108 protein-coding genes and 3 tRNA genes (2 of these 111 only partly in view) are annotated in these 112,040 nt (G+C 73.3%); 44 read left to right on the plus strand and 67 right to left on the minus strand.

Annotated features, from left to right (window positions below):
- Positions 1-241, minus strand: the 5' portion of a protein-coding gene (locus tag E4622_RS10520; RefSeq protein ID WP_134740139.1) for an NADH-quinone oxidoreductase subunit A. 119 nt of this gene lie to the left of the window's left edge; only the first 241 of its 360 coding nucleotides appear in the window; it begins with the start codon at positions 239-241; the stop codon falls past the left edge of the window.
- A gap of 257 nt (positions 242-498) precedes the next feature.
- Complete coding sequence (locus E4622_RS10525) at positions 499-1,194, minus strand: demethylmenaquinone methyltransferase (protein ID WP_245156016.1); 696 nt, start codon at positions 1,192-1,194, stop codon at positions 499-501.
- Between the two features lie 139 nt (positions 1,195-1,333).
- Between E4622_RS10525 and E4622_RS10530 the strand changes: the two genes are divergently transcribed.
- Positions 1,334-2,296, plus strand: a complete 963-nt coding sequence (locus E4622_RS10530) for a L,D-transpeptidase family protein (protein ID WP_134740141.1) — start codon at positions 1,334-1,336, stop codon at positions 2,294-2,296.
- A 16-nt stretch (positions 2,297-2,312) separates the two neighbouring features.
- Here E4622_RS10530 and E4622_RS10535 read toward each other — a convergent pair whose 3' ends face one another.
- Positions 2,313-2,930 carry a hypothetical protein gene (locus tag E4622_RS10535; RefSeq protein ID WP_134740142.1) on the minus strand — a complete coding sequence of 206 codons (618 nt, stop codon included), beginning with the start codon at positions 2,928-2,930 and terminating at the stop codon, positions 2,313-2,315.
- Positions 2,931-2,987: 57 nt separating this feature from the next.
- On the opposite strand from E4622_RS10535, the gene E4622_RS10540 reads away from it, so the two are divergent.
- Entirely contained in the window at positions 2,988-4,259 is a 1,272-nt protein-coding gene (locus E4622_RS10540; protein WP_134740143.1) for an isochorismate synthase, read from the plus strand.
- 4 nt (positions 4,260-4,263) lie between these two features.
- Here the strand turns inward: E4622_RS10540 and E4622_RS10545 are convergent, their stop codons facing one another.
- Positions 4,264-4,896: an MBL fold metallo-hydrolase gene (locus E4622_RS10545; protein WP_134740144.1), complete on the minus strand. Its 633-nt coding sequence runs from the start codon at positions 4,894-4,896 to the stop codon at positions 4,264-4,266.
- A gap of 26 nt (positions 4,897-4,922) precedes the next feature.
- Between E4622_RS10545 and E4622_RS10550 the strand changes: the two genes are divergently transcribed.
- Positions 4,923-5,423: a GNAT family N-acetyltransferase gene (locus E4622_RS10550; protein ID WP_134740145.1), complete on the plus strand. Its 501-nt coding sequence runs from the start codon at positions 4,923-4,925 to the stop codon at positions 5,421-5,423.
- A 4-nt stretch (positions 5,424-5,427) separates the two neighbouring features.
- Here E4622_RS10550 and E4622_RS10555 read toward each other — a convergent pair whose 3' ends face one another.
- The 5 genes from E4622_RS10555 to E4622_RS10575 form a co-directional block, all read right to left on the minus strand.
- A complete protein-coding gene (locus E4622_RS10555) occupies positions 5,428-7,293 on the minus strand; it encodes a Na+/H+ antiporter (protein WP_134740146.1) in 1,866 nt (621 codons plus the stop codon).
- A 188-nt stretch (positions 7,294-7,481) separates the two neighbouring features.
- The gene (locus E4622_RS22765) at positions 7,482-7,997 is read right to left on the minus strand and encodes a hypothetical protein (protein ID WP_167736046.1); all 516 of its coding nucleotides are present in this window, start codon (positions 7,995-7,997) and stop codon (positions 7,482-7,484) included.
- A 390-nt stretch (positions 7,998-8,387) separates the two neighbouring features.
- On the minus strand, positions 8,388-9,965 hold the full coding sequence (gene menD, locus E4622_RS10565) for a 2-succinyl-5-enolpyruvyl-6-hydroxy-3-cyclohexene-1-carboxylic-acid synthase (protein WP_134740148.1): 1,578 nt from the start codon (positions 9,963-9,965) through the stop codon (positions 8,388-8,390).
- Entirely contained in the window at positions 9,962-10,921 is a 960-nt protein-coding gene (locus tag E4622_RS10570) for an o-succinylbenzoate synthase (RefSeq protein ID WP_134740149.1), read from the minus strand. The genes menD and E4622_RS10570 overlap by 4 nt, the downstream gene beginning before the upstream one ends.
- A complete protein-coding gene (locus E4622_RS10575; RefSeq protein ID WP_134740150.1) occupies positions 10,918-11,895 on the minus strand; it encodes an AMP-binding protein in 978 nt (325 codons plus the stop codon). Before E4622_RS10575 ends, E4622_RS10570 begins: the two co-directional genes overlap by 4 nt.
- A gap of 98 nt (positions 11,896-11,993) precedes the next feature.
- Between E4622_RS10575 and E4622_RS10580 the strand changes: the two genes are divergently transcribed.
- Both E4622_RS10580 and E4622_RS23335 read left to right on the plus strand, forming a co-directional pair.
- Entirely contained in the window at positions 11,994-12,869 is an 876-nt protein-coding gene (locus E4622_RS10580; protein WP_134740151.1) for a 1,4-dihydroxy-2-naphthoate polyprenyltransferase, read from the plus strand.
- A 147-nt stretch (positions 12,870-13,016) separates the two neighbouring features.
- A complete protein-coding gene (locus tag E4622_RS23335; protein WP_280633754.1) occupies positions 13,017-13,151 on the plus strand; it encodes a hypothetical protein in 135 nt (44 codons plus the stop codon).
- Here the strand turns inward: E4622_RS23335 and E4622_RS10585 are convergent.
- On the minus strand, positions 13,148-13,429 hold the full coding sequence (locus E4622_RS10585) for a DUF4229 domain-containing protein (RefSeq protein WP_134740152.1): 282 nt from the start codon (positions 13,427-13,429) through the stop codon (positions 13,148-13,150). The two genes, E4622_RS23335 and E4622_RS10585, sit on opposite strands and share 4 nt — an antisense overlap.
- A gap of 44 nt (positions 13,430-13,473) precedes the next feature.
- Here E4622_RS10585 and E4622_RS10590 point away from each other — a divergent pair, with 44 nt between their 5' ends.
- Positions 13,474-13,692 carry a hypothetical protein gene (locus tag E4622_RS10590; protein ID WP_134740153.1) on the plus strand — a complete coding sequence of 73 codons (219 nt, stop codon included), beginning with the start codon at positions 13,474-13,476 and terminating at the stop codon, positions 13,690-13,692.
- Positions 13,693-13,805: 113 nt separating this feature from the next.
- Here E4622_RS10590 and ccsB read toward each other — a convergent pair whose 3' ends face one another.
- The 6 genes from ccsB to hemL are packed head-to-tail and all read right to left on the minus strand — an operon-like array spanning position 13,806 to position 19,772.
- On the minus strand, positions 13,806-14,807 hold the full coding sequence (ccsB, locus tag E4622_RS10595) for a c-type cytochrome biogenesis protein CcsB (RefSeq protein WP_134740154.1): 1,002 nt from the start codon (positions 14,805-14,807) through the stop codon (positions 13,806-13,808).
- The gene (locus E4622_RS10600; RefSeq protein WP_245155977.1) at positions 14,804-16,432 is read right to left on the minus strand and encodes a cytochrome c biogenesis protein ResB; all 1,629 of its coding nucleotides are present in this window, start codon (positions 16,430-16,432) and stop codon (positions 14,804-14,806) included. Before E4622_RS10600 ends, ccsB begins: the two co-directional genes overlap by 4 nt.
- Positions 16,429-17,190, minus strand: a complete 762-nt coding sequence (locus tag E4622_RS10605) for a cytochrome c biogenesis protein CcdA (protein ID WP_134740155.1) — start codon at positions 17,188-17,190, stop codon at positions 16,429-16,431. The genes E4622_RS10600 and E4622_RS10605 overlap by 4 nt, the downstream gene beginning before the upstream one ends.
- Entirely contained in the window at positions 17,183-17,761 is a 579-nt protein-coding gene (locus E4622_RS10610; RefSeq protein ID WP_134740156.1) for a TlpA disulfide reductase family protein, read from the minus strand. The genes E4622_RS10605 and E4622_RS10610 overlap by 8 nt, the downstream gene beginning before the upstream one ends.
- Before the next feature lie 2 nt (positions 17,762-17,763).
- Positions 17,764-18,444, minus strand: coding sequence for a histidine phosphatase family protein (locus E4622_RS10615; RefSeq protein ID WP_134740157.1), 681 nt, complete (start codon positions 18,442-18,444; stop codon positions 17,764-17,766).
- Positions 18,441-19,772, minus strand: a complete 1,332-nt coding sequence (gene hemL, locus E4622_RS10620; RefSeq protein WP_245155978.1) for a glutamate-1-semialdehyde 2,1-aminomutase — start codon at positions 19,770-19,772, stop codon at positions 18,441-18,443. The genes E4622_RS10615 and hemL overlap by 4 nt, the downstream gene beginning before the upstream one ends.
- A gap of 251 nt (positions 19,773-20,023) precedes the next feature.
- Between hemL and E4622_RS10625 the strand changes: the two genes are divergently transcribed.
- Positions 20,024-21,196 carry a lytic transglycosylase domain-containing protein gene (locus tag E4622_RS10625; protein WP_134740159.1) on the plus strand — a complete coding sequence of 391 codons (1,173 nt, stop codon included), beginning with the start codon at positions 20,024-20,026 and terminating at the stop codon, positions 21,194-21,196.
- On the opposite strand, the gene E4622_RS10630 is transcribed toward E4622_RS10625, so the two are convergent.
- Positions 21,184-21,732: a GNAT family N-acetyltransferase gene (locus E4622_RS10630; RefSeq protein WP_209021867.1), complete on the minus strand. Its 549-nt coding sequence runs from the start codon at positions 21,730-21,732 to the stop codon at positions 21,184-21,186. The genes E4622_RS10625 and E4622_RS10630 overlap by 13 nt on opposite strands.
- Positions 21,733-21,771: 39 nt before the next feature.
- On the opposite strand from E4622_RS10630, the gene E4622_RS10635 reads away from it, so the two are divergent.
- A complete protein-coding gene (locus tag E4622_RS10635) occupies positions 21,772-22,455 on the plus strand; it encodes a PaaI family thioesterase (RefSeq protein ID WP_134740160.1) in 684 nt (227 codons plus the stop codon).
- Between the two features lie 21 nt (positions 22,456-22,476).
- Here E4622_RS10635 and E4622_RS10640 read toward each other — a convergent pair whose 3' ends face one another.
- Positions 22,477-23,967, minus strand: coding sequence for an NAD(P)/FAD-dependent oxidoreductase (locus tag E4622_RS10640; protein ID WP_209021868.1), 1,491 nt, complete (start codon positions 23,965-23,967; stop codon positions 22,477-22,479).
- Positions 23,968-24,298: 331 nt separating this feature from the next.
- Between E4622_RS10640 and E4622_RS10645 the strand changes: the two genes are divergently transcribed.
- Genes E4622_RS10645 through E4622_RS10655 form a run of 3 tightly spaced genes read left to right on the plus strand, consistent with a single transcriptional unit; the run spans position 24,299 to position 25,880 of the window.
- The gene (locus tag E4622_RS10645) at positions 24,299-25,171 is read left to right on the plus strand and encodes an ATP-binding protein (RefSeq protein ID WP_245155979.1); all 873 of its coding nucleotides are present in this window, start codon (positions 24,299-24,301) and stop codon (positions 25,169-25,171) included.
- The gene (locus E4622_RS10650; protein WP_134740163.1) at positions 25,168-25,557 is read left to right on the plus strand and encodes a CrcB family protein; all 390 of its coding nucleotides are present in this window, start codon (positions 25,168-25,170) and stop codon (positions 25,555-25,557) included. Before E4622_RS10645 ends, E4622_RS10650 begins: the two co-directional genes overlap by 4 nt.
- On the plus strand, positions 25,554-25,880 hold the full coding sequence (locus E4622_RS10655) for a CrcB family protein (protein ID WP_134740164.1): 327 nt from the start codon (positions 25,554-25,556) through the stop codon (positions 25,878-25,880). Before E4622_RS10650 ends, E4622_RS10655 begins: the two co-directional genes overlap by 4 nt.
- On the opposite strand, the gene E4622_RS10660 is transcribed toward E4622_RS10655, so the two are convergent.
- The 3 genes from E4622_RS10660 to E4622_RS10670 form a co-directional block, all read right to left on the minus strand.
- Complete coding sequence (locus E4622_RS10660) at positions 25,871-26,227, minus strand: metallopeptidase family protein (protein ID WP_134740165.1); 357 nt, start codon at positions 26,225-26,227, stop codon at positions 25,871-25,873. The two genes, E4622_RS10655 and E4622_RS10660, sit on opposite strands and share 10 nt — an antisense overlap.
- A gap of 84 nt (positions 26,228-26,311) precedes the next feature.
- Positions 26,312-26,388 (minus strand) — tRNA-Asp (locus tag E4622_RS10665).
- Positions 26,389-26,502: 114 nt separating this feature from the next.
- Positions 26,503-26,578: transfer RNA gene (locus tag E4622_RS10670), tRNA-Glu, on the minus strand.
- Positions 26,579-26,748: 170 nt separating this feature from the next.
- On the opposite strand from E4622_RS10670, the gene E4622_RS10675 reads away from it, so the two are divergent.
- Complete coding sequence (locus E4622_RS10675) at positions 26,749-27,135, plus strand: ClpX C4-type zinc finger protein (protein ID WP_134740166.1); 387 nt, start codon at positions 26,749-26,751, stop codon at positions 27,133-27,135.
- On the opposite strand, the gene E4622_RS10680 is transcribed toward E4622_RS10675, so the two are convergent.
- The gene (locus tag E4622_RS10680; RefSeq protein WP_134740167.1) at positions 27,067-28,269 is read right to left on the minus strand and encodes a cytochrome P450; all 1,203 of its coding nucleotides are present in this window, start codon (positions 28,267-28,269) and stop codon (positions 27,067-27,069) included. The genes E4622_RS10675 and E4622_RS10680 overlap by 69 nt on opposite strands.
- A 437-nt stretch (positions 28,270-28,706) precedes the next feature.
- On the opposite strand from E4622_RS10680, the gene E4622_RS10685 reads away from it, so the two are divergent.
- The 3 genes from E4622_RS10685 to E4622_RS10695 all read left to right on the plus strand — a co-directional run bounded on the left by E4622_RS10685 (position 28,707) and on the right by E4622_RS10695 (position 30,661).
- A tRNA-Phe gene (locus tag E4622_RS10685) sits at positions 28,707-28,780 on the plus strand.
- 235 nt (positions 28,781-29,015) lie between these two features.
- Positions 29,016-29,948 (plus strand): permease, encoded by a 933-nt coding sequence (locus E4622_RS10690; RefSeq protein ID WP_134740168.1) that lies wholly within the window; start codon positions 29,016-29,018, stop codon positions 29,946-29,948.
- A complete protein-coding gene (locus tag E4622_RS10695) occupies positions 29,936-30,661 on the plus strand; it encodes a TIGR03943 family protein (RefSeq protein WP_134740169.1) in 726 nt (241 codons plus the stop codon). Before E4622_RS10690 ends, E4622_RS10695 begins: the two co-directional genes overlap by 13 nt.
- Positions 30,662-30,665: 4 nt before the next feature.
- Here E4622_RS10695 and E4622_RS10700 read toward each other — a convergent pair whose 3' ends face one another.
- A complete protein-coding gene (locus tag E4622_RS10700; protein ID WP_134740170.1) occupies positions 30,666-31,109 on the minus strand; it encodes a Fur family transcriptional regulator in 444 nt (147 codons plus the stop codon).
- Positions 31,110-31,351: 242 nt separating this feature from the next.
- Between E4622_RS10700 and E4622_RS10705 the strand changes: the two genes are divergently transcribed.
- Entirely contained in the window at positions 31,352-31,630 is a 279-nt protein-coding gene (locus E4622_RS10705) for an HU family DNA-binding protein (protein WP_134740171.1), read from the plus strand.
- Positions 31,631-31,682: 52 nt separating this feature from the next.
- On the opposite strand, the gene E4622_RS10710 is transcribed toward E4622_RS10705, so the two are convergent.
- The 3 genes from E4622_RS10710 to E4622_RS10720 are packed head-to-tail and all read right to left on the minus strand — an operon-like array spanning position 31,683 to position 34,843.
- Complete coding sequence (locus tag E4622_RS10710) at positions 31,683-32,834, minus strand: acetyl-CoA C-acetyltransferase (RefSeq protein ID WP_134740172.1); 1,152 nt, start codon at positions 32,832-32,834, stop codon at positions 31,683-31,685.
- Positions 32,835-32,864: 30 nt separating this feature from the next.
- Entirely contained in the window at positions 32,865-33,665 is an 801-nt protein-coding gene (locus tag E4622_RS10715) for an SDR family oxidoreductase (RefSeq protein ID WP_134740173.1), read from the minus strand.
- A complete protein-coding gene (locus E4622_RS10720; RefSeq protein ID WP_134740174.1) occupies positions 33,662-34,843 on the minus strand; it encodes an acyl-CoA dehydrogenase family protein in 1,182 nt (393 codons plus the stop codon). Before E4622_RS10720 ends, E4622_RS10715 begins: the two co-directional genes overlap by 4 nt.
- 84 nt (positions 34,844-34,927) lie before the next feature.
- Between E4622_RS10720 and E4622_RS10725 the strand changes: the two genes are divergently transcribed.
- Genes E4622_RS10725 through E4622_RS10735 form a run of 3 tightly spaced genes read left to right on the plus strand, consistent with a single transcriptional unit; the run spans position 34,928 to position 38,180 of the window.
- Complete coding sequence (locus tag E4622_RS10725) at positions 34,928-36,103, plus strand: acyl-CoA dehydrogenase family protein (protein ID WP_134740175.1); 1,176 nt, start codon at positions 34,928-34,930, stop codon at positions 36,101-36,103.
- Entirely contained in the window at positions 36,100-37,077 is a 978-nt protein-coding gene (locus tag E4622_RS10730; protein WP_134740176.1) for an acyl-CoA dehydrogenase family protein, read from the plus strand. Before E4622_RS10725 ends, E4622_RS10730 begins: the two co-directional genes overlap by 4 nt.
- A 2-nt stretch (positions 37,078-37,079) precedes the next feature.
- Positions 37,080-38,180 carry an acyl-CoA dehydrogenase family protein gene (locus tag E4622_RS10735; RefSeq protein WP_134740177.1) on the plus strand — a complete coding sequence of 367 codons (1,101 nt, stop codon included), beginning with the start codon at positions 37,080-37,082 and terminating at the stop codon, positions 38,178-38,180.
- A 3-nt stretch (positions 38,181-38,183) separates the two neighbouring features.
- On the opposite strand, the gene E4622_RS10740 is transcribed toward E4622_RS10735, so the two are convergent.
- Positions 38,184-39,128 carry an NADP-dependent oxidoreductase gene (locus E4622_RS10740; protein WP_134740178.1) on the minus strand — a complete coding sequence of 315 codons (945 nt, stop codon included), beginning with the start codon at positions 39,126-39,128 and terminating at the stop codon, positions 38,184-38,186.
- Between the two features lie 119 nt (positions 39,129-39,247).
- Between E4622_RS10740 and E4622_RS10745 the strand changes: the two genes are divergently transcribed.
- On the plus strand, positions 39,248-39,823 hold the full coding sequence (locus E4622_RS10745) for a TetR/AcrR family transcriptional regulator (protein ID WP_134740179.1): 576 nt from the start codon (positions 39,248-39,250) through the stop codon (positions 39,821-39,823).
- A gap of 16 nt (positions 39,824-39,839) precedes the next feature.
- Here the strand turns inward: E4622_RS10745 and E4622_RS10750 are convergent, their stop codons facing one another.
- Positions 39,840-40,583, minus strand: a complete 744-nt coding sequence (locus E4622_RS10750) for an SDR family oxidoreductase (RefSeq protein WP_134740180.1) — start codon at positions 40,581-40,583, stop codon at positions 39,840-39,842.
- Positions 40,584-40,651: 68 nt separating this feature from the next.
- Here E4622_RS10750 and E4622_RS10755 point away from each other — a divergent pair, with 68 nt between their 5' ends.
- Positions 40,652-41,518 (plus strand): LysR family transcriptional regulator, encoded by an 867-nt coding sequence (locus tag E4622_RS10755; RefSeq protein WP_280633755.1) that lies wholly within the window; start codon positions 40,652-40,654, stop codon positions 41,516-41,518.
- A 6-nt stretch (positions 41,519-41,524) separates the two neighbouring features.
- On the opposite strand, the gene E4622_RS10760 is transcribed toward E4622_RS10755, so the two are convergent.
- Positions 41,525-42,148, minus strand: coding sequence for a TetR/AcrR family transcriptional regulator (locus E4622_RS10760; protein WP_134740181.1), 624 nt, complete (start codon positions 42,146-42,148; stop codon positions 41,525-41,527).
- 63 nt (positions 42,149-42,211) lie between these two features.
- On the opposite strand from E4622_RS10760, the gene E4622_RS10765 reads away from it, so the two are divergent.
- The gene (locus tag E4622_RS10765; RefSeq protein ID WP_209021869.1) at positions 42,212-43,837 is read left to right on the plus strand and encodes an AMP-binding protein; all 1,626 of its coding nucleotides are present in this window, start codon (positions 42,212-42,214) and stop codon (positions 43,835-43,837) included.
- Between the two features lie 9 nt (positions 43,838-43,846).
- Here the strand turns inward: E4622_RS10765 and E4622_RS10770 are convergent, their stop codons facing one another.
- Both E4622_RS10770 and E4622_RS10775 read right to left on the minus strand, forming a co-directional pair.
- Positions 43,847-44,347: a hypothetical protein gene (locus tag E4622_RS10770; protein ID WP_134740182.1), complete on the minus strand. Its 501-nt coding sequence runs from the start codon at positions 44,345-44,347 to the stop codon at positions 43,847-43,849.
- Positions 44,347-44,733 (minus strand): hypothetical protein, encoded by a 387-nt coding sequence (locus E4622_RS10775; RefSeq protein ID WP_134740183.1) that lies wholly within the window; start codon positions 44,731-44,733, stop codon positions 44,347-44,349. Before E4622_RS10775 ends, E4622_RS10770 begins: the two co-directional genes overlap by 1 nt.
- Before the next feature lie 290 nt (positions 44,734-45,023).
- Between E4622_RS10775 and E4622_RS10780 the strand changes: the two genes are divergently transcribed.
- The 4 genes from E4622_RS10780 (at position 45,024) to E4622_RS10795 (ending at position 53,154) form a co-directional block, all read left to right on the plus strand.
- A complete protein-coding gene (locus tag E4622_RS10780; protein WP_167736047.1) occupies positions 45,024-47,339 on the plus strand; it encodes an aminotransferase class III-fold pyridoxal phosphate-dependent enzyme in 2,316 nt (771 codons plus the stop codon).
- The gene (locus E4622_RS10785; RefSeq protein WP_134740185.1) at positions 47,336-48,682 is read left to right on the plus strand and encodes a hypothetical protein; all 1,347 of its coding nucleotides are present in this window, start codon (positions 47,336-47,338) and stop codon (positions 48,680-48,682) included. The genes E4622_RS10780 and E4622_RS10785 overlap by 4 nt, the downstream gene beginning before the upstream one ends.
- Before the next feature lie 15 nt (positions 48,683-48,697).
- Positions 48,698-51,886, plus strand: coding sequence for a response regulator (locus tag E4622_RS10790; RefSeq protein WP_134740186.1), 3,189 nt, complete (start codon positions 48,698-48,700; stop codon positions 51,884-51,886).
- A 179-nt stretch (positions 51,887-52,065) separates the two neighbouring features.
- Complete coding sequence (locus E4622_RS10795; RefSeq protein ID WP_134740187.1) at positions 52,066-53,154, plus strand: Glu/Leu/Phe/Val dehydrogenase; 1,089 nt, start codon at positions 52,066-52,068, stop codon at positions 53,152-53,154.
- Positions 53,155-53,321: 167 nt separating this feature from the next.
- On the opposite strand, the gene E4622_RS10800 is transcribed toward E4622_RS10795, so the two are convergent.
- From E4622_RS10800 to purF, 3 genes are all read right to left on the minus strand, one after another.
- The gene (locus tag E4622_RS10800) at positions 53,322-53,507 is read right to left on the minus strand and encodes a DUF3073 domain-containing protein (RefSeq protein WP_134740188.1); all 186 of its coding nucleotides are present in this window, start codon (positions 53,505-53,507) and stop codon (positions 53,322-53,324) included.
- Positions 53,508-53,671: 164 nt separating this feature from the next.
- On the minus strand, positions 53,672-54,760 hold the full coding sequence (purM, locus tag E4622_RS10805; protein ID WP_134740189.1) for a phosphoribosylformylglycinamidine cyclo-ligase: 1,089 nt from the start codon (positions 54,758-54,760) through the stop codon (positions 53,672-53,674).
- Positions 54,761-54,788: 28 nt separating this feature from the next.
- Entirely contained in the window at positions 54,789-56,339 is a 1,551-nt protein-coding gene (gene purF / locus E4622_RS10810) for an amidophosphoribosyltransferase (RefSeq protein ID WP_134740190.1), read from the minus strand.
- A gap of 94 nt (positions 56,340-56,433) precedes the next feature.
- On the opposite strand from purF, the gene E4622_RS10815 reads away from it, so the two are divergent.
- Positions 56,434-58,215, plus strand: a complete 1,782-nt coding sequence (locus tag E4622_RS10815; protein WP_134740191.1) for a HAMP domain-containing sensor histidine kinase — start codon at positions 56,434-56,436, stop codon at positions 58,213-58,215.
- Here E4622_RS10815 and E4622_RS10820 read toward each other — a convergent pair.
- From E4622_RS10820 to E4622_RS10830, 3 genes are all read right to left on the minus strand, one after another.
- Positions 58,205-59,605 (minus strand): FAD/NAD(P)-binding protein, encoded by a 1,401-nt coding sequence (locus E4622_RS10820; protein WP_245155980.1) that lies wholly within the window; start codon positions 59,603-59,605, stop codon positions 58,205-58,207. The genes E4622_RS10815 and E4622_RS10820 overlap by 11 nt on opposite strands.
- 71 nt (positions 59,606-59,676) lie before the next feature.
- Positions 59,677-61,020, minus strand: coding sequence for a dipeptidase (locus tag E4622_RS10825; protein WP_134740192.1), 1,344 nt, complete (start codon positions 61,018-61,020; stop codon positions 59,677-59,679).
- A 21-nt stretch (positions 61,021-61,041) separates the two neighbouring features.
- On the minus strand, positions 61,042-61,416 hold the full coding sequence (locus E4622_RS10830; protein ID WP_134740193.1) for a hypothetical protein: 375 nt from the start codon (positions 61,414-61,416) through the stop codon (positions 61,042-61,044).
- 44 nt (positions 61,417-61,460) lie between these two features.
- Here E4622_RS10830 and E4622_RS10835 point away from each other — a divergent pair, with 44 nt between their 5' ends.
- On the plus strand, positions 61,461-61,781 hold the full coding sequence (locus E4622_RS10835; protein WP_134740194.1) for a hypothetical protein: 321 nt from the start codon (positions 61,461-61,463) through the stop codon (positions 61,779-61,781).
- 17 nt (positions 61,782-61,798) lie between these two features.
- Here E4622_RS10835 and E4622_RS10840 read toward each other — a convergent pair whose 3' ends face one another.
- The 7 genes from E4622_RS10840 to E4622_RS10870 form a co-directional block, all read right to left on the minus strand.
- Positions 61,799-62,290, minus strand: a complete 492-nt coding sequence (locus E4622_RS10840; protein WP_209021871.1) for a GNAT family N-acetyltransferase — start codon at positions 62,288-62,290, stop codon at positions 61,799-61,801.
- 4 nt (positions 62,291-62,294) lie between these two features.
- The gene (locus tag E4622_RS10845; RefSeq protein ID WP_134740195.1) at positions 62,295-62,822 is read right to left on the minus strand and encodes a tail fiber protein; all 528 of its coding nucleotides are present in this window, start codon (positions 62,820-62,822) and stop codon (positions 62,295-62,297) included.
- A 9-nt stretch (positions 62,823-62,831) separates the two neighbouring features.
- Positions 62,832-63,332 carry a tail fiber protein gene (locus E4622_RS10850; RefSeq protein ID WP_134740196.1) on the minus strand — a complete coding sequence of 167 codons (501 nt, stop codon included), beginning with the start codon at positions 63,330-63,332 and terminating at the stop codon, positions 62,832-62,834.
- A 9-nt stretch (positions 63,333-63,341) separates the two neighbouring features.
- Positions 63,342-63,839: a tail fiber protein gene (locus E4622_RS10855; protein WP_134740197.1), complete on the minus strand. Its 498-nt coding sequence runs from the start codon at positions 63,837-63,839 to the stop codon at positions 63,342-63,344.
- 18 nt (positions 63,840-63,857) lie between these two features.
- Positions 63,858-70,310: an Ig-like domain-containing protein gene (locus tag E4622_RS10860; protein ID WP_167736048.1), complete on the minus strand. Its 6,453-nt coding sequence runs from the start codon at positions 70,308-70,310 to the stop codon at positions 63,858-63,860.
- A 149-nt stretch (positions 70,311-70,459) separates the two neighbouring features.
- Positions 70,460-70,795, minus strand: a complete 336-nt coding sequence (locus E4622_RS10865) for a sterol carrier family protein (protein ID WP_134740199.1) — start codon at positions 70,793-70,795, stop codon at positions 70,460-70,462.
- The gene (locus tag E4622_RS10870) at positions 70,795-71,379 is read right to left on the minus strand and encodes a helix-turn-helix domain-containing protein (RefSeq protein WP_134740200.1); all 585 of its coding nucleotides are present in this window, start codon (positions 71,377-71,379) and stop codon (positions 70,795-70,797) included. The genes E4622_RS10865 and E4622_RS10870 overlap by 1 nt, the downstream gene beginning before the upstream one ends.
- A 67-nt stretch (positions 71,380-71,446) precedes the next feature.
- Between E4622_RS10870 and E4622_RS10875 the strand changes: the two genes are divergently transcribed.
- Positions 71,447-72,718, plus strand: coding sequence for an MFS transporter (locus E4622_RS10875; protein WP_134740201.1), 1,272 nt, complete (start codon positions 71,447-71,449; stop codon positions 72,716-72,718).
- Between the two features lie 29 nt (positions 72,719-72,747).
- On the opposite strand, the gene E4622_RS10880 is transcribed toward E4622_RS10875, so the two are convergent.
- Positions 72,748-73,491 carry an SDR family oxidoreductase gene (locus E4622_RS10880; protein WP_134740202.1) on the minus strand — a complete coding sequence of 248 codons (744 nt, stop codon included), beginning with the start codon at positions 73,489-73,491 and terminating at the stop codon, positions 72,748-72,750.
- Between the two features lie 310 nt (positions 73,492-73,801).
- On the opposite strand from E4622_RS10880, the gene E4622_RS10885 reads away from it, so the two are divergent.
- Entirely contained in the window at positions 73,802-77,314 is a 3,513-nt protein-coding gene (locus E4622_RS10885) for a leucine-rich repeat domain-containing protein (protein WP_209021872.1), read from the plus strand.
- A 75-nt stretch (positions 77,315-77,389) separates the two neighbouring features.
- Complete coding sequence (locus tag E4622_RS10890; RefSeq protein ID WP_134740204.1) at positions 77,390-80,197, plus strand: hypothetical protein; 2,808 nt, start codon at positions 77,390-77,392, stop codon at positions 80,195-80,197.
- Between the two features lie 17 nt (positions 80,198-80,214).
- Here the strand turns inward: E4622_RS10890 and E4622_RS10895 are convergent, their stop codons facing one another.
- Positions 80,215-81,162, minus strand: coding sequence for a YafY family protein (locus E4622_RS10895; RefSeq protein ID WP_134740205.1), 948 nt, complete (start codon positions 81,160-81,162; stop codon positions 80,215-80,217).
- 62 nt (positions 81,163-81,224) lie between these two features.
- Here E4622_RS10895 and E4622_RS10900 point away from each other — a divergent pair, with 62 nt between their 5' ends.
- The 3 genes from E4622_RS10900 to E4622_RS10910 are packed head-to-tail and all read left to right on the plus strand — an operon-like array spanning position 81,225 to position 83,777.
- Positions 81,225-82,223: an ATP-binding cassette domain-containing protein gene (locus E4622_RS10900; protein ID WP_134740206.1), complete on the plus strand. Its 999-nt coding sequence runs from the start codon at positions 81,225-81,227 to the stop codon at positions 82,221-82,223.
- Positions 82,220-83,020, plus strand: coding sequence for an ABC transporter permease (locus tag E4622_RS10905; RefSeq protein ID WP_134740207.1), 801 nt, complete (start codon positions 82,220-82,222; stop codon positions 83,018-83,020). Before E4622_RS10900 ends, E4622_RS10905 begins: the two co-directional genes overlap by 4 nt.
- 40 nt (positions 83,021-83,060) lie before the next feature.
- A complete protein-coding gene (locus E4622_RS10910) occupies positions 83,061-83,777 on the plus strand; it encodes a hypothetical protein (protein WP_134740208.1) in 717 nt (238 codons plus the stop codon).
- A gap of 15 nt (positions 83,778-83,792) precedes the next feature.
- Here E4622_RS10910 and E4622_RS10915 read toward each other — a convergent pair whose 3' ends face one another.
- Genes E4622_RS10915 through E4622_RS10930 form a run of 4 tightly spaced genes read right to left on the minus strand, consistent with a single transcriptional unit; the run spans position 83,793 to position 88,292 of the window.
- Positions 83,793-84,617 (minus strand): alpha/beta hydrolase, encoded by an 825-nt coding sequence (locus E4622_RS10915; protein WP_134740209.1) that lies wholly within the window; start codon positions 84,615-84,617, stop codon positions 83,793-83,795.
- On the minus strand, positions 84,617-85,042 hold the full coding sequence (gene arfB, locus E4622_RS10920) for an alternative ribosome rescue aminoacyl-tRNA hydrolase ArfB (protein ID WP_134740210.1): 426 nt from the start codon (positions 85,040-85,042) through the stop codon (positions 84,617-84,619). The genes E4622_RS10915 and arfB overlap by 1 nt, the downstream gene beginning before the upstream one ends.
- Entirely contained in the window at positions 85,035-87,305 is a 2,271-nt protein-coding gene (purL, locus tag E4622_RS10925; protein WP_134740211.1) for a phosphoribosylformylglycinamidine synthase subunit PurL, read from the minus strand. The genes arfB and purL overlap by 8 nt, the downstream gene beginning before the upstream one ends.
- Before the next feature lie 9 nt (positions 87,306-87,314).
- Positions 87,315-88,292, minus strand: a complete 978-nt coding sequence (locus tag E4622_RS10930; protein ID WP_134740212.1) for a helix-turn-helix domain-containing protein — start codon at positions 88,290-88,292, stop codon at positions 87,315-87,317.
- A 91-nt stretch (positions 88,293-88,383) separates the two neighbouring features.
- On the opposite strand from E4622_RS10930, the gene E4622_RS10935 reads away from it, so the two are divergent.
- Positions 88,384-89,331, plus strand: a complete 948-nt coding sequence (locus tag E4622_RS10935) for an EamA family transporter (protein ID WP_167736049.1) — start codon at positions 88,384-88,386, stop codon at positions 89,329-89,331.
- Here E4622_RS10935 and E4622_RS10940 read toward each other — a convergent pair.
- Together E4622_RS10940 and E4622_RS10945 are read right to left on the minus strand one after the other, a co-directional pair.
- Positions 89,324-90,133 carry an alpha/beta hydrolase gene (locus E4622_RS10940; RefSeq protein ID WP_134740214.1) on the minus strand — a complete coding sequence of 270 codons (810 nt, stop codon included), beginning with the start codon at positions 90,131-90,133 and terminating at the stop codon, positions 89,324-89,326. The genes E4622_RS10935 and E4622_RS10940 overlap by 8 nt on opposite strands.
- A 49-nt stretch (positions 90,134-90,182) precedes the next feature.
- Complete coding sequence (locus E4622_RS10945; protein ID WP_134740215.1) at positions 90,183-90,731, minus strand: TetR/AcrR family transcriptional regulator; 549 nt, start codon at positions 90,729-90,731, stop codon at positions 90,183-90,185.
- Positions 90,732-90,851: 120 nt separating this feature from the next.
- Between E4622_RS10945 and E4622_RS10950 the strand changes: the two genes are divergently transcribed.
- Both E4622_RS10950 and E4622_RS10955 read left to right on the plus strand, forming a co-directional pair.
- Complete coding sequence (locus tag E4622_RS10950) at positions 90,852-92,321, plus strand: MFS transporter (protein ID WP_134740216.1); 1,470 nt, start codon at positions 90,852-90,854, stop codon at positions 92,319-92,321.
- 135 nt (positions 92,322-92,456) lie between these two features.
- A complete protein-coding gene (locus E4622_RS10955) occupies positions 92,457-93,854 on the plus strand; it encodes a glycoside hydrolase domain-containing protein (protein ID WP_134740217.1) in 1,398 nt (465 codons plus the stop codon).
- A 13-nt stretch (positions 93,855-93,867) separates the two neighbouring features.
- Here E4622_RS10955 and E4622_RS10960 read toward each other — a convergent pair whose 3' ends face one another.
- The 4 genes from E4622_RS10960 to E4622_RS10975 form a co-directional block, all read right to left on the minus strand.
- A complete protein-coding gene (locus tag E4622_RS10960) occupies positions 93,868-94,314 on the minus strand; it encodes a DUF3817 domain-containing protein (RefSeq protein ID WP_134740218.1) in 447 nt (148 codons plus the stop codon).
- Positions 94,311-94,979, minus strand: a complete 669-nt coding sequence (purQ, locus tag E4622_RS10965; RefSeq protein ID WP_134740219.1) for a phosphoribosylformylglycinamidine synthase subunit PurQ — start codon at positions 94,977-94,979, stop codon at positions 94,311-94,313. Before purQ ends, E4622_RS10960 begins: the two co-directional genes overlap by 4 nt.
- Entirely contained in the window at positions 94,976-95,236 is a 261-nt protein-coding gene (purS, locus tag E4622_RS10970; protein ID WP_134740220.1) for a phosphoribosylformylglycinamidine synthase subunit PurS, read from the minus strand. Before purS ends, purQ begins: the two co-directional genes overlap by 4 nt.
- Before the next feature lie 79 nt (positions 95,237-95,315).
- Positions 95,316-96,008 (minus strand): TetR/AcrR family transcriptional regulator, encoded by a 693-nt coding sequence (locus E4622_RS10975; RefSeq protein WP_134740221.1) that lies wholly within the window; start codon positions 96,006-96,008, stop codon positions 95,316-95,318.
- A 137-nt stretch (positions 96,009-96,145) separates the two neighbouring features.
- Here E4622_RS10975 and E4622_RS10980 point away from each other — a divergent pair, with 137 nt between their 5' ends.
- Positions 96,146-96,649, plus strand: a complete 504-nt coding sequence (locus E4622_RS10980; protein WP_134740222.1) for a general stress protein — start codon at positions 96,146-96,148, stop codon at positions 96,647-96,649.
- Between the two features lie 7 nt (positions 96,650-96,656).
- Here E4622_RS10980 and E4622_RS10985 read toward each other — a convergent pair whose 3' ends face one another.
- Genes E4622_RS10985 through E4622_RS11000 form a run of 4 tightly spaced genes read right to left on the minus strand, consistent with a single transcriptional unit; the run spans position 96,657 to position 103,108 of the window.
- Entirely contained in the window at positions 96,657-99,221 is a 2,565-nt protein-coding gene (locus E4622_RS10985; RefSeq protein ID WP_134740223.1) for a right-handed parallel beta-helix repeat-containing protein, read from the minus strand.
- Positions 99,222-99,280: 59 nt separating this feature from the next.
- Positions 99,281-99,469, minus strand: coding sequence for a hypothetical protein (locus tag E4622_RS10990; RefSeq protein ID WP_134740224.1), 189 nt, complete (start codon positions 99,467-99,469; stop codon positions 99,281-99,283).
- 13 nt (positions 99,470-99,482) lie between these two features.
- On the minus strand, positions 99,483-101,060 hold the full coding sequence (locus E4622_RS10995; RefSeq protein WP_134740225.1) for a long-chain fatty acid--CoA ligase: 1,578 nt from the start codon (positions 101,058-101,060) through the stop codon (positions 99,483-99,485).
- A gap of 38 nt (positions 101,061-101,098) precedes the next feature.
- The gene (locus E4622_RS11000) at positions 101,099-103,108 is read right to left on the minus strand and encodes an MMPL family transporter (RefSeq protein WP_245155981.1); all 2,010 of its coding nucleotides are present in this window, start codon (positions 103,106-103,108) and stop codon (positions 101,099-101,101) included.
- A 117-nt stretch (positions 103,109-103,225) separates the two neighbouring features.
- Between E4622_RS11000 and E4622_RS23140 the strand changes: the two genes are divergently transcribed.
- A complete protein-coding gene (locus E4622_RS23140) occupies positions 103,226-103,696 on the plus strand; it encodes a MarR family transcriptional regulator (RefSeq protein WP_134740227.1) in 471 nt (156 codons plus the stop codon).
- On the opposite strand, the gene E4622_RS11010 is transcribed toward E4622_RS23140, so the two are convergent.
- Positions 103,697-104,101 carry an SRPBCC family protein gene (locus E4622_RS11010; protein WP_134740228.1) on the minus strand — a complete coding sequence of 135 codons (405 nt, stop codon included), beginning with the start codon at positions 104,099-104,101 and terminating at the stop codon, positions 103,697-103,699. It abuts the gene before it with no gap.
- On the minus strand, positions 104,101-104,991 hold the full coding sequence (locus E4622_RS11015) for a phosphoribosylaminoimidazolesuccinocarboxamide synthase (protein ID WP_134740229.1): 891 nt from the start codon (positions 104,989-104,991) through the stop codon (positions 104,101-104,103). Before E4622_RS11015 ends, E4622_RS11010 begins: the two co-directional genes overlap by 1 nt.
- Positions 104,992-105,067: 76 nt before the next feature.
- On the opposite strand from E4622_RS11015, the gene E4622_RS11020 reads away from it, so the two are divergent.
- Positions 105,068-106,039 (plus strand): sulfotransferase, encoded by a 972-nt coding sequence (locus E4622_RS11020; RefSeq protein WP_134740230.1) that lies wholly within the window; start codon positions 105,068-105,070, stop codon positions 106,037-106,039.
- On the opposite strand, the gene E4622_RS11025 is transcribed toward E4622_RS11020, so the two are convergent.
- Positions 106,012-106,899, minus strand: coding sequence for a hypothetical protein (locus E4622_RS11025; RefSeq protein WP_134740231.1), 888 nt, complete (start codon positions 106,897-106,899; stop codon positions 106,012-106,014). The two genes, E4622_RS11020 and E4622_RS11025, sit on opposite strands and share 28 nt — an antisense overlap.
- 115 nt (positions 106,900-107,014) lie before the next feature.
- Here E4622_RS11025 and E4622_RS11030 point away from each other — a divergent pair, with 115 nt between their 5' ends.
- Together E4622_RS11030 and E4622_RS11035 are read left to right on the plus strand one after the other, a co-directional pair.
- Positions 107,015-107,629: a hypothetical protein gene (locus E4622_RS11030; protein ID WP_134740232.1), complete on the plus strand. Its 615-nt coding sequence runs from the start codon at positions 107,015-107,017 to the stop codon at positions 107,627-107,629.
- A complete protein-coding gene (locus tag E4622_RS11035) occupies positions 107,610-109,097 on the plus strand; it encodes an MFS transporter (RefSeq protein ID WP_245155982.1) in 1,488 nt (495 codons plus the stop codon). The genes E4622_RS11030 and E4622_RS11035 overlap by 20 nt, the downstream gene beginning before the upstream one ends.
- Here E4622_RS11035 and E4622_RS11040 read toward each other — a convergent pair.
- Positions 109,003-109,623 (minus strand): antibiotic biosynthesis monooxygenase, encoded by a 621-nt coding sequence (locus E4622_RS11040; RefSeq protein WP_134740233.1) that lies wholly within the window; start codon positions 109,621-109,623, stop codon positions 109,003-109,005. The two genes, E4622_RS11035 and E4622_RS11040, sit on opposite strands and share 95 nt — an antisense overlap.
- A gap of 66 nt (positions 109,624-109,689) precedes the next feature.
- Here E4622_RS11040 and E4622_RS11045 point away from each other — a divergent pair, with 66 nt between their 5' ends.
- Positions 109,690-110,292 (plus strand): hypothetical protein, encoded by a 603-nt coding sequence (locus E4622_RS11045; RefSeq protein ID WP_209021873.1) that lies wholly within the window; start codon positions 109,690-109,692, stop codon positions 110,290-110,292.
- Positions 110,293-110,302: 10 nt separating this feature from the next.
- Here the strand turns inward: E4622_RS11045 and E4622_RS11050 are convergent, their stop codons facing one another.
- Positions 110,303-111,022, minus strand: a complete 720-nt coding sequence (locus E4622_RS11050) for an SDR family oxidoreductase (RefSeq protein ID WP_134740235.1) — start codon at positions 111,020-111,022, stop codon at positions 110,303-110,305.
- A gap of 99 nt (positions 111,023-111,121) precedes the next feature.
- Positions 111,122-111,496 carry a hypothetical protein gene (locus tag E4622_RS11055; protein ID WP_134740236.1) on the minus strand — a complete coding sequence of 125 codons (375 nt, stop codon included), beginning with the start codon at positions 111,494-111,496 and terminating at the stop codon, positions 111,122-111,124.
- A gap of 174 nt (positions 111,497-111,670) precedes the next feature.
- Between E4622_RS11055 and E4622_RS11060 the strand changes: the two genes are divergently transcribed.
- Positions 111,671-111,913 carry a hypothetical protein gene (locus E4622_RS11060; protein ID WP_245156018.1) on the plus strand — a complete coding sequence of 81 codons (243 nt, stop codon included), beginning with the start codon at positions 111,671-111,673 and terminating at the stop codon, positions 111,911-111,913.
- Positions 111,914-111,932: 19 nt separating this feature from the next.
- Here the strand turns inward: E4622_RS11060 and E4622_RS11065 are convergent, their stop codons facing one another.
- A protein-coding gene (locus E4622_RS11065) for an HNH endonuclease signature motif containing protein (protein ID WP_134740238.1) crosses the window boundary here: on the minus strand, positions 111,933-112,040 show its 3' portion. Its footprint extends 1,119 nt past the window's final position; 108 of the gene's 1,227 nt are visible here — the last part of the coding sequence; its start codon lies beyond the right edge, outside the window; the stop codon is at positions 111,933-111,935.

Raw genomic sequence — 112,040 nt, forward strand, 5'->3', positions numbered from 1 at the left:
AGGGGTAGAGGAAGATGATCTCGATGTCGAAGACGATGAACAGCATCGCGGTGATGTAGTACTTCACCGGGAACCGGCCGCCGCCGACGGGCTGGGGCGTGGGCTCGATGCCGCACTCGTAGGAGTCCAGGCGGGCCCGGTTGTAGCGCTTGGGTCCGACCACCGCGCTCATCGCCACGGAGCCGATCGCGAACAGTGCCGCGAGGATGGCCAACGCCAAGACCGGCGTGTAGAGCTCCATCCGCAGTCCCTTCCCTGGTGCTGTCGCGCCCATGATTGTGACTTTGTGAACCGAATCACTAGGTGGCGCAGCCCACATCCTGCCACTCCACGGGCCGGTCGTCACACCCAGGGGCCGAGCCCCGACACCCCTTCTCACCTGCACATTTAGCGCACGAGAACCTTGCTTAATTGTCTGCGCTACGAACCCGCTGGTGAGCGGCCTGTGTGGGCACGATCACGTCGTGCTCGAGGACCTCGCGGGGCTGCCCGGTGCCGCTACTTCGTGGCGCGGTGCAGGGCGACGATGCCGCCCGAGAGGTTGCGCCACTGCGGCGCGCGCCAGCCGGCGGCGGCGACCTGGTCGGCGAGACGCTGCTGGTCGGGCCAGGCGCGGATCGACTCGGCGAGGTAGACGTAGGCGTCGGGCGAGGAGGAGACCGCGCGTGCGATCGGCGGCAGCGCCTTCATGAGGTACTCGATGTAGACGGTGCGGAACGGCGCCCAGGTCGGGTGGCTGAACTCGCAGACGACGAGGCGGCCGCCGGGGCGGGTCACCCGCAGCATCTCGGCGAGGCCGGCGGCGGGGTCGACGATGTTGCGCAGCCCGAACGAGATCGTCACCGCGTCGAAGGTGGCGTCGGCGAACGGCAGGCGGGTGCCGTCGCCGGCGGTGAACGGCAGGTCGGGACGCGCCTGCTTGCCGACCTGGAGCATGCCCAGGGAGAAGTCGCACGGGACCACGACCGCCCCGCGGTCGGCGAAGGGCTGGCTGGAGGTGCCGGTGCCGGCGGCGAGGTCCAGGACACGCTCGCCGGGCTGGGGGTCGACGGCCTCGATGACGTCGCGGCGCCACCGCCGGTCCTGGCCGAGGGACAGCACGTCGTTGGTCACGTCGTAGCGGCGCGCGACCGCGTCGAACATCCGACGGACGTCGGTGGGTTGCTTGTCGAGCTCGGCGCGGGCCACCCGCAGAGCCTACGGGGACGCCGGCCGCCCACTGCAGCCGGTAACGGGTTGGTCACGACCACAAGGTTCCCGACCCCGCCTCGCAACCTCCTCGGCCCTGCGGGCGTCATCTGAGTACCACCCACCGCTCCCGAAGGAACCCGCCATGCAGCTCCTCCGCCGCCTCGCGACGAGCGTCCTCGTCGCCGCCCTGCTCTCCGGAGCCGCCCTCGGCGTCGGCTGGGCCACCCGGTCGGCCGACGCCCCGGGCTCGGCGTCCGCGCCCGGCGAGCGCTCGCAGGCGGCCCCGGAGAGCAGGCCCTCCCGGCCGTCCGCGACGCCGACCCCCACGCCCACGGCAGAGACCTCGCCGACGCCGGACGCCCCCTCGTCGGCCCCCGCCCCGGAGTCCGGCGACGAGCCCGGCGACCAGCCCAGCGAGGAGCCGAGCGAGGAGCCCAGCGCGGCGCAGAACCCCGTGCTGCGCCCCGGGCCGCGGCTGCTGGGCGACGGCGACCAGGGCGCCGACGTCCGCGACCTGCAGGCCCGGCTGCGCCAGATCGACTGGTTCGAGGCCGACGTGACCGGCTTCTACGGCGACGTCACCACCACCGCGGTCCGCGGTTTCCAGGCCAAGCGCGAGATCCCCGTCACCGGCGAGGTCGACCGCCGCACGCTGGACCGGCTGCACGCAATGACGAGCGCCCCGACGGCGGCCGAGCTGGCCAACCAGACCGGCGGCAACACCCCGGGGGCGCTCGACCCGCGCTGCCGCAGCGGGCGCGCCCTGTGCATCGACAAGACGAGCAGGACGTTGCGCTGGGTCGTCGACGGCCGGGTGCTCAAGACCGTCGACGTCCGCTTCGGGGGCGAGGCGACGCCGACGCGCGAGGGCGCCTTCTCGGTGGAGTCCAAGAGCCGCGACCACGTCTCGAGCCTCTTCGAGACCTCGATGCCGTTCGCGATGTTCTTCTCGCGCGGCCAGGCCGTGCACTACTCACCGGACTTCGCGGCCACGGGCTACAACGGCGCCTCCCACGGCTGCGTCAACGTGCGCGACCACGACGCCGTCGCCTGGCTCTTCGACCAGGTCCGGGTCGGCGACCCGGTGATCGTCTACCGGTCCTGACGCGGCGGCGCGGCGCTCAGCCGGCGAGGTCGTCGAGGATGTCGACGGCCGCGTCGGCGTCCAGGCCCTGCCCGAAGAGCTGGTACGTCGCCCCTCCGGCGCCGACCTGGCACTGCAGGGCCTGCGGCTGCTCGTCGTCGGGCACGGCCTGGCCCTTCGGGACCGGCTGCTGGTAGTAGAGCGCGCACACGCCGTCACCGACGCTGACCAGCTCGCTGACGTTGCGCTCGAGGTCGAGGTAGGACGGGTCCAGCGGCGGGCCGTTGGGCAGGAAGGGGCCGGCGGCCGTCTCGACCACGGTGATCGTCACCTGCCGCTCGAACTGCTCGTCCTGGTAGGTGCGCACGACCGCCGGCGCGTCGAAGAGGTCCTCGAGCTGCTCGGCGCCGGACTCGTTGATGTCGCCCTGGCGCTCGGCGAAGTCCTCCGCACGCGCCTGCTGCTCCGCGTCGTCCTGGTCGCGCACCAGGTCGGAGGCGCGCAGGCCACCGGGCAGCGAGTCCGGCAGCGCGTCCGGGTCGGCGCCGCCGCTCTTCGGCAGCAGCACGGTGAAGGCCACGAGCAGGCCCAGGACGACGATGCCGCCGACGAGCCCGAGGACGAAGGGACGGGAGCCACGCGCGGAGTCGGTCACGCGGTGACGTTACCCACGTACGCCCCGGGCGGACCAACCGCTGGGTAGGCTCGACGCGTGACGAGTCCTGCGACCCCGACGGGTCCCGCACCCTCGCTGGTCGCGCGCACCGTCGCCCTGGACCTGCCCGAGGCCACCTCCCTGGTCTCCCTGCTGCCCACCGACCACCCGGTCGCCTGGCTGCGCCGTGGCGACGGCGTCGTGGGCTGGGGCGAGGCGGCGGTGCTCCGCTCGAGCGGACCGACCCGCTTCTCCGACGCCGACAAGTGGTGGCGCGAGACGATCGCGCGCGCCGACGTCGTCGACGCGGTCGGCGAGCCCGGCACCGGCCCGGTCTGCTTCGGCTCGTTCGCGTTCGGCGACCTGCCCGGCGAGTCGGTGCTGGTGCTACCCGAGGTCGTCGTCGGCCGTCGCGGGGACCGGGCGTGGCTGACCACGATCTCGACGACCGGGTCCCCCGCACCCACGCCCGCGGTCGCCCCCGCGGAGCCGCCGCTCCCGCCGAGCGGGGTGAGCTTCGCCGACGGCGCGCTCAACGGCGAGCAGTGGATGTCGGTCGTCGCCGACGCCGTGGCCCGCATCAGCGCCGGCGACCTGGAGAAGGTCGTGCTCGCCCGCGACCTCGTGGCCCGCGCCGACGAGCGGATCGACGTGCGCTGGCCGGTGCACCGGCTCACCGAGTCCTACCCGATGTGCTGGACCTTCCACGTCGAAGGGATGTTCGGCGCGACCCCGGAGATGCTGGTCCGTCGTGAGCGCGGCCTGGTCACCTCACGGGTGCTGGCCGGCACCATCCGCCGTACGGGCGACGACGAGCGGGACCTCGCGCTCGCCGCGACCCTGGCGCGCTCGTCGAAGGACCTCGAGGAGCACGAGTACGCCGTCCGGTCGGTCGCGGACGCGCTGGAGCCGCACTGCTCCTCGATGAACGTCCCTGAGGCGCCGTTCGTCCTCCACCTGCCCAACGTCATGCACCTCGCGACCGACGTCAACGGCGTGGTCCACGACGCGGCGACCGTCTCCTCGCTCCAGCTGGCCGAGGCGCTGCACCCCTCCGCCGCCGTCGGCGGCACCCCGACCGCGGTGGCCACCGACCTGATCGACGAGATCGAGGGCATGGGCCGCGGCCGCTACGCAGGCCCGGTGGGGTGGATGGACGCCAACGGCGACGGCGAGTGGGGCATCGCCCTGCGCTCGGCCGAGGTCGTCGGCGACACCGTGCGGCTCTTCGCCGGCTGCGGCATCGTGGCCGACTCCGACCCGGAGGCGGAGCTCGCCGAGGCCCAGGCCAAGTTCGTGCCCGTGCGCGACGCGCTCGCCGGCGGCTGATCCCCTACAGGTCGGCGCCGTCGGCCAGGCGGACGAACTCCTGGCTGTCGCCGAGCAGGTTGCCCATGTGCTGCTCGACCATGCCGAGGCCGACCTCGGAGTAGACGCGGTCGTGGATCGCCAGGCTGCGCGGGGCCCCGACGGCCCGGACGAAGTCGACGGCCTCGCTCAGCTTGAGCCACGGCGCGGACGCCGGCGCGAGCAGCAGGTCGACGGACGTGTCGGGCACCGTGAGCGCGTCCCCGGGGTGGAAGACGGTGGTGGCGCCGACGGTCAGCAGGTAGCCGCTGTTGTGGAAGCGCGGGTAGTCGTCGTGGATGACCGCGTGCAGCTCGCCGACGGCCCGCACGGGGACGCCGACGTCGAAGCGGTCGTCGGGCGCGACGACGCTCAGCCGCTCGGCGACGTCGGGCGCGTCCTCGCGCAGCCGTGCGGCGACGGCGTCGATCGTGAAGACCGGTGCGTCGCAGGCACGGAGGTGGTCGGGGTGGTAGTGGTCGGGGTGCTCGTGGGTGATCAGCACCGTCGTCGCTCCGTCGACCGCCTCGGCGTCGGTGAAGACACCCGGGTCCAGGACGACGACGGCGCCCTCGTGCTCGATGCGCACGCACGCGTGCCCGAACTTCGTGATCCGCATGTCCCGACCCTACCTATGCTCGGGGGGTGCCGAACGTTCACGACGTCGTCGTCCGCCCCGCCACGCCTGACGACGCGGAGGCCCTCGCCCACCTGCACCTCGACGTCTGGGACGACGCCTACACCGGGCTGATGCCGCAGCAGGTCCTCGACGACCGTCGCGCGGCGGTCGAGGAGCGCGTGGAGCGGTGGCGCACGATCCTGGAGGGCGACGGCGCCGGGCGGACCCGGCTGGCCGTCGGGCCCGAGGGCCTGGTCGGCTTCGTCTCCGCGGGTCCCGGCCGCGACAACGACGTCGACACCGAGCTGGAGCTGTGGGCGCTCTACGTCCGCGCCGCCTGGTGGGGCACCGGCGTCGGCTACGTCCTCTTCGAGGAGGCCCTCGGCGACCGGGCGGCGTACCTGTGGGTCCTGGCCGCCAACGACCGGGCGATCCGCTTCTACGAGCGGCAGGGCTTCCGCCTCGACGGCACCGAGGACGAGCACGACGAGGGGCTGCACGTGCGGATGGTCCGCGCCGGCACCTGAGAGGTCAGGCCGTGAGGTGGTGCACGTAGCACCACCGCCAGTCCTCGCCCGGCTCGGCGGACTCCATGACCGGGTGCGTGGTCTCGTGGAAGTGCTCGGTGGCGTGCTGGCCGGGCGAGGAGTCGCAGCAGCCCACCTCGCCGCACGTGAGGCACTGCCGCAGTGCGACCCAGCGGGTCCCGTCCTCGAGGCAGCGACGGCACACGGGGTCGGCGGCGGTCTCGACCACGGGCGCCGAGCGCAGGTGGTCGCACTGCTCGCCCGTACGCCGCCGGCGGCCCGTCACGGCCCGGATCTCCTGGCGCTGCTGGGTGGCGTTGTCGAGCATCGACTCCTCGACGTCGAGCATCGCCAGCACGTCGGCGACCACCTCGGAGGCGACCGTGCCCGAGGACCGGATCTCCAGGATCCGGCGGCGCTCGGCCTCGATCATGTCCAGGCGGATCCGGGCGTAGAGGTCGCTCGGGCTCTCCTCGTCGACCGTGGTGCCGAGCCGCTCCCAGGCGGCGAAGTTGCGCTGGTCGATGCGCTGGCCGATCAGGTCCACGACACCGTGCGGGTCGTCGTACTCGAGCTCCTGGAGCTTGGCGAAGCCCGACTTGGAGGCCTGCTGGAGCAGCGTCGCCCGGGCCAGCGCGTCGTCCATCGGGTCCGGCGCGGGCACCTCGAGCCGCCGGGCCAGCCACGGCAGCGTGAGGCCCTGGATGAAGAGCGTGCCGGCCACGACCGTGAAGGCGATCAGCAGCAGCACCTCACGGTGCTCGGTCTCGTCCGGGATCAGGAAGGCCGCGGCGAGGGTCACCACGCCGCGCATCCCGGCCCAGCCGAGCACGAGCGTGAAGGACCAGGGCGGGACCTTGCCGGTGACCGGGTCGGGCCCGGGCCGCACGAGGAGGTAGCGGGTGACGAAGACCCACACCATCCGCAGCGCGATCACCCCGACCAGCGTCGCCGCGCAGACGGTCACGATCCGGCCGCTGGACAGCTCGCTGCGCTCGACGTCCTGGAAGAGCCACTTCGCCTGCAGCCCGATGAGCAGGAAGACGGCGTTCTCCAGGAGGAAGGCGATGGTGCGCCAGTTGACACGCTCGGCGATGCGCGACTGCGCGGTCTGGACGATCGGCGCCTTGTGGCCGAGCAGGAGGCCGGCGATGACCACCGCGATCACGCCGGAGGCGTGGACCCGCTCGGCGATGACGAAGGCCGCGAACGGCACGACCAGCGAGATCGCGGTGTCCATGAGCGGGTCGGTGATGCGCTTGCGCAGCATCGCGACGAGCAGGAAGAAGCCGACCCCGATCGCGACGCCGCCGCCGGCCGCGACCACGAAGTCCTCCGCGACCTCCATCGCGGTGATGCCGGCGCCACCGGCCGCGATCGCCGTGCGCAGGGCGACCAGCGCCGTGGCGTCGTTGAGCAGCGACTCACCCTCGAGGATCGTAACGATGCGGCGGGGCAGGCCGATGCGGCGGGCGATGGCCGTGGCGGCCACCGCGTCCGGCGGTGCCACCACGGCGCCGATCGCGAAGGCGGCCGCCCAGCCGATCCCCGGGACGAGCGCGTGGACCAAGGCACCGACGCCCGCGGTCGTGAACACCACGAGCCCCACGGACAGCAGGAAGATCGTGCGCCGGTTGGCGTTGAAGTCGACCAGCGAGGTCTGGATGGCCGTGGCGTAGAGCAGCGGTGGCAGCAGGCCGAGCAGCACCACCTCCGCCTCGAGGTGCACCTCGGGCATCCCGGGGAAGTACGACGCCGCGACCCCGACCGCGATCAGGACCAGCGGCGGCGGCAGGTCCACCCGCTCGGCGAGGGCCGTGACGGCCAGGACCGCGACCGCGAGGGCCACGAGGAAGAACGCGATCTCCATGTCAGTCCCTCGGACCCGTGACGCGGTCGGCGGCGGGACGTCGCCCGAGGGCCAGGAGCTCCCGATGCGCCCGTGTGCCAGGGGTCTGCGAGTCGGCGGCCACGCTCCCAGCCTATCGGCCGCACCGCCGGCGCCGCCCCGGTGGCCGCTACTCGACCGCTGCTGCTCGACCGCTGCCCGGCCGCTGCTCAGATGGCGTCGGCGACGGCCTCGTAGGCGGTGACGTAGTCCTGGTAGGGGAGCATCTCCAGGATCCGGACCGCGCGGGCGGCGGTGCCGGCCCGGGGCACCTCGTCGAGCATCTCCAGGACCTCGACGTGGTAGCGCAGCAGCCGGTCCGCCAGGGGCTGGACGGCCTCCAGGTCGAGGGACCGCACGACGTCGTCGAAGTCCGACACGGCGTCGCGCAGCGCCCGCGCGGTCGCGACGACGGCGGCACGGTCGCGGGTCTTGCTCGCGACCGCGTAGTCGGAGGTGAAGCCGTCGAACGCCGTGGTCATCTCCTCCAGCGCGGCGTCGTAGGCCGCGGCGTCGCCCGCCGGCACGGTGGGTGCCTGCGAGGGCGCCGGCAGCGCGGCCGCCGCGCCGGGCGCCGGGTCGCGGTCCGCACTGCCACCGGCGTCGTCGCCGCTGCCACCGCACCCCGCGAGGAGGGTCAGCAGCGCGCACGCCGTGGCGGCGTACCGCACGGGACGAGCACGCATGTGGGCACCAGACTTCCTGAGGGAGCTCGGGACCCCGAGAGCGTCCCACCCTAGCGACGTCGTCCGTGCAGGTGGGAGGGGGTGGGGCGGGGCAGCAGGTTTATCAGCATCTGCTGAAAACCCGGCGCCTCCGGGGCGAAATAACGGCCCAGAACGTCAGGGAAAAGCCCAGAACCTCCGGCGCGACACTGCCGGGCGGACCGGCCGGCGGCGTACCTCGGGTTCGGGGACACCTACGCCGAGGAGCTGGCCTTCGCCCGCGCGCACCGGTGGCCGGTCTCGACCGTCGCCGGCGGCCACCTGCACCCGCTGCACGACCCCACCGCGGTGGCCGACGAGGTCATGCGGATGGCCCGGTCGCTCACCGGCTGACCGAGTGACACGGACCACTCAGGCGCCCAGCGCGCGGATGCGGGCGTCGAGCTCGCGACGGTTGTCGCGGCGCACGCGCACCTCGACCACCTCGATGCCGCCGTTGGGCGAGGCCAGGGCCTGCTCGAGCTCGGGCAGGCTCTCGACGCGCCAGTGGGGGGTGCGGGTGGCGGCGCACAGCGCCGCGAGGTCGACGCCGTGGGGGGTCGCGAAGAGCCGCTCGAAGCCCTCGGCGTGCTCGGGGGCGCCCTGCTCGAGCATCGTGAAGATCGAGCCGCCGTCGTCGTTGACCACGACGATCGTCAGGTCGGGCCGGGGCTCGTCCGGCCCGAGCACGAGGCCGTTGCTGTCGTGCAGGAACGTCACGTCGCCCATCAGCGCGAAGCTGGGCGCGTCCGACGACCGGCCCAGCGCGGCGCCGATCGCGGTGGACACGACGCCGTCGATGCCCGACAGCCCGCGGTTGGCGATGGTCTTGCGCCGGCTGCCCACAGGGTAGGGACGCACCATCAGGTCCAGGTCGCGGATCGGGCTCGACGCGCCCACCACGAGCTGGCCCCCCGGCGGCAGCGCCCGGCTGACCGCCCCCGCCACCTCGTACGGCGTGAGGTCCGGCTCGGCGGCGAGCAGCGCGTCGAGCCGGGCCGCCACCGAGCGGTCGGCGTCGCGCCACCCGGCCAGCCAGGCCGGGTCGTCCCGACCGGCGACCACGAAGGCGGGGGCGGTGAGCGCGACGTCGTAGGGCCGCTGCGACCACACCCCGCGCGCCGGCACCGAGCACACCTCGACGTCGTCGCGGCCGAGCAGGCGGGTCACCGGGCGGGAGAGCGTGGGGCGTCCGAAGACCACCACGCGCTCGATGCGACGACCGAGCTCGCCGTCGAGCAGGAGCCGGTAGCAGCGCAGCGCGTGGTCGCCGGTGCGCGAGCCGCTCGTCGGCTCGGCCAGCAGCGGCCACCCGGCCGACTCGGCCAGCTGGCGGGCGGCCTGGGCGGCGTCGTCGCCCGCGACCACGACGGTGCGCGGACCCAGGGGCAGCTCGGTGGCGTCCGGGCGGTCGTCGGTCCAGCTCGGCTCAGGGGACGACACCGGCGCGAGGGTCCAGGCGGCGTCGGGCACGAGCGGGTCGTCGAGCTGCACGTTGAGGTGCGTGGGGCCGTCCTCGGCCAGGACGACCGAGGAGAGGTCGGAGACGTCGACCGTGGGCACCAGGCGTCCGAAGACGCCGACCTGGTCGGTCGTCTGGTTGGCGTCGGTGCCGCGCAGCCGCGCGGGGCGGTCGGCCGTGACCACGACGACCGGCAGCCCGGCGTGGGCGGCCTCCAGGACGGCCGGGTGCAGGTTGGCCACGGCGGTGCCGGAGGTGCAGACGACGGCCGCCCGGGCGTGGCTGCGGGTGAGCCCGACGGCCAGGAAGCCGGCGCTGCGCTCGTCGATGCGGGTGTGCAGCCGCACGGCGCCGCCGGCGGCCGCCCCCAGCGCGGCGAAGGACAGCGGCGCGTTGCGCGAGCCCGGCGCCACGACGACCTCGGTGACGCCCGCGCGCACCAGGGCCGTCAGTACCCCGCGCGCCAGCTCGGTCGAGGGGTCGGTCACGAGCGACGATCCTGCCGCAGCGCCCGCACCTCGGCCAGCCGGGCCTCCCAGTGCGCGACGCGCGCCGGGTCGGCGGCGAGGGCGCCGAGCAGCGCCTCGTCGACCGCGACGTCCCCGACCGGCAGGGCGCCGCCCACCGGCAGCAGGGAGTCGACGACCACGTCGGCGGTGAACATCTGCACGGTCGCGAGCCCGCACGCGTAGGGCAGCTCGGGCAGCGCCGCCGCCAGCGCCACGCCGGCGGCGATCCCCACGGAGGTCTCCAGCGCCGACGACACCACGACGGGCAGCCCGATGTCCTCGGCGATGCGCAGGCAGGCGCGGACCCCGCCGAGCGGCTGCACCTTGAGCACGGCGATGTCCGCCGCCTCCAGGTCGCGCACGAGGTAGGGGTCGGCGGCCCGCCGGATGGACTCGTCGGCCGCGACCGGCACGCCCACCCGGCGGCGTACGGCGGCCAGGTCCTGGACGCTGGCGCACGGCTGCTCGACGTACTCCAGGCCGGCCGCGGCCCGGTCGAGCGCGGCGACCGCGGCCACCGCCTCGTCCACGGACCAGCCGCCGTTGGCGTCGACCCGCACCGCGCCGCCCGGGCCGAGCGCGTCGCGCACCGCCTCGAGGCGGGCCTCGTCGTCGACGAGGGTCTGCCCCGGCTCGGCGACCTTGACCTTGGCGGTCGTGCAGCCGCCGGCCGTCACGATGGCGTGGGCCTGGTCGGGCCCGACGGCCGGCACGGTGACGTTGACCGGCACCCGGTCGCGGACCGGCGCGGGCCAGTCACCGGCGGCCGCCTCCTCCGCGCAGCGCAGCCAGGGCTCGGCCACCTCGGCGTCGTACTCCAGGAACGGGCTCCACTCCCCCCAGCCGGCCTCCCCGCGCAGCAGCAGGCCCTCGCGGACGGTGATGCCGCGGAAGCGGGTGCGCATCGGGATGCTGAAGACCGCGAGCCCGCTCATGCCAGGCCCCGGAGCGCGACCCGGTCGGCCTTGCCGTTGGCGAGCAGGGGCAGCGCGTCGAGGACGACCAGCTGGCGCGGCGCCCACGACCGCGGGTGGCGCTCGGCCACGAAGTCGCGCGCCTCCTCCAGCGACAGCGCGCCGGCCACGAACGCCACCACCCGGGTGCCCCACTCCTCGTCCGGGACGCCCAGGACCTCGGCGGCGCCGACGTCCGGGTGCTCGCGCAGCCGGGCGGCCACCGCCGCAGCGGGGACATTGACGCCGCCGCTGACCAGCATGTCGTCGAGGCGCCCCAGGACCTGCAGGCGGCCGTCCTCGTCGAGGCGGCCGGCGTCCTGGGTGAGGTACCAGCCGTCCACCAGCACCTCGGCCGTGAGCTCGGGGTCGCCGACGTAGCCGTCGAAGAGCGTGGGGCCGCCGATGCGGATCCGGCCGCCGTCCCCGAGCGCCACCGCCACCCCGTCGAGCGGCATGCCGTCGTAGACGCAGCCGCCCGCGGTCTCGGCGGCGCCGTAGGTCGCCACCAGCCGCAGCCCCTCGCCCTCCGCGCGCCGGCGCAGCGCCGGGTCGATCGGGCCGCCGCCGAGCAGGATGGTGTGGGCCGTGCGCAGGGCGGCGAGCTGCTCGGCGTCGTCCAGCGCGCGGTGCAGCTGGGTGGGCACCAGCGAGGTGAACCACGTCCCCTCGCGCGGCCAGGCCGCCTCCAGCACCGGCTCGTGGCCGGCGACGAGCGAGCGGGCGAGGACCTGCAGGCCGGCGACGTACGTCGGGGGGAGCGCGAGCACCCAGCGCCCGCTCGCGCCCAGGCGCCGGGCGCTGGCCGTCACCGACGCCAGCACGGCCGACCGGGAGAGCGCCACGCGCTTGGGCCGGCCGGTCGAGCCGGAGGTCTCCACGACCCACGGCTCGGGCTCGCCGGGCGCGTCCAGCCAGCGCCGCAGCGCGGCGAGCGTGGTCGCTGCGTCGTCCATGGGCTCCACGCTAGTGCTCGCGCCCTCCACCGCCGGCACGCGCCGTCGGCCCGACCCGAGCCGCTGGGTCCGGCTCGCCTGCGGTTGAATCACTGCTCGTGGCCTCCCCCGCTCAGTGGCTCGCCGGCGCGCGACCCCGCACCCTGCCCGCTGCCGTCTCGCCGGTCCTCGCGGGCACCGGCGTGGCGGCGTACGACGACGGGTTGGTGTGGTGGAAGGCGCTGCTCGCGCTCGTGGTGAGCCTGGCCCTGCAGGTCGCGGTCAACTACGCCAACGACTACTCCGACGGCATCCGCGGCACCGACGACGACCGGGTCGGCCCGATGCGGCTGGTCGGGTCGGGCGCCGCGAGCCCCGGCGCGGTGAAGCGGGCGGCGTTCCTCGCCTTCGGTGTCGCCGGCGTGGCCGGTCTCGTGCTCGCCGCGACCACGGCCTGGTGGCTGCTGGCGGTGGGCGCGGTCGCGGTGGTGGCGGCCTGGTACTACACAGGAGGCAGCACGCCCTACGGCTACCTCGGCCTCGGCGAGGTCATGGTCTTCGTGTTCTTCGGGCTGGTCGCGGTCATCGGCACGACCTACGTGCAGACGCAGGAGTGGCACTGGGCCTCGCTCTACGCCGGCGTCGGGATCGGCGCGCTGGCCTGCGCGATCCTGGTGGTCAACAACCTGCGCGACATCCCGACCGACACCGTGGCCGGCAAGCGCACGCTCGCCGTACGGCTGGGAGCGCCGCGCACCCGCGCCCTCTACCTGCTCCTCGTCCTCGCCGCCGCGGCCGCGGTCGTGGCGGTCGCCGCCGCGACGTCGTGGTGGGTGCTGGTCGGCCTGCTCTTCCTGGTGCTGACGGCGCCGGCGCTCAGGACGGTGCTCGGCGGCGCCACCGGCCCCGCCCTCGTCCCCGTCCTCCAGCAGACCGGCCTCGCCGAGCTCGTCTGGGCCGCGCTCGTCGCCGCCGCGCTGGTCGCTCGCGGGTAGCAGGTTTTCAGCAGCTGCTGAAAAACCTGATGTTCTGGGCCAGAACTTCGGCCCAGAACATCAGGGGAAAGCCCAGAGGCTCCGGCCCGAGCGGGACCGCCGACCGCTCGCGCCTACGCCGCACGCGTGCGGCGTAGGCTCGAGGACATGTGGTTCTTCATCCTCGTCGCGCTGGTGGTCGTCGGAGTCGTGGCCTACCGGATGCGCGTCCCGCTGCTCGCCCGGATCCTGGGCCAGTCGGAGTCCCGGGTCGACCGGCAGCTCAACCGCCGCAAGCGCTAGGGGCGTTCGGTGGACGCGTCGTCGGCGTCCTCCTTGGCCTTCATCTCCTCGAACCGTGCCGTGGCGGCGCCGGCGCGCGTCTCGACGCGGCGTGCGAAGGCCTCGCGCTGGGCGCTGAGCAGGAAGTAGGAGCCGACGCCGCTGAGGACGAACGCCAGGACCACGGCCCACACGACGGGCACGTCCTCGGTCACCGCGAACCAGGCTCCGAAGACGATCGCGAACGAGCCGGCGAACAGCGCAAGGCGCAGGGCGGTGTAGACGACGAACTCCTTCACGTGCTCAGCGTAGTTCGTGACCAGGCGGGGCCTACTCTGGAGGGGTGCTCAAGTTCCTGCTCATCGTGGCGATCTTCGCCGTGACGGTCTACGCCGTCACCCGGTTGCTCCAGCAGCGCGGCCCGGGCGGGCGTCCCCAGGTCCAGCGTCGCCGGCCGCAGCCGCCGCCGCGGGTCATGGGTCCTGACGACGACGAGGACTTCCTGCGCGACCTCGAGCGCAAGCGCCGCCACCCCGAGCGACCCGAGGACCCGGACGCCTAGCGTCGCTGGCCGGACCGTCCGCTGGCCATGAGGTTCTGGGCATTTCCCTGACGTTCTGGGGCGGAATTCTGGCCCAGAACGTCAGGGGTTTCAGCATCTGCTGAAAACCCTGCTCAACGCTCCCCGGGCTCGACGAACGCCGGCGCGGACTCGGCGTACCCGTGCTGGGTGGTGGTGGAGAAGAAGTTGATGCCGACGAAGTTGAACCACAGGGTGGCTACGCCGACGAGCGCGAGGATGGCGGCGTTGCGGCCCTTCCACCCGGCGGTCGAGCGCGCGTGCAGGTAGGCGGCGTAGACGACCCAGGTGATGAACGCCCACACCTCCTTGGGGTCCCAGTTCCAGTACGACGACCACGCCTCGTGGGCCCAGATCGGCCCCGTGATCAGCACGGCGAAGGTCCAGACGGGGAACGCGAAGGCGTGGATCCGGTAGGAGATCCGGTCCAGCGTCGGCAGCGACGGCACCCGGGCCAGCGGACCCGACGTGGCCTCGCCGCGCCGGTCCTTGACCAGGTACGCCGCCGACAGGATGCCGCCCAGCGTGAACGCGCCGGTGGCGATGACCGCCGAGACGACGTGGATCACGAGCCAGTAGGAGTTGAGTGCCTCGGTGAGCGGGGTGACCTCGCTGTGCAGCCAGATCACGGCGATCATCAGGGTGGTCAGCACGAAGCCGGTGACGATCGGGGCCATCCACGCCAGCGCGAAGCGGCGGTGCAGCACGAGGTACATCAGGGTCACCACGAACGTGCCCGACACGGTGAACTCGTACATGTTGCCCCACGGCACCCGGTTGGGGTCGGCCGCGAGTCCGCGTCCCAGCAGGGCCACGAAGTGCACCGCGCACGCGAGCCCGGTGAGCAGGAGCCCCAGCCGTCCGAACAGCGCCACCCGGCGCGCGCGCTCGGCCGTGCGGTCCGGGCCGGTGTCGACCGCGACCGCGCCCGTCCCGACCTCGCCACCAGCAGCACCACCAGCAGCAGCAACCGACGCCGGTGCCACCTCGCGCAGCGACGCCCACTCGACCAGGTGCGCGAGCAGGGCCAGGAAGTAGACGACCCCCGCCACCGCGACCGCCTGGTCGCTCAGGGTCTCCCACGCTGAGTTGGTCATGTGTCGGTCCTACCCTCGTCCTCGCGTGCGTCACGTGCCTTGCTGGTCGGTGCGTCGGTCCGCAGCCCGTCGACGAGCTCCTCGAGCACAGGGACCACGTCCCCGCCACCGGAGCGGTCGAGCGCTGCGACCTCCACCATCGTGACACCCCCCTCGCGACGGGCACGAACCCAGACCCGGCGGGGCCGGATGAACAGCGAGCCCAGCAGCCCGACGAGCGCCAGCACGACGCCCACGAGCGCCGCCTCCTTGCCCGGCGTCTGGCTGAACTGGATCCGCGTCCACGGCCGCACCCCGTCGAAGGTCACCGTGCCCAGCCCGTCGGGCAGCGTCGCGCTCTCGCCCAGCTCGAGGTCGAGGCGCAGCGGCTTGCCCTCGGCGGTGAGGAGCTGCTCGGCGTTGGTCTTGTCGAGGTCGTAGACCGACTGCGCGGAGGTCTCGAGGCCGAGGTCCCCGGTGTAGACCTGCATCGAGATCAGCGGGTTGGCGTCGTTGGGGTAGATCGTCACGGGGTTGCCGTCGACGAGCTGGAAGGTCGGGTAGAACAACCCCTCGAGGCCGATCTCGCCCGTCGGGGAGTCCGGGACCTTGAGCACGCCGAACGACAGGAACGTCGGGTCCTGCGGCAGGAACGGCACCGGCCCGCTGAAGACCTCCTGGCCGTTGCCGTCCTTGACGGTGATCATCGGGGCGTAGCCGTGGCCGATCAGGAAGACGTCGGTGTCGCCCACGCTCAGCGGGTGGTTGACCCGCAGGTCGTAGGTCTTCTCCGGCGCGTCGGGCGACTCGCGGTAGGTCAGCCCGGCCTTGAACGCCCGCGCCAGGACGCCGCGGCGCGGGGTGTTCTGCCACTCGACGTCGAAGTCGTCGAAGCTGAAGGTGAAGGGGTCCATCCGGCCGGCGGAGAAGAGCTGCCCGGGCTCGAAGTCGTCGTACTGGGTCAGCGTGTTGGTGAACGTCGTGCCCTGCACGATGATCGCGCCGCCGCGGAAGCCGAACAGCCCGCCCATCGCGAAGGCGACCAGCACGACGACCACGGACAGGTGGAAGATCAGGTTGCCGACCTCGCGCAGGTAGCCGCGCTCGGCGCTCACCGCGTCGCCGCCGTCGTCGGGCCGCAGCCGGTAGCCGCGCTCCTTCAGCGCCGCGCGGGCGCGCTCCAGGACGTCGCCGGCGCTCTCGTCGGTCTCGTACGACGTGTGGTCGGGCAGGCGCCCGAGGTTGCGGGGGGCCGCGGGCGGGGCGGCCCGGATCGCACGGAGGTAGACGAAGGTCCGCGGGATGATGCAGCCGACCAGCGAGACCATCAGCAGCAGGTAGATCGCGGAGAACCACGGCGAGTCGTAGACCGAGAAGAGGCTGAGCTTCTCGTAGATGGGCGTCAGCGTGGGGTGCGCGTCCTGCCACCGGGCGGTCTTGACCGAGTCGACGCCCTCCTGCGGGATGACCGAGCCCGGGACCGCCGCGAGCGCCAGCATCAGGAGCAGGATCAGCGCGGTGCGCATCGAGGTGAGCTGACGCCACAGCCAGCGGCCCAGCTCGCGCGGGCTGAGCTCGCCCGCGCGCCGTTCGGGGGCCTCCGGGACCTCCGGAGCCTCGGGGACCTCGGGCGGGGCGGTGCTCACACGCCCACCTGGAAGTCGGAGACCAGCTCGCTCTGCACCCACGTCACGGCGACGTCCCACCAGCCGGTGACGAGCAGGACGCCCACGACGACGAGCATCAGCCCTCCGGCGCGCGTGACCCACGCCTGGTGGCGACGCACGAACGAGATCGCGCCCAGCGCCCGGCTGTAGAGCAGGCCGACGACGACGAACGGGATGCCCAGGCCCAGCGCGTAGACCCCCGAGAGCAGCGCGCCCCGGCCGGCCGTCGCCTCGTTGAAGGACAGCGCGGTGATCGCGCCGAGGGTCGGGCCGATGCAGGGCGTCCAGCCCAGGCCGAACAGCACGCCGAGCAGCGGCGCCGCGGCCAGCCCGACGGCCGGGACCTTGTGCACGCGCCACTCGCGCTGGAGGAAGGGGACGAGCCCGGCGAAGGCCAGCCCGAAGACGATCGTGACGATGCCCAGACCGATCGTGATCTCGTCCTGCCAGGTGCGCAGCCAGTAGCCGACCGAGCCGATCGCGGTGCCGATGGCGACGAAGACCGCCGCGAAGCCCAGCACGAACAGCACCGAGCCGAGCACCATCCGGCCGCGCCTCGCGTCACCCTCGCCCGAGGCCAGGTCGGCGCCGGAGAGGCCGGTGGCGTAGGACAGGTAGCCCGGCAGCAGGGGGATCACGCACGGGGAGAAGAAGGAGACCAGGCCCGCCACGAGGGCGACGGGCAGGGCGAGGGCGAGCGAGCCGCCCGCGGCCTGGGTCTGGAACCACTCACCCATCTTCGGCCGAGACCTCTTCGACCACCGCGTCGAGCGTGGTCCGCGACGGGATCGCCCCGCTCACCAGCGCCGCGACCCGGCCGTCGCGGTCGAGCACCACGGTGCTCGGCATGGAGCGCGGAAAGTACTTCTTGCCGAACGCCAGCAGGGTCTCGCTGCCGGGGTCGTAGATCGAGGGGTACGTGACGTCGTAGCGCTCCTGGAAGGCACGGGACGCGGAGTCGCTCTGGTCGCGGATGTTGATCCCCACGAAGGCCGCGTCCAGGTCGGCCGACGCCTCCACCAGCATCGGCATCTCGGAGCGGCACGGGCCGCATCCCGACCACCACACGTTGACGACGACGACCTCGCCGCGCAGGTCGTCGAGCTGCAGCTCCTCGCCGTCGAGCGTCGTGCCGTCGAGGTCCACAGGCGACTCGCGGTCGTCGACCGCCACCTCGTTGACGTTGTTGCCGCTCGCGCCGGGCACGTAGTCCCCGTCGCCGGTGCCCTGCAGGCCGGTGCACCCCGAGGCGAGCAGGGCGACGGCGAGCAGCGAGGCGGTACGGCGCAGCGCGGACGACAGGGGCATGGTCAGGGCCGGTGCTCCTGGCGGGCACCGCCGGCGGAGAACGGCGCCTTCTTGTCCGCGACGGGGATCAGGTCGCCCGCCGGCTCGCTGTAGGAGACCTGCGTGAGCCGGTCGCCCACGAAGTGCAGCGACGTCAGCGAGGTCAGCGTGCACTGGCGCTTGCGCGGGTCGTGCAGGAACGACCGCTTCTCCGCGTGCAGCCGGGTGATCCAGATCGGCAGCTGGTGAGAGACCAGGACGGCCTCGTGGCCCGCTGCGGCCTCGCGAGCGTCGCGCACCGCGGACATCATCCGCACCACGACGTCGCGGTAGGGCTCGCCCCAGGACGGCTTCCACGGGTTGTAGAGGTAGCGCCAGTTCCGCGGGTTCTTCAGGGTGCCGTCACCCTCGCCGAAGCGCTTGCCCTCGAAGACGTTGGTCGACTCGATGATCCGCTCGTCGGTGACGATGTCGAGCCCCCTGAGCGTCGCCAGCGGCGCGGCCGTCTCCTGGGCGCGCTCCAGCGGCGAGACCCGCAGGTGCACGATGTCGCGGTCCTTGACGGAGTCGGCGACCTTCTGGGCCATCTGCCGTCCGAGCTCGGAGAGGTGGAAGCCGTCCCGGCGCCCGTAGAGCACGCCGTCGGGGTTGTAGACCTCCCCGTGGCGCATGAGGTGGACGATGGTGTCGGGTGTCTGGCTCATCGGCTTCCTTGCGAGGCGGCGGCCGCGGCGGCGGCGTGCGGGAGGGCGTCGAGCACGGTCTGGACGGCGCGCTCGTCGTGGGCGGAGGACAGGAACCACGCCTCGTACGCCGACGGCGGGAGGTAGACGTGGCGGTCGAGCATGGCGTGGAAGAAGGCGGCGTAGGCCACCGCGTCGGTGCGCGAGGCGGCCGCGAAGTCGCGCACCGCCCCGTCGGCCGGGTCCGTGAAGAACACCGAGAACATGGTGCCCGCACTCTGCACGACGTGGGGCACGCCGGCCGCGGTCAGGGCCTCGGCCGCCGCGGACTTGATCGTGTCGGCGGCGGAGCCGATGTGGGCGTAGACCTCGTCGGTGGCCAGGCGCAGCGTGGTCAGCCCGGCGGTGGTCGCGACCGGGTTGCCCGACAGCGTGCCCGCTTGGTAGACGGGGCCCTCGGGCGAGAGCCGCGCCATGACGTCGGCCCGTCCGCCGAAGGCCGCGGCCGGGAAGCCGCCGCCCATGACCTTGCCGAACGTCACCAGGTCGGGCCGCCAGCCCTCGACGGCGCCGTCGAGGCCCCACTGGCCCTGGCGGGTCGCCCGGAAGCCGGTCATGACCTCGTCGCTGACGAACAGCGCCCCGTGGCGGGTGCAGGTCTCGGCGAGGAAGCGGTTGAAGCCCGGCTCGGGCGGAACCACGCCCATGTTGCCGGGCGCAGCCTCGGTGACCAGGCACGCGATCCGGTCGCCGTGCTCGGCGAACACCTGCTCCACGGCGGCACGGTCGTTGTAGGGCAGCACCAGCGTGAGCTCGGTCGAGGAGGCGGGCACGCCGGGGGTGCCCGGCGTCGCGAACGTCGCCAGCCCGGAGCCGGCCGAGGCCAGGAGGGAGTCGACGTGCCCGTGGTAGCAGCCGGCGAACTTCACGACCACGTCGCGCCCGGTGAAGCCGCGGGCCAGCCGGATCGCCGACATCGTCGCCTCGGTGCCGGAGGAGACGAAGCGGACCCGCTCGACGGGAGCCCGCGCGACGATCTCCTCGGCCAGCAGGACCTCCGGCTCCGTGGGCGTGCCGTAGGACGTGCCGCGCGCGACCGCGGCCATGACCGCGGCCTGCACCTCGGGATGGGCGTGCCCGAGCAGCATCGGGCCCCACGAGCAGATCAGGTCGACGTACTCGTGACCGTCGACGTCGGTCAGCCACGCGCCGGCGGCGGAACGGATGAACCGAGGGGTCCCACCGACGGCGTTGAAGGCGCGCACCGGGGAGTTGACCCCGCCGGGGGTCACCGCGCGCGCCCGCGCGAACAGCGCGGCGGACTCGGGGGCCGGGTCGGGAGAGGTCACCCCACCATTGTCGCCGAGGCGACCAACGCCCGGGCAATCGGCCACCGGCCCCGCCGCACCGGAGTGTGACGAGGACCACTCCCCCGGGTGTACGGCAGCGCCGCCGAAGCGCATACTCGTCCCAGGGCTCGGGTGCCATCGGCGTCTCCGGTCCACCGAATGCTCCCCCGCGCGTAACGGGGTGTGACAACATTCGTTGGGTTGGAACAGCATGCTGGTGGGAAGCATGGCTGCAACCAAGGGGAGAGAACATGTCCAAGCGATTCGGTCGCGCGCAGAAGGCCGCGGCGATCCTGCCGCTCGCCCTGCTCTCGGCCGCCTGGACCGCCAGCCTCGCCGGCATCGGTCCCGCAGAAGTCTCCGCCTCCAGCTCGCCCGAGGCTGCCGCGCTGCCCGACGGCACCACCGTGCCGACCGAGGCGATCGAGGCCCCCGCCTCGGTGACGACGGGCGCGGGCATGGGCGCGGTCGACGGCAACGCCGCGCAGGTCATCGCGAGCTCCTCCACCAACGGCATCCCCTCGGCCGCCCTGGCCGCCTACATGCGCGCCGAGCAGGTCATCAACTCCGCCGACGAGTCCTGCCACCTCCCCTGGCAGCTGGTCGCCGCGATCGGCCGTGTCGAGTCCAACCACGGTCGCTTCGGCGGCAACACGCTCAACGACGACGGCGTCGCCACGCCCGGCATCTACGGCATCGCCCTCGACGGCAAGAACAAGACCGCAGTCATCCGCGACACCGACGCCGGCCTCTACGACAACGACCAGGCCTACGACCGGGCGATCGGCCCGATGCAGTTCATCCCGTCCACCTGGTCGGTGGTCGGCGTCGACGCCGACGGTGACGCCGAGCGCAACCCGCAGGACATCGACGACGCGGCGCTCGCCACCGCGGTCTACCTCTGCTCGGGCGACGACGACCTCGCGGCCCTGACCGGCCAGCGCGCCGCGGTCTACCGCTACAACCACTCGACGGCCTACGTCGACCTGGTGCTGTCGATCATGGACGCCTACATGTCCGGCGACTACACCTCGGTGCCCAACTCCACCTCCGCCGCGGGCTACATCGTCCCGCAGCCCAGCTACACCGGCGGGGGTGGCGGCGGCCAGGGCAACGGCGCCGGCCTCGGCAACGGCGGTCGCGGCTCCAAGCCGACCCCGACCCCGACGGCCCCGCCGACCCAGCCGGTGGCCCCCCAGCCGCCTACGGGTGGCGGCAGCAACCCGGCGCCGAGCGTCCCGACGCAGGCGCCCCAGCTCCCGCCGGTCACCGTCCCGCCGCTCCCGTCGACCTCGATCCCGCCGGTCGACGCGATCCTCACCGACGCCCAGGCCAGGCTCCAGTGCACCCTGGACGGTTTCGTCGACAACCTCCTGAAGAACGACGACCCGTTCGACAAGTGCGTGCAGGCCTACAAGTCCTGAGCTCCTCCGGCGGCGGTGTCGATCCAGTAGCGCCGCTTGACGCCCCGGGTGTCCTCGTAGCGGCCGCCCGCGGCCTCGATGGTGCGGCGCGAGCCCACGTTGTCGTCGTCGCAGGTGACGAGCACCCGGTCCAGGCCGAGCTCGGCCGCCCGGCGTACGCCGAGGACGAGCGCGCGCGACGCGTGCCCCTCGCGGCGCCGCGAGGGGCGCACCGAGTAGCCGATGTGGCCGCCCTGGTCGAGGAGCCAGGGGGTCAGCCGGTGCCGCACCGCGAGGAAGCCGACGACCTCCTCGGGGTCGCCGGCGGTGATCCAGCGGAAGTCGCAGTGCACGAGCCCGTCACCCACCGGCGCGGCCGGGTCGCCCGACCGCCGCAGCCACTGGACCACGGCACGGCAGCCGGCCTCGGTCAGGTCGCGCCACCCGCCGGGGACGTGCCAGTCGCCCGAGCCGTGCATCGTCTCGTCGCCGAAGTCGCGCACCGCGGCCGCCCAGCTCTCGTGAAGCCGGACGTCGGGGACGGCGAGCGCGGTCATGACCCCATCCTAAAGTGGAACGTGTTCTAAACTCCGGCGGTGACCGGATACGTGAAGGACGACCTCGACCCCGCCGAGATCGAGCGGCAGCGGGCGCTCTACGGGCCGTTCACGCAGTCGGTGCGCGAGCTGCTCGACGCCGCGATCCGCACGACGGTCGACGACGAGGAGGTACGCCGGGCGCAGGCCGACATCGAGGCGGTCGTGGCGCGCCTGCGGTCGAGCCAGCTCGACGGCCCGTACGGCGTGCGGTTCGGCGCCGAGGGGCGCGGGCGCCCGTGGGGCAACACGGTGGTCGGGCTGCGCAACGCCGCGGCGCCGCCGCTGGTGGTCGACCACGACGACCAGGGCAACGCGTGGTCGGACTTCCACCTCGGTGCCGCCTACGAGGGCCCGCCCGGCCTGGTGCACGGCGGAGTCTCGGCGATGATCCTGGACCAGATGCTCGGCGAGGCCGCCGGTGCGGGTGGCAAGCCGGGGATGACCGGCACCCTCACGCTGCGCTACCGGCAGGCCACGCCGCTGGGCGACCTGCGCGCCGAGGCCTGGATCGACCGCAGCGAGGGGATCAAGACGTGGGCCAAGGGGCACATCCTCGGCCCCGAGGGCGTGACGGTCGAGGCGGAGGGCGTCTTCATCCTGCCGCGGTGGGCGCGCGAGGCGATCGCGCGCCACCAGGAGCAGAGCGGCGAGGACCGCCCGACGCCCCAGTACTTCGAGTGAGCCCGGTACGTCGAGTGAGGCTCAGACCCGCTCGCCGGTCTTGACGCCCCGCTCGCCGGCGTCGCTGAGCCGGGCCTCCTCGATGGCCTGCTGCTCCAGCTCGTGGCGACGGCTCTCGTCGAGCAGCTCCCGCGCGGCGTCGTAGGCGCCGGGCGCGGAGACCAGGTCGGTGGCGCCGCGCCGCAGCCGGCCCAGCGCCGCCCGGGCGAAGATCTGCTGCTCGGTGGTGGTGCGCTCGGAGCGGCCGCGGCCGAGGAACGAGACGAACCAGTGCAGGACGGCGGTGACGCGGTTCTTGAAGCCGGTGATGTAGACGAGGTGCACGGCCAGCCACATCAGCCAGGCGATGATGCCGGTGAGGCGCAGCTTGCCGACCATGGCGACCGCACGGAAGCGGCTGATGATCGCCATCGACCCCTTGTCGCGGTACTTGAAGGGGGGCTGGGCGGGCTTGCCCTTGAGGCGCCCGTCGATCTCCTTGGCGGCGTACTTGGCGCCCTGGATCGCCACCTGGGCGACTCCCGGGAGGTTGTCGAGGGCGATCATGTCGCCGACGACGAAGACCTCGGGGTGGCCCGGCAGCGTGAGGTCGGGGTTGACGCCGATGCGGCCGGCGCGGTCGAGCGGCGCGCCGCTCTGCTCGGCCAGCGTCCTGCCCAGCGGGCTGGCCTGCACGCCGGCGGCCCAGATCTTGGTGACGGTGTTGATGCGCTCGGTGCGCCCGTCCTTGTACTTGACCTCGAGCCCGCGCTCGTCGACGTCGGTGACCATCGCGCCCAGCTGGACCTCGACGCCGAGCTTCTCGAGCTCGCGCGACGTCCAGGCGCCGAGCTTGGCGCCGAACGGCGGCAGCACCTGCGGCGCCGCGTCGAGGAGGACCACGCGGGCCGAGCGGGTGTTGATGGCGCGGAAGTCGCGCTTGAGCGTGCGGTGGGCGAGCTCGGCGATCTGGCCGGCCATCTCTACGCCGGTCGGGCCGGCGCCCACGACCACGAAGGTGAGCAGGTGGTCGACGTTGTCGCCGCGCTTGGCGCCGAGCTCGGCCATCTCGAAGGCGCCGAAGATCCGGCCGCGCAGCTCGAGGGCGTCGTCGATGCTCTTCATGCCGGGGGCGTACTCGGCGAACTGGTCGTTGCCGAAGTAGGACTGGCCCGCGCCGGCCGCCACGATGAGGGAGTCGTAGGCGATCGTCGAGTCGCGGCCCAGGACGTGGGAGGTGACGACCTGGCGCTCGAGGTCGATGCCGGTGACCTCGCCGAGCAGGACCTGGACGTTGTCCTGGCCGCTCAGCACCTCACGCGTCGGGGGTGCGATCTCGCCCTGGGAGAGGATCCCCGTCGCGACCTGGTAGAGCAGGGGCTGGAAGAGGTGGTGCGTGGTCTTGGCGACCATCGTGATGTCCACGTCGGCGCGGCGCAGCGCCTTGGTGCCGAAGAGCCCGCCGAAGCCGGACCCCACCACGACGACCTGGTGGCGTCGGGTGCCGGCCTCCTGTGTCGATGCCGTGTCCATGTGGCTCATCCCTTCGGTCGCTGTGCTGTCTCCATTGTCCCGCCGCGCTGCCGCTGGTGCGAATCCGGACCGCGTCCGGATCGTCACAGCGGCTCGGGGAATAGCCCGGCCCGGGTGCCGCACCGCCCACGACGACGAGCGCGCTAGACCACCGGTACCTCGTTGGAGGATTTTTCAACGACACAGGTTTGGTGCCGGAAACCCGGGGGTAGACGAGCCGACAATGGCCTGAGCCTGCCCATGATCCCGTCGGAGATAACACGTGCCGTTGAACCGGCCTGCCCTGTCCTTGGGCTCCGGACCCCGAGGCGTGCAAGACGCACGCCGTTGGGTGGTCGACACCTGCCATGACATCGGTCGAGCCGACCTCGTCGAGTGCGCCGAGCTGGGCGTCTCCGAGCTGGTGACCAACGCGCTGCTGCACGGCGCGCCCCCGATCCAGGTGCGGGTGCGCGGCACCTGGGAGCACCCCCGGGTCGAGGTGCGCGACGGCTCGACCGTGCCGCCGCTGCTGCCCTCCACCGTCGAGCCGACCGACGAGGACGACCTCCTGCTGACGTTCGGGCGTGGGCTGAGCATCGTGGCCCGCAGCTCGGAGGCGTGGGGCGCCGAGATCGAGGACGACGGCAAGATCGTCTGGTTCAACCCCGCGCCGGAGTTCTCCGAGGACGACGGCGTCGAGGGGGTCATCACCGGCGTGGTGAGCGAGACCCGCCCGCGGGCCGACGCCCCGGGGATGATCGAGTTCGAGATCCGCGACGTGCCGCTGAAGTCCTACGTCGGCTTCCACCGCCACTACCGCGAGCTGCGCCGGGAGGTCCGGCTGCTGGCCCTGGCGCACGAGGCCGACTACCCGCTCGCCAAGAGCCTCTCCGACCTCTTCGGCGCACTCGAGCAGCCCCTGCACGACGGCATGGGCCTGGACCAGATCGAGGCGGCTCTCGAGGCCGGCAGCAGCACCACCGACGTCCACGTCGTCATGGACGCCGCGTCCGCGGACGTCATCGGCCGCTTCATCGAGCTGCTCGACCTGGCCGACGCCTTCTGCCGGGAGGAGCGGCTGCTGTCGCTCGCGCGCACCGTGGAGCAGCAGCGCTTCCAGGAGTGGTTCCTCGGGGAGTTCGTCCGCCAGGCCAACGGCGAGGAGCCGCTGCCGTGGGTCGGCGCCCCGGAGGACTCGGTGCGGCAGACTTCGCTGTCGTGACTCCCCCGCTGCCGCGCCTGCTCGGCGCGGTGGCGATCGGCGGGGCGCTCGGCGCGTTGCTGCGCTACGCGCTGGGCGAGCTGGCCCCCGACGGCTCCGGCTTCCCCTGGACCACGCTCGCGATCAACGTCTCCGGCGCGGGGACGCTCGCGCTGCTGCCCGCACTGCGCGCCGTACGGCGCTCGCGGGTGGTGGCCACCGCGCTCGGCCCCGGCCTGCTCGGCGGCTACACGACCCTGTCGGCGACCTCCGAGCAGAGCCGCCACCTGCTGGACCAGGGGCGGCCCGCGCTCGCCGCGGCGTACCTGCTGGGCACGCTCGCGGCCTCCCTGGTCGCCGTGGCCCTGGCGTCCCGGCTCGCCGTCTCCCGCGAGGACGACCGGTGACCGCGCTCCTGGTGGCGCTCGGTGGTGGCGTGGGCGCCGTGCTGCGGTTCCTCGTCGGACGGCGCCTCGACCGTGAGCTGCCGCTGGGCACGCTGCTCGTCAACGTCGTCGGCTCGTTCCTGCTCGGCGTCCTCTCCGGCCTCGCGCTGGACGGCGCGGCCCTGGCCCTGCTCGGCACCGGCTTCTGCGGCGGCCTCACGACCTACAGCGCCTTCGCGGTGCAGACCCAGGCGTTGGGCAGGCGCGGAGCGGCGTACGCCGCCGGCACGGTCGTCGTGGCCCTGGCCGCCTGCGGGCTGGGGTTCTGGCTCGCTCAGGCGTAGCCGAGCTCGTGCAGGCGCTCGTCGTCGATGCCGAAGTGGTGCGCCACCTCGTGCACGACGGTGATCCGCACCTCCTCGACCAGCTCGGCCTCGTCGGCGCACATGTCGAGCAGCGGACCGCGGAAGATGAAGATGCGGTCGGGCAGGTCCACCCCGGGCATCCACTGGCGCTCGGTCAGGGCGACGCCGTCGTAGAGGCCGAGCAGGTCGTCGGGCTCGCCCTCCGGCGGCTCCTCCTCGACGAGCACCACGACGTTGCGCACCAGCGCGGCCAGCTCGTCGGGGATCCCGTCCAGCGCCTGGTCCACGAGCTCGTCGAAACGCTCGGGCTCCATCGCGATCGGCACCCGGCCATTGTGCCCGAGCGGCCCACGCCGCCTACGCCTGGAGAAGCACGGACGCCCCGGACCGTGGTGGTCCGGGGCGTCTAGTGGCGACCCCGACGGGACTCGAACCCGCGGCCTCCGCCGTGACAGGGCGGCGCGCTAACCAACTGCGCTACGGGGCCAGGTTGTGCTGGATCTGGTGCTCTCGCTCCGGCTCGGCCGAAGCGGTGAAACCCTAACCCATCCACGCGAGCACGTCCCAATCCGGGGGTCCGGGTCGTTCCGGCTGCTCGCAGTGGCACCCCCAACGGGATTCGAACCCGTGCTACCGCCGTGAAAGGGCGACGTCCTAGGCCGCTAGACGATGGGGGCCAGACCGCGCGCTCAGCATAGGGCCGGTTCTCGACGCTCTCCAAAGCGCACACCGGGCACCGCGGGGCCAGAGGACGCGGCGACGACCTGCCCGGGACGCGACGTCGGCGGTAGCCTCGGCGCATGCCGGGAGCCACCGGCCGGCCGCGCCGAGGAGAAGGAGCACCCAGATGGACGCGACGCTCGAGGGCAAGATCTGCTCCTTCTGCGGCAAGCCGGGCAGCCGGAAGAACAGGCTGGCCGGCGGGCTGGGCGCGATGATCTGCTTCGAGTGCATCGAGTACTTCCACCAGGACATCAGCTCCGAGAGCCGCGTGGCGGCCCAGACCCGGCCCGTGTGGGACGAGATGTCCGACGCCGACCTCCTGCACACGTTCACGCTGGTGCTGAGGTCGGCCGAGCAGAACACCGCCTTCGCCGGCGAGTGGGTCGAGCTCCTGCGCCGGCGCAAGCTGTCCTGGGCCGAGATCGGCAAGGCGCTCGGCGTGTCACGCCAGGCAGCGTGGGAGCGGTTCTCCACCACCTCCACCAGCCGCCGCCGCGACGCCTCGGCCTGACCGCGCCGAGCGCGGCTGCAGCGTCACCGCGAGCCCCACGGGCAGCAGCGTCGTGCGGGGGTCGGCGGTGACCGTCCCCGGAGCGCGGGACACGCGGACCTCGTGGACGACCGTCAGCAGGATGCTGACGAGCAGCGACAGCGCGAAGTGCTGCCCCGGGCACCGGTGCAGCCCCTGCCCGAAGGGCAGGAAGAAGCCCGGGGGTGCCGACGTCGCCCAGCGCTCGGGACGGAACCGCGACGCGTCGTCCAGCACCCGCTCGTCGCGCTGCAGTGCGTAGGGGCTGAGCATGAACGTGTGGCCCGCGCTGAACTCGTAGCCGCCGAGCCCCACCGGGCCGGTGGCCGTGCGGGTGATCAGCCAGGTGGGGGGATGGAGGCGAAGGACCTCGCGCACGAAGGCCACCGCCCGTGGGTAGGAGGACAGCGGTGGCGCCTGCCCGTCCTCGAGGTGCTGGGCGAACAGGGCCGCCTCCGGCTCCAGCCGCTCGGCCTGAGGGGCGTGGTCGCTGAGGCACAGCAGCATCCAGGCCGCCGCGGCGCCGGGCACGCGGTCGGCGGCGAGCAACGCGCCCACGAGCATGTGGGCGCACTCCTCGAGCCGAGCGGCGTCGAAGCCGCGAGCCACCTGCGCGGCGTGGTCGGGGAAGGCGTCGGGGTCCTCCATGCGCGAGCGCAGGAGCGCCCGGACGAGTCCCATCGTGTGCTCGTAGTGGCGCAGGATCCTCCGGCGGGCCGGGGTGACGCGGTTGGCCGGGAGGGCGAAGGGGTTCCCGATCATCGCGGACAGCGCCTCGAGCAGGTCCGAGGCGGAGCCGGCGACCGCGTCGGCGCCGGGACCGAAGGTGTGCCGGGCCATCGCCCGCGAGGTCACCCGCTCCAGGGCCGGCAGCGGGTCGAAGGGCAGGCTGCGACCCGGCGCGAGCCCCCCGAGCAGCTCGCGCCTCGTGAGTGCGCTGACCACGGTCCGCAGCGGTGCGACGGCGCTCGGGCGCAGCCCGGGGTTGAGGTGGCGACGCGACGCGATGACGCCCTCGGCGACCGCAGCCGGGAGCCGCCGCTGGAGGAAGTCCTCCCGGACGCCGAACCGTCGGTCGGTGAGCACCACTCGGGCCAGCCCGCCGTCGGTGACCACGGTCGTGCGCCGGTCGAACGTCGCCAGTCCCGGGTAGCTGCGGTGGACCGACGCCAGGAAGCCGAGCCGGTCCTCCTCGTAGTCCTGCAGGTTGCCGGACAGGAACCGACCGGCTGGCCCCGGAGGACGCGCGCCGATGACCTCAACCCCAGTAGTAGCCGGCGGTGACCCCCCGACCCTGGACCCGCAGGATGACGCGTGCCACCGAGAATCTGATGCGCTTCATGTCCACTCCCCACTCCACCGCGTCAAGTATGTCCTGACGCAGCTCGAGGCTAGCCCCGCGCGACGGCGGATCGCCTCAGCGACACGTCCATCGCGGCACCCGGCGTGCGCGGTGACGGCCCGCGACGGCCAGAGCCGCTCGCCCGTCCCGATGCCTCCCGTGGCCCCGTTGCTGTGTATGCTCGTCGCCGTCCGGGATGGTCCCCGGTGATGGCCAGGTAGCTCAGTTGGTACGAGCGTCCGCCTGAAAAGTGGAAGGTCGGCGGTTCGACCCCGCCCCTGGCCACCCGCACCGAACGCCCCCGCCGGAGCTCCGGCGGGGGCGCTCGCGTCTTCGACCCAGAGACGCTTCCGAGGACGTCCCGAGGCAGGCACGCTGCCGACGGCGTGTTCGCGCCGCAGCAGCCTGCCTGCGGTGCAGACTGCTAACGAGAATGATCGTCATTCTGAGTTAGCCACCGGAGGCAGATATCGACGCATCCGCCGACACCCGGCGACGCCCGGACGACTCCCTGAGTCAGATGTGGGTCGTCTTCGGCGTCGTCATCGTGCTGCTGGCCTGTCAGCGACTGCTGGTGAGCCACGTGGACCACGCGGCCCTGTCGACCTGGGGCACGATCTTCGTGGCCATCGTCGTGCAGTCGACGCCGTTCCTCGTGGGCGGCGTCCTGCTGGCCTCGGTGATCGCGACCGTGCTGTCCGAGCGGGTCGTACGCCGGATGATCCCGTCGAACCCGGCGCTCGCCGTCCCCGTCGCCGGCCTGGCGGGCATCGCGCTGCCCGGCTGCGAGTGCGCGTCCGTCCCGGTCGCCAGCAGCCTGATGAGCCGCGGCGTGGCACCGGCGGTCGCCCTGACCTTCCTGCTCGCCGCACCGGCGGTCAACCCGGTCGTGCTCGTGTCCACGGCCGTCGCGTTCCCCGGCCGCCCCGAGGTGGTGCTGGCGCGGTTCGTCGCCTCGCTGCTCACCTCGGTGCTGGTCGGCTGGCTGTGGCTGCGCCTCGGCGGGAGGGTCCCGCTGCTCAACCCCCGCGCTGCTCACGCCCACGGGGCCGGCGCCACGCAGCGGTTCCTCGACAACGTGCGCCACGACTTCGTCCACGCCGCCGGCTTCCTCGTCCTCGGGGCGATGCTCGCCGCCGCGGTCAATACTTTCGTGCCCCGCCACGTCGTCGACGGCGTCGCGGGGCACGTCCTGCTGGCGATCGTGACGATGGCGGCCTTCGCGTTCGTCGTCGCCCTCTGCTCCGAGGCCGACGCCTTCGTCGCGGCGAGCCTCACGGCGTTCTCCGACACGGCCACGCTGGTCTTCATGGTCGTGGGCCCGGCGATGGACATCAAGCTCGCGTCGATGGAGGCCGGACAGTTCGGCCGCGCCTTCGCGCTGCGGTTCGTCCCGCTCGTCCTCACCGTCGCCGTCGGCTCGGGCTGCGCGATCGGCTGGTGGCTCCTGTGACCCGGGCGACGCAGGGCGTCCTGCTGACGCTGGTCGGCGCCGTGCTGATCCGGATCACCGTCGACGACACCTACCTGCGCTACGTCAACACCTGGATGCGGTGGCCGGTCCTGCTCTGCGGGGTGGTCCTGGTGCTGCTGTCGGTCTCCGACCTGGTCACCTCCTCGCGCGACCCTCGGTCCGAGTCGGACGGCGACGAGGACCGGGAGGACGTCGCCCACCGGGTCCCGAGGGCGGCGTGGCTGCTGTTCCTGCCTCCGTTGGTCATCTTCTTCGTCTCCCCTCCGGCCCTGGGCGCGTTCCTCGCCGAGCGTGCCACCGAGGCCCCGCCGCCGAGCAGCGGCCAGCTGGACTCGATGCTGGCGCCGCTGCCCGACGAGGACCCGGTCGAGATGGGCGTGACCGAGTTCTTCGTGCGTGCGGTCTACGACCAGGGCGTCTCGCTCCCGGAGCGCCGGGTCAGCCTCGTGGGCTTCGTGAGCCTGGACGAGGACGGCCACTGGTACGTCACCCGCCTGGGCATCAACTGCTGCGCCGCCGACGCCACCGTGACCCGGGTCGTCGTCCGGGGCGCGGACGCGCCGCCTCGCGACCAGTGGGTCCGCGTGACCGGGACCTGGGTCGACGGATCCGGGACCGAGGAGGACACGGCTCCGGCGGTCGACGCCGAGGACGTGACGACCGTGGAGGCTCCGCGCTACGAGTACGAGTGAGGGCTCAGGAGCCCGACTCCTCCAGGCCCGAGCTCTCCTGGCAGGGCGTGCAGACCCCGAACAGCTCGAGCGTGTGGCGCACGTCCTCGTAGCCGTGCTTCTCGGCCACGGACGTGGCCCAGCGCTCGACGGTCGGGCCCGTGATCTCCACCGTGCGTCCGCACTGCCGGCAGACCAGGTGGTGGTGGTGCGAGGCGCCGCAGCGGCGGTAGACCGCCTCGCCCGCGTCGGTCTTGAGGACGTCCAGCTCACCGGAGTCGACCATGGCCTGGAGGGCGCGGTAGACCGTGGCCAGCCCGACCCGCTCGCCGGCCCGCCGCAGCAGCTCGTGCACGTCCTGGGCGCTGCGGAAGTCGTCCGAGGACGCCAGGACGTCCTCGATCGCGCGTCGCTGACGCGTCGAGCGCACCACGCGCGACGGGTCGGTGTCGGCACTCCCTGCAGCCATGGGCTCCACTCTCAACGAGGTCGACGGTGGCCCATCGACGACGGACCTGCGAACGCTTCTCAATCTAGCGCCCGGCGAGCGGTGGCCGACTGCGCCACGTCGAGAGCTCGCCAGCCACCCGGCTAACGAGCCCTGCTAATGAGAACGGACCTCAGCGCGGGTAGGGTTGCGCGCCGCACGACCCCGTCCCCCGTCGAGGGGGCGCGACCCCACCGCGGGAACGCCCGCACAAAGGAGCACACATGAACCGCAACGAACTGCGTGAAGCCGTCGCGACCGAGACCGGCCTGAGCGCCGCCGACGCCGACCGCGCGATCACCGCCGCCTTCGGCGCCATCTCCTCGAGCCTCGCCGCCGGCGACAAGGTGACCGTCTCGGGCTTCGGCATCTTCGAGACCCGCCAGCGCGCCGCGCGCACCGGCCGCAACCCCCAGACCGGCGAGACGATGGAGATCGCGGCCAGCACCGCGCCCGCGTTCAAGCCGGCCGCCGCGCTGAAGCGGCTCGTCTCGGAGGGCTGAGACCCACGCCGGGGCCGGCCCACCGGTCGGCCCCGGCACCCCGAGCGTCCTCTCAGAGACGCTCGATGATCGTGACGTTGGCCTGGCCCCCGCCCTCGCACATCACCTGCAGGCCGTAGCGGCCGCCGGTGCGCTCGAGCTCGTGCAGCATGGTGGTCATCAGCCGGGTGCCCGTGGCCCCGATGGGGTGGCCGAGCGCGATGCCGCCGCCGTTGACGTTGGTCCTGGCCGGGTCCGCGCCGGTCTCCTCGGCCCACGCCAGCACGACCGAGGCGAACGCCTCGTTGACCTCGAAGAGGTCGATGTCGTCGATGCTCATGCCGGTCTTCGCCAGCGCCCGTCGGGTCGCGGGGATCGGCCCGGTCAGCATCCACACCGGGTCGTCGGCGAGCACGCTCAGGTGGTGCACGCGCGCCCGCGGCGTGAGGCCGTGGTCGGCCACGGCCCGCTCGGAGGCGATCAGCATCGCGCTGGCGGCGTCGGAGATCTGCGACGCCACGGCGGCCGTGATCCGCCCACCCTCCTCCAGCGGCCTGAGCCCGGCCATCTTCTCGAGGCTGGTGTCGCGGCGGGGTCCCTCGTCGACGGCGACGTCCCCCAGCGGCTCGATCTCACGGTCGAAGCGCCCCTCGTCGATCGCCGTGATCGCGCGGCGGTGGCTCTCGTAGGCGTAGGCCTCCATGTCCTCGCGGCTGATGTCCCACTTCTCGGCGATCATCTGCGCCGAGCGGAACTGCGAGACCTCCTGGTCGCCGTAGCGCGCCACCCAGCCGGGCGACTCCGCGAACGGCGTGGAGAAGCCGAACGGCTGCCCCACGACCATGGCCGAGGAGATCGGGATGGCCGACATGTTCTGCACTCCGCCGGCGACGATCAGGTCGGCGGTCCCGGACATGACGCCCTGGGCGGCGAAGTGGACGGCCTGCTGGCTCGAGCCGCACTGCCGGTCGATGGTCACCCCGGGGACGTGCTCGGGCAGTCCGGCGACGAGCCAGGCGGTCCTCGCGACGTCCCCGGCCTGGGAGCCGATCGTGTCGCAGCAGCCCAGGATCACGTCGTCGACGGCGCCGGGGTCCACGCCGCTGCGGCGCATGAGCGCGCCCAGCGCGTGGCCGCCCAGGTCGGCGGAGTGGACGCCGGCCAGGCCGCCGCCGCGGCGGCCGACGGGCGTGCGCACGGCGTCGACGATGTAGGCCTCAGGCACGGGATCCTCCAGGGATGGTCGGGGCGCCGGTCATGCGTGCTGGCTGCTGACGGAGACGACCTCGCCGGTGAGGTAGGACGAGTAGTCGCTGGCGAGGAAGACCATGACGTTGGCGATCTCCCAGGGCTCGGCGGCGCGGCCGAAGGCCTCACGGCCCTTGAGCTCGGCGAGCAGCTCGTCGCTGGTGACCTTGGCGAGGAAGGGATGCATGGCGAGGCTGGGCGAGACGGCGTTGACGCGGATGCCGTGCTCGGCGACGTCCATCGCCGCGCTGCGGGTCAGGGCCATGACGCCGGCCTTGGCGGCGGCGTAATGGGCCTGGCCCTCCTGGGCGCGCCACCCGATGACCGAGGCGTTGTTGACGATCACGCCGCGGGTGCCGTGGGCGATCATCCGCCGGGACGCGGCGCGCACGCACCGGAAGGTGCCGGTGAGGGTCACGTCCAGGACCAGCGACCACTGCTCGTCGGTCATGTCGAGCACCGAGGCGGTGCCGCCGAGGCCGGCGTTGTTGATCATCACCTCGACGCCGCCGAAGGGCTCCGCCGCGTCGAGCAGCGCCTGGACGTCCTCCTCCTTCGTCACGTCGCAGCGCACCGAGGTGACCCGCTCCGCGCCGAACTCCGCGCCCAGCGCGTCGGTCGCCTCCGCGAGGCGGCGCTCGTGGGTGTCGCCGAGGACGACCGCCTTCGCACCCTCCTCGAGGACCTTGCGGGCCACGGCCGCGCCGATGCCGGCGCCGGCGGCGGCGGTCACCACGACGGTGCGGCCCGCGAGCAGGCCGTGGCCGGGGACGTAGTCGGGGGCGGGCTGCTCGGCGCGGGAGGTCATCCTCGCGGCTCCTTCGGTAGGCCGAGCACACGCTCGGCGATGATGTTGCGCTGGACCTCGTCGGAGCCGCCGTAGATCGTGTCGGCCCGGCTGAACAGGAAGAGCGTCTGCAGGTCTCCCAGACCGTACGGCGGTGAGGTGACGGTGAGCGCCTCGCCGCCGAGCACGTCCATCGCCAGCTCGCCGAGCTCGCGGTGCCACCGGGCCCACAGCAGCTTGGAGACCGAGGCCTCCGGGCCCTGCGAGCCGGAGTCGTAGGCGCTCAGCGTGCGCAGCGCGTGGGTGCGCATGACCTCGAGGCCCAGCCGGGCCTGCGCGATCCGGTCGGCGATGACCAGGTCGTCGAAGGCGCCGGTGCGCCGGGCCTCGGCGACGACGCGGTCGAGCTCGCGCGCGAAGCGGACCTGCTGGCCGATCGTGGAGACGCCGCGCTCGAAGCCGAGCGTGGCCATCGCGACCCGCCACCCCTCGCCCGGCTCCCCCACGACCAGCCCGGCCTCGGTCTCGGCGCCGTCGAAGAACACCTCGTTGAACTCCGAGGTGCCGGTCAGCTGCTGGATCGGGCGGACCTCGACGCCGGGCTGGTCCATCGGCACGAGCAGGTAGGCCAGTCCCGCGTGTCGCTGCGAGCCGGCCTCCGAACGCGCCAGGACGAAGCACCAGTCGGCCTGGTGGGCGAGCGAGGTCCACACCTTCTGGCCGTCGACGACCCAGCGGTCGCCCTCGAGGCGGGCCTTGGTGCGCACGCCGGCCAGGTCGGAGCCGGCCCCCGGCTCGGAGTAGCCCTGGCACCACAGCTCGGTGACGGCGACGATGCCGGGCAGGAAGCGCGCGCGCTGCTCGTCGGTGCCGAGCGCGATCAGGGTCGGGCCGAGCAGCTCCTCGCCGAGGTGGTTGACCGTCGCGGGGGCATCCGAGCGGGCGTACTCCTCGTGGAAGATCACCTGCTGGAAAAGGCTGAGGCCGCGACCGCCGTGCTCCTCGGGCCAGCCGAGGCAGGTCCACCCGGCCTTCGCCAGGTGCTGGTTCCACGCGAGCCGCTCGGCGTGGGCCTCGTGCTCGCGGCCCGAGCCGCCCAGGCCCTTGAGCTCCGCGAACTCCCCGACGAGGTTGTCCTCGAGCCAGGACCGCACCTCCGCGCGGAAGGCCTCGTCCGCCGCGGAGTAGGTCAGGTCCATGCTTCGCACCGTACCAAACCAAGCACTTGTTTGGTACGGTGCCGAGCATGACCGAGCAGGACACGGCCGCGCCATGAGCCCGCGATGAGTCTGGAGTTCAGCCGGTCCGAGGACGCCTTCCGGGCGGAGGCCCGGGCCTGGCTGGCCGAGCACCACCCGGGTCGCCTCCCCTCGATGGACACCGACGAGGGCGCCGCCGCCCACCGCGCCTGGGAGCGCACCCTCGCGGAGGGCCGCTGGTCGGTCGTGGGCTGGCCCGAGGAGCTCGGCGGGCGCGACGCCTCGCTCACCGAGTGGGTGATCTTCGAGGAGGAGTACTACCGCAGCGGCGCCCCGACGCGCATCGCCCAGAACGGCATCTCGCTGCTCTCGCCCATCCTGTTCGAGCACGGCACGCCCGAGCAGCAGCAGTGTTACCTGCCGCCGATGACCGACGGCACCGAGGTGTGGGCCCAGGCCTGGTCCGAGCCCGAGGCCGGCTCCGACCTCGCCGGCATCCGCAGCCGCGCCACCCGCGACGACGAGCGCGGCGGCTGGGTGCTCGACGGCCAGAAGATCTGGAGCTCGCGCGCGCCGTTCGCGGACCGCGGCTTCGGGCTCTTCCGCAGCGACCCGGACGCCGAGCGGCACCGCGGCCTGACGTACTTCCTGTTCCCGCTGGACGCTGACGGCGTCACGGTGCGTCCGATCGCCCAGCTCGACGGCGACGCGGGCTTCGCCGAGATCTTCTTCGAGGGCGTCTTCGTGCCCGACGCCGACGTGCTGGGCGGCGTGGGCGACGGCTGGCGGGTCGCGATGAGCACCGCCGGCAACGAGCGCGGGCTCTCGCTGCGGGCCCCCGGCCGGTTCCTCGCCGCGGCCGACCGGCTCCTCGCGCTGTGGCAGGAGCGCGGCGCCTCCGCCCCGCACCTGGCCGACCGGGTCGTCGACGCCTGGATCGGCGCGCACGCCTACCGGCTCTACACGTGGGGCACCGTCGACCGGCTCCAGGGCGGCGGCGACCTGGGCGCCGACGGCAGCGTCAACAAGCTCTTCTGGTCCGAGCTCGACGTGGACCTGCACGAGACCGCGCTCGACCTGCTCGGACCCGAGCAGGAGCTGCGCGGCGAGGGCGCGCCCCGTGACGGCGCCTGGGTCGACGACTACCTCTTCTCGCTGGGCGGCCCCATCTACGCCGGCACCAACGAGATCCAGCGCAACATCGTCGCGGAGCGCCTGCTCGGCCTGCCCCGCGGCGACAACCGGAGGGCGGGAGCATGAGGTTCGCCCTCTCGGAGGAGCAGCAGGCGTTCGGCAAGGCGGTCGAGGCCCTGCTCGCGGCCACCGACGTCCCGGCCGCGACCCGGGCCTGGGCGAGCGGGGACACCGCGGCCGGAGAGGCCCTCTGGGGCCGGCTCAGCGAGCTCGGGGTCACCGCCCTGGGCGTCCCCGAGGAGTTCGGCGGCATCGGCGGCTCGCCGCTCGACCTCGTCGTCGCGCTTGACCGGATCGGCTACCACGGCGCGCCCGGCCCGTACGTCGAGTCCCTCACCCTGGCCCCCCTGCTCCTGGCCGGCACCTCGCAGGACGGGCTGCTCGAGCAGGTGGCGGAGGGCGCGGCCCGGGTGAGCGTCGCGGCGCCGCCGCTCGCGCCGTACGCCCTCGACGCGGAGTCCTCGCACACCTTCCTGCTGGCCGACGGCGCGCTGTCGCACGCGATCGTGGAGCGACCCCTCACCTCCGTCGATCCGGCGCGCCGGCTCGCGGCGGTCACCGCCGGCGAGCCCGTCGGCCAGGTGCCGCCGGCGACCGTCGACCTGGCCCTGGACCACGCCGCCCTCGCCGCCTCGGCCGTCCTGGTCGGCGCGGGGCAGCGGCTGCTCGACGAGGCGGTCGCCTACGTCGGCCAGCGCCGCCAGTTCGGTCGCGCGATCGGTGAGTACCAGGCGGTCAAGCACGCCCTGGCCGACGTGCGCGTGGCCCTCGACTTCGCCCGCCCGCTGGTGCACGGCGCCGCGCTCGAGCTCGGCGACCGCTCGGACGTCGCCGCGCGCGACGTCTCCGCGGCGAAGGTCGCCGCCTCCGAGGCCGCCCACCTCGCCGCCCGCACCGCCCTGCAGGTGCACGGCGCGGTGGGCTACACCCTCGAGCTCGACCTCAGCATCTGGATCCTGAAGGTGCGGGCCCTGGTGGGCGCCTGGGGCGCACCGGCCCACCACCGGGCCCGCGTCCTCGACAGCCTGACGGGAGCCTGACGATGCGTTTCGCGCTGAGCGAGGAGCAGGAGGAGCTGGCCGCCGCCGTACGCGGGCTGGTCGAGCGCCGCGCCGGCAGCGTCGACGTCCGCGCGGCCGCCGCCTCGGAGCGCGGCTACGACGAGGAGCTCTGGGGCACCCTCAGCAGCCAGATCGGGGTCGCGGCGCTCGCCGTCCCCGAGGAGTACGGCGGCGCCGGCTTCGGGCTGTTCGAGACCCACGTGGTCCTGGAGCAGCTCGGGGCGTCACTGACCCCCTCGCCGCTGCTGGGCTCCGGGGTCGTCGCCGCGCAGGCGATCCTGGCCGCGGCAGGCCCCGCCGACTGCGAGCGGCTGCTGCCCGGCATCGCCGAGGGCACCACGATCGCGGCCCTCGCCTGGGCCGACGCCCGCGGACGTTGGCGCACGGACGCCAGCGACGTGCGCGCCACCGAGGCCGACGGCTGGACCCTCACCGGCACCGCCAGCCTGGTGCTCGACGGGCCCGGCGCCGACGTGCTGCTCGTGGTCGCCGACACCGGCGCGAGCCTCGGCCTCTTCGAGGTCGACCCTGCGGCCGCCGGCGTGACCCGGACCGCCACCCCGGCCGTGGACCTCACCCTGCAGCTCGCGGAGGTGAGCCTCGAGTCCGCACCGGCGACCGCGCTGTCGACGAACGCCGCCGGGGCGCTCGAGCGCGTGCGCGCCGTCGCGACCGTGGCCGTCACCGCGCTGCAGGTCGGCGGCGCCCAGGCCGCGATGGACCGCACCGTGGCCTACCTCAAGGAGCGCGAGCAGTTCGGCCGGCCGCTGGGATCCTTCCAGGCCCTCAAGCACCGGGCCGCCGACATGCTGGTAGCCGTGGAGACCGCTCGCTCGATGTCCTGGTCCGCCGCCTGGGCCGCCGCACAGGACAGCCCGGACCTCTCCCTCCAGGCCTCGCTCGCCAAGGCCTGGTGCACCGACGCCTTCAACGCCGTCGCGGCCGAGACCGTGCAGCTGCACGGCGGGATCGCGATCACCTGGGAGCACGACGCGCAGCTCTACTTCAAGCGCGCCCACGCCACCGCCCAGCTCTTCGGCGCCGCCCACGAGCACCGCAGGCGGATCCTCCAGCACGTCTGAGGGTCAGGCGTCGGGGGCCAGCACGACGACCTTGCCGCTGAGCGTGCCCGCGGCTGCCTGCGCGTGCACGTCCACGAGCTCCTGCAGCGGCACCCGGTGGGCGACGTCGACGCGGAGGTCGCCGCGATCCACGCGCGCCACGAGCCCGGCGAGCTGGTCGGCGTCGCTGCGGACGTAGAGGTCGACGGCACGCACGCCGCGGGCCTCGTCGCCGGGAGCCGGCATCCAGACGGTGGTGCTGACGACCACGCCGCCGTCCGCGACCCGGGCGGCCAGCGCCGTGAAGGTGTCGGGGTCGACGGGCGCGAGGTTGAGGAGGACGTCGACCGGCTCGCCGACCGCGGCGGCGACGTCGGTGGAGGTGTGGTCGACGACCTCGTCAGCACCGAGGTCCAGGACGTGCTGGCGGTGGTCCGCGTCGGCCGTGGCGACGACGTGGGCCCCGACCTGGTGCGCGAGCTGGACGGCGTACCCGCCGACGGCGCCGCTGGCGCCGTTGACCAGGATCCGCTGCCCGGCCTCGAGCTTCGCGTGCTCGAACAGCGCCTGCCAGGCGGTCAGGCCCACCAGCGGCAGGGCCGCGGCGTCGGTCAACGGGATGCTGCGCGGAGCCGCCGTCAGGTCCTGGGCCGGCGCGAGGGCGAGCTCGGCGGCGGCACCGTCGCCGACCATCGGGAGGAAGCCGATCACGCGGTCGCCGACCGCCCAGCCGGTGACGCCCTCGCCCAGCGCGTCGACCGTGCCGGCGACGTCGATGCCCGGCGTGTGCGGCAGCGAGACCGGAATGGGGCCCTGCATGTAGCCCGCACGGATGTTGCCCTCGACGGAGTTGAACGTCGTCGCCGCGACGCGGAGGAGGACCTCGCCCGCACCCGGGGCGGGTGCGTCGACGTCCTCGTAGCGGAGGACCTGCGGGTCGCCGAACTCGTGGAACCGAACTGCCTTCATGGCGTGCTGCCCTTCTCGGGGATCTGCGTGAGTGGTGCTGACGCTAGTCCTAAGCGGACGAAACCGTCCACTTATTCCACCGGGCGGCCGGCGAGCGTGAGTCGGGGTTGAATGGGGCCATGGCCGAGACGGGCGCCGCGGGTCACCGCGAGCTGCGCAGCGACGCGCACCGCAACCGCGAGCGCGTCGTCGAGGCCGCCGTCGCCGCGCTGCACCGCGAGGGTCTCGCGGTGCCGATGGCCACGATCGCGGCCGAGGCCGGCGTGGGGGTGGGGACGCTCTACCGGCACTTCCCCACGCGGGACGACCTGCTGGAGGAGCTGACCCTGCGGTCGTTCCGGCTGATGGTCGACCGGCTCGCGCACGCCCGCGAGGCCGGCGGCACGGCGACGGAGGTCCTGCGGGTCTTCCTGCGCGCCGTCATCGCCGACCGCGACGACATGGTGCTGCCCTCCACCGGCGGCCCCGCGGTCCCCGGCAAGGCGGCCCGGGCGGTGCAGGCCGAGCTGCACCGGGCCATCCGCGACGTGCTGGACCGGGGCGCGGCCGACGGGACCGTCGTACGCGACGTGGCGGTGTCGGACATCGCCTGGCTCGGCGCCACGCTGGCGCAGCCGGGGCGGCCGGGTGCTGCCTGGGAGCGGATCTGCTTCCGGCTGCTCGACACCTACCTCGCCGGCCTCGGGACCCCCTGACCCACTGGGCATCAGGTCACCAGGGCACGACGCCGTCGTCGTCGAAGAAGCCGCCGGTCGGGCCGTCGTCCGGCAGGGTCGCGAGGCGGATCGCCGTCGCGGCGCCCTGCTGGGGGGTGCGGTGCCCGCGGAAGCCGTTGAGGTCCGTGGCGACGTAGCCCGGACAGGCCGCGTTGATGAGGACGGGCGAGCCCGCCAGCTCCTTGGCGTACTGGACGGTGACGGCGTTGAGAAAGGACTTCGACGGCGAGTAGGCGACCGCCACCGGGCCGCTGTCGGCGTCCGGGTCGGTCTGGCGGGCGAGGGAGCCCACGCTGCTGGACATGTTGACGATCCGCGGCGCCGGCGAGCGGCGCAGCAGGGGCAGCATCGCGTTGGTCACGCGGATGACGCCGATGACGTTGGTCTCCACCGCGTCGCGCACGACGTCGAGGTCGGCCGTGGTGGGGGTCTGCGCCATGCCGCCGGTGATGCCGGCGTTGTTGACCAGCGCGTCCAGGCGCCCGCCCTGCTCCTCCAGCAGCTGTGCGGCGGCCGCGACGCTCGCGTCGTCGGTGACGTCGAGGGGTACGCCGAACGCGTCCACGCCGCTCTCCCGCAACCGGGTCACGGCCTCCTCACGGCGCTGCTCGTCACGGGCGCCGACGCCGACGCGCCAGCCGAGGGCGCCGAGGCCCGCCGCGATCTCGTAGCCGATCCCCTTGTTGGCGCCGGTGACCAGCGCGGTCTTCTGGGTGTCCTGGTTCGTGTCTGTGCTCATGGGTCGAGCCTGTCGCGGCCGGCGCCGCTCCCCAACACCGATCAGGTGGGCAGCGATACCGTGGAGGTATGGACACCGTCACCGGTCTGGAGACGCGCGAGCTGCGCTACTTCGTGGCGGTCGCGGAGGAGCTGCACTTCGGCCGGGCGGCGGAGCGGCTCGGCATGGCGCAGCCGCCGCTCTCGCGTGCCATCAGCCAGCTCGAGCGCCGCGTGGGCGCCACCCTGCTCGACCGGACCAGCCGACGGGTCACGCTCACCGAGGCCGGGCAGGTGCTCCTCGAGGAGGGCCGCGCCGCACTGGAGGCCGTCGAGGCTGCCGGACGCCGCGCCCAGCGCGCCGCCCTGGCCGCCACCGGGCAGGCCTCGGTCGTGCTCACGGCCAAGGCCGGCGCGTCCAGCGAGCTGCTCGCCAAGCTGCTCGACGCCTACGCCGCCGAGCCCGGCGCCGCCACGGTCGACGTCCACCTGTGCGGGCCCGGCGAGCAGGAGCGGCTGCTGCGCGACGGGCGCGCCGACGTCGCCCTGCTGCACCGGCCCTTCGACGCGACGGCCGGCTTCGACACCGAGGACCTCGTGACCGAGGGCCAGGTGGTGCTGCTGCCCGCCGGCCACCCGCTGAGCCTGCGCAGCGAGATCACGCTCGCGGAGGTCGCCGAGCTGCCCGGGCTGCCGCTGCCGCGCTGGCCCCGCCGCGACGGCAGCTTCGCCGACGGGCCCGGTCCCCAGGTGCGCGACCACACGCAGGTGCTGCAGCTGATCGCGCTCGGCCGCGCGTGCGCGGTCCTGCCGGAGTCGGCCGCGGCCACGCTGGGCCGCGACCTGTCCGCCGTACGGGTCTCGGACGCACCCGACGTCACCACCGTCATCGCGTGGCCCGCGCACAGCCGCTCGCGGGCCGTGGCCGGGCTGGTGCAGGCGGCGCTGCGGCTCTAGGCGTGCTCAGTCCTGGCGGAGCAGGCCGCCGTGGAGCATGGCGAGGTACTGGTCGGCGACGGCCTGGTGCTGGAGGCGGCCGTCGGGGCGGTACCACCGCACGGTCGCCCAGACCGCGTCGCGGACGAAGCGGTAGACGACGAGCGGGTCGAGGTCGTCGCGGAACTCCCCGGACCGCTGCCCCTCCTCGAGCACGCCGAGCCAGACCTGGTTGACCTCGGTGCTGGTCTCGCCGACGAAGCCGAGCTCCGGCAGGCTGGCGATGACCGCCGACTCGTTCTGGTAGAGCGCCACCGCGTGCGGGCTGGCGTGGATGGTGGCGAAGGCGCTGCGCACGAGCCCGTCCAGGCTCTCGCGCGGGCTGCCGCCACGCTCGATGCTCTCGACGAACCCGGCCAGGAGGGTCCGCATGAAGTCCTGGAGGATCTCCTGCAGCATCGCCTCCTTGGAGTGGAAGTGGTGGTAGAGGCTGCCGGAGAGGATCCCGGCCTCGTCCGCGATGTCGCGCACGGTCGTCTGGGAGTAGCCGCGGGTGGCGAAGAGCTCCTCCGCGATGGCCAGCAGCTCGGCGCGTCGGGTCGAGCCCGGGCCGCCGCTCGGACGGCGTCGAGGTCGGTCGTCGTCGCTCATCGCGGCCCTTCCGGTCGGGTACCGTAGGTTACCAAACAAGCACTTGGTCAGTGAGGAGCACCCGTGGCGACACCGGACACCATCCCGGCCCTCCTCGAGCAGGCGGCGACCCGCCACGGCGACCGACCGGCGTTCGTCGACGGCGACACGATCCTCACCTACGCCGGGCTCGCCGAGGAGGTCGTGCGCGCCGCTCGCGGACTGCGGTCCCTCGGGGTGCAGCCGGGCGACCGGGTGGCGGTGTGGGCGCCCAACCGCACGGAGTTCGCGCTGGCCCTGCTCGGCGCGCAGAGCCTCGGGGCGGCGCTGGTGCCGCTCAACACCCGCTACCGCGGGCACGAGGCCCGGGTCGTCCTGGAGCGCTCCGGTGCGAGCGTGCTGGTCGTCGCCGACGGCTTCCTGGACACCCACTACACGCGGATGCTGCGCGAGTCGGCGCCCGACGGAGCCGACGACTCGCTGCCCGTCTCGGGGCCTGTCTCGGGGCCTGACTCCGGGCCGGTCGCCGGGCTGCCCCGGCTGCACACGGTCGTGGACCTCGGCGACGGCGCGGAGGAGGGCACGCTGCCCTGGGCCGAGCTCCTCGCGCGCGGCGAGCAGGTGCCGGTCTCCGAGGTGGCCGAGCTCGCCGCGGCGGTCACTCCCGACACCGTCTGCGACATCCTCTTCACCTCCGGCACGACCGGAGTGCCCAAGGGCGTGATGAGCAGCCACCGCCAGACGCTCGGGGTCGCGGCGGTGTGGGCCGGGGGCGCCGGGCTCACCGACCAGGACCGCTACGCCGTCATCAACCCGTTCTTCCACAGCTTCGGCTACAAGGCCGGGATCATCGCCGCGATGACCGCCGGCACGGCGATCCACCCGGTGCCGGTCTACTCCCCGGAGAGCCTGATGGAGCTCATCCAGCGAGAGCGGATCACGGTGCTCCCCGGGGCGCCGACGCTGTTCCTCACCCTGATCAACCACCCGCGGCTCGCCGAGTTCGACCTGTCCTCGCTGCGCTTCGCGATCGCGGGCGCGGCCACGGTGCCCGAGACGCTCTTCGAGCAGATGCTGGACGTCCTCGGCTTCGACCAGGTCGCGCAGGCCTACGGCCTGACCGAGTGCGTCGTCGCCACCCAGTCGCGACCCGGCGAGGACCCCCGCCACGTGGCCGAGACCACCGGCCCGGGTGTCCCGGGCATCGAGGTCCGCGTGGTCGACGAGCACGGCCAGGACGTCGCGGTGGGTGCCGACGGCGAGGTCCTGCTGCGCGGCGACAACGTGATGCTGGGCTACTTCGAGGACCCCGAGGCCACGGCCGAGGCGATCGACCCCGACGGGTGGCTGCACACCGGCGACGTCGGTCGCCTCGACGAGCACGGGTGCCTGAAGATCACCGACCGGATCAAGGACATGTTCACGGTGGGCGGCTTCAACGTCTACCCCGCCGAGGTCGAGAACGTGCTGAGCGCCCACCCCGACGTCGTCGAGGCCGCGGTCGTGGGCGTGCCCGACGAGCGCATGGGCACGGTCGGCCGCGCCTACCTCATCCTGCGCGAGGGTGCCGTGGCCGACGCGGCCGGCCTGACGGCGTACTGCCGCGAGCGGCTGGCCAACTTCAAGGTGCCTCGGGACTTCGTGGCCATCTCCGAGCTGCCGCGCAACGCGAGCGGCAAGGTGTTGAAGAAGGACCTGCGCTCGTCGTGAGCCCACCGGTCAGGTGAGGTCGGTGCGGCGGGTCCACCACCGCGGGTCGAACCGGGTGAGGGCCGCGATGGCGGCGCCGAGGAGGACCAGGCCTGCGACCGTGAGGTAGGGCGAGGCGCGTGCCCAGGCGAGCAGCACGGGGTGGAAGCCGGTCAGCGCCAGGTCGTCGGAGACGGCGCGCGCCGCCACCTCCTCGCCGGCCTCGGGCGACGGTCCGCCGTAGCGGTTGCTGACGTCTCCGTCGGCGGAGGGCCACGTGGCCTCGCAGGTGGTGGGCTTGCCCGGTGGCGGGCCGACCCGGCAGCGCGCGTCGTCGGCGACCGCGGCCGTGACCGCCCGGTCCTCGACCCACCCGCTCGCGGCGCCGTGCATGAACAGCCAGACGGGTGCGCCGAACAGCACCGCCGCGCACCCCACGAGCAGCACCGGCATCAGGACCCTGACCAGCAGCGGGCGACGGCTGGGCCTGAGGTTGAGCGGTCGGTCGAAGTCGGAGGCCTGCTCCCCCACTAGCCGGCCTCCCGCTCGCGCGTGACAGCGAGGCGACGTACGCCGCCGAGGCCACGGCGGTAGCGGACGTGCTCGGCGTGCTCGTCGAGCGCGCTGTAGAGCGTGTGGTGGGCGGCCCAGGGCAGCGGCTCGTCGCCCGTGCGCCAGCTGCCGCCGAAGGCCACCCACACGGGCACCCAGTCGGCGGCGGCGTCCCAGGCGCCGCGGCGGGCCTCGACCAGCCGGCGACGCAGCTGGAACGCCGCCCGCGGACCGTCCTCGTGCACCGGCGCCGTCGCCACCGGCCACACCCACAGGTCGAGCGCCATCAGGTCCAGCTCCAGGTCACGCAGCGCGGACGGCGCGACCAGCACGGTCGCGACGTTCTCATGCGGCACCCGCCTCATGGCCAGAGACGCTAACCGACGCCGCCCCCCGCGTCACCGGTTCCTCCACAGCTGGGTTGTCTGGGTCGGGGGCAGTTTCCCCAAGGTATGCAGGGAAGACGTCACTTCCCTCGGGTTGCAGCGCCCGGGAAGTGACAGTTGCCCTGCATACCTTGGTGAAACTGCGACCTCAGCGCCACGCCGCATCCGCAGCGAGCGCCATGGGTGGTCCGGTCGAGGTCATGCCCGCGAGTACCCCGGTCCCCTGCCTCCACACCCGCCCGGACGGGTGGCTCCGACAGGATGGGGCCATGACGCTCGACGACGTGCTGCAGGAGCCGGCCCCCGAGCTGGGCGCCGAGACCGTGGACCGGCTGCTGACACAGGGCTGGGGCCGCGGCTCGGCGCCCGTGCGCGCCCTGCCCAGCGAGCGCGACCTCAACGCGCTGGTCGGCGACGGGCACGTCCTCAAGGTCTCGAACCCCGCCGAGCCCCGCGAGAGCATCGAGCTCGAGGTCGCGGTCATGGCGCACGTCGAGGCCACCGATCCCGACCTGGTGATGCCCCGCACCGTCCCGACCACCAGCGGCGCCCCACTCCTGGAGACCGTCGACGACACCGGACGACCGTGCCTGGCCCGGCTGGTCACGGTGGTGCCGGGCGAGATCCTCGAGGGCACGAGCCTCACCGTGTCGCTGGCCGAGCAGGTGGGGGCGCTCGCGGCTCGCACGAGCGTGGCCCTGCAGGGCTTCTTCCACCCCGCGGCGGGCGGGCGCGGCCTCGACTGGGACGTACGCCGCCTGCCCGACGTCATCGCGGGCGCGCTGGCGTCCGGCGTGCTCGACGCGACGCGCGAGCCGGTGCTCGCCGGGCTGCCCGAGCGGGTCGGCGGCTCGCTGCGCGCCTGCGCCGCGCTGCCGTCCGGCGTGCAGCACGCCGACGTCACGCTCACCAACGTGCTGGCGCAGGACGGCCACGTCACCGGGGTCATCGACTTCGGCGACGTCCACCACACGGCCCGCGTGGCCGACCTCGCCGTCACGCTCACGGCCGTGCTCCGCAACTCCGGCCCCCAGGACGTCGGGCTGTGGGACCTCGCCGCGGCGGTGCTGCGCGGCTACCAGCGGCGCTCGCCCCTCGCCCCCGAGGAGGTCGCCGTGCTCGGCGATCTGGTGCTCGCGCGGCTGGCCGTCTCGACCCTGATCTCGCGCACCCGCGCGGTCGAGCACACCGACAACCTCACCTACATCACCCAGTACGACGACGCCAACGCGCGCGTCCTCGCGGAGCTGGCGGCGCTGACGCCCGAGGACCTGCGCGGCCGTCTGCACCGCCTCGCCGGCACCGCCGAGCCGGACCTCGGGGGGGACCTCGGGGGGGACCTCGGCGCGCGCCGCGCCGCCGTCATGGGCGGCCCGCTGTCGCCGCTGTTCTACCGGCGGCCGCTGGAGGTCGTGCGCGGCGAGGGCCCGTGGCTGGTGACGGCCGACGGGCGGCGGATGCTCGACGCCTACAACAACGTCGCCGTCGTGGGCCACGCGCACCCGATCGTGACCCGGGCCGTCACCCGCCAGCTCGCGCAGCTCAACACGCACTCGCGCTACCTGCACCCCGGTGTGGTCCGGCTCGCCGAGCGCCTGGTCGCGAGCATGCCCGACGGGCTGGACACCTGCCTGTTCACCACCTCCGGCACCGAGGCCAACGAGCTGGCCTGGCGCCTGGCCACCGAGGCGACCGGGGGCGACGGCGCGGTCATCGCCCGTCACGCCTACCACGGCAGCACCCGCTGGATGGCCGACCTCAGCCCCAACGAGTGGCCGGCCGGGCACCGACCGGACGGCGTGGCGCTGTTCGAGGCGCCCTACGGAGCGCCCGACGCCCTGACCGCCGAGGTGGCGGCCGGCCGGGTGCGCGACGCGGCCGCGGAGCTGGCGGCGAGCGGGCACCGCGCCGCCCTGGTGCTGGCCGACAGCGGGTTCACCAGCGAGGGCGTGCGCGACGCCCCGGCGGCGTACCTCCAGGGCCTGGTCGACGGCGCGCACGAGGCCGGCGCGCTCTACCTCGCCGACGAGGTCCAGGTGGGCTACGGGCGCACGGGCCCGCAGCTGTGGCGCTTCACGCTGGCCGGGGTCACCCCCGACATCGTCACGCTCGGCAAGCCGATGGGCGCGGGCTACCCCGTGGGCGCCGTCATCACGCGACGCGAGATCGCCGACGTGCTCGCTCGCCGCTACGAGTACTTCTCCACCTTCGCCGCCACCCCCGTGGCCGCGGCGGCCGGCAACGCGGTGCTCGACGTGCTCGAGGACGAGCGGCTGCCCGAGCGCGCGGTCGCGGTCGGCGAGCACCTGCGCGCCGGCGTGCGCGCCCTGTCGGCACGGCACGACGCCCTCGGCGAGGTGCGCGGCACCGGCCTCCTAGCCGGGGTCGATCTCCTCGCCGGGCGCGACCACGCCCGCGACGTGCTCGCCGGGCTCGTCGACCGAGGCGTGCTCGCCGGGCTGACCGGGCCCGGCGGCGTCGTGCTCAAGGTGCGCCCGCCGCTGGTGTGGGAGACCGAGCACGCCGACCTCTTCCTGGCCGCGCTCGACGACGCGCTGGCCGGCCCGATGAGGGCAGGCAGATGAGGGGCCGGCCCCGCTTCGAGACCGTCGCCCGGCTGCGGCCGGTCGAGCTGGTCGTCCCGGACAGCGAGGTCGCCGGCGTCGCGCCGTACGTCGCCGTGCAGGCCGACGTGGCCGGCCCGGGCCCGGTGACGCTCACGCTGTCCAGCGGCGACACCCGCCTCACCGCGACGTACGACGGCGAGCTGACGCTGGCGGTCACCACCGGCGAGCGGACCACGCGCCACCGCAGCCGCCGCGCCGCGCGACCGGACGGGCCGGTCGAGGCGGTGGCGCTGACCCTGACCGGTACCCACGTGGCGGTGCTGGGCCGCGAGGCCGGGGGGTGGACGGCTCGCGGCCGCGTCGACCTCAGCGAGCGCGTCGACACCCGTGACGAGGCCTGGCTGGCCGGGCTGGCCGCCGGCGCGGACGGGCCGGTCGGCGAGGTGCGCTCGGGCGGGTTCGGCCAGCTGGGCCTGCGCGACCTGCGGCTGGTCACCCACGCCGACGGCACGCCCTACCGGGACGGCGACCAGGCGCTGCTCACCGCGACCAGCGCCGGGCCGGGCTTCTTCGACACCGCCCACACCTCGGTGTGGGGCCTGGAGCCCGAGCGGCTGGAGCTGCGCCACCGCGGCGACCTGTTCTTCCGGCGCCAGGACCGTCCTGGGGTCTACGGCGACCACGCCACGCACCTGGTGCGCGACGGCGACGCGTGGCTGGTCGCCACGAGCACCTGGGGCGACTTCGACCGGGCCGCCCCGGGCGCGACCGTCGGGGTGACCCTGGCCCGGACGACGAGCGACCTGACCCGCGGCCGGCACGTGCTCGACACCCGGCCGCTCGACCTGCCCACCGCGGGGCTGCGTTCCGTAGGCGTCTGGGACCCGCACCTCGTACGCGACGGCGGCTCCTGGCTGGTGGCCTACGTCAGCGCCCGGCGGTTCTTCGCCTTCCACCCCGTCCTCGCGACCGGCCCGGACCTGGACCACCTCACCCTCCGGGCGGCGTCGGAGCGCCGGCGCGCGACCGAGGGTCCGACCCTGGCCCGTCTCGACGGTGAGTGGCGCCTGCTGGCCAGCGACGGCCGCGAGGGGCGGGTCGGCCAGCGCGCCCGCTACCCGGTGTTCGACCTCGACCTCGCCGAGGTCGACACGCTCGACGCCCCCTACCACTCCAACATCCCCTGGCCGACCCTGCTGCCCGTCCGGGAGGGCGACGACAACGAGGTCCTCCTGATCGGTTTCGACGCGACACCCTATGGAGGGCGCCTGATCGGGTACGGGAGCCATGGCGACGTGGTCGTGTCCCGCGCCCTCGTTCCCGGCAACGCGCACGGTGGCGTGCCAGGAGGGGCAAGATAGGGGTCGGAGGACCACATGGTGCACACGCAGGACCTGCTCGCCGGCATCGCCGCGGACAGTCCCGACGGTCTGTGGGTCGTCGACGCCGAGGGCGCCACGGTGTTCGCCAACCCGCGGATGGCCGAGATGCTCGGACGGCCCGGCGAGGACCTCTCCTCGGTCACGCTCCGCGACGTGGTCGACGAGGAGGGCCGCGAGCAGCTGGAGGCCCACCTGCAGCAGATGCGCGAGGGCCATCCCGGCGAGCACAACCTGGACTCGCTCGTGGTCCGGGCCGACGGGTCCCGGGTCTGGACGCTCGTGAGCTGGGCGCCTCTGCGGTCGCCCGGCGGCGAGCCCCTCGGGTGGCTGCACCGGATCAGCGAGTACGCCGAGCGCAAGAGCCTCCTCGACACCCTGCAGGACCGCGAGCACCAGCTCGCGGCCGCCCAGTCGCTGGCCCACCTCGGCAGCTGGGAGTGGACCATCGCCACCGACACGATCTGGTGGTCCGACGAGCTGCACCGCATCTACGGGCTGCGCCCCGGTGAGTTCGAGGCGACGTACGACGCCTTCCTGGCGCACATCCACCGCGACGACCGTCCGCTGGTGGAGGAGGCGATCGCCCAGGCCTTCGCCGGGTCCGACAGCTTCGGGTGGGAGGCGCGCATCACCCGGGCCGACGGCGAGCAGCGCTGGGTGCGCGGGCTGGGCGTCGTCGAGCGGGACGAGGACGGCACGCCGCTGCGCATGCGCGGCACCGCCCAGGACATCACCGACCTCGTGCGCGCGGGCGCCGAGGCAGCGGAGGCGACCAGGCGGCTGCACCTGCTGCGGCAGATGGCCGAGGCCGCCAACCAGTCGAGCAGCCTCGGCGACGCGCTCGGCCACGCCGCCGACGCGCTCGACGGGACGAGCGGCTGGGACCCCCTCTGCGTGCTGGTCCGCGAGGAGCCGGACGGCCCGATGGTCACGCTGCCGCTGCCGCTGGCACCCGACAGCTGGCTGCCCGGACCCGACCTCGACCTGGCCGAGCGCAGCTGGCGCTCGGGGCTGATGGAGATGATGCCGCTGCCGGGACACGAGGGCACCCACACGCTCGTGGCGGTGCCGGTCGTCGGCGGCCCGGACGTCGCCTGCGTGATCGAGCTCGTGGCCGACGAGGTCCCCCCGGACGAGACCTCGCGCCAGCTCATCCAGCAGGTCGTCGACCAGCTGAGCCGCGTGGCCGAGCGCGAGCGCAGCGCCGCCGACCTCGCCGCGGCCCGCGACAGCGCCATGGAGGCCTCCCGGCTCAAGTCGGAGTTCCTCGCCACGATGAGCCACGAGATCCGCACTCCCATGAACGGCGTCATCGGCCTCAACGACCTGCTCCTTCGCACCGACCTGGACGAGCGGCAGCGGCGGCTCGCCGAGGGGCTGCGCGGCGCCGGGCTGACCCTGCTCAGCCTGATCAACGACATCCTCGACCTGTCCAAGATCGAGAGCGGCAAGCTCGAGCTCGAGGCGGCCGACATGGACATCCGCTCGGTCTTCGAGCAGACCGCGGCGGTGCTCGCCGGGCCCGCCCACGAGAAGGGTCTCGAGCTCGTCGTGGCCTGCCATCCCGACGTCCCCATGCACGTCAACGGCGACTCGGTGCGCCTGGGCCAGATCCTCACCAACCTGGGCTCGAACGCCGTGAAGTTCACCGACCGGGGCGAGGTGGCGATCCGGGCGTCCGTGGCCGAGCGCACCGAGGAGGACCTGCTGCTGCGCGTCGAGGTCTCCGACACCGGCATCGGGATCAGCGAGTCCGACCGGGTGGGCCTCTTCGACGCCTTCACCCAGGCCGACCTGTCCACCACGCGAGAGCACGGCGGCACCGGCCTCGGGCTCGCGATCTCCCAGCGGCTGTCCGCGGCCTTGGGCGGGGAGATCGGGTTCGACAGCACCCCGGGCCGGGGCAGCACCTTCTGGTTCACCGCCCGCCTCGGGCTGGCCGGCGGGGAGGGCCCGGGGCCCGGTGGGCGCAACGGCTCGACGTCCCCGCTGCGGGGGCGGCGCGTGCTCGTGGTCGACGACAACGAGACCTCCCGCACGGTGCTGCTGGAGCAGCTGGGGTCCTGGCACCTCACCTGCGTGCCGGCGGCCACGGCCGAGGAGGCCATGGCCGAGGTGGTGCGCTCGTCGCAGGAGCGGGCGCCGTTCGACGCGGTGCTGCTCGACCTGACGCTGGACGCCACCGACGGTCTCGCGCTGGCCGCCCGGATCCGGGCCGCCGTACCGTTCGCGCCGCCGCTGCTGCTGCTCACGCGCGACCAGGCCGTCTCGGCAGGCCGCACCCGTGCCTCGGGCATCGCCGCGACGCTGACCAAGCCGGTGCGCTTCTCCGACCTCTACGACGCCCTGCTCCTCGTCGTCGTCGGGGAGGCGCCGACGCCGTCGCCGTCCCGCTCGCCGTCGATCGCACCGCTGGGCGTGCGCGCCCTGGTGGTGGAGGACAACGCCGTCAACCAGATGGTGGCCACCGGGCTGCTGGAGGCGCTGGGCTGCCGGGTCGACGTGGCGGGCAACGGCGTCGAGGCGGTGGAGCAGCTGCGGGCCGAGCACGAGTACGACGTGGTGCTGATGGACTGCCGGATGCCGCTGCTCGACGGCTACGACGCCACGCGGGCGATCCGCGCCACCGAGCAGGACCGCCACGTCCCGATCATCGCGATGACCGCCTCGGCGCTCGAGGGCGAGCGCGAGCGCTGCCTCGAGGCCGGCATGGACGACTTCCTCACCAAGCCCGTGGACCCCTCGCAGCTGGCCCGCGCGCTGTTCCGCTGGGTGCCGGCAGCGCGCACGCCCGGGGTGGCCGACGCGGCGCCGGAGGCGCGCCCGGGCGACGTCGTCCTCGACCCCGCCCGGGTCGCGATGCTGGCCTCGCTGGTCAAGGACGGCGTCAGCTTCTTCGACCGCACGCGCACGTCGTTCCTCTCCCGCGTCGACCTGGCGCTCGCCGAGGTGCGCGAGGCGGTCGCCAGCGACAACGCCCCCGGCGCCGAGGCGTCCGCCCACCAGCTCAAGGGCAGCGCCCTCAACCTGGGCCTGCTCCAGGTCGGCGCCGCCGCGGGCGCGGTGGAGACCTACGCCGGCACCGGCTCGGTCGAGGGCATCGAGCCGCTCCTGGAGGCCCTCGCGGCGACCGTCGTGACCGGCATCGACGCCTTGAACGCGGCGCAGGCGCCTCCCTCCTGACGGCTGTGGCCCGGCTCGGTGGCGAGGACCAACGGCCGCCGGCTTTCTTGGCCGGGCGCACCAGAACCGGCGCCCGGCGCAGCGGTTAGGGTGACGAATGTGGGCTGCGCCACCCCTGCGGCCCCACCTCCACCAGGACCGCCCACCCGCGCGGCCGCGACACAGAACGGACGCAACCCATGTCTGAACGCACCCCGGTCGACGTCTTCGACCTCGGCGCCGAGCACGAGCAGGTCGTCTTCGCCAACGACCCGGCCACCGGCCTGAAGGCCGTCATCGCGATCCACTCGACCGCGCTGGGCCCCGCCCTGGGCGGCACCCGGTTCTACCCCTACGCCTCGACCGCCGACGCCGTGCGCGACGTGCTCGACCTCTCCCGCGGGATGTCCTACAAGGCGGCCCTGGCCGGCCTCGACCTCGGCGGCGGCAAGGCCGTCATCATCGGCGACCCCGCGACGCTCAAGACCGAGGCGCTGTTGCGCGCCTACGGGCGGTTCGTGCAGTCGCTCAACGGGCGCTACTACACCGCCTGCGACGTGGGCACGTTCTCCCCCGACATGGACGACATCGCCCGCGAGTGCTCGTTCGTCACCGGACGCACCACCGCCCACGGCGGTGCCGGCGACAGCTCGGTGCTGACGGCGTACGGCGTGTTCCAGGGCATGCGCGCGGCCGCGACCGTCGCGTGGGGCACCGACTCGCTCCACGGGCGCACCGTCGGCATAGCCGGCGTCGGCAAGGTCGGGCGCCACCTGGCGCGCCACCTCGTCGAGGACGGCGCGGACGTCGTCGTGACCGACGTGCACGAGCCGTCGGTCGCGCGGCTGGTCGAGGAGCTGCCCGGCGTCCGGGTGGCGGCCACGACCGAGGCGCTCGTCGCCGGCGCGCTGGACGTCTACGCGCCCTGCGCCATGGGTGGCGCCCTCACCGACGAGGTCGTCGACGTGCTGTCCGCGCGGGTGGTGTGCGGCGCGGCCAACAACCAGCTGGCGCACCCGGGCGTCGAGAAGACGCTGGAGGACCGCGGGATCCTCTACGCCCCCGACTTCTGCGTCAACGCCGGCGGCCTGATCCAGGTCGCCGACGAGCTCGAGGGCTTCTCCTTCGACCGCGCCCACCAGCGCGCGACGGGCATCTTCGACACGACCCGGACCGTCTTCGAGCTCGCGGCCGCCGACGGCGTACCGCCCGCGACCGCGGCCGACCGCCTCGCCGAGCGTCGCATGCGCGACATCGGTCGCCTGCGCGGGGTGTGGCTCCCGCACTGAGGCGTCGCGGGTGACCAAGCGCTGGTGTCACTTGGTCACACGCGTCCCAGCGGCAGTGCGAAACTCACGCTTCCGGTGCGAAACTTCGTGCCGGAAGCGTGAGTTTCACCGGGTACCCGGTGAAACTCCCGCAGCCGGGCAGGACCCGGCGGCGCGGCGAGGGTGGGTCAGTCGCGCGACGGCTCGATGACGTCGGCCCACTTCTCGAGGACCTCCGGATCGACCGGCTCGTCCTTGACGCCGCTGTCACTGTGCAGCTCACTGGCGAGCGCCCCGAAGTCCGTCTCGTGAGTCCGGTACTTCAGGTCGCGTGCGACCTTCGTCTGCTTGGCTTTAGCTCGGCCGCGCCCCATAGGGTCAGCCCCCTCGCAAGTCGGCCGGGGCAACAGTGGCTCCCGGGCTGTCTCAAAGTTTTTCTCGTGAGGGCAACGCTACCTGTTGCCTGGCTGTTCCCGCACGCCCGGGTGCCATGTCCCCCCGGATTTCGGCTCCCAGAGCGCCAGAAGGGCGCCCACGGTCACCAACCGGGGTGCTGGCCCTCCAGCACGACCCGTCCCGACTGCTCGGGGTCGACGCTCACCTCGCCGGCCACCCATGCCCGGATGCCGAAGCCGGCGAGCACCTCGATCGCCCGGTCGATCTCGCCCGGGGCGGTGATCGCGACCATCCCGACGCCGCAGTTGAGGGTGGCCTCCAGGTCGGCCTGCGTGACCTTGCCTACGCCGCGCACCAGGTCGAAGACCGGCTGCGGGGTCCAGGTGCCGCGCTCGAGGGTGGCCATCAGCTCGACCGGCATGACCCGGGCGAGGTTGGCGGCGAGGCCGCCGCCGGTGACGTGCGACATCGCGTGCACCTCGACCCGGTCGGCCAGCGCCAGGCACGCCTTGGCGTAGATCCGCGTCGGCGTGAGCAGCTCCTCGCCGAGCGTGCGGCCCAGCTCGGGGACGTCCTTGTCGAGGGCCCAGCCGGCGGTGGTCAGCAGGACGTGACGCACCAGGGAGTAGCCGTTGGAGTGCAGGCCGCTGGCCTCCATCGCGATCACCGCGTCGCCGGGGCGCACGCGGCCGGGGCCGAGCAGCCGGTCGGCCTCGACGACGCCGGTCGTGGCGCCGGCGACGTCGTACTCGTCGTGGCCCAGCAGGCCCGGGTGCTCGGCGGTCTCACCGCCGACGAGCGCGCAGCCGGCCTCGACGCACGCCTCCGCGATGCCCTTGACGATCGCCGCGATGCGCTCGGGTACGACGCGACCGCACGCGATGTAGTCGGTCATGAACAGCGGCTCGGCGCCGCAGACGACCAGGTCGTCGACCACCATGCCGACCAGGTCGTAGCCGATCGTGTCGTGGACGTCCATGGCCTGCGCGATGGCGACCTTGGTGCCGACGCCGTCGGTCGAGGTCGCGAGCAGCGGGCGGTCGTAGCCCTTGAGGGCCGAGGCGTCGAAGAGCCCGGCGAAGCCGCCGAGGCCGCCGATCATCTCGGGACGGCGGGCTTTCTCGACCCAGCCCTTCATCAGCTCGATCGCGGTGTCGGCGGCCTCGATGTCGACGCCGGCCTCGGCGTAGGCGCTGCGAGAGGAGGAGGGGACGGCGGCGGTCTCGCTCACGTCGGGCATCCGTTCGGTGTCGTCGAGCTCAGGGATTGTTGAGGACGGGGAGCGCCTTGCCCAACGTCGGGGAGCTTAGGCTGGTCTCGAGCAGGTGCTTGCCGAGCAGGCTCGCGTCCGGGAGCTCGATGGGGTACTCGCCGGTGAAGCAGGCGGTGCAGAGGGTGGACTTCTCCTGCTTCGTCGAGTCGATCATGCCGTCGAGCGAGATGTAGCCGAGGCTGTCGGCGCCCACGCTGGCGGCGATCTCCTCGGGGGTCAGGCCGTTGGCGATCAGCTCGGCGCGCGTGGCGAAGTCGATGCCGTAGAAGCACGGCCACTTCACGGGCGGGCTCGAGATCCGCACGTGCACCTCCAGGGCGCCGGCCTCGCGCAGCATCCGCACCTGGGCGCGCTGGGTGTTGCCGCGCACGATCGAGTCGTCGACGACCACGATGCGCTTGCCGCGGATCATGTGGTCGAGCGCGTTGAGCTTGAGCCGGATGCCGAGCTGGCGCAGGGTCTGGCTGGGCTGGATGAACGTGCGTCCGACGTAGGCGTTCTTGACGAAGCCCTGACCGAAGGGGATCCCGCTCTCCTCGGCGTAGCCGGCGGCCGCGGGCGTGCCCGACTCGGGCACCGGGATCACCAGGTCGGCCTCGACGGGGAACTGGCGGGCCAGCTCGCGGCCCATCTCGACGCGGGACTCGTGGACGCTGCGTCCCGCGATCGTGGCGTCCGGGCGGGCGAGGTAGACGTACTCGAAGACGCAGCCCTTGGGTGCGGGCTCGGCGAAGGTGTGCGAGCGCAGGCCCTGGTCGTCGATGACGAGCATCTCGCCCGGCTCGACCTCGCGCACCACGCTGGCGCCGATGGTGGCCAGGGCGGCGTCCTCGGAGGCGACGACCCAGCCGCGGTCGAGGCGGCCCAGCACCAGCGGGCGGATGCCCTGGGGGTCCCGGGCGGCGTAGAGGGTGTTCTCGTTCATCCAGACGAAGGAGAAGGCGCCCTTCAGCAGCGGCAGGACCTCGAGCGCGCGTTGCTCCAGCGAGGTGTCGGGGTGGTGCGCGAGCAGCGCGGTCACCAGGCCGGTGTCGTTGGTCGAGGACTCCACGTTGCGCGCGTGCAGGTCCAGCTCGCCGGGGTCCGTGGGCAGGTCCGAGACCAGCTGCGCCAGCTCCGCGGTGTTGATGAGGTTGCCGTTGTGGCCCAGCGCGATCGAGCCGTCGGCCGTCGGGCGGAACGTCGGCTGGGCGTTCTGCCAGGTGCTCGCCCCGGTGGTGGAGTAGCGCGAGTGGCCGATCGCCAGGTGGCCCTTGAGCGAGTCGAGCGTGGTCTCGTCGAACACCTGGGAGACCAGTCCCATGTCCTTGTAGACGAGGATCTGGCGGCCGTTGCTGACCGCGATCCCGGCGGACTCCTGGCCGCGGTGCTGGAGGGCGTAGAGGCCGAAGTACGTCAGCTTCGCGACGTCCTCGCCCGGAGCCCAGACCCCGAAGACCCCGCAGGCGTCCTGGGGTCCTTGGTCCTGCGGGTCGAGAGCCGCGGTGAGCCGGCCGTCTCCGCCGAGGCGCTGGCCACGACTGCTGAGGTAGGGCACGAGGTGATTCTAGGAGATGCGGGCCCGAACCGCGGCTTCGCCCGTAGCATGGCGGGGCAGACGACGTATGGGGACGACGACGCTACGAGGTGACATGGAGCCCGAGCCCGAGCGCACGGGCGGCGACGCCGACCGGACGAGCTGGTCCGACGTCCTCTCGCGCGACGCGTTGCGCCTGATCGCCGAGGGTGTCCGCGAGATGGCCGGCTTCCAGGTAGCCCTCATCTCGGTCGTCCTCGGCGAGGACTTCCGCTCGGTCGCGATCGCGGGCAGCGAGGAGGCCCGGGCCGCCCTGTGGGACGCCGTCACGCCCGTCCGGACCATCCAGCAGGAGCTGGCCAAGGCCGAGGACTGGGGTCGCTTCAAGTACGTCCCGAGCGATCGCGTGGGTGCGATCGACGAGTGGGGCTGGGTCCCCGACTACGAGCCGTCGGACCACCCCGACGCCTGGCATCCGCTGGACCTGCTCCTGGCTCCTCTGCGCGACGACGAGGGCCGCCTGGTGGGCCTGCTGTCGATCGACCTGCCCACGAGCGGCCGGAGGCCCGACGCTCAGCAGCGCTCCCTGCTCGAGAAGTACGCCGCGCAGGCCGAGCGGGCGCTCCTGGTGGCGCTGGAGCGGCACGAGTTCTCCGAGCAGATCCGGCTCGCCACCACGGCGCGCGAGATCGTGCGCAGCCTGAGCGTCCAGCTCCCGATCGAGGACCTGCTCGTGCAGGCGGGCTCGGCGCTCTCCGAGGGCTTCCGGGCCGGGGGCAGCTGGGTGCAGACCTTCGCCGGCGACGTGCTCGGCTCCGGGGCGCTCTACAGCGCCCGGGGCGCCGACATCGTGCTGCCGGACGGGCTCGTGGAGGTCGCGGAGACCGCCGCGCACCAGCTGTGGTCGGTGCAGCAGTGGGTCGTGATCGAACGGGACCGGCGCGTGGAGGTGCTCACCGACGGCCAGTCGCGCCAGATCCACGCCTTCATGGAGCGGATCGAGGCGGACTCCCTGCTGTTCGTGCCGATCGGCGCCGGCTCCACCTGCGTCGGCAACCTGGTGCTCACCCGCGTCGAGGGGCAGGCGCCCTGGGGCCGGACCGAGGCCGAGGCCGCTCTCGACATCGGCCACGACCTCGGGCGCTCGATCCTCAACGCCCGCACCTTCGCCCGCGAGCACCGGCTCGTGCAGGAGCTCACCGCCCTGGACCAGTACAAGGGGCGCCTGATCGCGACCGTCGCCCACGAGCTCAAGAACCCCCTCACGGCCATCATGGGACACCTGGAGATGCTCGAGTCCACGCCGGACCTGACGAGCCTGACCCGCAGCTCGCTCGCCGCCATCGACCGCGGCTCGCAGCGGCTGCAGCGCGTCATCGACGACCTGCTCCTGCTGTCCAAGGTCGGCGACCCCGAGACCGCGATCATCCCGGCGCCGGTCGCGCTGCAGCCGGTCCTCGAGGACCTGGCCGAGCTCAACGCCGTTGCCGCCCAGCGCGCCGGGGTCGCCATCCGGCTGGAGATGCCGGAGGCCGAGGTGCTCGCGCTCGGGGACGCCGAGGAGCTCGACACCGCCCTGGGCAACGTGCTCAGCAACGCGGTGAAGTACGGGCGCTCCGGCAGCGACGTGACGGTCGAGCTGGCCCGGGAGGACGACGAGGTCGTCGTCACGGTCCGCGACCAGGGGATCGGGATCTCGCCCGAGGACCGGGCGCAGCTCTTCACGGAGTTCTTCCGCTCCTCCAACCCTCAGGCGGTCGCCCAGCCCGGCACCGGGCTGGGGCTGGCCATCGTCCAGCGGATCGTGCAGCGCCACGGCGGCGCCATCACCGTCGACTCCGAACTCGGCGTCGGCAGCGCGTTCACGCTGCGGCTGCCCGCGGCCGTCAGCGGCTGACGCGGCCCGCCAGCTGGACGCGCGCCACGGCAGCAGCCTGGGCGCGGATCTCGGGGATCGCGGTCGACTCCCACAGCACGCCCTTGCGCGGCGGGCCCACGGCGTAGAGCCCCGGGACCGGGTGGCCCTCGCCGTCCAGGAGACCGCCGTCGGCGGCCGTGGCGAGTCCGAGGTGCAGCGCGTCGGGGGCCGCGAGACCGCGCTCGCGCAGGGCCAGCAGCAGCGGGTCGCCGCTGCGGGTGATGTCGGGTGAGGGGCCCGTGCAGTTGACCAGGGCGTCGGCCGGGACCGGCGCGCCGACCTGGCCGATGTGGACGTCGCAGCGCCGGCCGCGGTCGACCACGCGGGCGATGCCGCCGGAGAGCACCACGAGGCGGCCCTCGGCCTGGTAGGCCTCGAGCCGCGCGGCCACCTCGGGGGCCATGCGGTGCCGGCGTACCTCCCAGAAGCGTGCGTGCGTGTCCAGGAAGCGCCGACGCTCGTCGAGGCTCATGCCCTGCCAGATCGCCTGCGTCTGCGGGCGCAGGCCGTCGACGACGGCGCGCCAGTCGACGCCCTGGGCCTCGGCGGCCGCGACCTGCTCGGTGAAGAACGCCGCCAGGCTGTCGGAGGTCACCGGGTGCTCGACGGTCGGGCTGACCCAGGCCGTGGACTGCTGCCCGACGTGGGGGAACGGCAGCAGACCGTGGCGGCTGGTCATCACGACCCGGCGCGAGGCGTGCTCCTCGAGGAAGGTGATCGCGGTGTCGATCGCCGTCAGGCCGGTCCCGACCACGACCGCGGTGGCGTCCCCGGGCAGCAGGTGGAGGTCGGCGAGGTTCCAGGGGTTGGGCAGGTGCCAGGGTGCCGGGGGCAGGGTGTCGCCGTCGACGACGAGCGCGCGGGGCTCCTGGTTGCCGTAGGCCAGGACGACGGTGTCGGCGACGGAGAAGGTGTCGGCCGAGCGCAGCTCGTAGCCGCCGCCGGGCAGCGGGACGATGTCGTCGACGCGTCCGGCCCGCACGGTGAGCCGGTGGTCGGCCACGCTGGCCAGCGTGTCCTGGAGGTAGGCGGCGTAGTCACGGCGCGGGAGGAAGCCCTGCGGGTCCACGTCCCGGCCGGTGCGCGCGGCCCACTCCAGGAGGTCGGAGGGCACGTCGGCCCAGGCGCTCATGTGGCGCGCGCGCACGTTGAGCAGGTGGCGGGGGTCCGACGTCCCGTAGGCGATGCCCCGGCCCACGATGCCGCTGGCCTCGTGGATGGTGATGGCCAGGCCCTCGCCGCCCGGCGCGCTCAGCAGGTTGACCGCGGTGAGGACGCCGCTGGCACCGCCACCGACGATGGACACCCGGGTCGCGGGCGCGGCCGGCGGCGAGGGTGCGGGAGGACGCGTCGGGTACAGGGTAGCCACCCTCAAAGTCTAGTGCTTTTATCGAGATGATGCGAAAGCGACACTCGGGTCACCTGGTTCCGAGGCGGTCGCTACCGGGCGAGGTTGCGCAGCAGCAGGGCCTCGGCGAGCACCACGCGCGCGAACTCCGCGAGGTGCAGCCCCTCGTTGGCGCCGTGGGCGCGGGTGTCGGGGTCCTCGACGCCGGTGACCAGGACGCTGGCCTGCGGGAACGCCTCGAGGAACTCCGCGATGAACGGGATCGAGCCGCCCACGCCCATGTCGACGGGGGCGACGCCGTCCCAGGCCTCCTCGAACGCCGCCCGCGCGGCGTCGTAGGCCGGGCCGGTCGCGTCGATCTGGGTGGCCTCGCCGGTGTCGACGACGGTGACGGTGAGCTCCGCGCCCCACGGCACGTGGGCCTCCAGGTGGGCCCGCAGGCAGGCCAGCGCGTTGGCCGTGGTGTCGCCCGGCGCGACCCGGAGGCTGATCTTGGCGCGGGCGGCAGGCACGAGGGTGTTGCTGGCGCCGTCGACCTTGGGCGCGTCGAGGCCGGTGATCGAGAGCGCGGGCTTGGTCCACAGGCGCTCCACCGCGGAGCCGGTGCCGATCCACTCGATGCCGGGCACGGCGCCGGACTCGGCGCGCAGGCGCTCCTCGGGGTAGGTGACATCGGCGGCCGGACCGGAGTGCAGACCGGCGATCGCGACGTCGCCCGCGTCGTCGTGGAGGCTGGCGATGACCCGGCTCAGCGCGATGATCGAGTCGGGCACGAGCCCGCCCCACATGCCGGAGTGCACGGCGTGGGTGAGCGTGCGCACCTCGACGTCGACCCGGACCAGGCCGCGCAGGCTGGTCGTGAGCGCGGGCTCCCCGATGTCCCAGTTGCCGGAGTCGGCGATCACGATCACGTCGGCGCGCAGCTTGTCGTGGTGCTCCTTCAGCAGCGCGGGGAGGGTGTCGGAGCCGACCTCCTCCTCGCCCTCGATGAACATGGTCACGCTGACCGGCAGGTCGGCGCCGAACACGCGGATCGCGCCCAGGTGGGCGGCGATGCCGGCCTTGTCGTCGGCCGCGCCGCGGGCGTAGAGCCGTCCGTCGCGCTCGGTGGGCTCCCAGGGCGGGGAGTCCCAGTCGGCGTGGTCGTTCTCCGGCTGGACGTCGTGGTGGGCGTAGAGCAGCACCGTCGGCGCACCCTCGGGACCGGCCTTGTGGGCGATCACGGCGGGCGCCCGGCCGTCGGCCTCGGCGCTGACGATCTCGACGGTGTCGAAGTCCTCGGCGCGGAACAGCTCCGCGACCGCCTCGGCGCTGCGCTGCACCTCGCCGGCGCGCGCGGGGTCGGCGCTGACGGACTCGATGCGCACCAGGTCCTCGAGGTCCTGGCGGATGCCGGGGAGCAGGTCGTTGACGCGGGCTCGGATGTCGTCGCTCATGCCGGCCAACCTATCCGCGGCTCAGTTGACGATGGCCTGGTAGGTCCGACGGCCGGGGTCGCTGGGCACCAGGAAGAGCGTCGTGGACCGGAACCCACGACGGCGTAGGACGTAGCTGCCCTGCGGCGGGCCCGCGGTGCGCGAGGAGAAGGTCAGGGCGAAGCGGCGCTGGTGGCCTGGTGCCGTGTGCGGCAGGTTCGTGACCTCGGTCAGCCGCACCGGCCACGCGCCGGCCTTGCTCGTGAGCCGGAACGAGCGGCGCACGAGCGGCTTGAAGCGCCGGCGGCGGTAGAGCCGCGGCGCGGACGCGTCGGCCGGGAAGGCCCAGGCGAACGGCGCGAGGACCACCGCGGAGGCGCCCGCGCCCAGGAGCGCGCGACGTGAGGTGTGGGTCATGGGGTGCTCCGGGGTGAGAGGGGGAACGGGCTTAGCATCGGCGGATGGCCGGACTGGGATGGGTGACCTACGACGACTTCGCGACGCACGTCGGGGAGACGTTCCACGTGACGCAGAGCGCCGTTTCGGGCTCCGTCCTGAGCCTGCTGCTCGTGGACGCCGCCGTCGGGACCGAGGCCGGCGGGCCGGGCCCCGAGGGCCAGGAGCGCCTGCAGTTCTCGCTCGTCTTCGGAGGTCCCGCCGCCCCGGCGCTTCCCCAGGGGAGCTACGCGCTGGCGCACGAGGAGCTCGGTGAGCTCGAGCTCTTCCTGGTGCCCATCGGCGCGGACGCCGACGGGGTCCGCTACGAGGCCGCCTTCGCCTGAGTCGTGGTGTCCCGGGCTCACGGCGCCCGCCACTCCATCCGGCGGTAGACCCCGCGCTCGGCGGCCGTGACGAAGCCGAGCCGGCGGTAGAGCTCGGCCGCGCGGTTGTGGACCTCGACGTGGATGCTGAGGATGCGACCCGAGGCGGCCGCCTCCTCCTGGAGCCGCCTCAGCAGGTCGCCGCCGATGCCGGCCCCGCGGAACTCCGGCAGCAGGGCCAGGTCGACGACGCGGATGTCGTCGGGGCGGCGGTCGACGTACAGCCTGCCGGCGGGCCGCCCTCCGACCTCGATGACGTCGAACGTGCCGGTCGGGTTGTGCTGCCGGTACTGGGTGTCCTGGGCGTCGAACTGCATGCGGACGAAGGCCTCACGCTGGCCGGGCGCCCAGGTCACCTGCGACAGCTCCTCCTCACGCGTCGAGGAGTAGACGTGCAGGAGGAGGTCGCGGTCACGGTCGGTCGCGGGTCGCAGGGCGACCCGGCCCAGGGTGGAGGCGAGGTGGCTCACGACGTCACGGCCGCGTCGGGAAGACGCCCTGGAGGGCGATGTTGAAGTAGACGGTCAGGTAGGGCTGCAGGTTGTTGTGCGGCTGGTCGGAGCCGACGGGACCCATGCTCTCCTCCGCCATGGGCGTGAGGTCGGACGGCGGGGACCGGTAGGCCGTCCCGCCCGAGGACCGGGCGAGGACCCGGTCCGTACCGGGTGTCTGGAGGTCGGCCCGCCCGGAGGCGTCCGCGGACATGGCGTGGGCATGGCTCGGCAGCTGGCTCGGCAGCAGGGTCACGGCGTCCGTGCCGCCGCTCTCGCCGAGGTCGCGTGCGGTGAGTCCCGGCCCCTGGCCCGGGTGCATCGGCGCCCTGGCGCGCAGGTCCGGGAGCGCGAAGGTCGACGCGCCGTTGCCGCCGTACGTCGTGCCGAGGAGCGCGAACAGGGCGGTGTTCTGCGACACCGGAAGAAGCTGACCGTCGCACCAGGCCCAGCCCTTGGGCGCGAAGCTGAACGGGAAGATCCGGATCTCGGCGATGAACGGGTCGGACATGACGGTCCTTTACGAGGGAGAGGGGTAGAGGCCGAAGCGGGAGATGATGAAGTGGACGCAGAGGTAGGGCTGCAGGTTCGAGTGAGGCTGCGAGCCACCCGCGGGACCGACGGAGGCGAGCGCCATCTGAGTCGACGCGGTCGACTGGCGATAGGCGCTCACCGTCGGGCTCGAGGCCAGCACCGCCCCCTGCGGGTTCGGCCCCCCGGAGCCGGTCGTGGCGACCAGCGGGTGCCGGTGCGGCGGGAGCTCCTGGGACGTCAGGGTGACCTCCTCGAGGCCACCGCTGTCGCCGAGGACGAACCCGTTCCCCTGGTGGACCGGCAGCCGTCCACGCAGGTCGGGCACGGCGAAGGTGCTCTCGCCATCACCTCCGTAGGTCGTGCCGATCAGCTGGAAGAGCACGTCGTTCTCGGAGATGGGCAGGAGCTGCCCGTGGCAGAGCTCCCACCCGTCGGGCGCCCAGCTGCCGGCGTACAGCTTGATCTCTCCGACGTACGGCTGCGCCATGTCAGGTCCTCAGTTCGTGCTCGGGAAGATGCCCTGCAAGGCGATGCAGAAGCTGATGGTGAGGAAGGGCTGCATGTTCTGGTGCGCCTGGCCCCCTCCACTGACGGAGACGCTCGTCGGCCCCAGGGACGTCGTCCCGGTCGGTGAGCCGTAGAGACCGCTCACCGGGGCCAGCGCGGCTCCCGCGGGAGAGGAGGTGTTGCCGTTGAGCGTCGAGGCCAGGTCCGGGTGCGTGTGCCTCGGCATCTCGGGAACGCTCAAGGTGTGGGCCTGCTCGCCGCCGCGCTCACCGAGCGTGTGCCACGAGCCGACGTGCATCGGCACCCGCCCTTGCAGGTCGGGCAGTGCGAAGTTGGTCTGCCCGTTGCCCCCGTACGTCGTGCCCAGCAGCGCGAACAGGGCCTGGTTCTGGTTGATGGGCAGGAGCTGTCCGTTGCACAGCGCCCAGCCCTTGGGCGCGTACTGGAAGCTCATCAGCCGGATCTCGGACAGGAAGGGCTCAGCCACGGGGGCCTCCGATCGTGGTCATGGGGATGGCAGCGTCGGGAGGGCGCAGGCACCGGCCTGCGCGTCGGGCGTCCCGTCGTAGCTCTGGACGGTGGGCTCCCCCGCGTTGCGGCCCTGAACGTACGTCGCGAGGTCGGCCGCCTCGCCGTCGAAGCCCGGCAGGAGCAGCTGGGTGTCGAAGCGCTGCGAGAGGGCGAGGTCCGGCGCGACGTCGCCGACCGGCCCGGTGCCCGCGCCGACGAAGGAGTTCTCGAGCGCCCCGGGACCCCCGATGTCGGCGCACACGACGGCGTCGTCGGTGCCGAGCGAGCCCGCACCGACGAAGATCCCCTCCCAGAACTCGCTGCGAGAGGGCGCGCTGACCACGTTGCCGGTGAGCGTGACGGCGACGTCGGCCGTGCCGCCGCTGCCGTCCAGGGCCTGCACGAGGATGCCCTCCTGCGCGAAGGCGCGGATCGTGTTGCGGCGGGCCGCGAACCGCGAGTCCCCGTCGCCCGCCGCCCGCAGCACCAGCCCGGCGCCCTGCGCCGAGCCGGAGGACGGCGTCAGGTCGCCGATGCGGTTGTCCGTCACGGTGGCGTCGAGTCGGGCCGACTCCGTGGAGCCGGCGAGCGGGCTGACGACGACGGCGCTGCCCAGGGTCCCGGAGATGTCGTTGTCGCTGATGAGCGCCCGCGTCTGCGCCCCGGCGGTGGGCGTGAGGACGATGCCCGGCTGGCCGGACAGGGCGCTGGCGTTGCCCCCGGTCACGGTGTTGCCGGAGAAGACCAGGTTCATCGTCGGGCTGCCGCTGGTGTTGCCCAGCAGGAAGCCGGCGTCCCGGTTGGCGGCGAAGGTGCTGGAGGTGACGGTGACGTCGACCCTCGCCCCACCGTCGGGCCGCACCTCCAGGCCGTGCGCGCCGCGCGATGGCGAGGTGCTCGAGAAGGTGGACCCGGAGACCGTCAGGACGGTCGTGCCCGCGACGCCGTTGGCGACCCGCGCGTTGCTCTCGGCGGAACCGGTCACCACCGTGTCGGTGACGGCCACGGCGCCGGTGACGTCGACGTAGTCCAGGCCCCGGTCGGAGACGGCATCACCGTTGCCGGACACGAGCACGCGCACGAGCGACAGCCCGGCCACGCCCGTCGCGCGGATCCCGTCGTCGGCGCCGGAGACCACCCGCGTGCGGCCGAGGCTCACCCCGCCGGGCACGTCGCTGAGCCACACGCCGGGTCCCGTGGACCCCTGGATCGTGCCGCCCGTGCAGGTGGGGGCGGCGACCGTGCACGCGCCGCCGTCACCGGCGACGACGAGGCCCCCGCCCGCGTTGGTGGTGGAGCCGAGCACGATGCCGCTCGAGGCACCGTCGGAGGAGACGCTGCGGAAGGTGAGGTCGTCGTCGTGGATCGTCACGCCGGTGACCCGGAGCGCCGTGCCGGACCCGGTGCGCACGGTGTTGGCGCTCCCGGTGACGGCCAGCGCACCGCCGCCGGTGGCGGTGAGGGCGTCGGCGGTGCCGGTCGAGAGGCTGAGGCCGCCGTCGAACCGCACCGTCGCGCCCGCGTTGTCGGTCAGCGCGATCCCCTGGCCCGAGCCCTGGCCGCCGTCCGCGAGGGGGCCGTTGAAGTCCTTGACGCCGCCCGAGGTGTGACGCACGCGGACGAGCCGGCCGGTCTGGTCGGTGACCCTGCCGTCGAAGGTGACCTGCCCCGAGCCACCGTCGAGGTCCACGTCGACGTCGGCGGCGTCGCTGATGACGCTCTGCGGGCCCGCGGTGAAGCTGCCGGCGCCCAGCCCGGTCAGGCTGATCCCATCGGAGGCGCTGCCGGTGGAGTCCACGTCGTCGAGGTCCAGGCTGACCACCGTCGTGCCGGAGACGTCGACGGCCGGGCCGCCGGTGGCGGAGACGTCGTCGACGCCGGGCGCCGCGACGGTGACCGAGCCGGCGTCGGTCAGGCTCAGCGCCGCCGTCGTCCCGGACGTCGTCGTGAGGTCGAGGTCGGTGCCCACGCCGTCGCCGAGCACGATGCTGCCGGTCGTCGAGCTCAGCCGCACCCCGCCGGTCCCCGCGCCTGCTGCCACGAGCTCGTCGACGTGGCTGGTGCCGAGCGAGGTGCCGGACGCGTCGAGCGCGGGAGCACCCGTGGAGGACAGGGTCACGACGCTGGTGTCACCGGCGAGGTCGACGGTGCCGGCGCCGACGAGCCGCACGCCCGTGGCTGCGGTGTCCACGACCAGGTCGGCCACGGTCCAGGAGCCGCTGGTCCCGTCGAGCTCGAGGCCGGGCTGGCTGCCGAGCACCCCGGCGTCGACGATGCGGACGTCGTCGATCGTCCCGCCGGCGTCACCGCCGCCCCCCGCGATGCCGCCGCCGCCGCGCGGGTCCACCTCGAGCCCGGTCACGGTGTTGCCCGACGCGAGCGAGACCACGTCCGCGTCGTAGTCGGTGAGCGTGGGGCGCGCGCCCGGGAGACCCGACCACAGCAGGTCGTTGCCCACGACGAGGTCGCCGGCCTGGCCCACGAGGCGCTGACCGTCCTTGAGGTCGAACCCGGCGCCGTAGCCGTTGGACGTGCCGTCGCCGGCGAAGACGAACACGGTCTGGCCCGCCGACGAGGCGGCCTCGGCCTGGGCCAGGTTGACGAACGGCTGCGACGACGTGCCGCCGCCGTCGCCGGCCCTGTTGGAGACGTACCAGACGCAGCCGGTGACCGAGATGGTCACGCGCCCGGTGTCCGTGCCGGCCGTCGGCGAGGAGGCGTCGCTGACCGTGTAGTCGAAGAAGTCGGTGTGGTCCTGGCAGCTCGCCCCGGGCGCCGGCACGAACGTGAAGTCGCCGTCGCTCTCGAGCACGACGGTGCCGCCGTCGTCGCTCTCCAGGGTGCCGGCGACCACCGCGAGGGGGCCGGGGCCGTCCTGGTCGGCGTCGCCGGCCAGGATCGCGCCGCTGATCGACTTCTGGGGGCCGGCGAGTGCCGGCGCCGCGTCGAGCGGGTCGTTGACCACCAGCGCGGTGTTGCCGACCGCGGACAGGGCGCCGGTGAAGGTCTCGTCGTCGGCCACGGGGGCGTCGTTGACGCAGGTCACCGTCATCGAGACCGTCGCGGTGGCGGCGCCGACGCCGACGCCGACAAGGGTGTAGTCGAAGGAGTCCTCGCCGCAGTGGTCGGCGTCCGGGACGTAGGTCAGGCCGGTGCCGCCACCGGTCACGACGACGGCGCCGTGGGCGGGGTCGGTCGCGGACGCGATCGCCAGCGGGTCGTCGGGATCGCGGTCGTTGGCCAGGACGTCGACCACGCTCACCCCGGCGTCCTCGAGCAGCGTGTCGGCGTCGTCGACCGCGACCGGGGCGTCATCGACCGCGAGCACCTCGACCTCGATCGAGTCCGACGGGGCGAAGCCGTCCGCGGTCAGGGTGAACGTCACGGTACGCGTCGCGGTCGCGGGGTCGTCGCTGGCGTTCGCGTAGGTCACCGCGGCCAGCGCGGCGGCGTACTCCGCGGCGTCGCCCGGGCCGGCCAGCGCGACGGCACCGGCGGGTCCCGTCGTCCGGACGATGCCGTCCTCGAGGTCGTTGTCGACCCAGCCCAGGACGTCCTGCTCCGCGGCGAGGCCGTCGGTGATCTCCGCCTGGGCGCCGATCAGCGCCAGACCGTCGGGGTTCACGACGGCCAGGTCGCCGTCCACGACCACCGGCTGGCCGTTCTCGACATAGGTGGTGGGACCGTCGGAGGCGTGGATCGAGACCGGGTCCGCCACGCAGTCGACCGCGACGCTCACCGTCGCGGTCGAGCCGCCGACGAGGGTGTAGGTGAAGGTGTCGGGCCCTTCGGCGGACCCCGAGCTGCAGTAGCCGTCGTCCGGCTCGTAGGTCAGCCCCTCACCGCCGTCGACGACCAGCACCTCGCCGTGGCTCGCCTGCGTCACCGACGCGATGGCCCGGGGACCGCCGTCGACGTCGGTGTCGTTGCTGAGCACGTAGAGGGGGACCGGTCCCGCGTCCTCGCCCAGCGCGGCCGCGTCGTCGACCGCCACCGGCGCGTCGTCCACGCAGCTCACGGCCACGCGCACGATCGCCGTCGAGCCACCGTCGAGGGTGTAGGTGAACGAGTCCGACGGGAGGCCGAGCGGGGTGTTGCAGTAGTCGGGGGCCGGGGCGTAGGTCAGGCCGCTGCCGCCGCCGGTGACCAGCGCGGTCCCGTGGTCTGGCTGCGTCACCGACGCGATGACCCGGGGGCCGCCGTCCGTGTCCGTGTCGTTGGTGAGCACGTCGATGGCGCCGGGTGCGGCGTCCTCGTCGAGGCTCGCGTCGTCGTCGACCGCCACCGGCGCGTCGTCGACGCACGTCACGGTGACCGTCACGGTCGCGGTCGAGCCGCCGACGAGGGTGTAGGTGAGGGCGTCGGTCCCGCAGAAGTGCACGTCCGGCGTGTACGTCAGCCAGCCACCGCCCCCCATGACCGCGACGGTGCCGTGCTCACCCTGCGTCACCGAGCCCACCGAGACTGACTCGTCGTCGACGTCGGTGTCGTTGGCCAGGACGTCGACCGACGTCGCCGGGTCGTTCTCCGTCAACGTCACGGCGTCGTCCACCGCCACCGGGGCGTCGTCGACGCAGGTCACCGTCACGCTGACGGTCGCGGTCGCGCCCCGGTTGAGCGTGTAGGTGAAGTCGTCGGTCCCGCAGTGGTCCTTCCCCGACGCGTACGTCAGGCCACTGCCGTCCCCCGTGACCACCACGGTGCCGTGGCCGGGCTGGCTCACCGAGGCGACCCGCAGCGGGCCGCCGTCGGCGTCGACGTCGTTGGCCAGGACGTCGACCGGCGTCGCCGGGTCGTCCTCGGTCATCGTGACCGCGTCGTCGACGGCGACCGGCGCCTCGTCGCAGCCGACCGTCACGGACACGGTGGCGGTCGAGCCGCCGTTGAGCTCGTAGGTGAACACCGCGGGCCCGCACGTGGCATCGGGCGGCGTGAAGCGCACCGCCGTGCCTGCGGCGATCACCTCCACGGCGCCGCGCTCCGGCTGGGTGGTCGAGACCACGGCGAGCCGGCCGCCGTCCTTGTCGGTGTCGTTGGCCAGCACGTCCACGGTGACGGCCGCGGCGCCCTGGAGGACGCCGGCGGTGTCGTCGACCGCGACGGGTGCGTCGTCCACGCAGGTCACGGTGACCTCCACGGTGGCCGTCGAGCCGCCGGGGGTCAGCGTGTAGCTGAAGGTGTCCGGCTCGGTGTCGTCGCAGTAGTCGCCGTCGGGGGCGTAGGTCAGACCGCCGCCGTCGCCGGCGACGACGACGGTGCCGTGCTCGGGCTGGGTGGCGGAGCCGATCGTGAGCGGGTCGTCGTCGGCATCGTCGTCGTTGGCCAGCACCACGATCGCGGTCGCCGGGGCGTCCTCGTCCAGCTCGGCGACGTCGTCGCGGGCGGTGGGCGGGTCCTCGACGCAGGTGACGTCGACGCGCACGCGCCCGACGTCGCTGCCGCCGCGGCCGTCGGAGACGGTGTAGTCGAAGCCGGCGGCGGCCGGCTCGCACGACTGCGCGGTCGGCGTGAACGCGATCGAGCCCCCGACCAGCGCGACCGCACCGCCCACGGCGTTCCCGACCGAGAGCAGGGTGAGGGGGTCGCCGTCGGCGTCGGTGTCGTTGGCGAGGGGGCTGCCGGGACCGGAGACCGGCAGCGTCAGCGTCTCGTCCTCGTCGGCGCCGACGGTGTCGTCGACGGCGACCGGGGCTGCGTTCTCGACCACGTCACGCACCGTGACGGTGAGGACCCTGTCCAGCCGCAGGCCCGTGGAGTCCGTGGTCCGGACCCGGACCGAGAGCCGGGCGTCGCTCTCGAAGTCGGGGACGGAGCGGGTGCGCAGCGTCCGGCCCACCACGCTGAAGGCGGCGTTGTCGGTGCCGCCGGCTCCGCTCACCAGCTGGTAGCGGTGGGTGTCGCCGCGGTCGGCGTCCGTCGTGCTCAGGCTCCCCACGACCGTGCCCGGGGGCGAGCCCTCGGCGACCGTCGCCGGGCTCAGGGCCAGGCCGGTGGGGGGGCGCAGCTGGTTGGCCCGCTCGCAGTCCGCGCGGACACGGTCGCGGGGGTTGCCCGTCGCCTGGTCGGCGCCCGCGCCGCAGCTGACGGTGTCGCGAGTCGCGCTGCCGTCCCGCGCTGCGACGGTGTCGGCGCCGGGACCGCCGGCGATGGTGTCGTCGCCCGGCCCTCCGGTCAGGGTGTCGTTGCCGGGGCCACCGTCCAGCCGGTCGTCGCCCGGACCGCCGTCGAGCACGTCGTTGCCGCCCTTGCCGACGAGCCGGTCGTTCCCTCCGCGCCCGCAGATCACGTCGCGGTGCCGGGTGCCGCGCAGCACGTCGTTGCCCGGCGTGCCGGTGACCGTGCATCGCGGCGCGGCCTGCGCCGCCGCCGGCCCGGGCGCGACCGCGAGGGTGACCGCCACAAGGACCGCGCTCGCCAGCAGGGACCAGCAACGGCGGGGCCACGACACGCTCACAGTGCTCCTCGGTCACGCAAGAGGGATCGCCGAGCCGCGACGCACCACGGAGCAGGACCGAGACCGGGAGAGAGCTGGATCGGGGGGATCTGCACTCTGGCACACCTCACGCCGTGGCCGCAGCCGATCGGCGAAGGAGCCGCTCAGCCCAGCGGCAGGTACGGCGTGAGGTCGGCGCGCTGGCCGCTGGCACGGACGCGTCCTGCCGACTCCGCCTCCTGCCAGGTGAGCTCGCCCGTGGCGAGTGCGACCCACGTGGCGGCGTCCATCTCGACGACCGCCGGCGGCGTGCCCCGGGTGTGGCGCACGCCCGGGATCACCTGCACGGCGGCGTACGGCGGGACCCGCACCTCCACCGAGTGCCCGGGTGCCCGCTGCTCGAGCACCGCCATGAAGTGCTTGGTCAGCGCGCGGTGGTCGACCGCCTCGACGGCGGCGGCGAGCTCGTCGGGCGTGAGGACCCGCAGTCGGGGAGCCATCAGTCCTCCGGGAGGTCGGGGTAGGGCTGGAGCACGGAGTACAGCAGGTAGGTGCGGCGGTCCGGCCCGCCGCCACCGGCGGCGTCGGCGCGGGTCCGCGCCGCCCACTGCTCCACGACCTCGCGCAGCGCCTCGCTGAGCTCGCGCGCCTCGTCCTTGGTGAGCTTGACGCTGTGCTCGCTGGTGGAGCGGTAACTGTCCGGGTCCGGCCGCGGGGCCAGCGCGCTGTCGACGACGTGGTGGGCCCAGCCCTGGGCGGACCGCCGGAACACGCCGGCCGCGGCCTTGCCACCGGGCGCGGCCTCGATGGCGCCGAGGTTGACGTCCAGCTCGCCGTCGCCGGACAGGCGCCACACCCGGTCGCGCCGATCGCGCGCCGCGCCGGCGTCCTCCTCGATCAGCCCGTACTTGGCCAGCTGGCGCAGGTGGAAGCTCGCGCGGTTGGCGGGGATGCCGAGCTCGCGGGCGATGTCGGCGGCGCGCAGCGGGCCGGCCGCGCCGAGCTCGCCGAGGATCCGGTTGCGGGTCGGGTGGGCGATCGCGCGCAGCACGATCGGGTCGTGCGCGGCTTGCTTCTCGGTCACCGCACCACCCTACCAAGATCCGCACCATCTATTGCGCAACATGTATTGCGCATGTAATGTTGCGGATATGACCGGCTTCCGCACGCTCGCCCGCAACCGCGACTTCACCGCCCTCTGGGTCGGCCAGACCGTCAGCGAGCTGGGCAGCCAGATCAGCATGTTCGTGTTCCCCCTCGTGGCCTACGCGACGACCGGCTCCGCCCTGCACGCGGCGGCCGCCGAGGCGCTGTTCCTCGGCGGCATGGCCGCGGCCCTGCTGCCTGCGGGCGTCCTCGCCGATCGGGTCGACCGGCGCCGGCTGATGCGCGGCGCCAGCGGCGCCGGCGTGCTGCTCTACACCTCGCTCGCCCTGGCGGGGGCTCTAGGGGCGCTGGCCCTCCCCCACCTGTTCGCGGTCGCGCTGCTCACGGGTGTGGCTGCCGGGGTGTTCTCGCCCTCGGAGATGGCGGCGGTGCGCGCGGTCGTGCCGCGCGAGGACCTCCCGACCGCGCTCTCGCAGATCCAGGCACGCCAGCACGTCGCCGGCCTCGTCGGGGCCCCGGTGGGCGGTCTGCTCTACGCGATGACGCGGTGGCTGCCGTTCGCGGTCGACGCGGCGAGCTTCGCCCTGGCCTGGGTGCTGCTCGGCCGGATCGAGGCCGACCTCACCCCGCCGGCGTACGACGGTCCGCGGCGGCGCGTGCTCCTCGACCTGCGGGAAGGGGTCGTCTTCATCGCCCGCCACCCGTTCTTCCGGGTCCTCACGGCGTGGGCCGCGCTCTCCAACCTGGTGGTCAACGCCCTGTTCTTCCTGGCGGTGCTGCGCCTGATCCAGGGCGACTTCGAGCCGGTCGCGATCGCGCTGGTCTCCACCGCCGGCGGCGCCTGCGGCATCCTCGGCGCCCTCGCGGCCCCGTGGCTCATCGAGCGCATGCCGACGGGTCGCCTCACCGTGCTGGTCGCCTGGAGCTTCGTGCCGCTCAGCGTCCCGATGATCTTCGTCAACCACCCGGTCGTCGTGGCCGTCGCCATGTCCGTCGGCATCTTCCTCAACCCGGCGGGCAACGCCGGCATCCAGTCCTACCGGCTCTCGATCACCCCGCCGGAGCTGCTCGGCCGGACCCAGTCGGCGTCCCAGTTCGTCTCGATGGCGGCGATGCCGCTTGCTCCCGTGGTCGCCGGGCTGACCCTGTCGCTGTGGGGCGGCGCGGCCGCCACCGCCGCCATCGCGGGACTGTGCGTCCTCGTGGCGCTCGTGCCGACCTCGAGCCGCCCCGTGCGCTCGGTGCCGAAGCCCTCGGAGTGGGCGACCGCGTCGCCCGCACCGAGCCAGCCCAGGACCGCGTCGTTCGCCGCTTGACCGGGGACGTCCCCTCGGCCCCGGGCAGCTCACCGCCCCCGAGACGGCTCGCCGCCGGGCAGCTCGACGATGGTGCCGCCGACGCCCTCGCGGAGCAGGCCGACCACGGTGGTGGCGACCAGCTCCGGCGCGACCAGCGGCAGCAGCCCCTCCCGCTCCGACTCGTGGAGCGCCTCCCACTGGGCGACCGCCCGGTCCAGGCCCACCCAGCCGGGCACCACGCAGGTGACGCGGGCACGGCGCTCGCCGGCCATGGCGGTCGTGAACCGCACCAGCGCGGCCTTCGTGGCGGCGTACTCGGGTGAGCCGTAGGCCTCGTGACCGAGAGCGGCGCTGGAGGACACGTTGACCACCGCGCCCGGCTCGTCGCTGCGTCCGCCGCGGTGCGCGAGATCGTCGAGGAACAGCTGGGTCAGCAGCATCGGCGCCCGGAGGTTCAGGGCCAGCGTGCGACCCCACGCGGCGGAGGACGCCGCTGGGTACTGCTCTCCCGACGTCCAGCCGCCGGCGTTGTTGACGAGCAGGTCTGCACCGCCGAGGTCACGGGCGCGGGCGGCGACCAGCCGTACGGCGTCGTCCTCGGCGAGGTCGGCCTGGAGCGACCACGCCTTGACCCGGCAGAGCTCCAGCTGGGCCACCGCGTCCTCGGCGGCGGCGAGGTCGCGGTCGACCACGAGCACCGAGGCCCCCACACGAGCAAGCCGCAGCGCGACCTCGCGGCCGAGGCCGGAGCCGGCCCCGGTCACGACAGCAAGGCGCCAGCGCAGGTGCATGTGACGACCCTAGTGAGCGCGGCCCCCGGTCGCCCGCCGCTCACGATCGGGGTGCCGGCTGGCTCATTTCGCCGTGTTGCCTCCTGCTGGCCGGGTAAGAGGGCTCCTACGTTCACCGGGGAACGGTCGTCTCTTGAACGCGTCGCATGGTCTCGGAGGCATACGTCGTTCCCGGTCCGCGCGCTTGCTTCGCCGCGGTTAGGCACCCACACGACAGAGGAAGACCATCCTGATGAACAGCGCTCATTCCGCACGCCGAGGGTCGAGAACGATCCTCCGCGCGTTACTGGCAGTGCTTCTTGCGGCAGCCGTGGCCCTGGTCGGGCAGACCGCCATGCCGCAGGCGGCACAGGCAGCCGACGGCGACACCGTGAACATCCCCGACCCCGAGCTCAAGCGTTGGCTGAACTACGGGATCGACCCGACGCGACCCCCGGGCCGGGACATCACCGAGGCCGACGCGCTGAAGGTGACAGCTCTCTACGCCGGTCCGAGCCAGGTCGACGAGATGGGCAGCATCAGCGACCTGACCGGGTTGGAGGCGTTCACCAACGTCACGACGCTCTACCTGCCCACCGAGTTCAACACGCATCCCGGCTATTTCAAGGACCTGACGCCGCTGAGCGCTTTGACGCAGCTGCAGAGCCTGTCATTGCAGTACACACGAGTCTCGGACGTCTCCCCGCTCTCCACGCTCACTGCCCTGACCTCGCTCACCCTCAGCAACAACCAGATCGCCGATCTCAGCGGCCTGCCGGTCATGCCGGACGCGAACGACGTGAACCTCAGAGGCAACCGGATCGTCGACCCGTCGGCGATCGTGGGCAAGATCGACCCGACCAGGGCGACGCGGCTGGATCTCGCCGGCAACCGCATCTCCGACGCGTCCCTGCTCGCGCCGATCGGCGCCGCGGGTGTGACCTCGGTGGACGTGAGCAGCAACCGGATCGCCGATCTCAGCCCGTTCCAGAGCTGGAGCGTGACGCCGAGGACCTACTCACAGAACATCTTCGTCGGCTCGTACGGCGCGAACCTCACCGTGGCCCTCAAGGCGGCCTCGGCCACTGAGCCCATCGAGGTGAGTCCGGCCGCGGACGGCAACTACGACGTGGCCACGGGCACCCTGACAGTGGCAGACCCCACCCGGGAAGAGATCGACGTCTCGCCGTCCTGGAGAGTGCTGTTCTACACCGATCCCGAGGCGGCCGCTGTCGCGGACGCGCCCATCATCAGCGGCGGCGCGCAGGTCGGCGCCATCCTCACCACCACTGCGGGCTCCTGGTACACGGGCACGCCGACGTTGAGCTACCAGTGGCTCCGCGACGGTGTGCCGATCGACGGCGCGAGTGGCACCTACACCACCGAGTCCGCGTCGGGCTACGAGCTCACCATGGCCGATCTCGGCTCGAAGATCTCCGTGCGTCTCCACGCCCAGGGCACCGGCCAGCGCGGCACCTCAGCGCAGAGCGACGTCGTCGCTGCGAGTTGGGAGGCGGACGCCCCGGCGATCATCAGCGACATCGAGCTCCCCTTCTACGGGGCTTCGCAGTACCGTCAGTCGGCCGTGCTCGGTGACCCGACCAATCCCGGTCTGACCTTGTCGGTCGGAATGCTGGACGCCGACGGTGATCCGGTCAACCCCTCGCAGCTCGACGTCGCCGTGGCCAGCAGCGCACGCAACGTGATCGACGTCGGCGGGATCGACATCGCCGGAACCGGAACCGACCGGGCGGTCACGCTGACGCCCAAGACCAAGGGGAACTCGACCCTCACCTTCGCCGTCACCGGCCCCCATGGCAAGACCGCGAAGTTCACGCTGCTCTACTACGTCTCCGGTGCCACCACGCCGACGAGCCGCGTGCTGCAGGGCACCGCCGAGGCGTCCACGGCGATCAGCGCCGGGGACGGGCACCTGTTCGTCTCTGAGGAGGATCGGGGCGGAGCGGTCGGACTGTATGACAGTCGGAAGTCGGCTCTGCCACTGAGGTTGCTCAGCCTGACGGGGAACAAGCCGAGCATCGAGTCGTCGGCACGCATCGACGACACGGTGTTCTGGCTCGGCTCCCACAGCAATGTGGCGTCCGGTGGGCTCGATGCCACCCGACAGACCATCGTCCGGACCGAGGTCAGTGGTGTGGGGGCCGACGCCAAGCTGGAGGCCTCGGGCACCCCGTACCGGAACCTGCGCACCGACCTGGTGGCGTGGGACCAGGCGAACGGCAACCGCTTCGGCTTCGCTGCCGGCACCGCCTCCGGCAAGCGGCCGACCGTGCTCGACGGCTTCTCCATCGAGGGGTCCGAGTTCTCGCCCGATGGCAGCGAGCTGTGGCTCGGCTTCCGGGCGCCGATCGTTCCGGCGGCGCTCGACGGCAAGGCGCTCATCGTTCCGGTGGAGAACATCACGGAGCTGAACGAGGGCACGGGCGCCACGGCCGAGTTCGGCGAGCCGATCCTGCTCGACCTCGGCGGCCACACGATCCGCGAGATCCGCAAGAACGACCTGGGCGAGTACCTGATCCTCAGTGCGACCGCGGGTAGCGACTCGCTGAACACCGAGAGTGCTCTCTGGTACTGGAAGGGCGACCCGTCGGTGCGCCCGGCGAAGCTGACCACTCAGGTCCCCCTCGACGTCGAGCCCGGCTTCAACGTCGCTCCGGGCATCTGGGAGGCCATCGGCGAGCTCCCGGGCAAGCTTGCGCCCGGGCAGAAGATCGACCTGATGCTCGACCAGGGCGACGACCGGCTCTACGCGAGCGGTATCAACCTGAACAAGGACGACCAGTACGCCAACACCCGGAAGTCGCGCATCGACAGCTTCGTGCTCGACGGGGCCGTCGACGTGCTCAGCGAGATCGATGGTCCGGACGAGTTCCCGGAGCAGGCAGCGAACACCATCGGTGCGGCGCAGGAGATCACGGTGACGGCCACCGGCTCGAACCCGCTCATCGTCGACCGTCTTCGCATCACTGACGAGGACAACGTGTCAGGCGATGAGTTCTTGATCAGTCGCGACCAGCTCACGGGGACCACCCTGGAGCCAGGAGAGTCGGCGACTGTGCGGGTCCGCTACGCCCCGTCGCGCGTCAACGCCGAGTCCAACGCCACGCTGGTCGTCCAGAGCAATGTGGACGGTCGCGAGAGCACCTTCGCGCTGGTCGGCACCTCCGGTGAGCTGCCGAGCGGCGAGGACGGGGAGGACGGTGAAGACGGCGAGGACGGTGAAGACGGTCAGGACGGCAGGTCCGCTACGGCTGTCGATCTCTCGGCCTCCATCAGCGGTACGACGGCACGCTTGACGGCCTCGGTCACGCCGAACGTGCCGGGGACCGTCGACTTCGTCCGAGGTGGCACGAAGCTCGCCACGGTGACGCCGGTGAACGGCGAAGCGACTGCTTCGGTCACGCTTGCGAGAGGCTCGCACCGCATCCAGGCGGTGTTCACCCCGAGCGACCCCGAGGCGTTCCTCGGCTCGCGCTCCGGGTCGATCACGATCACCTCGATCGCGTCGACATCAGTGACGCCGCAGGTGAGCGCGAAGTCGGTCAGGGGCAAGGCACTCTCGATCCGGGTGTCCGCCCCGGGACTGGCCTCGGCCTACCTGAACCAGCGGGTGACGGTGAAGGTGACCGGCGTGGGGACCTTCAGAGCCACGCTGGGCAACGGCACCGTGACCCTGAAGCTCAGGGGCAAGAACGCGGCGAAGCTGAGGAAGGGCCAGAAGGTCACGGTCTCGGTCTCGGTGCCGAGCATCATCAAGACCGTGGGGTTCACCACCTACACCGTCCGCAAGGCGACGAAGACGGTCAAGGTGGCCATCCGCTAGCTGAGCACCTGCTCCCGAAGGGGCGCAGGTCCAGACCTGCGCCCCTTCGTCCTCCCCCACTGAACGGAAAGACCCATGAACTCCTCGTCCACGTCCTCGACACCCACGCAGAAGCGGCGGCCGCGATCTGCGGCCCGTGTAGGTCACGGCCTGACCGGCGCCCTCGGCATCGCCTTGGCCGCATCCGTGCTCAACGTCCCCGACTCTGCCGCTGCGGCCGACGAGGAAGCGCGGCTGCCCGTCATCCTCGCGCACTTCCCGCAGCCGGTGGGTGCCTCCGTCGACAGCTCCCACGCCATGTCGGGAGTGGTCGATGATCCGACCAACCCCGGGCTCGATCTGGTGGTCTCCCAGGTCGGCGCTGACGGAGCGACGCCGGTGGATCCCGATCAGCTCGTCGTGACGGCTGAGGTCGAGGCCAACGGCGCACGCTACCCGGCGTTCACCGCAAGTGACCAGGTATCGGTCAGCGGCGCTGGCAGCAACCGCCACGCCAGCTTCGACCCGGCTCAGCTGGGCAACTCGACGGTGGTGTTCACCGTCACCGGCGCCGGCGGCAAGACGGCCTCGTACTCGCTGGACTACTACGCCTCGGAGCAGGCGACGCCGACGAGTCGCTTCCTGCTGACCTCCAGCGACGCCTCGACCTCGATCGCCGCGGGTGACGGGCACCTCTTCGTGGCAGACGACGAGCACGAGCTGATCCGCCTGTACGACCCCGAGACCAGTGGCGTGCCGGTCGCTGAGTTCTCCGCGGGGACGGAGCTTGGTGGCGAGGTCGACTACGAGTCCTCCGCGCGCACGGGCAACTTGGTGTTCTGGCTCGGCTCGCTCGGCAACAGCCGCAAGGGTGAGGTCGAGCCCAGTCGTCACCAGGTCCTCCAGACCCGGATCAGCGGCAGCGGGGCCAACGCGAAGCTGACACCGGTCGGCATGTACGCGAACCTGCGCAACGACCTCGTCGACTGGGACCAGGCCAACGGCGACCGCTACGGTTTCGCCGCGGGCACAGCAGTGGGGAAGACCCCCAACGGGCCCGACGCGTTCAACGCCGAGGCCGCCGAGTTCGCCCCCAACGGAACCACCCTCTACCTCGGGTTCCGCACACCGCTCGTCGGCGGCAAGGCCGGGGGCGACGCGCTCATCGTCCCGGTGACGAACATCGTCCAGCTGACCGGCGGCTCCGCCACGAAGGCGAAGTTCGGCCCGCCGATCGAGCTCGACCTCGGCGGTCACAGCATCCGCGAGATCCGTAGGAACAAGGCCAATGAGTACCTGATCCTGTCCGCAGACACGACGGTCAACGACGCCTTCCCCGTGACTGAGGCACAGCGTCAGAAGCTCTGGTACTGGAACGGAGATCCGAAGTCGACGCCGCAGCAGCTCTCGACCGAGCTGCCGCAGGAGCTGAACCCCACTGGCGCGTCCGTCGGCCAGTGGGAGGGCATCGGAGAGGTCCCGGACAACCTGGCCGCCGGCCAGCAGATCCGGCTCCTCATGGATCAGGGCTACGTCGCGCTGTACCAGCCCAGCTACCAAGCGGAATGGGTGGAGCGCTATCCCCTCTACACCGACTTCCAGGCGGCGTTCCTGGAAGGCCAGCAGAAGGACATCCTGCAGTCCCGGCTGCGCAAGTCCCGCACCGACCTGGTGACCCTGCCAGGAGGTCTCGGCGTCAGCGCCACGGCGAGTGGCCCGCTCGCCTTCGCGGAGCAGAAACCGGGCGCGACCTCCGAGCCCCAGCAGGTGACCCTCGTGAACACGGGGATGAAGCCGCTGGCTGTCGGTGCCATCTCGGTGACCGACACGGATGGCGTCGCCGCCGATGACTTCGAGATCGATGGGACGACCGCAGGCAACACCACCGTTGCCGTCGGTCAGAGCTACACCGTGGTGGTGCGCTTCGTCCCGAAGCGGCCCAGGGCCGCCTCCTCGGCAGAGCTCGTCATCGCGAGCAACGTCGAAGGCGGTCAGACACGCGTCGCGCTGACCGGCAGCTCCTCGGTGGCGCAGTTCGCCCAGACGCCGGCACCGGTGATCGACACGGCCTCGCCGAAGGTCGGCGACCGCCTGACCGCGAGCGTTCCCGACTGGGCGCCGGCAGCGGCGTTCACCTACCAGTGGCTGCGTGCCGGCGAGCCGATCGCGGGCGCGACCGACGTGTCCTACCTGGCGGGCGTCGAGGACATCGGTCATCGTCTCGCAGTGCGGGTCACGGGGACCGCGGACCGCTATGCGCCCACCTCGGCGGTCTCCACCACGACCGAGGCTGTGGTCGCGAATCCGGTCGCGACGTCGACGAGGCTGCAGGTCTCCGGATCCGGGACGAAGCGCACGCTCTCGGCCACCGTCACGGAGGGCTTCCCCGGCAAGATCAGCTTCCTGACCGGAGGACGGACACTGGCTGTGGCCGACGTGGATCCGTCGACCGGCGCTGCCACCTCGGCCATGGTGTTCACTCCCGGCTCCAGCCCCTCACTGACGGCGGTGTTCACCCCGCAGGACACTCGGCTGGCATCGGGATCCACGTCGGCAGCCGTGAGGGTGTCGATCGCCAAGACCATCAAGTCAGCCATAGCGGCAGTCGCCGTCAAGGCCGTCGAGGGCAAGAGGCTGACGGTCTCCTTGTCGGTCCCGGGAGTCTCGAAGCAGCTGCTCGACACGAGGCTCAAGATCGTGGTCACCGGACTCGAGGGGGTGAGGTCGACCAGGACGATCACGATCAGGAACGGCCGGCCGGTGACGTTCGCGCTGGGCAGCAAGGCAAAGGTCGGCGCCCGGGCTCGCGTCACCGTCACCCTTCCTGCCTCGACCTTCTCGTCCTCCACCACGACCTACACGGTGAAGCAGCGGGTGAAGAAGACCTCGGTCCGGGTCAAGTAGGCGGCGACGAGCCTTGCCTAGACCAAGGCCCGCGCGAACGTTTCCGCGACCCGCGCCACCATCTCGACCAGCTCGTCGGGCGACTCGACGGTGAACTCAGCACCGAGCTGGGCCAGCACCATGACCGGCCAGTGCAGGTCGTCGACGCTCATCGTGAGCACGCACCCCCCGTCGTACGGCGTGACCTCGCCCCAGCGGGCGACGACGCGCGCGACCTCCTCGGCGTCGGCCGCGACGCGTACCCGCACGTCGTAGCGCTGGGGGATCCGGCGGATCCCGGCCTGCACGAACGCGAGCGCGTCCCCGCCCGGCAGCTCGCGCGGGCGGTAGCGCTGGCCGGTCGCGCGCGGCGCCTCGATGCGGTCGACGCGGAAGGAGCGCCAGTCCTGGCGGTCGCGGTCGTAGGCGACGAGGTACCAGCGGCGGCCGAGCGAGACCAGCCGGTGCGGCTCGACCCAGCGCTCGGTGGGCTCGGCGTCGCGGGCGGTGTAGGTGAAGTGGAGCGGCTCGTCGTCGCGACAGGCCTGCGCGAGCGCGGTGAGGATGGCCGGGTCGACCGCGGAGGGCGCTCCCCACACCAGGTTGTCCGTCTGCGAGCGCAGCGCGTCCATCTGGCGGCGCAGCCGCGGCGGCATCAGCGCGATCACCTTGGTCAGGGCCTGCACCGAGGTCTCCTCGATGCCCGACACGGAGCCGTGCGCCGCCTGCTGCAGGCCGACCGCGATCGCGACCGCCTCCTCGTCCTCGAGCAGCAACGGCGGCAGGGACCCGCCCGCGCGGAGCTGGTAGCCGCCGGCCACGCCGCGCACCGCGTCGACGGCGTACCCCAGGTCGCGCAGGCGTTCGATGTCGCGCCGCAGCGTGCGGCCGCTGACCTCGAGGCGGTCGGCGAGCTCGCCGCCGGGCCAGTAGCGGTGCGTCTGCAGCAGCGAGAGCAGCCGCAGCATCCGGGCGCTGGTGGACATGTCCCCAGACTAGGTCCGATTGCGGACGGAAACTGTCCTGATGGCTTCCTAGCGTCGTCCCCATGACCACCACACCCACCCCCGTGATCCGGACGCGCGGCCTCACCCGCCACTTCACGCGTCACCACCAGACCGTCGAGGCCGTGCGCGGCCTCGACCTCGAGGTCGCCGACGGCGAGCTCGTCGCGTTCCTCGGCCCCAACGGCGCCGGCAAGTCCACGACGCTGCGCATGCTGACCACGCTCATCCCGCCCACGTCGGGGACCGCCGAGGTCGCCGGCCACGACGTGGTGCGCGAGCACCGCGACGTACGCCGCTCCATCGGGTACGTCGGTCAGGGCAACGCCGCCGGCCACCAGCAGCGCGGCCGCGACGAGGTCGTGAGCCAGGCCCGCTCCTTCGGGCTGGGCCGGGCCGCGGCCGCCGCCCGGGCCGACGAGCTGCTCGAGGCCTTCGACCTGACCGAGCACGCGATGCGCCCGGTCTCGACCCTCTCCGGTGGGCAGCGACGCCGCCTGGACGTCGCCATCGGGCTGGTGCACGCGCCGCGACTGATGTTCCTCGACGAGCCGTCCACCGGCCTGGACCCGCAGAACCGCGTCAACCTGCAGGAGCAGGTGCAGCGGCTCAACCGCGAGGTCGGCACGACGATCGTGATGACCACCCACTACCTCGAGGAGGCCGACGCGATCGCCGACCGGGTGATCGTCATCGACCACGGCCTGGTCATCGCCGACGACACCGCCTCACGGCTCAAGTCCGCCCTCGGCGACCTGGTCTCGCTGGGCTTCGGGTCCGCGGCCGACGCCGCCGCCGGTGCTGCGCGCGCCGAGCGCGTAAACGGCGCCTCGGTCGAGCTGCGCGGCAGCGACCTCGTGATCCGCGTCGCCCACGGCCGCGACCTCGCCCCCGGCCTGGTCGCCGACCTGGCCGCGGCCGGCACGCCCGCGACCCGCCTGGAGGTCGCCGGGCCGACGCTCGACGACGTCTTCCTCGACCTCACCGGCCGCAGCCTGCGCGAGACCGGCGCCGACACCACCACCGAAGGAGCAGCAGCATGACCACCCTCACCCGGACCCCGGTCCAGCCCTCCGCCCCCGAGGCGCCGTCGGCCCCGGGCTTCGTCGCCGACACCTGGAACGTCATGGTCCGCGAGCTGCGGCCCGTCTTCCGCGAGCCCGCCTCCGTGCTGTTCGCGATGGTGCAGCCGCTGGTCTTCCTCGGCCTCTTCGCGCCCCTGCTGCCCGACGTGGGCGACGGCTCGGCGCTGCAGTGGTTCGTCCCCGGGATCGTCGCCATGACCGCGCTGATGGGCGCCAGCTTCACCGGCGCCAGCCTCATGCAGGAGATCACCAGCGGCTCCCACGAGCGGCTGCTGGTCTCGCCGCTGAGCCGGTCCTCGCTGCTGGTCGGGCGGGCCCTGAAGGAGGTCGTGCCGATGCTGATGCAGACCGTGATCATCGTGGCCGTCGTGACGCCGTTCAGCTTCGAGCTGCACCCGCTCGGCATCCTGGTCGGCGCGGCGGTCCTGTCGCTGTTCAGCATCGGCATCGGGTCGCTGTCCTTCGCCCTGGCGCTGGCTGCCAAGGACCAGGACTGGATGTTCTGGACGGTCCAGCAGACCCTGATCTTCCCGCTGCTGCTGCTCGCGGGCGTGCTGCTCCCGCTCGAGGGTGCCCCGCGGTGGCTTCAGGTCGCCTCCGACCTCAACCCGCTGACGTACGTCGTCGAGGCCGAGCGCGCCCTCTTCGCCGGCGACCTCCCCGCCGACACCGTCGCCTACGGGTTCCTCGCCGCCGCCCTCACCGCCGCTCTCGGCCTGGTCGTCGGGCTCAAGGCGATGCGCGGCTCCAGCTGAGGCGACGCCGGTCCCGCCGACGGCGTCTAGGCTGCGTCCCGTGACCCGGGACCTGCACGAGCCGCTGGAGGCGGGGCCGGTGCGGAGCACCGTGACCCGGCTGCAGGACCGGATCGCGGCGCGGTTCCCCGAGCGGGGGCTGCGCAAGGTGGCCGGCGACCTGCTGCTGATCATCGACGAGGTGGAGTCCGGCGCCGGCGAGGCGCAGGGCCGCATCCGCACGGCGCGGCTCGTCTCGCGGGCGCTGATGGCGACGATCCTCGCCGGCACCGTGGTCGCGCTCGTGCTCGCGGTCCGCGACACCCTGCGCTTCGACGGCGTCTTCGACAGCTCGCTCGAGGTGCTGCCGCTGATCGAGACGGTCATCAACGACCTGGTCTTCGCCGGCATCGCGGTGTTCTTCCTGTGGAGCTTCCCCGAGCGGCTGCAGCGCGGGCGCGTCCTGGCGCTGCTCCACCAGCTCCGCTCGACCGCCCACATCATCGACATGCACCAGCTCACCAAGGACCCCGAGCAGCTGCGGCCCTCGTTCGTCCCGACCCCGGCCAGCCAGCCGGCCGACATGACGCGCGACGAGATGGAGCGCTACCTCGACTACTGCTCGGAGATGCTCAGCCTCGTGGGCAAGACGGCCGCCCTGTGCGCGGAGGAGTCGCGCGACGCGGTCGTGCTGGACACGGTCAACTCCATCGAGGACCTCACGACCGGGATGTCGCGCAAGATCTGGCAGAAGATCTCGACCCTGCCGCCGGCCTGAGCCCCCACCCGCGGCTCAGCCGAGGGTGTCGAGGATCTCCAGCGTCTTCGTCCATGCGTCGGACTCGGGGTCGATGACGACGAAGTGGTCGCCGTCGACCTCCACGAGCTCGGCCTCCCCGCCGGCTTCCCGCGCCGCCTCGACGTACGCCGCGGACTGGCTCGGGGGCACGATGTCGTCGTCGCGGCCGTGCACGCACCACACCGGGACCTCCAGCGGGAGCTGCTGCTGCGGGTCGTACGGCGCATCGGCCGCGGTCGGCGCGTGCCCCAGGAACGCCTCGACCGCTCCGCCCCCCAGCCCGTCGGCCTGGGCAGCCCGGAGGTCGAGCACACCGGCCTGCGAGACCACGGCCGTCACCGGCACCCGGTCGGGCCAGCCACCGTCGCGGCCGCGACCGGCCGCCCACGCCGCGAGGTGACCGCCCGCGGAGTGGCCGAGGGCGACCACGGTCCCCAGGTCGAGGTCCAGCTCGGCGAGCTTGTCGATGCCGGCCGAGACGTCGTCGAAGGTCTCCGGCGTGCCACCGCCGTTGCCCAGCCGGCGGTACTCCAGGTTCCACGCGGCCCAGCCCGCCGCCTGCAGGCTCGTGGCCAGCGGCTGTCCGAGCGTGCGGTCGTACTGCCCTTGCCAGAAGCCGCCGTGGATGACCACGACGACGCCGCGGGGCCGCCCGCCCGGCAGGTAGAGCTCGCCGAACTGGCTGGGGTCGTTGCCGTAGTCCACCCGGCCGTCGCGGGGTCCGTCGCTCGTGGTCACCGGCTCATCCTCCCCGCAGCCGGACAGCAGCGCACCCAGCACCCCGACCACGGGGGCGCCCAGGAGGAGACGTCGGCTCATCACTCGAAGCGCCCCTGTCGGCCCTTCTTGATGTCACCGCGGCGCTTCTTCGCACCGAGCCGGCGCTCCTTGGACCCGCGGGTGGGGCGGGTCGCCCGCCGCTCCGGCGACGGCGGGAGCGCGGCGTCGCGCAGCAGGGAGGCCAGGCGCTCGCGCGCCGCGCGGCGGTTGGCCAGCTGGGTGCGGTGCTCGCTGGCCGCGATCGTGACGACCCCGTCGACGAGCCGGGGAGCCAGGCGGGCCAGCATCCGCTCCTGCAGGTAGGCCGGCACCGACGGCGAGGACGCCAGGTCGAAGGAGAGCTCGACGCGGGTGTCCGCGGTGTTCACGCCCTGCCCGCCGGGACCCGAGGAGCGCGAGAAGCGCTCGGACAGCTCGGCCGCCGGGATGACCAGCGACCGGGAGACGACGAGGTCGTCAGCCAAGGGCGGCCGGCAGCGTGGCCGTCCACGCCGAGCGGATCTCGCCCAGCGGGAGGTCGAACTGCCCGTCGACGACCAGCGCGTCACCGCCGGTGACGCCGAGGTCGGTGACGGGGACGCCGTGGCGCGCGGCGAGCGCGGTGAGATCGTCGGCACGGTCGGCGGCGACGGTGACGACGACGCGGCCGGCCGACTCCGCGAACAGCGCGAGGAACGCGTCGCCCGGCAGCGAGACGGTCGCGCCGATGTCGCGCTGGAGGGCGGCCTCGACCAGCGTCTGCGCCAGCCCGCCGTCGGAGACGTCGTGGGCGCTGGTCAGCAGGCCGACACCCTCGTGGAGCAGCTCGGCGAGCGCCTTCTCCCGCGCCAGGTCGACCCGTGGCGGCAGGCCGCCCAGGTGGCCGTGGACGACGTGCGCCCACTCCGAGCCCGACAGCTCCTCGCGGGTGTCGCCGAGCAGGAGGATCCGCTCACCGGCGGCCGCGAAGGCCGACGGCGTGCGCCGGGTGACGTCCTGGATGACGCCGAGCACGGCGACCACCGGCGTCGGGAGGATCGCGGTCTCGCCCGTCTGGTTGTAGAGGCTGACGTTGCCGCCCGTGACCGGGATGCCGAGCTCGAGGCAGGCGTCCTTGAGGCCACGACAGGCCTCCGCGAACTGCCACATCACCGCGGGGTCCTCGGGCGAGCCGAAGTTGAGGCAGTCGGAGATCGCCAGCGGGACCGCGCCGCCGGTGGCGACGTTGCGGTAGGACTCCGCGAGCGCCAGCTGCGCGCCGGTGTAGGGGTCGAGCCGCGCGAAGCGGCCGTTGCAGTCGGTGGAGACCGCGACGCCGAGGTTGGTCTCCTCGTCGATGCGGATCATGCCGCTGTCGCTGGGCTGGGCGAGCACCGTGTTGCCGCGGACGTAGCGGTCGTACTGGTCGGTGATCCACGACTTGTCGCAGAGGTTGGGCGAGGCCACCAGCCGCAGGACGGTCGCAGCCAGCTCGTCGCCGGTGCTCGGACGCGGCAGTGCCTCGGCGGTGTCGGCCTGCAGCACGTCCTGGGAGTCGGGCCGCGCGAACGGCCGGTGGTAGGTCGGCCCGTCGTGGGCGACCGAGCGGGGCGGGACGTCGACGACGCGCTCGCCGTGCCAGTCGATCTGCAGGCGGCCGGTGTCGGTCACCTCGCCCACGACGGTCGCGTCGACCTCCCACTTGGCGCAGATCGCCAGGAACGCCGCGACGTCGTCGGGCTCGACGACGGCCATCATCCGCTCCTGCGACTCGCTCATGAGGATCTCCTCGGGAGCGAGCGTGGAGTCGCGCAGCGGGACGGTGTCGAGGTCGACGTGCATGCCACCGTCGCCGGCGCTGGCCAGCTCGGAGGTCGCACAGGACAGCCCGGCGCCGCCGAGGTCCTGGATGCCGGCGACCAGGCCGGCCGCGAAGATCTCGAGCGTGCACTCGATGAGCAGCTTCTCCATGAAGGGGTCGCCGACCTGGACGCTGGGCCGCTTGGCCGGGCCGGTGTCCTCGAAGGTCTCCGAGGCCAGGATGCTGACGCCGCCGATGCCGTCGCCGCCGGTCTTGGCGCCGTAGAGGATCACCTGGTTGCCCACACCGGAGGCCTTGGCGAGGTGCAGGTCCTCGTGGCGCAGCACGCCGACGCACAGCGCGTTGACGAGCGGGTTGCCGAGGTAGGTCTCGTCGAAGACGGCCTCGCCGCCGATGTTGGGCAGGCCCAGCATGTTGCCGTAGCCGCCGACGCCCGCGACGATCCCGGGCAGCACGCGGTGGGTGTCGTCGGCGTCGAGCGGGCCGAAGCGCAGCGGGTCCATGACGGCGACCGGGCGCGCGCCCATCGCGAGGATGTCGCGGACGATGCCGCCGACGCCGGTCGCGGCACCCTGGTAGGGCTCGACGTACGACGGGTGGTTGTGCGACTCGACCTTGAACGTCACGGCGTAGCCCTGGCCGACGTCGATCACGCCGGCGTTCTCGCCGATGCCGGCCAGCATCCGCCCCGCCGGGGTCACCTGCGGGATCTCGCTGAACTGCTTGAGGTGCACCTTGGAGCTCTTGTAGGAGCAGTGCTCGCTCCACATGACGGAGTACATCGCGAGCTCGGCGCTCGTGGGGCGGCGCCCGAGGATCTCGCGGATCTCCTGGTACTCGTCGGCCTTGAGGCCCAGGTCCGCCCAGGGCTGGTCGCGGGCCGGGTCCTCGGCGGCGACCGAGACGGTGTCGAGCGTGGCGCGGGTCTCGGGACGGGTCTCGGTCACGGCGTCAATCTACCGGCGCTCCCGGCCGCCCGCCGATTCGCCAGGCGCCCCGAGACGGAAGGTCCGGCGGTAGGTCTCCGGAGGCACGCCGGCCGCGCGCGAGAAGTGCCGGCGCAGCGTGGCGGCGGTGCCCATCCCCGACCGGGAGGCGACGAGCTCGACGCTGTCGTCGGTGGACTCGAGCAGCTCCTCGGCGCGACGGACCCGCTGCGCGTGGAGCCACTGCAGGGGCGTCGTGCCGGCGTTGTCGTGGAAGCGCCGTACCAGGGTGCGCGGGCTCACGCCGGCCTCGCGGGCGAGGTCGGTGACGGTGATCGGCTGGTCGAGGCGGGCCAGCGCCCACGCCATCGTGTCGGCGACCGCGTCGTCGCCGCAGCTCGACACCGGCGTGCTGATGAACTGCGCCTGCCCTCCCGCCCGGTGCGGCGGCACGACCAGCCGGCGGGCGAGCTCGTTGGCGACCGCGCTGCCGTGGTCGGAGCGCACGAGGTGCAGGCAGAGGTCGAGCGCGGCCGCCGTGCCCGCGGAGGTGAGGATCCGGCCCTCCTCGATGTAGAGGACGTCGGCGTCCACCTCGACGTCGGGGTACGTCGCGGCGAGCAGGTCCGCCCACATCCAGTGCGTCGTGGCCCGCCGCCCGTCCAGCAGCCCCGCGGCCGCGAGCACGAAGGCGCCGGAGCAGGCGGAGGCGACCCGGGCGCCTCGGTCGTAGGCGGCGCGCACCGCCTCGACCAGGTCGGCCGGCGGCGGCCGGTGGACGTCGCGGGACGCCGGCACGATCACCGTGTCGGCCCGGGCGAGCTCGTCGAGACCGTGCGTCGTGGCGACGTCGAACCACCCGCCGAACCGGGTCCCCGCCGGGGCGCAGACGCGGAAGTCGTACCAGGGGTCCACGAGGTCGGGCCGCTCCCGGTCGAAGACCTCGCAGGCCGCGGCGACCTCGAAGACCGGGACGCCGTCCGTGACCGCCAGGGCTACGGTGTGCATGGCCGAAAGTGTACGCATCGTGTCACTTCTGCCACTCGTGGCCGAGCCTCGCGGCCGCGAGGCTGGTGCTCCCACCACCGGAAGTCCCGCCATGACTCAAACCGCCTCGCCGCTCCGCCCCCTCGCCTCCTCGCCCGGATGGCTGCCGTGGACCTCGCTCCTCGTCGTCTACGTCGTCTGGGGCTCGACCTACCTCGCGATCGCGATCGGTGTGGAGACCGTCCCGCCCCTGCTGCTCGCCGGGACCCGCTACCTGGTGGCCGGCGCCCTGATGTACGCCGTCGTCTCGCGCCGTCGCGGGCCGGCCGCGCCTGCGGCGGGGCCGGACGCGCCCCGACGAGTGCGGCAGTGGGCCGCGGCGGCCGTGGTCGGCGTGATGACGCTGAGCATCGGCAACGGCGGCGTCAGCGTCGCGGAGCAGTCGGTGCCCTCCGGTGTCGCCGCGCTCCTGGTCGCGACCGTGCCGCTGTGGATGATCGTCGCCGACCGGGTCCTCAACGGACGCCACGTGGGAGCGGTCCGCGGGGCGGCCCTGGCCGTGGGGCTCGTGGGCGTCGCCGTCCTGGTCCACCCCGGCGGGGGCGGGGTCGGCTCGACGTCGGGACTGGTGATCCTCCTGGTGGGCAGCGCCAGCTGGGGGTTCGGCTCGGTGGTCTCCGGGCGCCTGTCGTTGCCGGCCGACCCACTGCACAGCGCCGCCCTGCAGATGCTGACCGGGGGAGCCGCGCTGCTGGCCGCGGCGGTCGTCACCGGCGAGCTCGGCGACCTGGACGCGGGACACGTGAGCCTGCGGTCGCTGCTCGCCCTCGCCTACCTGGTGGGCCCGGGCTCCCTGCTGGCGCTCACGGCGTACGTCGTGGCGCTGCGGACGCTGCCGACGACCACGGTCGCGACCTATGCCTACGTCAACCCGGTGGTGGCCGTCGTGCTGGGCGCGCTGGTGCTCAGCGAGCCGGTGACGGCACACCTGCTGGTGGGTGCGGCGATCGTGACGCTCGGCGTCGCGGCCTCGCTGCTGGCGCGCCCGCGTCCTACGTGAGCGGACCGTCGCCCAGCGCGAACGCGGCGACCCTGCGACCGATGCCCGTCATGCGGCCGCTCGGGTCGAGCACCAGCTCCCACCCGTGGCCGGACGGTGCCCGGACGAAGGTGGCGTCGACGCGTCGGGCGAGCGCCACGGCGCGGTCGAGCTCGTCGGAGCTGCCGTCGTCGGGGGCTCGGACGACCATGCCGGGCAGCCGGACACGGTCCGCGAGATCGAGGAGCCACTCCCCCTCCCAGGCGCTGGGGCCCGAGATGTCCACCCAGGCATCCACCTCGGCCCCACCGGCCACGGCACGCACTGCCTGGGCGCCACCCATGGACGCCCCGACCACCACCACCCGGGTGACGCCCGCGGTCTTCCGCACGTGGTCGGCCGCGAGCGTGACCTGCTCGGCGATGGCGACGTCGCTGGGACAGTCGGACTCGCCGTAGCCACAGGGATCCACGGCGAGGGCGACGGCGCCGCGCCGGGCGAGCTCGGCGGCGTACGGCAGCCATCCGCACAGTCCGGGCGACCCGATCTGAGGGAGCAGGACCACGCCGGTGCGAGACGGGTGCGCGGGAGACGTGACGGCGGCGGCGACCAGGTGCCCCCCGGCCGCGGCCAGCTCGACGGCGGCGACCTCGGCGTCGCGGGGCAGCCGGTCGCCGCAACGCTCGTCGAGCCCGCTGGGTCCGGCCGGCGACGACGAGCGTGGCGCCGGCTCGGGTCGAGCCTCCGGCGCACCGCACGCGAGCAGGCACGTCGCCAGGGCGGTCAGGGCGAGGAGACCTGCCCGTGAGCCCCTCTGCGTCATCCGGTGAGCATAGGTCCGCGACACGCCTGCGTGACCCGCACGACGGGACCTACCTGAGCAGCCCGTCGGCAACGACCTCGAGCAGCGGACGCACGTCGGACGCCGCGAGCTCGCCCTGGTCGGCGACCGTGGCGACGCCGCCGACGAGGCGGGCGACCTGCGTGCTGTCGACGCCGTCGCGCAGGGCGCCGTCCTCCTGCAGGCTCGCCAGCACGCGGCCGCCGGCGGAGCGCAGGACCTCGCACTTGGTGCGGATCGGGGACTCCGGGTCGCCCATCGCGGAGGTGATCTTGGCCGGGCCGCCCTTGTGGGCGCTGATCAGCTCGACGTAGGACTCGAACCAGCCGAGCAGCACCTCGCGCGGCTCCCGCTCGTCGGCGAGCGCCTTGTCGGCGGCCTCGTCGATGCGGTCGACCCAGCTCTGCATGATCGCGTCGAGGAGGTTCTCGCGCTTCGGGAAGTGGCGGTAGAGCGTGCCCGGGCCTACCCCGGCGCGCTTGGCGACCTCGTCGAGGGAGGCGTCGTAGCCCTGCTCGCGGAAGACCTCGCGCGCGACCTCGACGATGCGGTCGTAGTTGCGCTTGGCGTCGGCGCGCACGGCGGACTTCCTCTCTGCTCTTGCAAAACCGGAGACACTCTCCGTATGCTGGTGGAGAACCGGAGTCGATCTCCACATCTAGCGTACACCGGCCTGACCGGCCAGAACAGGACTCACCACATGTCCGTCACCTCGCACCGCACCGCCGGCACCGACCTGCCGGCCGACCTCCCGCCCGACGCCGGCCGCGCCGCCACGGGCATCGCCATCGTCCTCGTCGCCCAGCTGATGCTGGTGCTCGACGCCACCGTCGTGAACGTCGCGCTCCCGCGCATCGACACCGACCTCGGCTTCGGCCCGGCCTCCCTGTCCTGGGTGCTCAACGCCTACACGCTCGCGTTCGGCGGGCTCCTGCTGCTGGGCGGTCGCCTCGGCGACGTCCGCGGCCGGCTGCGCCTCTTCGAGGTCGGCCTCACCCTCTTCACCGTCGCCTCCCTCCTGGGCGGCCTGGCCCAGACGCCCGGCCAGCTGGTCGCGGCCCGCGCCGCCCAGGGCGTCGGCGCGGCCCTCGCCGCGCCCAGCGTCCTGGCCCTGCTCACCACCAGCGCTCCAGACGAGGCGGCCCGCAACCGCGCGCTCGCCCTCTTCGCCGCCGTCTCCTCGGGCGGCGCCTCCCTCGGCCTGCTGCTCGGCGGGCTGGTCACCGACGTCGGCTCGTGGCGCTGGACGCTGTTCATCAACGTGCCGATCGGCCTGGTGGTGCTCGTCCTGGCCCGCCGCTTCGTCACCGAGACCCCGCGCCGCCCGGGCCGCTTCGACGTCGTGGGCGCCGTCACCGCCACCCTCGGCGCGGTCTCGCTGGTCTGGGCGCTGATCGGCACCCCGGACCACGGCTGGACCTCCCCGCGCACGCTCGGCGGCTTCGCCGTCGGCGTCCTGCTGCTCCTCGCGCTCGCCCTCACCGAGACCCGCGTCGCGCACCCGATGATCCAGCCCCGGCTCCTGCGCAGCCGCCGTCGCGTGGCCGCCCTGGCGGTCATGGCCCTGGTCGTCGGCGGGCAGCTGTCGATGTTCTTCCTGGTCGTCCAGTACGTCCAGGGTGTCCTGGGCTTCGGCCCGCTCGCGTCCGGCTTCGCGTTCCTCCCGCTCAGCCTCGGCATCTTCACCGTGTCGCGCTTCACCCCCCGGCTGATGGCGCGCTTCGGCGCCCGCGTGCTGGTCGTCGCCGGCACCCTGGGGCTCACGACCAGCTTCGTCCTGCTGAGCCAGGTCGGGGCCGACAGCTCCTACGCCGGCGCCGTCCTGCTGCCGATGCTGCTCAACGGGCTCTCCGCCGGGCTGGTCTTCATGCCGGTCACCGCGACGGCCCTGGCCGACGTCGAGCCCGAGCACGCCGGTGCCGCCTCCGGCCTGCTGCAGACCACGCAGCAGCTCGGCAGCGCGGTGGGCGTCGCCGTCATCGTGTCGGTCTACGCCGCGGGCGCCGTGCCCGGCGAGTTCCTGCCGGGCGCGCGCGAGGCGTTCCTGACGTCGGCCAGCTTCACGGCCGTCGCGCTCGTCCTCGCGGTGACGATGCTGCGGCCCGTGCGGGCGCGCGCCGTGGCTCCCGAGCCGGCCGAGGTGGAGGCACTGGCCGCCGAGGCCGCCTGAGCCGCAGGGGGAGGGTGTCCGCGCCGCTCACGAATTACAGATCTGTAGTTACTCCGCAGCCCTGTTACCCGTGTGAACAGTGGGGTTATCGTGACGACGCCACCCGGTGCCACACCCTTCCCCTGGAGCTCCGCGATGACCTTCCCCCTGCCCACCTCCGGCCTCCGATCGCTGTGCCTGCTGGCCGCGACGGTCGTCGCCGCTGCCACGCTCAGCGCGTCCGGACCGGGCGCCCAGGCCTCCGGCGGCACGGCCGCCCCGGTGGCGGCGAAGCGGGCGGCCAACCCGGTCACGCCCGGGGACTTCACCGGCTACGGGTTCGACCAGTGCCTTGCTCCGACGCAGCGCGCGATGAACGCCTGGCGGCGCAGCTCGCCGTTCTCGGCGGTGGGCATCTACATCTCCGGTGACTCGCGCGCCTGCCGCAACCAGCCCAACCTCACGCCCACCTGGGTCGCCAGCCAGCTGCGCCTGGGCTGGAAGCTGCTGCCGATCACGCTCGGCCCCCAGGCCTCGTGCCAGCCGCGCTTCCCGCGCTACTCCGACGACTTCACGATCAACCCGAAGCCCGGCGCCGACAAGCTCTACACCACCGCGCAGCGGCAGGGCCTGGCCGAGGCCGTCAAGACCGTGGCGGACGCCAAGGCGCTGGGCATCACGCCGGGCAGCACGCTCTGGTACGACCTCGAGGGCTTCGACTCCGGCAACACCCACTGCCGCGAGTCCGCGCTGTCGTTCCTCAGCGGCTGGACGACGCGACTGCGCGCCCTGGGCTACGTCTCGGGCGTCTATTCCAGCGCCGGATCGGGCATCGCCGCGCTGGACGCGGCGCGCATCAAGCGACCCAAGCGCTTCGTGCTCCCCGACCGGATCTGGCTGGCCCGGTGGGACGGTGTCGCCAACACCTCCTCCTCCTACCTCCGCTCGGACGGCTGGCAGCCGGGCCGCCGCATCAAGCAGTACCGCGGCGGTCACGACGAGGTGCACGGCGGAGTGCGCATCAACATCGACAGCAACTACCTCTCCCTGGGTCGCGGCTCCGTCGCGGCGCCCGAGGCCCGCTGCGGCGGCGTCCGGGTCTCCTTCACCTCCTACCCCGTCATCCGGGCTCCCAAGGACGGCACCAAGCCGTCGCGCGCCCACGTGAAGGCGCTGCAGTGCCTGCTCCAGGAGCGCGGCCTGTTCCGCGGCGCCCTCACCGGCGCCTACGGCCCGACCCTGGTGACGGCCATGAACGCCTGGCAGCGGTCGCAGGGCCTGCCGGTGTCGCCCACGTGGTACACCCGGCCCTGGATGACCCTGCTGGCAGTGGGCGCCCGCCCGGTCCTCAAGTTCGGCTCGACCGGCCACCCCGTCCGTGGCGTCCAGCGCACCCTCAACGCCTCCCGGGTCGGGGAGGCCATCCGGGTCACCGGGGTCTACGACGCCGCGACGGCCGCCAAGGTCCGCGCCTGGCAGGCGCGCGTCAAGCTGCCGGTCACCGGCGTCGTCGCGAGCGACTCGTGGCTCCGGCTGGCCAAGGGCCAGCGCTGAGCGGCGGCTCGGACTAGCCCGCGGGCGGGCCGACGAGCAGCGCCACGCCGGTGAGCGCGGCGACGGCGACCAGCGCGGCGAGCGCCCCCCGCAGGGGGTTGCGCAGCAGCCAGGCGACCGGCCGCTCGGCCGGCCGGAGCGGGTCCTCGCCGAGCAGGCGCCAGGAGTCGCCGAGGGCGCCGCGCGACTCGACGTGACGGTCGAACCACACCGTCATGAACGGGGGTACGGCGGACAGCAGGCCCACCGCGGTGCGCGCGGCCGACCAGCGCCGGTCGACCGCGACGACCAGCGTCGTGAGGCAGTAGGCGATGAAGACGACGCCGTGCAGCATGCCGAAGACCCGCACGCCGAGCTCGGTGGTCTCGGTGCCGTACTTGAGGACCATGCCGGTCAGCAGGCCGGCCCAGGTGACGGCCTCGGCGAGGGCGACGGTGCGGAAGAGGCGGGTCGGGCTCACGCGAACGCGCGCTCCACGAGCGAGGTGAAGAAGCCCAGCCCGTCGGTCCCGGCGCCGGTGAGGTCCTCGACGGCGTGCTCGGGGTGCGGCATCAGCCCGACGACGTTGCCGCGCTCGTTGCTGATGCCGGCGATGTCGCGCAGCGAGCCGTTGGGGTTGCCGCCGAGGTAGCGCGCGACGACCTGGCCCTCCCCCTCGAGGCGGTCGAGCGTGGGCTCGTCGGCGACGAAGCCGCCCTCGCCGTTCTTGAGGACGATCGTCACCTCCGCGCCCTCGGCGTAGGCGGAGGTCCACGGGGTGCGGTTGTTGTCGATGCGCAGCCGCTGGTCGACGCAGTTGAACTTGCGGTGGTCGTTGCGGATCAGCGCACCGGGCAGCAAGTGGGACTCGCAGAGCACCTGGAAGCCGTTGCAGATGCCGAGCACGGGCATCCCGCGCTCGGCCGCGGTCACGACCTCGCTCATCACGGGCGAGAAGCGGGAGATGGCGCCGCAGCGCAGGTAGTCGCCGTAGGAGAAGCCGCCCGGGAGGACCACGGCGTCGACCCCGCGCAGGTCGTGGTCGCCGTGCCACAGCGCCACGGCCTCGTGGCCGCCGATGCGCACCGCACGCTGGGCGTCGACGTCGTCGAGCGAGCCCGGGAAGGTGACGACGCCGACCTTCATGCGGTCACGACCGTCTCGTCCACGTGGACGGTGAAGTACTCGATGACGGGGTTGGACAGCAGCGTCTCGGCCATCCGGTGCACGTCGGCCAGCACCGCCTCGGTCACCTCGCCGTCGACCTCGAGCTCGAAGCGCTTGCCCTGGCGCACGTCGGTCACGCCGGAGAAGCCGAGCCGGGGCAGGGCGCCGAGCACCGCCTTGCCCTGCGGGTCCAGGATCTCGGGCTTGGGCATGACGTCGACGACGACTCGGGGCACAGCGGGCTCCTGCTTCGGGGCGGGGCGGTGGTGCGGGCACGCCCATTCTAGGAGGTGCGTCCCGCCGTCCGCCGCGCGGTCAGGGCGTCAGCAGCTGGAAGGCCAAGGCGCGGCGCAGCCACTCCCGGTAGCGCGCCTCGCTCCAGCCGCGGTCCACCCGCAGCACGCCGTACAGCTCCGGTGTCGTCAGCCCCCAGAGCATGTCGATGCACTCCTCGGGCCCCCCGCGCAGCCGCTCCGCGGGGAGCATGCCGACGGCGACGACGAACGACGCCTCGCGGCGCTCGGCCCCCACCCGCATCGCCTCGGCGGCGCCGGCGTCGACCGCGGCCGCGTCGCGCAGCACCCCCCACAGGGGCCCGATCCGCTCGAGGACGTCGACGACCCGGTCGGCGATCATCCGCACCTGCTCCTCCGGCTCGGGGGTGGCGGCGATCTGGGGATAGCTCGGCGGGGGGAGCGCGGTGAGCGCCGTGCCGGCGACCGCCGAGGGCTCCACGGTGTCGCGACCGGTGACCGCCATGGCGAGCAGGTCCTGGGCCAGGTCGGACTTGCTGCCGCCGGCGCGGTAGACCGACGCGAGCGCGACCCCGGCCTCGGCGGCGATGTCGAGCATCTTGGTCGCGCCGTAGCCGTCGGCCAGGAACCGCGTCCTGGCCGCGGCCAGGACGCGCCGGCGGGTGTCGGAGCGCTCCTGCTCGGCGCGCTCCCGGCGGCTGTCGGCGTTGTAGGCGCGCTTGGGAGCCGTCTGCTCGTCGCTCGTCGACATCATCAGCCGTCCCTCCTGACCCAGTGACCGTCGGAAACTCCTGCTTCCGGTACGAAGTTTCGCACCGGAAGCGTGAGTTTCACCGGGTACCCGGTGAATCTCCCCCACAGTCGCCACCGCCAGCGAGGCACACTGAAGGCATGAGCCTGTCCTCCGGTGCCACGCCCACGTCCCCGCTGAAGCTCGCCTTCCCGCAGTCGCTGGCGGTCTACGACGACTACGCCGGCGCGCAGAAGGCAGTCGACCACCTCTCCGACCACAAGTTCCCGGTCGAGCAGTGCATGATCGTCGGCACCGACCTCAAGCGCATCGAGCGCATCACCGGCCGGCTGACGACCGGCCGGGTCGCGCTGGGCGGCGCCCTGTCGGGGCTGTGGTTCGGGCTCTTCATCGGCCTGATCTTCACGATCTTCACCGACGAGAGCGCGTTCGCGACGATCGCGTCCACGATGCTCGTCGGCGCGCTCTTCGGGGTGGTCTTCGCGCTGGTCAGCTACGCGCTCACCCGCGGCGCCCGTGACTTCTCCTCGGTCACCCAGGTCGTGGCGACCCGCTACGAGGTGCTCGTCGAGCACAAGGTCGCGGCCCAGGCGCGCGAGCTGCTCGCCCAGCTGCCCGGCGCGGCGCCCGACCCGTTCGCCTGACCCCGGCTCAGTCCTCGCGGCACTCGATCTGCGGCGGCTCCTCGCCCGGGAAGGCCAGCCAGCTCTGCTGCGGCAGCCCCGGGCCGCCGAGGTCGAGCTGCAGGGCGGCCCGGCTCGTGACGCGGCCCCGGTCGTCGCGGTAGGAGTAGCCGCCGCGCTCGCGCACGCCGACGGTGTAGAGGCACTCGTCGAAGCGGGTGATCTCCCCGACCGGCTCCTCGAGGTCAGCCAGGTCCTCGCGCAGGTCGCGCAGCCCGGCGCGCAGCTCCGACAGCCCGGCGCGTGACCCGCGCGGCCGGGGCGCCGCCGACCGGTCGTCGGTGTCCTCGTCGCCGTCGCACTCGCGGCCCGACCCCGGCCGGTCGCGCCACCGGAACGCCAGCACCTGGTAGTCGGGGTCGTCGCGCTCGCTGTCGTCGAGGTCGAGCGCCGGGAGATACGTCGCCCCGACGCCCAGGTGCCCCAGCCCCTGCTCGGTGTCGCCGGTCTCCCGGACCGGCAGCGCGGTGAGGCAGGACTCCCAGGCGTCGAAGCGCCGGGTGGTCAGCGCCACCCGCCGGGTGCCGCGCTCGAGCCGGTGCAGCCGGCGCAGCAGCACCCGTACGCCGGGGCGCGCGGCCCGCGCCCGCGCGTCCTCACCCGAGCCGGTGGCGGACGGCGGAGCGCTGAGGCAGCGCCGGGTGGTGGCCAGCGAGAGCGCCAGCCATCCGGGGTGCCCGCCGCCCCGGTGGCGCACCAGCGCCGGCCGCGCGTCGAGGCCGGTGCCGTCGCGCTCGTCGTAGAGGAACCCCCAGCGGTGCCGCGGGTCCCCCGCCCGGTCGACGCCGACCGGGGACGCACAGCCGCGCAGCACGTCGAAGCGGCGCGCGCCGTGTCGGAGCCGCGCGAGCCGGGTCGCCTGACGGTGCAGCGCGTCGGCGAGCCCGCGGACGCCGGTGCCGCGTCGCGGAGCCACCGCCGCGACCGCCGGGGGTGCCGCCGGCTGCGGCGTCGGCGCCGCCTCCGTGCTCACGTCGTCTCCTCCCGCAGGGGCCGGTCCAGGGCCCGGCGGCGGCGCGACCGGGGGCGACTGCACGGCCCCGATGTCGCAGCCCGCGCCGGTGTCACGCAGCGCGCCGACCGCGTCTCGCGCGAGCAGGTCGTCCCACGCGACCCAGCCCTCGAGCAGCTGCCCGGCCGGCAGCGGGGTGGGAAGCGTCGCCAGGCAGGAGCCGCTCGGGATGCGCCCGCGCACCGGGCTGCCGTCGTACGGCGTGAGGACGAAGCCGAGCGGGTCGTCCTCCAGGCGGGCCAGCATCGGGCTGTCGCCGCGCAGGTCGGTGACGGCGTCCAGGCCGCAGGTCTCGTCGGTGACGAAGTTGTGGCCGAGCGAGATGCCGTCGTAGACCCGGCAGCTGCGACGCGTGGGGATCGTGTCGCCGGTGACGCCCTCGTAGGCCGGCGGCCCGATGATCGAGCCGAAGCTGCGCATCGTGCCGGCCGCCGAGACGTCGCCGCCGACCGAGGCGATGTTGCGGGTCAGGGTCGAGGAGATGATCGTCGTGCGGCCTGCGCCGAGCACCCCGCCGCCGGCCCCCTCGGAGTAGTTGTCGGTGACCGTGGCGTTGACCAGCACCACCTGGCCGCGGGCCCAGATGCCCCCGCCCCCGTGGGCGACCGCGAGGTTGCGCGCGACCGTGGAGTTGACCACGAGCACGTCGGCCTCGCCCGCGATCGCGCCGCCACGGTCGTCCGCACGGTTGCCGATGACCGTGCTGTCGAGCACGGCGACGTCGCCGTCCACGGTGAAGATCGCCCCGCCCGGCCCGTCGGCGGCGCTGCCGTCGATGAGGGAGTCGACCACGGTCACGTCGCCGTCCTGGTCGGCGTAGAGCGCGCCCCCGTCGCCGTCGGTGGTGTTGCCGTCGATGTGGGAGCCGACGACCAGGATGTCCCCGGTCGAGGCGACCGCGCCGCCGGACCCGTCGACCAGGTTGGCGCTGAGGATCGAGTCGTAGACCTGGACCCCGCCGTGGCCGGCGTAGACGGCGCCGCCGTCGTCGTTGGCGAGGTTGCCGTTGATGCGGCACCGGTGGACGACCACCCGGCGCATCGAGAACACCCCGCCGCCCGGCTCCTCGGCGAGGTTCTGGCGGATCACGCAGTCCGAGAGCAGCACCTCCCCGCGCGAGGTCAGCGCCGCCCCGGGGCCGTCGGACCCGCCCCGGGTCAGCGTCACGTCACGCAGGTCCAGGTGGCCGGTGCCGTCCTGGCGCAGCAGCCGCTTCTCGAAGCACGACTGGCGCACGGTGTGGCCGTGCCCGTCGAGGACCAGCGGGTACGGCGACTCCCGGATCGGGTCGCCGCGGCGGCAGTCGCGCAGGACGAGGTCGGCGCCCAGGTCGATGCGCCGGCGCAGCGGGTCGGCCCACGCGGCGCGCAGCTGGGTCTCGGTCGTCACCCAGCCCGTGGGCACCCGCGCGGCGGCCGTCTCAGCACGAGCCGCGGGCGGTGACTGCGCGGAGGCGTGGCCGGCGAGCAGCAGGGACGCCAGGACGAGCGTGGTCCACCGGGCGGGGCGTACCGCATCCACGAGTCCTCCTCAGGACCCCGACGGTACGCCGCCGCTCCCCTCGCCGAGGGGATTTCGCACTACCGGCGCCGACCCTGCGCCACCACGATCGCCAGCGCGACGCCGAGGCCGGCGACGAGCGGGCCGATCGTCGCCCACGTGCGCTCGCCGGACATCGAGCTCCCCCCGACGTAGCCGAGACCCTGGAGCGTCCACAGGACCCCGAGCGCCACCATCACCCCGGCGCCGACCAGGCCGAGCGCCCTCACGGGGTCGAGCCCGTCACGACAGCTCGCGCTTGAGGATCTTGCCGGTGGCGGTCATCGGGAGCGCGTCGACGACCTGCACCTCGCGGGGGTACTTGTAGGCGGCCATCTGCTCCTTGCCCCAGGCGACGAGCTCCTCCTCGCTGACACCGGCCTCGTCGTGGAGGATGACGACGGCCTTGATCTCCTCGCCGTGCGAGGGGTGGGGCACGCCGATGACCGCGGCCAGCGAGACGGCCGGGTGGGTCATCAGCACCTCCTCGATCTCGCGCGGGTAGACGTTGTAGCCGCCCCGGATGATCATGTCCTTGGAGCGGTCGACGATGTAGTACCAGCCGTCGGAGTCGCGACGGCCCAGGTCACCGGAGCGGAACCACCCGTCGCGGATCGCCTCCGCGGTCGCCTCGGGCCGGTTGTAGTAGCCCTTCATGATGTTGTGGCCCTTGATCGCGATCTCGCCGATCGCCTGCTCGGGGTCCTCGCCGCCGTCGATCTCCTCCCACGAGCCGGGGTCGAGCAGCGTCATCTCCACGCCGGGGATCGGGATGCCGATCGAGCCGACCCGCACGGGCTCGCCGTACGGCGAGAAGCTCGCGACCGGCGAGGTCTCCGACAGGCCGTAGCCCTCGAGGATCGTCACGCCGAACCGCTTCTCGAAGTCCTTGTGCACCTCGACGGGCAGCGCCGACCCACCGGCCGCGGCGATGCGCAGGTTGCGGGCGATCTCCTCGACGTCGACCGAGCCGTCGAGCGCGCCGAGCAGGCCCCAGTACATCGTCGGCACGCCGGCGAAGAACGTCACCTTCTCGGTGATCATCGTCATCAGGGCCGGGCCGGCCTCGAAGCGCGGCAGCATCACGACCGTGCCGCCGTGGGCGAAGGCGCCGTTCTGGATCACCGTCTGCCCGAAGGAGTGGAAGAGCGGCAGCACGCAGAGGTAGGTGTCGGGCCGCTGCGCGTCGGCGCCGAACAGCTCCTTGCCCGCCAGCGCGTTGTCGCGCATGTTGCGGTGGCGCAGCTCGGCGCCCTTGGGCTGCCCGGTGGTGCCGGAGGTGTAGAGGATCACCGCGGTGTCGTCCTCGTCGGTCGCCACCGTGTCGAACGTCGGCGGCTGGTCGGCGACGGCCCGGCCGAACGTCTCGGCGCCCTCGAGCGGCGAGTCCGCGGCCGGGTCGACCGTGACGACGAAGAAGTGCTCGCACCCGTCGGCGGCCCCGAAGCCGGCGAAGCCCTCGGCGCCGATCGGCAGGTCGCGGGTGCCCTCGAAGCAGAAGTAGGCCTTCGCCTCCGCGTCGCCCAGGTGGTAGGCGACCTCGCGACCCTTGAGCAGCACGTTGAGCGGGACGACGGTGGCGCCGGCCTTGAGGATGCCGAAGTAGATGATCGTGAAGTAGGGCAGGTTGGGACAGCTCAGCGCGACCTTGTCGCCGGGCCGGATGCCGCGCGAGACCAGGAGGTTCGCGACCTGGTTGGCCGCGCCGTCGACCTGCGCGTAGGTCAGCCGGGTGTCGCCCAGGACGACGGCCTCGCGCTCGGGGTGCTGCTCGGCGCTGTGCTCGAGCAGCGTGGCCAGGTTGTACGTCGTGTCCGACACCGGGTGTCCTCCGTCACGTGGGCTTGGTCAGGGCCAACCTACTGACCGTCCCTGACCTCGTCACGGGAGAGCGCGCCCGGCCACCAGAACCGCCGCCCCAGCAGGGCGACCAGCGCCGGCACCAGGACGCTGCGCACCAGCAGCGTGTCGAGCAGGACGCCGAACCCCACGATCACGCCGACCTGCGTCAGCACGATCAGCGGCAGCACGCCCAGCACGGTGAACACCGCCGCGAGCAGGATCCCGGCGCTGGTGATGACGCCGCCGGTGACGGCGAGCGCGACCGAGATCGCCGTCCTCGTGTCGTGGCGGGCGGCCTCCTCCTTGGCCCGGGTCGTGAGGAAGATGTTGTAGTCCACGCCGAGCGCGACCAGGAACAGGAAGCTCAGCAGGGGCACGCTCAGGTCGAGCGCGGGGAAGTCGAAGAGGTGGGTGAAGGCCCACCAGCTCGCACCCAGGCTCGCCGCGAACGTCGCCACGACGGTCAGCACCAGCACGACCGCCGCGACCACCGACCGCAGCAGGACCAGCAGCACGAGCAGGACGACGCCGAGGATCATCGGGATGATCAGCGCCTGGTCCCGGTCGGTGGCGGTCTGGGAGTCCAGCGACTCCGCGTCGGGGCCGCCGACCAGCGCGTCCGGCTCGACCTGGCGGGCCGCGTCGCGGATCGCCTCGACGGTCGAGAACGCCTGCTCCGAGCCCGGGTCGGCGCTGAGCACGGCGCTCAGGGCCGTCGTGCCCTCGGCGGAGTCGCCCGGGTCGACGCGGTCGACCCCGTCGACGTCGGCGACCGCGCGCCGTACGTCCTGGGCGGCGGCGTCCGGCACCAGGACCGAGGTGGGCTGGGAGGCCCCGGCCGGGAAGTGCTCGGCCAGCACCTCCTGCCCGGTGACCGACTCCGGCGTCGCCCGGAACTGCTCGGTCTGCGACAGGCCGGTGGTGAGCCCGGACAGCGGGAGGGCCAGCACGACGAGGGCGAGCAGGCCGACGACGGAGACCAGCACGGGTCGGCGGGTCACGGCCGCGGCGACCTTGGACCAGAAGCCGGTCTCCGTGGGGTCGGCCTGCCCGACGTGCGGCACGAACGGCCAGAACAGCCGGCGGCCGAAGAGCGTCATGGCGGCGGGCAGCACGACGAGGGCGTAGAGGACCGCGACGACGATGCCGATCGCGCCGCCGTAGCCGATGTTGCGGCTGCTCGGGCTGTCGGCGAAGCCGAGGCACAGCAGGGCGAGGACGACGGTGCCCGAGCTGGCCAGGATCGCCGGCGCCGCCTGGCCCCAGGCGACCCGCATGGCGTCGTAGCGGCTGTCCTCGCGGCGCAGCTCCTCGCGGTAGCGCGCGATCAGGAGCAGGGCGTAGTTGGTGCCGGCGCCGAAGACCAGCACCGAGGTGATGCCGGTCGACTGCCCGTCGACGCTGAAGGGGAAGACCCGGCTGGCGGCGTCGACCGCGGTCGCCGCGACCTGGTCGGCGATGCCGACGACCGACAGCGGCACCAGCCACAGCCACGGGCTGCGGTAGGTGAGCAGCAGCAGGAGCGCCACGACGCAGGCCGTGGTGATGAGCAGCCGCACGTCGGCGCCGTCGAAGACCTTCGAGAGGTCGACGGTGAAGGCCGGCCCGCCGGTGGCCTGCGCCCGCAGTCCGTCGGGGAGGTCGGCGGAGGCGGTCTCGCGGATGGCCGAGACGGGCTTCTCGAGGTCGTCCTCGGGGGTGTCCGTGCGCAGCGGCACCCCGATGAACGCCGCCGCGCCGTCCTCGGCGAACACCGGGAAGGCCTTCTGGCCCGACGCCGCCAGCTTCTGCAGCTCGGCGACCTTGGCGCCGACGGCCTCGCGGTCCTCGGCGGTCAGCTTGTCCCCGTCGCGGTCGAAGACGGCGAAGACCGGCGTGAACTCCGAGGTGCCGAGCGACTCCTGGAGCACGTCCGCGCGCGCCGACTCGGCGCTGTCGGGCAGGTTGGCCGCAGCGTTGTCGCTCTCGTCGCCGGAGATGCCGGCGCCCAGCGCCAGCGCGGAGAACACGATCGCGACCAGGACCACTGCGCGGCTCGTCCAGCGCCCGATCGGGACCCGACGCCCAGCTTTCTTTCCATCAGTGAGTATTTCCACGTTCGAAACAGTAGGCTGGGGTGCGTGGCCCGAGCAAGCCGAGAACCTATGCGTTCCCCCGAGGCGCTGCGCGTGACGCGCGCGCTGCGCGGATTCGCCAACGAGTCCGAGCTCTACGTCGGCGCCGCCGGCCGCGAGGCGGAGATGCACCGGACCGACCTCAGCGGCCTGGCCCTGGTCATGGACCGCGGCCTGCAGGGCGAGCACCCGACCCCGGGCCAGATCAGCGCCGCCCTCCAGCTGAGCGCGCCCGCCACCTCGGCCATGCTCGACCGTCTCGAGCGGCTGGGACACGTGGTGCGCGCCCCCCATCCCAGCGACCGGCGCTCGGTGGTCGTGGAGGTCACCGACCACGCGATGCAGGTCGGCGGCGCGATGTTCGGACGGCTGGCGGCCCACCTCGCCCCGGTCCTCGACGCCCGCAGCGACGAGGAGCTGGACGTGATCGCGGCGTTCCTCGAGGAGGCCGTCGCCGCGACCCGCGCCGCCCGGGAGTCCCTGGCCGACGCGGCCGACTGACTAGGACCGGCGCGCGAGGATGCGGCCGGCCTTGCGCAGGTCGGCTCGTACGGCGAGCGGCGCGAGCAGGCCGAGGGCCCGGGCCGCGAGGGCGGCCGGCCCGCGGGCGGCGAGACGCATCGTCGGCTCGACCTCGCACCCGCCCGGGGCCGGGGCGAAGTCCAGCGTGAGCTCGGCCGACCAGGACCGCCAGGTGCCGCGCTCGGTCCACCGGTGCGGACGGTCCAGCTCGGTCGTCTCCATCGCCGGCCGCAGGCCCGGCGTGGTCACGTCCACCCAGCGCTGCCCCACCCCGACCGGCCCGCTGACGTCCTCGACGCGCGCCAGGCTGGACTGCCACTCCGACCGGTGGGCCGGGTCGACGAGGTAGTCGAAGGCGACCTCGGGAGGGACCGGGAGGTGCATCAGAACCGCTCGCCGGTCAGCAGCTCGTAGATCTCGACGTAGCGGGTGCGGGTGCGCTCGACGACCTCGGACGGCAGCGGCGGTGGCGCGACGCCGGACGCCTTGTCCCACCCCGACTCCGGCGAGAGCGCCCAGTTGCGCACGATCTGCTTGTCGTAGGAGGGCTGGGCCCGGCCCGGGGTCCAGGCGTCGGCCGGCCAGAAGCGCGAGGAGTCGGGGGTGAGCACCTCGTCGCCCAGGACCATCTGCCCGTCGCCGCCGGCGCCGAACTCCAGCTTGGTGTCGGCCAGGATGATGCCGCGCTCGCGGGCCACGGACTCGGCGCGGGCGTAGACGTCCAGCGTGCGCCGGCGCAGCTCAGCGGCCACCTCGTCGCCGACCTCCGCGACGACCGCGTCGTAGGAGACGTTCTCGTCGTGGTCGCCGAGCGCCGCCTTGGTGGCCGGGGTGAAGATCGGCTCGGGCAGGCGGCTGCCGTCCTCGAGCCCGTCGGGCAGCGCGATGCCGCACACCTCGCCCGTGGCGCGGTAGTCGAGCAGGCCGGAGCCGGTGAGGTAACCGCGGACGACGCACTCGACGGGGTACATGTCCAGGCGCCGGCACACCACTGCGCGCCCACGCACGGCCTCGGGCACGTCGGTGGACAGGACGTGGTGGGGCACGCCGAGCTGCCCGAACCACCACAGCGACATCCGGGTGAGGATCTCGCCCTTGTCGGGGATCGTCGTGTCCAGGACGTGGTCGAAGATCGAGAGCCGGTCGCTGGCCACCATGAGCAGCTCGCCGGCGTAGGGGCCGGAGTCGAGCACGTAGAGGTCGCGCACCTTGCCCGAGTGGAGCGGGGTGGCGCCGGGGATCGCGGGGGCTGCGGGGATGTTGAGGTCGGCCACGCCGCCAGCCTAGTGCTGGCCGCACCTCACCCCGTGGAGCCTTCTCCAGATCTTAGTCGCGTGACATAGTTGCCTTATGACGAGCGTGGTGGGGCCGGACTTCATCGTGATCGGCGCGCCCAAGGCCGGCACGACCGCGCTGCACGCCGCCCTCACCCAGCACCCCGAGGTGCGGATGTCGCAGCCCAAGGAACCGAAGTACTGGTTGTGCGACGACGCACCGCCACCGGCCTACCGGGGTCCCGGCGACGCCCACTCGCAGCAGGAGTGGCTGTGGCGGCGCGAGGACTACGAGCGGCTCTTCGCCGACCCCGCCGAGGGCGTCGTCCAGGGCGAGAGCACGCCGTTCTACCTGTGGCACCGCGCCTCGCACCGCCGGATCGCGGAGGCGCTGCCCGACGTCAAGCTGATCGCGGTCGTGCGCGACCCCATCGACCGCGCCTACAGCAACTGGATGCACCTGTGGTCCGACGGGCTCGAGCCGGTCGCCGACTTCGAGGAGGCCTTCGCGCTCCAGGACCGGCGCATCGCCGACGGTTGGGCACCGTTCTGGCGCTACCGCGACCTCGGCCGCTACGGCGCGCAGCTCGACCACCTGCACCGCTTCGTCGACCCCGAGCGGGTGCTCGTGCTGCGCTACCGCGCGATCGTGGACGACCCGGCGGCCGCCGTCGACCGGACCTGCCGCTTCCTCGGGATCACCCCGGGGCTGGTCGACTCCATCCCTCGCGACAACTCCCACCCGTTCGTCGAGCCGGGCCTGCGCCCCCGCGTGCTCGGCCCGGTCGTGCGCGCAGGCGCCGCGCTGGGGCAGTTCGTGCCGCCGCAGGTGTGGCGCCGCGCGAGCGTGCCGCTGATCGCGCAGCTGACCGGATCGGCCGCCGCGCACCGGCCGCTGCTCCCGCCCGAGGCGCGCGAGCGCCTGATCCCCCACTTCGCCGAGGACATCGCCCAGCTGTCCGAGGTGACCGGCGAGAGCTTCGACGACTGGCTCTCGACCGCGAGCCGCGGCTCCTTCACTCAGCGCACGCAGGTCACCAGGTCGTGAGCGCCGTCGGGTCGCGCGGACTCGACGTAGAAGCGGGTGCGGCCGTCGGGCAGCGCCACCGCCGCGGCGTAGCGGAACGCCCCGTCGGAGTGCGGTGAGGCGATGGGCGCGAGGTCCTCGGGGACCAGGCGCGTGCCGTCCCAGCGCGCCACCCCGGTCTGCTCGTACCAGTTGGAGGCGGCGTCGGCGCGACCGTCGTAGAGCACGGTCAGGGGCGAGCCGGGCAGCACCGCCGCGACCCGCGCGCCGCGGGCGTCCCACTCACCCGGCCGTCCGGCCAGCACCTCGCCCCGGTCGGTCCAGGCGAGCCCGTCGTCGCTGGTGAGCCGGCGCGTGGTCATGCGGTCCTCCTGGCCGGCCTCGTCGAGGGGGTGGCAGCACAGCCACATCTCCCAGCCGTCGTCCCCGAAGGTGACCACCGGGTCCTTGACCGCCGTGTGCGCGTCACCGGCCAGGACGACCTGCTGGTGGCCCATCGGCAGCTCCTCCACCGTCGGGGCGGTCAGGCTGTCGACCCACCAGTGCTTGGAGCCCGGCGTCGCGCAGGACAGGTAGAGGCGCCACCCCAGGCCGGGCACCGGCACCAGGACGGGGCGCTCGAAGGACTCCGCACCGAAGGTGTCGCGGTGCACCTGGGTCACCGGCTCGAAGGAGACGCCGTCGTCGGAGCGGGCCACCACGACGGTCACCCCGCGGCCGTCGGTGAGCGGACGGCGTACGCGCCAGGTGAGCCAGAAGACCCCGTCGACGAGCACGGCGCTGGCCGCGCCGGCCCAGTTGCCGGGGCCCGAGTCGGGCGCGGGGACGACGACCTCGACGTCGTCGTACGACGGGAGCTGCACCAGCGTGGGGAAGGTCATGCGTCCATCATAGTCGAGCAAATTGCTCGACTATACGACCCGGGGTCCCCGGGGTGTCCGGGGGCCTCCCCGGGGTCCGTGCGGATCCGCCCGGCGCGGGTGGCACAGTTGGCCCATGCCGGAGTCTGCCGAAGAGGTCTACGCCCGCGTCGTCGCCGCCGTCGGACCCGACGGCCGACTCCCGATGCCGCCGACCGGCGGCTGGGACAACTTCCCGTGGGCCGTGGCCGACGGCGCCATGGCGCCCCGGGTGCTGCCACCGCCCTCGGAGGAGCCGCCGCGCCACGGCGAGGGCGACGGGCCCTGCGCCTCCTGCGAGGGCTTCGACCCCGCGCACGTCGTGTGGGAGGACGAGCGCTGGGTGCTGACGCACACCGGCGCCCCGACCGGGCTGCCGCTGGTGCTGCTCCTGCACACGCGGGAGCACCTCGACTACGGCGACCTCGACGACGACCAGGCCTCGGAGATGGGCCGGATCTCCAACCGGCTCGTGCGGATCATGGAGCACCTCCCCCACGTCGCGCGCGTGCACGCCAACCGCTACGGCGACGGCGCCGCCCACTTCCACCTGTGGTTCTTCGCCCGCACCGAGGGCCTCACCGGGGTGATCGGGTCCACCGCGCTGGAGTGGGACGCGATCCTGCCGCCGGGTCCCGAGGACGTCTGGCGCGCCGACCTGCACACGGTCGCCACCAAGCTGGCCAACTGGGGTGGCAACGCCCGCGCCTGACGCCGGCCCTGCCCGCGACGCGGAGCAGGAGGACGTCGCCGACCCGCGACGCTGGCGCATCCTCGGGGTCTCGCTCGTCGTCGGCTTCATGTCGCTGCTCGACGTGTCGATCGTCAACGTCGCGGTCCCCTCCATGCAGGAGGGCCTGTCCACCTCGGCCGGGACGATCCAGTGGGTCGTGTCCGGCTACGCGCTGACCTTCGGGCTGACGCTCGTCGCGGGTGGACGGCTGGGCGACGCGTTCGGCCGCCGGCGGCTGATGCTCATCGGCCTGGCCGGCTTCATCGTGTCCAGCGCGGCCGTGGGCCTGGCGCCCAACGCCGCGCTGGTCGTGCTCGCGCGGTTGGCGCAGGGCGCCACCGCGGGCCTGCTGACGCCGCAGAACTCCGGCCTGATCCAGCAGCTCTTCCGGGGGCCCGAGCGGGCCCGCGCGTTCGGCATGTTCGGGTTCACCGTGTCCAGCGCGTCCGCCCTGGGACCGATCCTCGGCGGGCTCATCATCGCCGCGGCCGGGGAGGACGACGGCTGGCGCTGGCTCTTCCTCATCAACGTGCCCATCGGGCTCGTCGCGATCGTCGCAGTGGCACGGCTCGTCCCCCAGCGGGAGCCGGGCGCCACCCACGACCCGGCCAACCGGATCGACGTGCCGGGGGCGCTGCTGCTGGGCGCCACGGTGCTGTGCCTGCTCTACCCCGTCGTGCGGCTCGAGGGCGGCGAGCGGCTGCCGCTGGTGCTGCTGATCGGGGTGCCGCTCTTCGCCTGGGCCTTCGCCGTCTGGGAGCGACGGCTCACGCGCACCGGCCACGCACCGCTGCTCGACCTCGCCCTGCTGCGCGAGCTGCCGGGCTACGTCAACGGGCTGGCCGTGGGCGCGCTCTACTTCACCGGTTTCACCGGGGTGCTGCTCGTCGTCTCGGTGCACCTCCAGGGCGACCTCGGCTACACCCCGCTCATGGCCGGGCTGCTCTTGATGCCGTTCGCCGTCGGGTCGGCCGTCGCCGCACCGGTCGCCGGCCGGTTCGTGTCCACCGTCGGGCGCCGGCTCACCGTCATCGCGCTGGCCGTGATGATGACCGGGGTTGCCCTGCTGGCGCTGCTGGCGCCGTACGCCGACCCCCTGTGGCCGGTGGCCGTCCCGGCGTTGCTCGTGGCCGGCCTCGGCGGTGGCGCGGTCGTCTCCCCCAACCTCACGCTGACCCTGACCGACGTACCCCCGCGGATGGGAGGTGCCGCCGGCGGCGCCCTGCAGACCGGGCAGCGGATCGGCTCTGCGATCGGGGCGGCGCTGCTGATGACGGTCTACCAGCTCACCCGCGACTCCGCATCCAGCGCGACGGCGCTCACCACCGCGCTGGTCACGGCCCTGGTCGTGCTCAGCGTGGCGCTGGCGATGTCGGTGCTGTCGCTGCGCCAGGAGCGCCGGGGGACCCGGCCGCGGGATGCAGCCACCATGCCATCCGACGCGTGACCCAGGGCAGGGCGACGTAGGTCATCACGGGCGTCATCACCAGGACCGAGAGCAGCACCCGCAGGGGCAGCACCAGGTCCGGCACCAGCCGGCTGGACGCGAAGTTGACCGCCAGGCTCAGCGGGAAGAACACCAGGAAGATCACGCAGGCCTGCTTCCACCGCGGCGGCGCGACCGGCGCCGCCACCCGGTCGTCGCTGACCTCGCGGGTCTCCGGCTCGTCGAACCAGCCCTCGATGCCCGTGCGCTTCTCCACCCGCGACTCGACCACGCCCAGGCCTGCCGCCGACGAGCGCCACCACTGGCGCTGCGGTGAGTGCTCCCACGCCTGCAGGGAGTCGTGGTCGGCGAAGCGGTAGAGCATGTGCCAGGTCTCGGAGTCCGGCTGCGGCCGCACCCAGCCCGCCCCGAGGAACCCGGGGAACCGCTCCGCCAGCCTGATCCCCGCCGACAGCCAGCTCACCATCTCCGGCTCGTGGCCTGCTTCCAGGTGTCGGGTGATGGAGACGGTGACGGGCTCGCTCATGGCTCCATGCTTCCCTACCCGCGCAGGGGGTGCGCGAGGTGCGCGCGGTGCGGTGTCATGGGTCACGTGACCACCTCCTTCCTGTCCGCACCACCCGTGACCGCGGCCGTCCAGGCCCTCCACGACGAGGACGTCGACGACGTCGGCTACGTCATGAACCTCACCCACCTGTGGGCGCACCAGCCGGAGACGCTCGACGGCCTCTTCGCCCTGCTGGGCCGCGTCGGCGCCGAGGGCGGGTTCAGCCTGCGCGAGCGCGGGATCCTGGTCGCAGCCACCGCCGCCTCGCTCGGCGACTCCTACTGCGCGCTGGCGTGGGGATCCAGGCTCGGCAACGAGGCCGACCCGGCGCTCGCCGCCGGCGTCCTGCGCGGCACCGACGAGGGTCTGACACCGGCGGAGCACGCCATGGCCACCTGGGCGCGCGCCGTCGCCGCCGACCCCAACGGCACGACCGCGTCCGACGTCCAGGCGCTGCGCGACGCGGGCTTCGACGACCCGCAGATCTTCGCCATGACGACGTTCGTCGCCCTCCGCCTCGCCTTCTCCACCGTCAACGACGCGCTGGGTGCCGCACCCGACGCCGCCCTGCGGCGTACCGCTCCCCGCGAGGTGCAGGAGGCCGTCACCTTCGGCCGCCCCGTGGCCGACGAGGACGGCACCTCCTAGGTCAGACCTGTCAGCAGGCGGTGCCGCGGTCGACCGCGAGGACCGCTCCCGTGACCGACGCGGCGGCGTCGGAGGCGAGGTAGGCGACGGACTCCGCGATGTGGCGCGGCGGCATGAAGCCGTAGCGCCCGCCCGCGGTCTCGCTCAGCAGCCCCCAGTCCAGGTCGGCGCCGTCGTGCTCGGCCGCCGCGCCCATCGGCAGGTCGGTCTCCACTCCCCCGGGGCACACCGTGTTGACGCGGATGCCGTCCTCGGCGAGCTCGAGCGCCAGTGACTTCATCAGCATGATCACGCCGCCCTTGGAGGCGCAGTACGCCGCCTGGTAGGGCTGGGCCCGCAGGCCCGCCACCGACGCGATCGTGACGATGTTGCCGCGGCTCTCCCGCAGCGCCGGCAGGACCGCCTGGCTCATCAGCATCGGTCCCGTCAGGTTGACCCCGAGGTGCCGCTGCCAGGTGGCGAGGTCGAGCTCCCCGAACCGTCGGAACTGGTCGATCCCCGCCACGTTGACCAGCACGTCGAGACCGCCGAGCTCCGCGACCGCGCCGGCGACGGCGTCCGTCACCGACCCCGCGTCACTGACGTCGCACGGACGCACTCCTTCGGCCTCCCGGAGGTCCACCCCGACCACCCGGGCCCCCTCCTCCTCGAGCAGCTCGACGGTCGCCCGCCCGATCCCACCCGCGGCCCCGGTGACCAGTGCCCGCCTGCCCTCGAACCGTGCCGTCACGTCCCGCTCCCGTCCTCGTCGGAGGGCATCCTCGCACCGCGAAGGACGTGTGCGCCGTTGGTTGAGGAGGTTGCGCAGCAACCGTCTCGAAACCAACCCCTAGGACGACGGCGCCCCCGGTGTCCAGACCCACCACCCGTAGGAGTCGGCTACCACCCGGCGCGCGGGGAGGTCGTCGTCCGGCTCGGGTCCCTCCTCGAGGGTGAGCCACCACCCCTCCTCGCCGCGGTCGTGCTCCGCCCAGGCGCCGTCGGACCAGCCGCGCCCCCAGTCACCGGGACCGCCCCCGCTCGAGGTCGCACGCCACTCACCGTCGACCCGGCGGAAGTGCTCGAGGTTGATGTCCGCCCCGTCACCGTTGGCGTCGATGACCGCCGCCCCGTGGTCGCCGAGCGTGCCCACGGCACGGACGACGGCGTACCGCGCGTCCCAGCCGCCCGCCACGATCACGGTCCGTTCGTCCAGGTCGCTCATGCCCCGATCGTCCCAGCGCCGCCTCGCCGTCGCGACGGGTGTCCGCGTCGGGTACTCATCTGTCATGGCACCGTGACCAGAGACGGTTCACCGTTCGATCGACCGAAGGAATGTTCGTTGCCCGACCGACCTGAGATCGTCTGCATCTGTGGCTCTGCCCGGTTCGTGGACGAGATGCGCGCGGTGAACCGTGAGCTGACCTTCACGGGCGTCATCGTCCTGGCGCCGGGCGAGGCAGGCGGGCCGGTCACCGATGAGCAGAAGGCCATCCTGGACTCCCTTCACCTGCACAAGATCGATCTCGCCGACCGCGTTCTGGTGGTCAACCCCGGCGGGTATGTCGGCGAGTCGACGGGCAGGGAGATCGCCCACGCCCGCGCGACAGGGAAGCCGGTCTCGTTCACCGATCGACTCTGACCGAGGGACCCGTCGCTCCTCACTCGCGCCGGTGGAAGGAGACCTTGCCGCCGGGGTGGTGGGTCATGACGTAGCCAGGGTGGTGGGCCAGGGGGTGGTGGCCGGTGCAGAGCAGCCCGCCGCGCTC

The sequence above is a fragment of the Nocardioides sp. 503 genome (assembly GCF_004522095.1).
GTDB lineage: Bacteria > Actinomycetota > Actinomycetes > Propionibacteriales > Nocardioidaceae > Nocardioides.

Bases quoted from the DNA above. Each gene is read 5' to 3' on its own strand.
- E4622_RS10570 (WP_134740149.1), bottom strand. From the start codon at position 10,921: ATGAGCGGGCTCGCGGTCTTCAGCATCCCGATGCGCACCCGCTTCCGC.
- E4622_RS23335 (WP_280633754.1), top strand. From the start codon at position 13,017: ATGTGGTTCTTCATCCTCGTCGCGCTGGTGGTCGTCGGAGTCGTGGCC.
- E4622_RS10845 (WP_134740195.1), bottom strand. From the start codon at position 62,822: ATGTCCGACCCGTTCATCGCCGAGATCCGGATCTTCCCGTTCAGCTTC.
- E4622_RS10675 (WP_134740166.1), top strand. From the start codon at position 26,749: ATGGACGCGACGCTCGAGGGCAAGATCTGCTCCTTCTGCGGCAAGCCG.
- E4622_RS10835 (WP_134740194.1), top strand. From the start codon at position 61,461: ATGGCCGGACTGGGATGGGTGACCTACGACGACTTCGCGACGCACGTC.
- E4622_RS11025 (WP_134740231.1), bottom strand. From the start codon at position 106,899: ATGACCTTCCCCACGCTGGTGCAGCTCCCGTCGTACGACGACGTCGAG.
- E4622_RS11020 (WP_134740230.1), top strand. From the start codon at position 105,068: ATGACGAGCGTGGTGGGGCCGGACTTCATCGTGATCGGCGCGCCCAAG.
- E4622_RS10610 (WP_134740156.1), bottom strand. From the start codon at position 17,761: ATGCCCCTGTCGTCCGCGCTGCGCCGTACCGCCTCGCTGCTCGCCGTC.
- E4622_RS10935 (WP_167736049.1), top strand. From the start codon at position 88,384: ATGACTCAAACCGCCTCGCCGCTCCGCCCCCTCGCCTCCTCGCCCGGA.
- E4622_RS11055 (WP_134740236.1), bottom strand. From the start codon at position 111,496: ATGAGCGACCTGGACGAACGGACCGTGATCGTGGCGGGCGGCTGGGAC.
- E4622_RS10705 (WP_134740171.1), top strand. From the start codon at position 31,352: ATGAACCGCAACGAACTGCGTGAAGCCGTCGCGACCGAGACCGGCCTG.
- E4622_RS10895 (WP_134740205.1), bottom strand. From the start codon at position 81,162: ATGTCCACCAGCGCCCGGATGCTGCGGCTGCTCTCGCTGCTGCAGACG.
- E4622_RS10800 (WP_134740188.1), bottom strand. From the start codon at position 53,507: ATGGGGCGCGGCCGAGCTAAAGCCAAGCAGACGAAGGTCGCACGCGAC.
- E4622_RS10900 (WP_134740206.1), top strand. From the start codon at position 81,225: ATGACCACCACACCCACCCCCGTGATCCGGACGCGCGGCCTCACCCGC.
- E4622_RS10815 (WP_134740191.1), top strand. From the start codon at position 56,434: ATGGAGCCCGAGCCCGAGCGCACGGGCGGCGACGCCGACCGGACGAGC.
- E4622_RS10730 (WP_134740176.1), top strand. From the start codon at position 36,100: ATGAGGTTCGCCCTCTCGGAGGAGCAGCAGGCGTTCGGCAAGGCGGTC.
- E4622_RS10975 (WP_134740221.1), bottom strand. From the start codon at position 96,008: ATGATGTCGACGAGCGACGAGCAGACGGCTCCCAAGCGCGCCTACAAC.
- E4622_RS10930 (WP_134740212.1), bottom strand. From the start codon at position 88,292: ATGCACACCGTAGCCCTGGCGGTCACGGACGGCGTCCCGGTCTTCGAG.
- E4622_RS10700 (WP_134740170.1), bottom strand. From the start codon at position 31,109: ATGGCTGCAGGGAGTGCCGACACCGACCCGTCGCGCGTGGTGCGCTCG.
- E4622_RS10545 (WP_134740144.1), bottom strand. From the start codon at position 4,896: ATGCGGATCACGAAGTTCGGGCACGCGTGCGTGCGCATCGAGCACGAG.
- E4622_RS10905 (WP_134740207.1), top strand. From the start codon at position 82,220: ATGACCACCCTCACCCGGACCCCGGTCCAGCCCTCCGCCCCCGAGGCG.
- E4622_RS10755 (WP_280633755.1), top strand. From the start codon at position 40,652: ATGGACACCGTCACCGGTCTGGAGACGCGCGAGCTGCGCTACTTCGTG.
- E4622_RS10980 (WP_134740222.1), top strand. From the start codon at position 96,146: ATGAGCCTGTCCTCCGGTGCCACGCCCACGTCCCCGCTGAAGCTCGCC.
- E4622_RS10790 (WP_134740186.1), top strand. From the start codon at position 48,698: ATGGTGCACACGCAGGACCTGCTCGCCGGCATCGCCGCGGACAGTCCC.
- E4622_RS10605 (WP_134740155.1), bottom strand. From the start codon at position 17,190: ATGGGTGAGTGGTTCCAGACCCAGGCCGCGGGCGGCTCGCTCGCCCTC.
- E4622_RS10825 (WP_134740192.1), bottom strand. From the start codon at position 61,020: ATGAGCGACGACATCCGAGCCCGCGTCAACGACCTGCTCCCCGGCATC.
- E4622_RS22765 (WP_167736046.1), bottom strand. From the start codon at position 7,997: ATGCGTGCTCGTCCCGTGCGGTACGCCGCCACGGCGTGCGCGCTGCTG.
- E4622_RS11060 (WP_245156018.1), top strand. From the start codon at position 111,671: ATGCGCGCGGTGAACCGTGAGCTGACCTTCACGGGCGTCATCGTCCTG.
- E4622_RS10955 (WP_134740217.1), top strand. From the start codon at position 92,457: ATGACCTTCCCCCTGCCCACCTCCGGCCTCCGATCGCTGTGCCTGCTG.
- E4622_RS10725 (WP_134740175.1), top strand. From the start codon at position 34,928: ATGAGTCTGGAGTTCAGCCGGTCCGAGGACGCCTTCCGGGCGGAGGCC.
- E4622_RS10530 (WP_134740141.1), top strand. From the start codon at position 1,334: ATGCAGCTCCTCCGCCGCCTCGCGACGAGCGTCCTCGTCGCCGCCCTG.
- E4622_RS10780 (WP_167736047.1), top strand. From the start codon at position 45,024: ATGACGCTCGACGACGTGCTGCAGGAGCCGGCCCCCGAGCTGGGCGCC.
- E4622_RS10850 (WP_134740196.1), bottom strand. From the start codon at position 63,332: ATGGCGCAGCCGTACGTCGGAGAGATCAAGCTGTACGCCGGCAGCTGG.
- E4622_RS10740 (WP_134740178.1), bottom strand. From the start codon at position 39,128: ATGAAGGCAGTTCGGTTCCACGAGTTCGGCGACCCGCAGGTCCTCCGC.
- E4622_RS23140 (WP_134740227.1), top strand. From the start codon at position 103,226: ATGCGTTCCCCCGAGGCGCTGCGCGTGACGCGCGCGCTGCGCGGATTC.
- E4622_RS10915 (WP_134740209.1), bottom strand. From the start codon at position 84,617: ATGAGCCGACGTCTCCTCCTGGGCGCCCCCGTGGTCGGGGTGCTGGGT.
- E4622_RS10640 (WP_209021868.1), bottom strand. From the start codon at position 23,967: ATGGACACGGCATCGACACAGGAGGCCGGCACCCGACGCCACCAGGTC.
- E4622_RS11010 (WP_134740228.1), bottom strand. From the start codon at position 104,101: ATGCACCTCCCGGTCCCTCCCGAGGTCGCCTTCGACTACCTCGTCGAC.
- E4622_RS10775 (WP_134740183.1), bottom strand. From the start codon at position 44,733: ATGAGGCGGGTGCCGCATGAGAACGTCGCGACCGTGCTGGTCGCGCCG.
- E4622_RS10875 (WP_134740201.1), top strand. From the start codon at position 71,447: ATGACCGGCTTCCGCACGCTCGCCCGCAACCGCGACTTCACCGCCCTC.
- E4622_RS10750 (WP_134740180.1), bottom strand. From the start codon at position 40,583: ATGAGCACAGACACGAACCAGGACACCCAGAAGACCGCGCTGGTCACC.
- E4622_RS10760 (WP_134740181.1), bottom strand. From the start codon at position 42,148: ATGAGCGACGACGACCGACCTCGACGCCGTCCGAGCGGCGGCCCGGGC.
- E4622_RS10890 (WP_134740204.1), top strand. From the start codon at position 77,390: ATGAACTCCTCGTCCACGTCCTCGACACCCACGCAGAAGCGGCGGCCG.
- E4622_RS10785 (WP_134740185.1), top strand. From the start codon at position 47,336: ATGAGGGGCCGGCCCCGCTTCGAGACCGTCGCCCGGCTGCGGCCGGTC.
- E4622_RS10830 (WP_134740193.1), bottom strand. From the start codon at position 61,416: ATGACCCACACCTCACGTCGCGCGCTCCTGGGCGCGGGCGCCTCCGCG.
- E4622_RS10625 (WP_134740159.1), top strand. From the start codon at position 20,024: ATGTCCAAGCGATTCGGTCGCGCGCAGAAGGCCGCGGCGATCCTGCCG.
- E4622_RS10715 (WP_134740173.1), bottom strand. From the start codon at position 33,665: ATGACCTCCCGCGCCGAGCAGCCCGCCCCCGACTACGTCCCCGGCCAC.
- E4622_RS10615 (WP_134740157.1), bottom strand. From the start codon at position 18,444: ATGAGCCAGACACCCGACACCATCGTCCACCTCATGCGCCACGGGGAG.
- E4622_RS10720 (WP_134740174.1), bottom strand. From the start codon at position 34,843: ATGGACCTGACCTACTCCGCGGCGGACGAGGCCTTCCGCGCGGAGGTG.
- E4622_RS10575 (WP_134740150.1), bottom strand. From the start codon at position 11,895: ATGGACGACGCAGCGACCACGCTCGCCGCGCTGCGGCGCTGGCTGGAC.
- E4622_RS10745 (WP_134740179.1), top strand. From the start codon at position 39,248: ATGGCCGAGACGGGCGCCGCGGGTCACCGCGAGCTGCGCAGCGACGCG.
- E4622_RS10555 (WP_134740146.1), bottom strand. From the start codon at position 7,293: ATGGAGATCGCGTTCTTCCTCGTGGCCCTCGCGGTCGCGGTCCTGGCC.
- purQ (WP_134740219.1), bottom strand. From the start codon at position 94,979: ATGAAGGTCGGCGTCGTCACCTTCCCGGGCTCGCTCGACGACGTCGAC.
- E4622_RS10795 (WP_134740187.1), top strand. From the start codon at position 52,066: ATGTCTGAACGCACCCCGGTCGACGTCTTCGACCTCGGCGCCGAGCAC.
- E4622_RS10950 (WP_134740216.1), top strand. From the start codon at position 90,852: ATGTCCGTCACCTCGCACCGCACCGCCGGCACCGACCTGCCGGCCGAC.
- E4622_RS11030 (WP_134740232.1), top strand. From the start codon at position 107,015: ATGCCGGAGTCTGCCGAAGAGGTCTACGCCCGCGTCGTCGCCGCCGTC.
- ccsB (WP_134740154.1), bottom strand. From the start codon at position 14,807: ATGACCAACTCAGCGTGGGAGACCCTGAGCGACCAGGCGGTCGCGGTG.
- E4622_RS10690 (WP_134740168.1), top strand. From the start codon at position 29,016: ATGTGGGTCGTCTTCGGCGTCGTCATCGTGCTGCTGGCCTGTCAGCGA.
- E4622_RS10865 (WP_134740199.1), bottom strand. From the start codon at position 70,795: ATGGCTCCCCGACTGCGGGTCCTCACGCCCGACGAGCTCGCCGCCGCC.
- E4622_RS10880 (WP_134740202.1), bottom strand. From the start codon at position 73,491: ATGCACCTGCGCTGGCGCCTTGCTGTCGTGACCGGGGCCGGCTCCGGC.
- E4622_RS10630 (WP_209021867.1), bottom strand. From the start codon at position 21,732: ATGACCGCGCTCGCCGTCCCCGACGTCCGGCTTCACGAGAGCTGGGCG.
- E4622_RS10940 (WP_134740214.1), bottom strand. From the start codon at position 90,133: ATGACGCAGAGGGGCTCACGGGCAGGTCTCCTCGCCCTGACCGCCCTG.
- E4622_RS10735 (WP_134740177.1), top strand. From the start codon at position 37,080: ATGCGTTTCGCGCTGAGCGAGGAGCAGGAGGAGCTGGCCGCCGCCGTA.
- E4622_RS11040 (WP_134740233.1), bottom strand. From the start codon at position 109,623: ATGAGCGAGCCCGTCACCGTCTCCATCACCCGACACCTGGAAGCAGGC.